This is a genomic window from Parapedobacter indicus, assembly GCF_900113765.1.
Taxonomy (GTDB): domain Bacteria; phylum Bacteroidota; class Bacteroidia; order Sphingobacteriales; family Sphingobacteriaceae; genus Parapedobacter; species Parapedobacter indicus.
In genome coordinates, this window is record NZ_FOQO01000012.1 from 1 (window position 1) to 115,343 (window position 115,343).

A 115,343-nucleotide genomic window follows, 5' to 3' on the forward strand; every position below is an offset into this window, starting at 1 on the left:
TGATGAAACCCGCTTTCGTGTTCGATGGCAGGAAGCTGCTCGCTGACAACCGGCTGGCCGACCTGGGATTCACCTATTACGCGATCGGGGAATAGGCGAGGTAATAGATGGCTTCACGAAGTCGCCTATTACGAAGCCAAAATATGACACGAATCTTTAATTCGTTGTTTCGGTTGAGGCTAGAAAAGTTTCCGGGCGGCCAATGGTTTTGTATTTTCCTTCACCGGCTAAGATGCTGTAATATTGAACGGTACCATTGCTTAAAAGGGCTTTGGCACGTTGCAACTGATCATCATATTTGAAAGAAAAAGCCGTCCGTCCCTTCTTATAATAATACCGGGATACAATCTCATTGCCCAGTATCTTTTTAATCTCTTCACGGTGTACCAAGAGATCTTGTTGCTTGCTTTGATAGATTTTTTCGGCTAAAATTTCTAGCTCTTCAATGAGTTCCCCCGGTTTTTTTTCTGTTTCTGCCAAGGCCTTCAGCTCATTAAGTGACGCCTCCGTTTTTGTGGCATACTGATAATCCTTATTTTCCAGAAAATGAATGAAATCGGAGTACAGTGTTTCATCGACCTCAAATTTATCTGCGTCGGCGATTCGGGCATGTGACTGTCTGAAAGCGGTAGCGTAGTCAAAGATGAGATAGTGTTCAGACAGGGTCTGGATAATGGGGCTGTACTGCGGTTCAAATACAGTAATATCCGGATAAATGCCACTGCCATCGTAGACGGTCCGCCCATTTTTTGTATTAAATGCATTGAGCAATGAATCAGATACCCGTGCATAGGCACCGTTATCATCGCGGTGAACAAAATCAAGGGCTTGTATACACCGTCCGGAAGGCGTATAATATTTTGCCACGGTTACTTTTATCAGGTTGTTGTATGGGATATTAAATGTTTGTTGCACAAGCCCTTTACCAAAACTCCTTTCGCCGACAATCACTGCCCTGTCCAGATCTTGTAAGGCGCCGGCTACGATTTCGGCTGCGGATGCGGAACGTCCGTTAATCAATATGGCCAGGGGAACCGTAGGGGCTATGGGTTTGGCCATTGTACGATAGCTGTGCGTTTTAGTGGCGTTTTTTCCTTTTTGGCTGACTACCAATTCTCCTTGCGGAATAAAGAGATTGACAATCTTTACAGCTTCCTGTAAAATCCCGCCACCATTGTCGCGCAAGTCGATAATTAGACCTTTAAGACGGCCCTTTTCCTGTAAGCTATAAAAGGCCGTTTCCATTTCTTTTGCCGATTGCTCCAAAAACTTGTCTAGCTTGATGTAACCGATTCCTTTGTCTAACAACACCGCATGACTCACATTGGGTTGTCTGACAATCCTGCGGGTTAGCGTCAGCGGTGTGGAGGCGGTTTCTCCCGGTTTCCTCACCTGAAGCCGTATTTGGCTGTGTTCGGCTCCCCGCAACAGGTTACTTACCTCGGCCGTTGATGTATTCTCCAAGGCAACACCGTTGATGCTTACTAGCTCGTCGCCGGTCGTCAAACCTGCTTCGTCTGCCGGGTATCCCGCATACAGCTCAGACAGAAAAATGTGCCCATCGCGTTCAAAAATAGCAGCACCGATACCTCCGTACTTGGTATCCACATACTTCAGCTTGTATTCTTCCACCTCTGTTTCCTGTACATATTCGGTATAAGGATCAAGATCGTCTAACATCGCATCCACAGCTGTCTTGATAAGCGCATTGGGGTCGGTTTCTTCGACATAATTGAGGCTTATCTGCCGGTATACTGCCGAAAAAATATCTAGATTTTTACTGATAAGAAATAAATCATCTTTGACCGCAGCGAAAGCCGAAAAAACCAATACAGCAATCGTTAAAAGGGTCAAATGCTTCGCATTTAATGTGTGTTTGCGTGGGTTCATCTGTGGGTGCTGAAAAATCAAAAAGTAAATAAAGTTAAGACAATTTGTAACGAATACCAATAGCCAATTGCGGGAAAATGACAAGAACGTTATAAATAGTAGTCCATTTCGAAGATATGACACTTCCGCAGATTGCATATAACAACAATTTTGTCTAAGTTTGCCTTCCAAAAATTTGTAATCTATAACTGTTGAAATGAGTTCGACACCGATAAAGAAAGAGACCTACCTGGAGTGGTATAAGCTGATGCTGCTTATGCGTAAATTTGAAGAAAAAGCCGGGCAGTTGTATGGGCAGCAGAAGATTAGGGGATTTTGTCATCTCTATATAGGTCAGGAAGCCGTGGTGGCAGGGGCCATGTCGGTGTTGCGGCCAGAAGATTCGATGATCACGGCCTACCGCGACCACGCACATGCGATTGCCAAGGGTGTTTCAGCCAATGCAGCCATGGCAGAGCTTTTCGGCAAAAAAACCGGATGCTCAAAAGGCAAGGGCGGCTCGATGCACTTTTTCAGCAAAGAACATAAATTCATGGGCGGGCATGGTATTGTGGGCGGCCAGATTCCGCTCGGCGCAGGCATCGCGTTTGCAGAAAAATACAACGGAACCGATAACGTATGTGTATGTTACATGGGCGACGGTGCCGTAAGGCAAGGTGCTTTCAATGAGGCATTGAATATGGCTATGCTTTGGAAACTGCCAGTTATTTTTGTTTGTGAAAACAACGGTTACGCTATGGGGACATCCGTAGCCCGCACGACCAACATGATCGATATTTACAAAATGGGACTCGGTTTTGACATGCCCAGTGCACCTGTGGACGGTATGGACGTGATTGCCGTTCATAATGCGATGGACGAAGCCGTACAGCGCGCCCGGAGTGGTGAGGGACCTACCTTCCTGGAGATGCGCACCTACCGTTATAAAGGTCACTCCATGTCTGACCCGGCTAAATATCGTACCAAAGAAGAATTGGAGGAATACAAGGGCCGAGATCCGTTGATTACAACCAAAGCGGCGATCGTAAATAAGAAATATGCCAACGAGGAGTGGTTTGCTGAAGTAGAGGCCGAAGTAAAAAAGACCATTGATGAATGTGTCAAATTTGCCGAAGAGTCGCCTTATCCCGAACTCGAGGAACTATACAAAGATGTATATGTGCAGGACGATTATCCTTATATCACGGATTGAACAAGTTGAAGTAGCTAACATACATAAAGATTAACCGCAATATAACATGGCTGAAGTAGTAAAAATGCCAAAAATGAGCGATACCATGACCGAAGGGGTGATCGCTAAGTGGCACAAAAAAGTAGGCGACAAGGTCAGTTCCGGCGATCTGATAGCGGAGGTGGAAACTGATAAAGCCACCATGGACTTCGAATCTTATCAGGAAGGAACTTTATTATATATCGGCCCCAAGGAAGGCGAAGCCGTGCCCGTTGACGCAGTAATTGCCGTTCTCGGCGAAGAAGGGGAAGATTATAAGGCATTGCTGAACGGTGCAAGTGAAGACAGTGGCGACAAAAAAGAGAAAAAAGAGAAAGAAGAAGCCGCCCCCAAGGAAACCGCGGAAAGCAAGGAGCCGGAATCGGATGGAGGCGAAGCGGTGACGGCCGAATCGTTGGGCGCTACGGTCATTACCATGCCGTTGTTGAGTGACACGATGACCGAGGGCGTCATAGCCGAGTGGCATTTCAAAGTAGGCGACACCATCAAGAGTGACGATGTCATCGCCGATGTAGAAACCGACAAAGCCACGATGGAAGTGACTGCTTACGCTGATGGAACGTTGCTGTACATCGGTGTGGAAAAAGGGCAGGCCGCGAAGGTCAATGACATCATCGCGATAGTAGGCAAGGAGGGCACCGATGTGACTCCCCTCCTCAAAAGTTCGGCTACTAAATCCGGCAAAGCGGAAAAGCCAGCTGAAGAAGGAGGTGAAAAAACGGCGGAATCCACGGAGTCCAAAGCACCACAAACTACCGAAAGTAAGGAAAAAGTGGAGGGGGCGTCGGCAGACGATTCACGGGTTAAGGCATCACCATTGGCTAGGAAAGTTGCAAAAGATAAGGGGGTCAGCCTGAGTGACGTGAAAGGCACGGGCGACGGTGGACGCATTATTAAGAAAGATGTCGAATCGTATACTCCGGCTGCAAAGGCCGGTGCAGCTCCAGCGGAATCAGCCAAAACAGCGGTCCCAGCGGCGGCAACAACCGTCAGTATTCCACAATACATAGGCGAGGAACGTTATACAGAAAAGCCGGTTACCCAAATGCGGAAAACCATCAGTCGACGGCTTTCCGAGACATTTGTCATCCCGCATTTTTACCTCACCATGAAGGTTGATATGGACAGCGCTATCCAAGCAAGGGCCAAAATCAATGAAGTCGCGCCCGTAAAGGTATCGTTTAATGACCTCGTGATTAAAGCTGCTGCGGTAGCGCTGAAACAGCATCCTGCCGTCAACGCTTCGTGGCAGGGCGATAAGATCCGCTACAACGAGCATGTGAACGTTGGCGTGGCCGTAGCTGTGGATGAAGGACTGTTGGTGCCTGTTGTCCGTTTTGCCGATGGCAAATCGCTGTCACACATTTCGGCCGAGGTAAAAGAGTTTGCGCAACGGGCGAAAGCCAAAAAGTTGCAGCCAGCGGATTGGGAAGGCTCTACATTTACCGTCTCCAACCTGGGCATGTTTGGCATCGATGAATTTACTGCAATTATCAACGCCCCAGATTCCTGCATTTTGGCAATCGGTGGCATCGACCAAGTGCCGGTGGTAAAAAATGGACAGATTGTTCCCGGTAACATCATGAAAGTGACACTTACATGTGATCACCGCGTGGTGGATGGTGCTACCGGAGCTGCATTTTTGCAAACGCTTAAATCGCTGCTGGAAGAACCGGTACGGATATTGGCGTAATACGGATCACACCGAAAAAATAGGTTGCCGCTTTTTGGTTGGCAACCTATTTTTTTATGTTTCATTTGCTATTTTTCAAAAAATACCGCACCCTTTAAATCCCGTTCCAAAATCCGTATCTTTGCACCCGAAAAAACTACCGTTTGCTTGCTGGCAAGCACCGTGGCTGCACCCGGGTAGTGATACGTCCACATGAGTAAGATACATTTTCAGGAAAAATTCGAGGAACGGCACATCGGGCCAAGCACCGATGAAACCGCCGCAATGTTAGATCACCTAGGCGTTAGCCATCTGGATGAACTGATTGATGAAACGCTGCCCGCACAAATCCGGGCAACACAACCGCTGCATTTGCCTAGTGCCCAAGCGGAAACCGCCTATCTGCGTAAGATGAAGGCAGTGGCCGACAAGAACAAAGTTTTTAAATCGTATATCGGACAGGGATATTACGATGTGGTTCTTCCCGGTGTAATCCAACGCAACGTGTTCGAGAATCCGGGATGGTATACACAATACACGCCTTACCAAGCGGAAATCGCCCAAGGGCGGTTGCAGGCATTGCTGAACTTCCAAACGATGGTCATCGACCTTACAGGTATGGAAATTGCCAATGCATCGTTACTGGATGAAGCAACGGCCGCAGCCGAAGCGATGTTTATGCAATATTTGGTCCGTAAGAACAAGACCGCTAATCAATATTTTGTGTCGGAAACCATTTTCCCACAGACCCTGGATGTATTACATACCCGGTCACAATCCTACGGCATTGAGCTGTTGGTCGGCAATGTTCAAGACATTCCCGATAGCGACCAAATTTTCGGCGTATTGGTACAATATCCAGCGGGAGACGGTACGGTTTCCGATTACCGGGAGCTGGTAAGCCAATTGCATAACCGTAACATCTCGGTTTGCGCCGCAGCCGATTTAATAAGTTTGACCTTGTTAACCGCCCCCGGGGAATGGGGAGCCGATGTGGTCGTCGGCAGCACACAGCGCTTCGGTATCCCGATGGGATTCGGAGGGCCCCATGCTGCGTATTTTGCAACGAAAGAAGTTTACAAGCGAAATGTTCCCGGACGGATTATCGGGGTTACCGTGGATACCAATGGCGACTACGCACTCCGTATGGCGTTACAGACGCGTGAACAACATATCCGTCGCGACAAAGCATCTTCCAATATCTGTACGGCACAAGCACTGCTAGCTATTATGGCTGGCTTTTACGCTGCCTATCATGGTCCCAAGGGCCTAAAGCAAATTGCTGAGCGTATACATGCATTGGCTGCGTTGTTGGACGGTGCACTGCGACAACTGGGATATGCACAGCTAAACGAAACCTACTTCGACACGTTGCGTGTGGAGCTCGGAGAACTTATAGGTCCGCTTCACGCAGAGGCGCTTAACAACGAAGTGAACCTCCATTACCAAGGTACCCTGGCTGGTATTGCAATCGACGAGACAACCACGTATGAGGACATCGAAACGCTCGTTCGGATATTTGCCAAGCTGAAAGGTAAAACACTCAATGACGTAGATTTAGCAGCCCTGGCGTCAAACGCTTCATCTGCTATTCCAGAGGCATTGTGCCGTACGTCGGCATACCTTACGCATCCGGTATTCAACAGTTATCACTCCGAGCACGAGATGCTACGCTACATCAAATCGCTGGAGGCCAAGGATCTTTCGCTTTGTCACTCCATGATTCCATTGGGCTCCTGTACGATGAAACTAAACGCCACTACAGAAATGGTGCCTATTACCTGGCCCGCTTTTGGAGGCTTGCATCCCTTTGCCCCAACCGATCAAATCGGCGGCTATATGCAGGTTATCAACGAGCTAAATCAGTGGCTAAGCGAAATCACAGGCTTTGCCAAAGTCAGCTTCCAACCCAATTCGGGAGCGCAGGGCGAATATGCGGGGCTAATGGTTATTCGCGCGTACCACGAAAGCCGTGGAGATTCACATCGCGATGTGGTGCTTATACCATCGTCCGCACACGGAACTAACCCGGCATCGGCCACTATGGCAGGAATGCAGGTAGTGGTGGTTAAATGCGACGAACGTGGTAATATCGATGTCGAAGATCTCCGCACGAAGGCACAACTGCATGCCACCGATCTAGCGGCGTTGATGGTCACCTACCCTTCTACACACGGTGTATTTGAAGAACCGATCGTTGAAATATGTGACATTATCCACCAATGCGGCGGTCAGGTATACATGGATGGAGCAAACATGAATGCTCAGGTGGGGCTTACCAGTCCTGGCTTAATTGGGGCGGATGTTTGCCACCTCAATTTGCACAAGACGTTTTGCATTCCGCATGGCGGTGGTGGTCCGGGTATGGGGCCTATCGGAGTTGCCGAGCATTTAGTTCCTTTTTTGCCAAACCACCCAGTGGTGGAAGTGAGCGGAGGACAGGGAATCAGCGCGGTTTCCGCCGCTCCCTGGGGCTCAGCCTCTATTTTATTGATTTCGCATGCCTACATTGCAATGATGGGTAGCGAAGGGCTTACCAATGCAACAAAATATGCTATCTTAAATGCCAATTATCTCAAAGCGAGGTTGGAAAGCCATTATCCCATACTGTACGCCGGGGCTAATGGGCGTTGTGCCCATGAGTTGATTCTGGACTGCCGTGCGTTTAAAGCCATAGGTATTGAAGTAAGTGATATCGCCAAGCGGCTGATGGATTACGGTTTTCATGCGCCTACCGTATCCTTTCCGGTGGCTGGAACATTGATGGTCGAACCGACAGAATCGGAGTCCAAGGCAGAACTGGACCGCTTTTGTGAGGCGCTTATCGCTATTCGTAATGAGATTGCCGTCATTGAAGAGGAGCAATCCGACCGTGTGAACAACCTGTTGAAAGGTGCTCCTCATACGATTGCTATGGTGAGTGCCGACACCTGGGACAAACCGTATACACGATCCCAAGCGGCCTTTCCGCTTCCTTTTGTACGTGACCATAAGTTTTGGCCGAGCGTAGGACGAGTTAACGATTCGCTGGGCGACAGAACGCTTATCTGTGCCTGCCCACCTATGAGTGCTTACGAGGAAATAGAAGCCTAACAAAAAAAATTACGGAAAAACCCTATTCCAGCCATAGCCGGAATAGGGTTTATACAACATTTGTTGTATGTAATGTGCTTTTTCCTGCGCTGGCATTATCCAGATCAGGTTTTGGGGATTTAATCTCAGCCTGATTGGCTCAAGCACTCCCTGCACATCTTACTAGGAAAACAACAAACCGGAGAAAAGGTTTTAGAAGTTTTTATGTAAATTTGATTCATTGCTTTATCTCACCAATTATGAAAATTTTTAATATCCTTTTTTGCTTTCTATTTGTGATCAGTGCTATTCTTCAGTATAACGATGATGATCCTTACCTCTGGATTCCAATCTATTTATATGGTGCCTGGATATGTTATATGGCAATCAAGAACAGATACCTTCCTTGGGCATATGCGCTTGGAGTAATAGGTTATCTGTGTTTCGCTATCTATTACCTTATATTTAAACATGGCGTACTTGATTGGTTTCAGCACCATCATGCCGGCGACCTTGTACAAAGCATGAAGGCAGACAAACCTTGGATTGAGGAGACACGGGAGGTGGGCGGACTACTGATACTGGTCGCAGTATTAGTTATCGATTGGCTGGTGGCCCGTAAGAAATCGGCAAAAATCCCTGGAAAAGTTTAATGTTTTCCATGTGGAAAACCACAGAAAAATCGGGACAAGGATAGAATGTTGACAATTTTTAGATGGGATGTATTGCTGGGCCTGTTTTTACAAAAAATTACACCTAATTTATTGATTGTTAGATGCATATCCGATATTTTAATTTTTAATTTTTTAGCTGATTTTTTTTTGCCATCTTCGTTTCACGGAGAAGTTATCAACATTTTTTCGGTCATTTATTGTAAATCAACTTATTAAGAATTAACGAATGGAAAAAACGAGCACGAGTGTATGGAATAGTTGTTTGCAGATCATAAAAGATAATATTCCTGCACAAAGTTATAAGACCTGGTTTGAGCCTGTTAAGGCTGTACGATTGGAGGGCAACGTTTTGACTATTCAAGTACCGAGTTTGTTTTTTTATGAATGGCTTGAAGAGCACTATGTAGGGTTGCTTCGTAAAACGATAAAAAAACATTTGGGTGAAAATGGGAGGCTGGAGTATAACATCGTCGTCGAAAAGTCATCTACAAGCAATCCTTACACGACTAACATTCCTTCAAGCGGCAATGGGGCCGAGGCCAAGAAGCAATCTATCCCGATTCCTGTTGCCTTGAATAAAGATATTAAGAATCCATTTGTTATTCCAGGGCTTAAAAAACTGCAGGTGGATCCGCAGTTGAACCAGCATTATACATTCGATAATTTTATTGAAGGAGAATGTAACCGTTTGGCGCGATCTGCAGGATTTGCTGTGGCTAGCAAGCCGGGCGGTACGTCGTTCAATCCGCTAATGATTTATGGAGGTGTAGGATTGGGTAAAACACACTTGGCCCAGGCGATAGGCAATGAAATCAAGCGTAACCTGCCCGATAAGCTGGTTATCTACGTATCCTGTGAAAAATTTTGTCAGCAATTTGTCGACTCCCTGAAAAATAATACGATTAACGATTTTGTCAATTTCTACCAAGCAATGGATGTGATCATTATGGATGATGTGCATAATTTTGCAGGTAAGGAGCGGACGCAGGATATTTTCTTCCATATTTTTAATCATTTGCATCAATCGAGCAAACAGATTATTCTTACTTCAGATAAACCGCCCAAGGATCTCGCTGGGTTGGAAGAGCGTCTCCTAAGCCGATTTAAGTGGGGGCTTTCTGCCGATATGCAGGTGCCGGATTTGGAAACCCGTATGGCCATTCTGAAAAAGAAGATGTATACGGACGGGATCGAACTGCCAGACAACGTGATTGAGTACGTAGCCAACCAAATAGATAATAGTGTTCGCGAACTCGAAGGCGCGATGGTATCTTTACTGGCCCAGGCTACGCTGAACAAAAAGGAAATTGACCTGAACCTGGCTAAGTCCATGCTGAAAAATTTCATCAGGAACACCCACAAGGAAATTTCGATGGATTATATTCAGAAATTGGTATGTGATTATTTTGAGGTGCCTGTCGAAATGGTCAAATCAAAAGTAAGGAAACGGGAGATTGTGCAGGCCCGGCAAATCTCCATGTATTTGGCTAAAAATCATACAAAGACCTCGTTGAAATCCATTGGCGCTTTCTTTGGAGGCCGTGACCATTCTACCGTCATCTATGCCTGTCAGACGGTTGAAGACCTGATTGAGACCGACAAGAAATTCAAAGCATACGTACAGGATATTCAGAAAAAATTAAAGACCAGTTAACCAAACAAAAAGGCGGTCTATTTCAGTCGGCCGCCTTTTTAGTAAACCTGAATCGCTGTTTCGAAGCTTTTGCGACCGCCACTCTTGGCACACCTAAAGTAGCAATTCGGCCACTTCTTGCCAGTTGTTTACCCGCTCATATCCGGTAATAAGTAAATTGTGGGGTGAGGAAAAAAGTAATCTCCGTCCCGAAAAATGAGCAAGATTTTTTATACGGTCGTCAATCATGATGTCCGCCGCAACGATTTTATCTCCTGTGAACGCAATGTTCGTCCAGGGAATAAACGGAAAATGGTGTGCTAGCCAATCTAGTTTGTCTTCCAATGAATTCCTGAATTCCGTTGCAGCCGATACGATGTAAACATTGTAGCGCGTTTGCAGCTGTTTTACAGTTTTGATAGCACCCGGCATGGGTGGGATGTCTTTAAAGAACCCCTTTTCATGGGCATAGATCTTCCATTGGCCGTTTAAGTTTTCGGGAAGATTTTCATGAAGTTCCTTTCCAGGCGCTTGGTGAATATCCATTGCGATTCCATAGTCGCGATTATAAAGGACCAAAAATTTATGTAAAGTATCGGCTATCACCTCGTCCATGTCGATCACCAAACGGGGCTTTTCGTCACGTATTGTAGAATCTTTATTTAGCATCTCCAAAACTAATAATTTAAACCGAATCAACCCCTGAGGCAGTAGCACAATAACCGAGTATTAACTGTTGAAGAATGCGTTCGTCTTGCTCACCGAACTGCGCCCGGATCGGCACCAGGTATACCGGTAAATCGGCCAAACTTCCGGAAAGTGCCGGCGTCAATAGCCTTTGGGCATCTTTTTCGGTTGTGATAACTAATTTGGATGAGTTGCGAATTTCATCGAATCGGGTCGTGATCGTTCGCACGGTTGCAAGCGTATACCGATAATGGTCTGGATAACGGATGTGAACAATCTCCTGGACCTGCTCCTGGAGATAATCGTACAAGGGGATGGGGTTGGCAATACCAGTTACCAGCAGAATCGTATGTTTTTTTGTCAGCATTGCCTCGTTTGCATGCTTATCCGGCTGCAAGCTTACCAACGGGCTGTAGTGAATACTGGAAAACAGCACGGGTATGTGCAGGGGCAAGTCAAGAGAACGGCGAATCCACTGCTTTTCTCCCTCGGTTGCAGCAGGGGGCGTCTTGGTGATCACCACCATGTCGGCACGTCGGCGTTCTCGGAAGCTATCGCGGTAATTGCCCGCTGGCAGCAGCCACTTACGTTGGCTTACGGATCGGTAGTCAAAAAGCAGGATAGCGAATCCCGGCCGCAATGCCCGGTGTTGATAGGCGTCATCCAATATGACCGCCTCGTGGCCACTTTGAAACAACAGCCGGATACCGCGGACACGATTTTCGTCGACGGCTACCGTAACATGAGGAAACTTTCGTTTGAACTGAAGTGGTTCGTCACCACATTGCTCAACGGTGCCATCAATAGGTACTGTTAAAAATCCGCGTGTCTTCCGCCCGTAGCCGCGGCTCAGTGTGGCCACCTCATACTTCCCGTTGAGCAGCTTCACTAAATACTCCGTCATTGGACTTTTACCCGTGCCGCCTACGGCTAGGTTTCCTACAACGATAACCGGCTTACTAAAAACGGTGCTTTTGGCCCATCCCCAATCGTAACACCGATTGCGAATCCAAACAATCAAGCCATATAACATAGAAAAGGGTAATAAGAGCAACCTGAGATAAGCCATGGACAACAAACTTAGCTAAATTGCCTGTTAAAAGCAATTATTGGGGCGCACGACAAAACGTTGGAAGATTTGATGAAGTAAAACCACGAAGTGTCCAGCGAAGCAAGCTTGTGTGCCATTGAAAATAAGAACGTAACGAAAACCGGACAAAGTGAACTCATTCATGCCGAGTAATTTGTCGCATGCTGATTCAGGTGAAAAATAGCAAATCCATTCCTTTTGCGTACATTCGTCAGAATGAACGTACTGATCATAGTCGCCACGGAAGGAGAAATCGGCCCTTTCCTTCGATTACCCGAATGGCAGCGGAGGGGAACGGACGTGTTGGTAACGGGAGTGGGAATGGTAGCCACCGCATTTGCATTGGGAAAAAAGCTAGCCACCCATCGCTATGATTTGTTGCTGAATATCGGCATTGCCGGTAGTTTTGACCGTTCGATTCCATTGGGCGACGTGGTGTGCGTATATCAGGATACGTTTGCTGAATTAGGCGCTGAAGATGGGGGCGATTTTTTGGACAGCGATCGGCTGGGGCTTGGGCAACCTACTTTTGAAGGACTCCATCAGGGATATCCGGCACTCAACAACCTGCTTAAGTGCCGGGGTATTACAGTCAATAAGGTACATGGCAACGATGCGGCGATCGCAGAAATCGTGCAACGACTGGACCCTCAAACGGAAAGCATGGAAGGAGCGGCGGTATTCTACGGCGCATATCAATTGGGGCTCCCGGCCATCCAGGTGCGTGCTATTTCAAATTACGTTGAACGCCGCAACAAAGCCAACTGGGAAATTCCGCGGGCTATCGAAAATCTCAACGGCTGGCTACGGGCATTTTTCAACCTCTAGTGGTGTTTAAGACAAAAATTTGACACGGACAGGTGGGTAAAATATCAATAAATTGTAGTAGGTTTGCGTGCTGGAAAAATAGTTGATACGATATACAACGGATGAGAGAAATACAATTCAGAGAAGCACTTCGTGAGGCCATGAACGAAGAAATGCGTAAAGATGAGAAGATCTTTTTGATGGGGGAAGAAGTGGCGGAATACAACGGGGCGTATAAGGTCAGCCAAGGTATGTTAGACGAATTTGGCCCCAAACGGGTGATAGACACGCCCATCGCTGAGCTTGGCTTTGCAGGTATCGGCATTGGAGCTGCTATGAACGGCCTGAAACCGATCATTGAATTTATGACGTTCAATTTCTCATTGGTTGCTATTGATCAGGTAATCAACTCCGCCGCCAAAATGTATTCCATGAGTGGTGGGCAATTTCCCATTCCAATGGTGTTCCGTGGCCCAACCGGCAATGCAGGTCAACTGGCGGCGCAACACTCCCAGAATTTCGAAAATTGGTATGCCAATACACCGGGGCTTAAGGTAGTGGTTCCTGCGAATCCATACGATGCGAAAGGACTGCTGAAACAATCCATCCTCGATCCAGATCCGGTTATTTTCATGGAGTCTGAAGTGATGTATGGCGATAAAGGAGAGGTTCCTGAAGAAGAATATTACCTGGAATTGGGTAAAGCCCACACCGTCAAGAAAGGTAATGATGTCACCGTCGTCACATTTGGAAAAATGCTGCCCCGAGTTGTACAGCCCGCTGTAGAAGAACTGACCAAGGAGGGAATCGACGTTGACTTGATCAATCTGCGTACCGTACGCCCGATTGATTACGGAGCGATTATCAATTCTGTTAAGACAACCAATCGCCTGGTGATCGTAGAAGAAGCGTGGCCTTTGGCCTCCATCTCTTCGGAAATTGCCTACAAGGTACAACGCGAAGCGTTCGATTATTTGGATGCGCCTGTCGTTCGAATTACTTCCGCAGACGTTCCGTTGCCTTATGCACCTACGCTGCTGCAAGCTGCTTTACCTAGTATAGAACGGGTAGTGAAAGCCGTCAAAGAGGTAATGTATATTAAAAAGTAAAAAGTAATAAATAAAAAAATTACGGCCCGTCTTCGAAACAAAGACGGGCTTTTCTTGTTACATGCTATATCAGTTAGTTTAACATACGCATTACCAATTTTTACCTGAAAGGAGGTTAGCTTATGAATGTCATCGAACGAATCGAACATTGGGGAGATGCCCATCATCCCCGCTGGTTGGACGTGGTTCGTATTGCTTTGGGCATTGTTATTTTTCTTAAGGGCGTTACCTTTCTTGCGGATACTGAATCGCTGCGGCAGCTTATCGAACAGACCCACATTAAGATCTATACGTGGGGAATTGTTCATTACATCGCCTTTGCGCATTTGGTAGGCGGAATATTGATCGCCATCGGGTTGCTCACACGCGTAGCCATCGGTTTTCAGCTGCCGGTGTTGATCGGTGCTGTTTTTTTTATCAATAGCACACGGGGATTTTCATTTCTTAATTCCGAATTGTGGATCTCACTTGTCGTGTTGGTTTTGTTAGTCATTTTCTTTGTGATTGGGTCCGGCCCTTATTCGTTGGATCATCAGATGCGTGAACGACGCACATAAAAATGTCACGCAAGGCGCTGGGTCACAAAGGCGCGGTTTCGCGATTCTACGGTTTTAGAACTTTTCGCCCTTCGCGAGAATTTGCATATCCCCGTAACTTTGGCTAAGTTTGTGCGACGAAAATTGGACATGAACGAACAGACAAAGGCCATCCGGGAGCAGGCCGACCGCACCCCCTATCGGGAGCATGCCGTACCTCTATACCTTACTTCCAGCTTTATTTTTGACAGCGCCGAACAGGGGCGCGCGATCTTTGCGGAGGAAGAAACAGGTAATGTATATTCCCGTTATTCCAATCCCAATACAACCGAGTTTATCAATAAAGTGTGTGCCATGGAAGGAGCCGAGGCAGGGTTGGCTTTTTCTTCTGGAATGGCGGCAGTGTTTGCTTCTTTCGCCGCGTTGCTCAAAAGCGGTGACCATATCGTTTCCTGTCGGGCAATATTTGGTTCTACGCACCAGTTGTTCACTAAATTGTTTCCACGTTGGGGAATTACCACTACCTACGTGGATGCTGCGAAGCCCGAAGATTGGGAGAAAGCCATCCAGCCCAATACGCGGATGATTTTTCTAGAGACACCCTCCAACCCCGGATTGGAATTAGTCGATTTAGCATGGTTGGGCGCATTCAAGGAAAAGTATCCCGATATCATCCTCAATGTAGACAATTGCTTTGCGACGCCCCATCTGCAGAAGCCAATCCAGTATGGTTTTGATTTGGTGAGTCATTCGGCAACTAAATACATGGACGGCCAAGGTCGCGTATTGGGTGGGATCGTGGTCGGCAAGAAGGCGCTCATCGATGAGTTGATGTTTTTTATGCGTAATACCGGACCATCCTTATCGCCCTTTAATGCGTGGGTGCTCTCCAAAAGTTTGGAAACATTAGGGCTACGGATGGATCGCCATTGCAGCAATGCACTGCGTGTGGCCGAAGTATTGGAAGCCCATCCCGAAGTGGAAACGGTACGCTATCCTTACCTTTCCTCTCATCCCCAATACGAACTGGCGAAAAAGCAAATGAAAGGAGGGGGCGGCGTCGTCACCTTTGTCATCAAAGGTGGATTCGATCGAGCCAAGCGTTTTCTGGATGCGTTGGAAATGATCCGCATTACTTCCAATTTGGGTGATTCTCGCACCATTGCCACACACCCGGCATCTACCACCCATTCGAAATTAGCCGAAGCAGAACGTTTGCAGCTTGGCATACAGCCCGGCAGCATACGGATATCCGTGGGATTGGAAGATGTGGACGATATTCTAGCCGATATTACACGGGCATTGGATAACGCTTAAACGAGTAACAACACTATGAAGATATCACTTCAACGAACAAATGATGCCGTACACTTTGAGGGAACAAGTGACTCCGCGGATGTACGCGTGCATATCGATGGTTCACCCAGCATTGGCGGCGAAGGTTTAGGCGTACGACCCATGGAACTGGTGCTAATGGCACTAGGTTCGTGTAGCGCCTTGGATTTGGTTAATATCTTAAAGAAGCAGCGTCAACAGATTGACGATGTCAAAATAGATGTAAAGGGGCAGCGCCGGGAGGAGATTCCTACGATCTTCACCGACATCCATATCTCTTTTTACCTAAAGGGAAATATGGATCAGGCCAAAGCTGAAAAAGCAGCTGAATTAGCCGTGAAAAAATACTGCTCCGTGCACGACATGCTCGCCGCGGGTGGCGTAAATATTACCTATAGTATCGAAATTCACTAATGTCTTAATGCTGGTTGCTGATTTGCAAAAATTAACCTAGTTCAATGAATGTTTAAACATTGACGGGTATCTTTGTGTTATATAAAAAAACGAAAGAATTATGGCAACTACATGGAAATTAGACCCTACCCATTCAGAGGTAGCATTCAAAGTAAAGCATTTGGTTATCACGACCGTTACCGGCTATTTCCGGTCCTTTGATGGAACGGTTGTAACGGAAGATGAAACGGACTTCACTACAGGTAAAGTTAGTTTCAGTATTGATACTTCCAGTATCGATACCAATCAGTCCCAACGGGATGAGCATTTGAAATCAGCCGATTTCTTCAATGCAGCGCAATATCCGCAAATTACGTTCACTTCGACATCAATAGAAGAAAAAGGAAGCGATGCGTTTCTTCTCCATGGCAATTTAACCGTTGGCAACGTGACCAAGCCAATTGCATTCAATGTGGAATTTGGCGGCACAGTGATGGATCCCTATGGTAATTTCAAGGCGGGTTTTGAGGTATCCGGCAAAATAAGCCGGAAGGAATTCGGACTCACCTGGAGTGCCGTAACCGAGGCAGGTGCCGTTGTGGTCAGTGACGATGTGAAAATACAAGCGAGTGTACAGTTCGTAAAGCAATAACCGTTTCATTCTTCTTTCTTCGAGCCCTTATAAGTTTGTTGAACTGCAAACTTATAAGGCTTGCTTTTGGTCGTTTCCTCTCCAAATGCGTTCGGCCCAGCGACCTATGTACCAAAACGAAACGGCCAGTAATAAAAAGAAAATAGTACGGTTGAGGTTATCCCATAAATACTCAAAAAAGCGTGTGTACAGGTTAATGATCAAAAAGACAATGCCAAACTCCCGCGCGATATAGTCCTGTCGTTTAAGTCCATACCATGCCCAGCCCAGCGATACAACCGTAGACAGTAAACCCCAATAGAAGATATGCCATTGACGCACTCCTGCCCATTTATCCATATCGCTGTAGTTACCAAAGATGGATAACAGCCACAAAGCTACCAGTAAGTACGTGAGGCCAATGATATAAGTAAGCGGCTGAAACGGTGCAATGGGTTTGATGCGCCGTTGCCAGGCAAGCGCAAAGCCGGTAAGCAGCGCTCCGAAGAGCGTAAAACGTAGGGGATAATTCATGCCCCAAAATCGGAACCCCCAGTTGCTATGATAAGCCGTTTCTGTTGCAAACCAGATGCCGAAGCTAATCAGTGTAAACAGCCAAATGAGTTTGGACGATAATTTAACGGATAGCACGCCGTATATCACCACCGATGCAAGGAACAATAAGGAAAAATGCCCTGATCCATTGTCGATGATTTTACCCAAATAACCGATGCAGGTGGCGGTGGCAAACACACCTAAGGTCATGAGTGCCTCGTTACTGAACGTCTTATGTGGATGTTTACGTTTGTTTCTGAATCCCCACCCGTAAAACAAAATTGCCAATATGAAGCAGAAAATACAAATCACCGCATCGGGGGTGTCGTAAAGCTTTTCAATCCATCGCAATACCATTTTGTCGGCAAATAACGATAGAAATGCAAGTACCACACACGAAAGTGCTATCCAAAAAGCATATTGAGCCAATCGCTTCCAGTCAAATCCTTTCAACTTATACGAGTCACTCAGTTGGTTGGCCTGTGTCTCCGCAAGCAACCCCTGCTCTTGCCAATGACGGATGGCCTCGTCCAACGTCTCTTTTTCATGCCTGCTAACATCCAGTTTTTTCACGGTGAAATAAATAAGCTTATAAAACACTCAATAACTTCAGGGAAATTTCGATTAACTCTTTATCGCGCCGGATAATCAATCTCACCCGTTTTCTTGCGGACATCAGCGCTTTTTTGTATTGCACAAAATCCTGACTGGCATTATTATTAATGGCAATCAGAACATCTCCCTCTTCAAGCCCCGCCAAGTCGGCAGGAGAGTCTTTGACAATTGAACCGATCACGGTTGCGTTGTTGACGTAGTAAAGCTCCATGCCCGAATAGGAATATTCAAAGGGGTCCCGATAAAGCGTATTGGGCTTCAAATAAATCTCCCGTTGCTGATAGTTGAAAATTACGTTGAAACGCTTCAGGATCTGATTGCCAATTAACCCACCAAGATAAGGATAAGATGTTACGTTAAATTCGTCATCAAACACCATCGTAGGTACCTTTCGAAAGCGATATGGCCCCAATCGGAATTCTCTTACAAGTGTCATGTCCATTGTCAGTTTTCCGCCTACACCGTGAGCTTGTATCGGGAACCGCTTGCGCTTTTTGCGGAGAACGATGCTATCCTGCTCGAAATCCTGTGACAATACCAATGATAGGCCCGCTCCGATATCAAACAAAAAGCGGGTGGTTATCTTGCGGTGATCGCGTATGCGGGCTGATTGAACGGGAAGTGTCCGGATAAAAGGCTTCAGCAAATGCCCTCCCCGGGGATATTTGATTGGGCCTTGAGAACATATCTCGATTTCTTGGATGTCGTAATCGATTTTGACGATATACCTACTGAGTAACGAGTAGCCGATCACCCCGTCTATCCGCACACCGTATACATACGATAAAAATTGATAATCGTTGATGTGAAAATTAAGACTATCCACTGTCAGTTCATTTAATTTCAGCTTTTTATTGTAAATAAATTCGGCTTTTCGCAGGCCAGCAATCCCCCGGATGTTGATTTCCGAGGGCACAGGCGTCAGTCCGAGCAAACTTGCGGTTGTGGAGTCCAATGAAATACCGCTGCTACCCGTGTCCAAAATAAATAGTAGCGTATCTGCATGGCCAACCAGTGTCGCTTTTAGGAGAATGACACTTTCTGCCGCGAGCAAAAAAGGGACGGTAGTCAGCGTCCGAGCGGGCGGTGAGACATACTCTTCTTGAGCGACCGCGGAAAACCAGTTGGCCATCAACCATGCAAGCAGAAGTGGTAAGGCTTTCATGTGAGCCCTTATTTACAATACTAGTTATTTTCAAACTTACGCTTTCTTGGAGTTATACACAACAATCGCCCCCTATTTCCTAGTGTCCGTCGCAATCCGTATCTTCATCCCCAAATTTAAAACACCTGATGATCGAACAACGTACGATCCATGGAGGTGCCTCCGATCAAGAAGGAAGCCATCCCATGAAGTCCCTGATTCTGCTGTTGCTTTTGGCTTTCTCGGGCGCGATTGTCTTGGGCGCGATTTCTGTTTTTCTGGGTTTGTTTGTTGCGGGCGCATCCATTGGAAACCTGGGCGACGCACTGTCGGAAAGTACTACGCATGTTGGTTTCCTAAAAATCGTACAGGCCGGATCGAGCATTGGAATGTTTGTTTTGCCTGCCTTGCTGTTAGGAATCATGGAAAAGCGGGAGCATACGTACTTGGATTTCAAAACGCAGGTAAATCCGTCGTTGTGGTTTATGGTGGTGGCCATCATGTTTTTCTCCGCACCTGTTTTTGAGCAAGCCATCAAGCTAAATGAACAAATGCAGCTTCCTGAAGCACTGGCCGGGTTAGAGAATTGGATGAAGGCTAAGGAGGCCGAGCAGGAACGATTGACAAATCTGCTGTTGTCTGATACCACATACACAGGCCTGTTAACCAGCCTGATCGTTGTTGCGGTCATTGCCGCCATCGGTGAAGAGTTCCTTTTCCGGGGGTGTGTACAAGGCATCCTAGCCCGTTGGTTTAAAAATCCCCATACGGCTATTTGGTTGACCGCTGTTATTTTTAGTGCAATCCATCTGCAATTCTATGGCTTCCTCCCACGGATGTTGTTAGGGGCGCTCTTTGGATACCTGCTGTTTTGGGGCAAAAATATCTGGCTGCCTGTGTTGGCGCACTTTATCAACAATGCTACAGCTACTGTTTCGGTGTTTTACTTGAAAAGACAGGGTAAGTCGCTCGATGAATTGGACTTTTCAGAGCAGATTCCCAATTACCTGTATGTTATTAGTCTGATACTTGCCGTTGTCCTGCTGTATCAATATTATAAAACCGCTACCAAACAAAATACACGGAGTTATGGAAAAACACTGGATTAAATTGTTTGTTACTCCCAATCCCATTCGGGCGGAAATTGTCAAACAAATGTTGGAAGAACATCAGGTACCTGCCGTGGTCATTAATAAGCAGGACTCGTCCTATCGGTTTGGACAGATTGAATTGTACGTGCACGAGTCGCAGGAGTCTTTGGCACGGGAGCTATTGGCAGACAATGAATACGGGGCTCATGAAGAAAACTAGGTGGCCATGAGAACACGAGCGATTACTGCCCTCTTTTTTGTTATCATCGTCCTCGCTTCGATAGTACTAAATGCCTATTTATTCGCTGGTTTTTTCATGGTGCTGAGCGCGTGCTGTCTCTATGAATTCTATCGGATAATCGGGGACGCGCATGGCAAACCGGCTTCTTGGTTGGGAATAGGGTTGGGTGGACTCCTATTCGGACTGTATGCGGGGTATCGATTGGGTGATCTTTCCCCCAATTTCCTGTTAGCAATCGTTCCACTGGCAGCTGTTGTATTTATTGCTCCGCTTTACCAAAAAGATTCCGATAAACCGTTTGCAGGTATCGCATACACGTATTTGGGAGTCGTATATGTCGTTTTGCCTTTTTTATCTTTTTTCGCACTGGGATTTCTGGAAGGAATTTACGACTACCGCCTGCCTTTGGGTTTTATGTTGATTTTATGGGGCAATGATACAGGAGCCTACTTGGTGGGGAAATTTTTCGGCAGGCGACGTCTTTTTGAACGTATTTCTCCCAAAAAAACATGGGAAGGACTGGCGGGAGGGATCCTGCTCGCGCTGGTTGTCTCGCTGATACTGGCCCATTATTTCACCGCTTTGGGTGTTTGGAAATGGATAGGTGTAGCCTTGCTGGTTTCGATATTCGGCACCTTCGGCGATCTGGTGGAATCCATGCTTAAGCGCAGTCAGCAAGTAAAAGATTCGGGGGCCGTGTTACCTGGGCACGGTGGGTTGCTTGACCGCTTCGATGGGTTATTATTGGCCGCACCGGCGGTGTTGGCATTGCTCAAGATCTGGTTATCGTTACAAAATCCAGGCTAATGTTATTAAATAAATAATCGTTATGCAATTGTTCATACATCCTGATACGTTTGGTTTTCTCGCAGCTGTTAAAGAAAACAACGATCGCGACTGGTTTCAACAGCACCGTGAAGCTTACGAGAACGCTTGGGAGAACATGAAAGATTTTACCCAGGCGGTTATCAAGGGGCTTGCAGAAACCGACCGTTATATTTCGGAAGACATACCCGTATCAAAATGCCTGTTCCGGATCTATCGCGATACCCGGTTTAGCAAGGATAAGACGCCGTATAAAACGTGGCTCGGTGCTGGTATATCCACCGCGGGGCGAAAATTGAACGGTCCGGAATATTACTTGCATATCCAACCCGGCAACAGTTTTGCTGCAGGAGGGTATTGGCGACCGGAAAAAGATCATTTGGCGGCTATCCGGCAAGAAATTGACTATAATGGTGCCGAGCTGTCGGCGATCCTGGAGGAAGCCACCTTTAAAAAAAATTGCCAATTAGATATGCAGGATACGTTGAAACGGCCCCCAGCCGGATATGACGACGACCATCCTCACATCGAATGGATTAAACTTAAAAGCTTTACCGCGATCGAATCGTTCAAAGACAACGAATTGTCTGGTGCCGGCGGGTTGGAGAAGGTGCTGCAGGCATTCCGTCGCATGTACGCGTTTAAGTTGTTCCTTCATCAAGCATTGGGGGAGTAAAAACGGGTGCGGATACGAGCGGTTACTCCGGAAAGCTGATCTTTCCCATGCATATTGCCGGAGTATTCATGATCGCTTTCACATGGGCAGCATTTCCGGCCAGGGTTTCATTGGCCAGCAATGCAAATAGTGCTGCTTCCTTCGCGTCAGATTGAAACCCTAATTCGTCAAAAGGGCAAATTTCCAACTCAAGCAGTTCCGCTTTAATGAGATGCATAAGTATCGGATTGTGCAGTCCGCCGCCGCTTACATAAATCCGCGGGAGGCCAGCCACGCTCAAAGTACGCCGGATAGCGGCTGCGATGGTTGTGGCCGAAAAGGCACACAGCGTAGCCATCACATCGCTTTCTGGTAATTCGACTGTCTCTGAGGCTTTCTGCGCCGCTAACAAGTAGTCAAGATTAAATAATTCTGGACCCGTGGTTTTGGGAAAGGGCAGATCAAAAAAGCCATGACTAAGCAGCGCTTTCAGCAATGGACTACTGATCGTTCCAGCCGCCGCCAGGTGCCCACCCTCATCCATTTCGGTACCTATCCGCTGCTGCATGTATTGGTTCATGAGCGTATTTCCTGGTCCGGTGTCCGTAGCGAAACACGGCTTTCCTGAACACGAGGCCGGAAGGAATGTAAAATTGGCGATACCTCCAATGTTGAGTAACACACGGGTTTCTTTTTCGGTCGTAAACAACAGGTAATCGCCGTAGGCAGCCAACGGAGCACCTTCGCCACCCGCTGCAACGTGTTTTTGGCGGAAGTCAGACACCGTAATGATCCCGGTAGTCCTGGCCAATTGGTCGCCGTCGCCAATCTGCAACGTACTATTAGGATAATCGGTGTTCCCGGTAAGAGACTGCGGAGCATGAAAAACAGTTTGTCCGTGACTGGCAACAAGATCAATTTCACTATTGGCAATCCCCCATTCATTCAGCGCCTCGTTTACCAATGCACCGTGGACTTGTCCCACCCATGCATGCAATCCACTAAGTATTTGCTGATCGATAATCCGTTTGGCAAATACTTCCCGAATGCGGCTCCGGAATTTGTCGGTATAAGGTTTGGTGCCGAAGCGGACGACAGATAGTTTGGTTTCAGGGCCGTCGCCGATGATGCGGCACAGGACGATATCTAGCCCGTCGAGTGAGGTGCCCGACATCAGGCCGATAATCATTCGCTCGTTCCCGCCGGCGATCGCGTATAATCGCTCAATCCACTTGTTCATTGTGTATAAAGATAGGCATTTTGCAGTTTCATGATATAATCCTATTTTTGAGAAATTTTAGTTACAACTCAATGACTTTTCCAACAGATTTAAAGTACACGAAAGATCACGAGTGGATTCGTGTAGCCGGCGATGAAGCCATTGTTGGCATTACCGATTTCGCGCAGCGTGAGCTAGGAGATATCGTATTTATCGACATCAACACAATCGGTGAAGAAGTAGCACGGGACGAGGTCTTCGGTACGGTAGAGGCAGTAAAAACCGTGTCGGACTTATTTATGCCGGTATCGGCCACCGTGTTATCCGTTAATGAAAAGATAGACGGTTCCCCAGAGTTGGTTAACCAAGACCCATATGGTGAAGGGTGGCTGGTGCGTGTGAAACTCAATAATCCAGCCGATGTTAACGGATTACTTTCGGCGGCCGACTACGAGGCACAGGTATCCGCGTAACGAAACCGTTTAATGAGAAAGCACAATACGTGCCAGCCAACAGGTATTGCGTTTTGGCATTATACATTGTAATGACACATAGCGATCAACAGAGAATATGAAGCATTATGGTTGGGCGATGCTGTGGGCGGTGGTTGTTTTGGTGTTGTGCAGCATCCCTTCAGAAAGTACAGATGATATTCCCAAGTTTCCCGGCATCGATAAACTCGTACATAGCGGTTTCTTTTTCGTATTTACGGTGTTGCTTTATTACGGTGCAATCCGGAAAGCGGGCACATCCCGGCCTTCGTGGGGCATTACCATCCGGGTTATTGTTTTTTCGTTTTTGTTTGCATTGTTTACTGAATTCTTACAGTGGAAGATATTCACCTACCGCTCTGCTGAGATTTGGGATTTGTTTGCCGATATAGTAGGTACCGGAATGGGGGTATTCGCTTATCTACTGTTACACAATTCATACCGTGTAAAAGCCCGTACGGCCAATTTCGTAATCGGCGCAGTAATGGTTGTAAATTTATCAGCATGTGGGGTCTTTCGTAAGGGGTGCAAATGCCCGCCTGTTCATCGGTATGTACCGACTGCAGTCCGCCACGCGTCGTTACAAAGCTTTGGCAATGGTCACACAGTTAACGTTGAGCGCTCCACCCGCCAAAAGAGCCTCAGCGCAGGCTTCGAGGGTGGCACCCGTGGTCAATACATCGTCTACCAATAGTACATGCTTCCCTGCAATGACCGCGGCGTCGTTCAGTCGAAACGCAGCTTCCATATTTTTATATCGTTCATAGCGGGTTTTTGTAGTTTGACTTTGTGTAGCCCGATGCCGGGTCAAACATTCGGCTGTAGGCTTCTGCATGGAACGGGAAAGTCCCTGTGCAAAGTAAGCACTCTGATTATATCCCCGCTTGCGCAGTTTTTTGGGATGCAGGGGCACGGGTACAATTACCTCCGCCTCAGCAAATGGTGTTGTTTCAAGCAATACGGCACCGTACTTTTCGCCCAATAAGGTGCCTATTTCCGGGCGGTTTCGGTATTTCAGTTGGTGGATAATCCGCTGCACACGAGACGAGCCGACAAAGTGTAAGAACGACGCAGTTTGCCCTGTGCCCGAGGTGGCCATTTGGTCGTGTGCAAAGGTAAAGGGGAGGTGGTACCAACAAGATGTACAAATGAGTTTCTCGCCGTAAACAAGCGGCGTGTCACACCCGGCACATGTTTCAGGAAAGAAAAGCGAGGCAAGGTCGGTTAGGTAACGGTTGATCATCGTCAAACCTTTTTTACACGAGCGGTTTTTCGGTTTCTTTGATGGCTAATTGACCACAGGCCGCATCAATATCCTTCCCCCTGCTTCGCCGGACATTGGTGATGATGCCCTTTTTACGTAAGAAGTTGGCAAAACGGTCTATTTTGTCTTCGGAAGCATTTTCAAAGTCTGCGAAGGCAATCGGGTTATACTCAATAATGTTTACTTTGCAGGGAAGGTGTTTACAGAAGGCAGCCAACTCCTGGGCGTCGACGAGATCGTCATTGACCCCATTGAACACAATGTATTCGTAAGTGACCGGGTTTTTGGTTTTAGCATAATAATATTTCAGCGCTTCCGCCAATGCCCGCAACGAATTCTGTTCGTTGATGGGCATAATTTCATTTCGTTTTTGATCGTTGGCTGCATGCAGTGATAAAGCGAGGTTAAAGCGGACTTGATCGTCACCCAGTTTTTTGATCATCTTGGCAATGCCGGCTGTGGATACGGTGATTCGCTTTGCGGCCATATTCAATCCGTCAGGGGCGGTGATGCGTGCTACAGATGCCAGTACGTTGGCATAATTGAGCAGTGGTTCGCCCATGCCCATATAAACAATGTTGGTGAGCGGCTGTCCGTAATGTTCCTGAGCTTGTCTGCTGATAAGTACCACTTGATCATAGATTTCGTCTGCGTGGAGGTTGCGCTTGCGATCCATATAACCTGTTGCACAAAATTTGCAAGTAAGGCTGCATCCAACCTGTGAACTCACGCAGGCCGTCATCCGGTCGGGCGCAGGAATCAACACGCCCTCCACAATGTTGCCGTCATACAGTACAAAGCTGCTTTTTATGGTGCTGTCTGCACTATGCTGCGCTTGCCCCACGCTAGCGGCGTGAATGGAAAAAGTTTCCTTCAGTACATTACGCAGATGTTTGCTGAGGTTGCTCATCTGATCGAAATCTGTACAAGATCTTTTCCAGAGCCATTCATAGATTTGCTTGGCCCGAAACGCTTGCTCTCCCATAGACGTTAATTGGCTATGGAGTTGTTCCAAGGACAGTTTGCGGATATCGATTTTGGATTTGCCTTCAATCACGATACAAAGATACGGCTTTTTCTATTTTGTTAAACTTTTTGGTTAAACACCAAAAAAAACGCATATTTGCTATTGTTTAGTTTTCAAATTAAGCCTAGCCTGAATGACGCTATACATATCACAAAAAACCTAGCATGCTATGAACACTTTTTTTTCTGCGGATTATGTTGTGCCGGTTACTAGCAAAGCTGTCAAGAATGGTATCGTTGAAATTACGGACGATGGCGTCATCGTGGGAGTTTATCCGCCGGACCATCCGAACCTTTTGGGCCGAACAATCAATCGGAAAAAGGGGATGATCGTACCGGGGTTTGTCAATACGCATTGCCACCTGGAGCTGTCTCACATGGCAGGTGTTATTCCCAAACATACCGGATTAATACCTTTTCTCCAACAGGTTATTTCCATGCGCACTGTTAACGAGGATCAGATTCAGAAAGCGATGAAAGCGGCAGATAGGCAGCTTTATAACAATGGCGTCGTAGCGGTGGGAGATCACGTCAACACGGGTATCTCGGCAGCGGTAAAAGCGCACAGTAACATTCACTATCATACATTTGTTGAGGTGCTCGGATTTGAACCGGAAGCAGCTGCTCAAATATTGGCAGCGGCCCGGGAAACCGCTTTGCTTTTTAAGAATACCACGTCCATTACGGCACATGCGCCTTACTCCGTATCAAAGGAACTGTTCAGGCTACTCAACGAGGAGGCTGTTATGTCGAAAATGCCCCTAAGTGTGCATAATCAGGAAAGCGAGGAGGAAAATCGGTTGTTCCGCTATAAAGCGGGCCAATTTTTAGATTTCTATCGTGCACTTGGCAGAGACATCTCCGGATTCAAGGCGCAGGCGCGGAATTCCTTGCAAACATTTATGTCCTATTTATCGCCTGAGATACCTGTTTTGTTGGTACACAATACCTTTTCCTCTTCCAAAGACATTTATTTTATCGAACGTCAAGGACGAAATGTCTCTTGGTGTTTCTGCCCCAATGCCAATCTTTACATAGAAGGAGTTATTCCAAAGTTGAGAAATTTCATGACCTATCCCCATAAGATCACATTAGGTACAGACAGCCTTGCCTCCAATGATCGCCTGTGTTTATTATCGGAACTAAAAACGCTACATAAACATTTTCCCGAACTCCTTTTTGGCGAAACCATTAAGTGGGCCACCCTCAACGGAGCGCAGTTTCTCGGAATAGCTGAAAAGTACGGTTCATTGGAAGTTGGCAAAGCACCGGGGCTGAATTTGCTCACCCATTCCAATGGGGTTGGCATTACTCCCGATACAGAGGTAGTGCGTTTAATTTAGCGGCCTGTCGGGTCAATTCAATAGCCAAAAGGTGGCACCTAAAATAGCGCCGAGGATGACCCCGACGACGATTTCTTTCCATACATGACGTTTGAGTTGAATCCGCGACCATGCCAGTAGGGGAGCAAATAGCAAAAAGGCAGACCCTGCAATTCCATTGAAATGGAAAATCAAAAATCCGAGAAAGACATGGAATGCAAGGTGCATGGAAGCTTTTACTCGTGTATTAACCACCTGTGCGGTAATCAACAATATCAATGCGCACATTACCGCCAGCCGCAAGGTTCGTTCCTGATGAGTCAGCCAAATAATAAGCGTAACCACAAACAATAAAAGGGTGGTTGTGATGAACCATTTCTGCCGCTGCGTTTGATCGGATACATCCAGGTTGGTATAGGTCCCTTTGCGTACTCCCCGTAGGGTCGCAATCCCGATTGGAACAAAAATACCACCAATGATTAGCAGCGAAAGATAAGTAGCTTGTCTGGCCGATTCGATGCTGAATAACAGAAAAACGACAAATATCGGGACGGTCAGGAATGGATGACCAAGCGTAGAAATCAGTTTTGCAATTGTTGTCTTCAAGTGTATACCATTGATAAAGCTATTGCTCGACCTTGCGAAGGTAACCAAACTTTTGTAACCTAGCAATTTTACGGCTCATCGCCCGGGTTGTCAACGCGATTACTTCATCATTCGAAGGGATACATACATGGTGTCAATCGCTGCGGATTGCAGCATCCGGGTAAGGGGCACCGGTTTATTCAGTGGAAATGAATACGCAGTATCCGGAGCGATGACCCTTCGTAAAATATTTCGATAGCTAAATTGCTCATGTCCGCCAAATGGACTTTGGAATGCCGCGGTAAGTGTGTTGAGTACCGAAGCGGCACGGAATCGGACATCGTCTTTTGCTGCATCCATGTTGGTATTTACAATATTGATGCAAACAAACCTCACCTTATAGGGCGCGTTCGGTTTTGAATTCACATAGCGTCGCAGTGTTTCGTAGATTTCCAACGTAGTCGCGGTACCGGAATTTTCGTAGATTCCACCGTCAATCAGTCGGCCAGCGCCATCTAGGTAGTTGTATGCATTGATGATGGGGAAAGCCTGACTTTGGTTTACACAGGTAATTAATGGAATGCTGTAGTTGGGATGATGTTGCTTAAATAACGCATATAAGTCCGTACCAAGGCTGAAGCTCGCGAGATTTACGGGGGCGAAGACCCCCCGTTGCCCTGTTTCCACAATAGCGCTGTTGATAAAGAAAAGTGGCAATGTGGTGTTGAATTTCATGGAGTCGCTTGTCGACTCCGATGGATCGTCTATCGCCTGCAAATAGGGTCGAAGGTAATCGGTTTTGAAAAAACCATCGATTTGGTCCGCATTCAATGCAGGGGTAGCCTCCGCGTAACCCTGTATCTCTTCCTGCTGAAAATAGTAGTTCCGGTCTTTTGGAAATGCGTTCCGATTGCCCCATAGCCTTCTGGATAACGCGTATTTGACCCCTTCAAAACCATCGCCGATCAATGCGCCCCAAAAGGAGCTGCTCAGGTAATTCCGGGCATACAAGATTTTCATGCGGGGTGCTACCGATGCAGGCTGTGCAGGTACCTTCAGGTAGCGATCGGCTAAGTACATCGCTGCACCGGATGTAGAACCGGAAACCGTGGAGATGGAAAATACGTTTTCCGCAAACCGGTTGGAAGGAGTGCTTTTTAAGCTATCCAGGTAGTTCATCGCCATAAAAAGCCATACAGCGGCACGCGAACCACCTCCTTGCCCGGATACGAGGTATACATTAAGCGTATCACCGGTATGTGCAACCCGGTCTTGCGCCCAACGGTCAAAATAAGCAGTCAGCGAAGGTCTCGTATCTGCGGCAGATACCTGGCTAGGTTGAATCAGCTGTTTGCGGATCCGATGCGAATTAACCGAGTTGAAAAAGAATAAAAAAAGGAAGGCCAATGCAAATAGCCGGATTAGGGGACGATACCAAATCCATACCGGACGCCCCAACGGCTGGCCGTTATAAATCCACGTAAGACTCAGCTGTGCAGTAATAAAGACATCTGCCAAAAAAAGAAAAAGGGAAATCGCTGTAATTAAAATGAAGATCGGAGAAAAAAAGCCGATTTCAACCGGCCATCCGCGGCCATTGCAGGATTGCAAAAGTATAGCCAACAGCAGCATACAGGATAATGAGCAGATATGAATGTATTTGCTGACATAATACGACAGCCCGATGTTTTTCACGTCCACATTTTCCGCAAATTTCATATAGGTGTAGTTGGCAAGAATGCCGATAAAGTTGGCTCCGATGACCAATGCGGTCAATCCCGTCCGGCTATGGCGTAACCCATATCCAGCGAGGCCAACCAACACCAGGAAAACCAAAAAAAGCAAGGCCATCAATCCCACGTAGCGGAGCGCTTTGCTGCGGGCCGCTGCGGTATTTCCGTTTGCTGCACTGTCCCATAATCGTTGAAAGACACGCGGTACACTTTTTCGATAGCGCCAGTCCAACAGGAAAATTCCCGCCACCAATAGGATCAGCGTAAGTATGCCGATGAAGGCTTTGGTAGGAAAGAACGAGGTAACCGTTACATAAAGAAAAATTACCCAGGGCAAGCTGGCGAAATACCGTATCGGAAATTGTTGCTTCCCTTCTACCGAATCACCGTTATACAGTGCGATGAGACCACCGTACAGCGATTGGGAATTGGCGAACCTTCTGGTGACAGCCCGCCAAATGTCAATTGCCAACACGGGGATGGCCCAATTAATTAATGCCAAAAGCGAAAACGAAGCGATCAATAACGGAATATTTACATAGCCGTGCTGGGGAGGCTCCACCAAGCTTACCACGATGTCCCGGCCCACTTGTACTTTCCATAAAATTACGGGTACCAATAGCGATAAAAGTATGTAAAAGAGATTGAGTTTGACGGTGTTGTACAACCTCAGCAAAAAGCCGTAGCATGTTTTCGTTTTCATGATCATGACTAAAAAAACTGGCCGGCAAACATACCGACCAGTGGGTTTACCCATTTAGGGTCTCGCAAACCAACAAATGCTTAATTATCAAGACAGATCCATTAAAATCAAGATAAAATTCGGTCAAAGTTGATCAAAAAGCAATACCCAATAATCGGTATTTTATAGCTAAGTTTGCGTAATGAAGAATATTACACGAACTGTATTGCTTATGGGGATAATCGTTGCAGGACTAGTAACACCTGCCGACGCCCAGGAAAAGAAACCTGCGTTAAATCACATGGCCCTTTCGGTCTACAATCTTCAAAAAAGCACGGTCTTTTACCGCGATGTCCTACAGCTGGATACCGTACCGGAACCCTTTCACGATGGCAAACACACGTGGCTCAAAATTGGCCCAGGCAGCTATATGCATTTGATTGAAGGTGCTCCAGAGATCAGGGAGCATGACATGGCGACACACACGTGTTTCAGTGTGCCTTCCGTGACAGATTTTATCGCCCGTCTTGACCAATTCGGGGTTCCCTATAGTAACTGGCAGGGAGAGAAACAACAGGTAACCATTCGCGTGGATGGCATCAAGCAGATTTACCTTCAGGATCCAGACGGCTATTGGATAGAGATCAATGACGACTATTAATCGAAAGAGCAGTATCAAATGACATGATAAACGGAGATACATTTGCCGAAATGGCGCTGTCTTTTCCGGGGACGGAGCAAAAGCCTCATTTTGACCGGATGGGTTTTCGCATAACCGGGAAGCGTATGTTTGCGACGTATTTGGCCATTGACAATACAGCCAATATTTTCCTTACTCCCAGTGAGCAGGCGCTGTTTTGTGCGATGGATGCGGTTCATATTTACCCTGTTCCCAACAAATGGGGCGAAAAGGGAGCCACTACTTTCCAATTGAACCGTGTTGCCAAAGAACTCGTATTGGAAGCGCTACTGTCCGCCTACAACGATGTTCGGCTTTAGATCCAGCGACGCACCGTAGCTGTATAAGTAAGGTATTCGTTCCCGAACTGTTTTTCAAGATACCGCTCTTCACTCGAAAACCGATTGCGCTTTTTGAATGGTTTTTTTTAAATCGATTCCTTTTCCCAGCACACCCTTAAACAGATCTCCCGTTTCCTTCAAGCGGTCGTACGCATTGTGAATGGTAAAGTCGCTCATCTTTAGACCAGGCTTCACTTCATCCCATGTCAAGGGCATAGATACTGTAGCTCCGGGTTTCGGTCGCAGTGAATACGGCCCGGCGATGGTAGCTCCGGGTCTATTCTGCAAGAAATCAAGGTACATTTTCCCTTTTCGGCTGTTCACTTTCCGTTCCAAGGTGGTGAAATCGGGTAGCTGCTCATGCACGAGGTTGACGATTATCTTGGCAAAAAGCTGCGATTGATCATAGGTATACGTTGCGCCCAACGGAATATAAACGTGAATGCCTGTAGAACCGGATGTCTTCGCATATCCGGGTACGTCAAGTGCGTCCAGTACCTTTTTGACTTCCTGCGCAGCTTGGATCACCTGCTCAAAAGTGTTTTTATCCGGGTCAAGATCAATTACGCAATAGTCGGGATTGTCGGGAGACTGGACGCGGCTGAACCAGGGGTTCATCTCAATGCAGGCTAAAGATGCCATCCACAGTAGCGTAGCTTCATCATCGCCTACCAGGTATTCTTTATGCTCGCCTTCGCTGGTTACATAAGGATAGGTTTTCGTTACCCAGTCCGGCGCTTTTCCTTTAATGTCTTTCTGATAGAAACTGGGCCCTTTGATGCCATTTGGAAAGCGGTTTAGCGACATGGGACGATCTTTCAGGTACGGAAGGATGTAATCGGCCATGCGGTAATAGTAGTTGAATAGATCCCGTTTTGTAATGCCCTCGCCGGGCCAATATACCTTGCTCAGATGAGTGAATTTCAGCTCCTTGCCGTTTATTTTACGTACCTGCGTTTCCTCACGCGGATTCAGTACGGTGCGTCGGTCTTTGGGCGCTTTGCTTTCCGCTTCCGCTACGGTGCTTTCGGCGTCGGCTGGTTTTTCTAGCACTACTTGATTGGCATCTTTGTCGTCGCGCATCCCTTTGAAAGAAGCCTGCCGGAATATACCCTCGCTGGTCACTTCAGCATAATTAACCTCGCACACCAGTTCCGGTTTCAGCCAAGTGGGTGTTGCGCCAAGGCGCTGTGGACGGAAGCGGGAAGGCTTATCCACGTCGGGCACGGTGTCGAAGGGACTTTTCCGGGTGATCAGCGGCTTGAAGCGCTTCATCATCTCTTGCTGCTGTTTGTCTGAGAAACCGGTTCCCACTTTGCCTGCATAGCGGAGGGTTTTGCCTTCATATGTGCCCAGCACCAGTGCACTGAATGCTTTGGACGTGCCTTGGTTTCGGGTAAATCCCGCGATGACCACTTCCTGGCGGCGCTGTACCTTGATCTTCAACCATTCTTTTGAGCGGAGATCGGAAGTATACCTACTGTCCGCCTTTTTGGCGATGATCCCCTCCAGCCCTACTTGTTCGGCGGCATCGAAAAACTCAATGCCCCGGGCAGCGAATACCCTGCTCAGGCGGATACGCGTGTCGTCGGTTGGCAGAATGTCGTGCAAGATGGCCTGCCGTTCGGAAAGCGGCAAATCCATTAGATTTTTTCCCTCGTACCAGAGCATATCAAACACGTAGTATACCAGGTTTCCATCTGCTTCGCTTCGCCAATTCTGCAAAGCTCCGAAATCGGATAACCCTTTGTCGTCCAGAACGACTAGCTCACCATCGATCACGGCGTTGATGCGCCACGTTTTCAGCAAATCTATGATGGGGTAGTATTTGTCAAATGGAATACTGTTGCGTGAGGCCAGCTTTACGGCGGTTTTGCTTATCCGGGCAATGGCCCGGTAGCCGTCCCATTTCACCTCGTACACCCAGTCCGGATCGTCAAAAGGTTCGTCGATGAGGGTGGCTTTCATAGGCTTGACTTTATCGGGAGCGGGCGATTTAGGTGCGTTTTTCAGCAGTGTGGCTACATCGAGTTTTTTGGGTTCAGCACTTTCGTCAACTTGCTCCGCAAGGTGTTCGTCGGCTTCCTTTGACTTCTTAATATCCGTTTCGCGGCCGTTGCGCCATACTTTGTCACTGCTTTTTTCCATGGCAGCTAGGGTTTTGCCCGAAAGCACCGATTTGTCCTTTTTGGTGATATCTGATTTGCTAGCAAACTCATCTTTGTGCTTAATCAGCAGCCAACCATTTTCGCCCATGCCGGAGGTCTTGACCAGCGCATACTCTCCTTGAAGCTTTTGACCATGTAGCCGGATTTTCAACGATCCTTTGTGAAGTTGCTCCAGCAGGTGCTTTTCCTGTGCCTTCTTGGTCTTCAGCGCCTCGATCGGTTCATACGTACCTTCATCCCATACAATGACGGTGCCACCTCCATATTCACCTTTGGGAATGATACCCTCAAATAACCGGTAATCCATCGGATGATCCTCCACTTCCATCGCCAGTCGCTTGGTCTGTGGGTCGGTAGAAGGGCCCTTGGGCACCGCCCAGCTTTTCAGTACGCCGCCCATTTCCAGGCGGAAGTCATAATGCAATCGCGAAGCATCGTGCTTTTGCACGACAAAAGTGAGTAGCTTCCTGTCGGGACTTTTGCCTGCTTTCGGCTCGCTGGTTTTTTTGAAATCCCTTTTTTTTCGGTACTGATCAAGCGTCATAGCCTCTAAATAACATCAGTAGGCGGATTCAGTTTTAAGAAATACCAGAATAGCACCCTCCCTTTGACAGGGGGGTGCTTGCACGACAAGAAGAGTTCCTCATCAGGTTTCGATAATGCGACGGTCGCTCAATTGACTCTTTAGTCAACGGGCCATTCCAACCGCTGCCCCTTGGCCCGCAGTTTCGCAAGATAGGTTTTCATCTCGATATCTTGCACACGTACATTTTCTCTGAGTGCTTGACTCGCGGCAATACCTGCCGACTCGCCCAGAATCATGAAGACGGGCTCCATGCGTGCGGAAGCGTACCCCACATGGGTTGCCGAAAAACACACCGGCACCAAGAGGTTCGTACATTCGCTTTTTTTGGGCACAATTGCGTTATACGGTATCTGGTAGGGTATCTTGGTAGGTCCGGTGGCTCCGCCTACAAACATGTTGCCTTCTGCGGCGACAAACGTATCTTCGCCGCGTTTCAATACAAAGCGTCGGGAAGGGTAGGTGTCGATACCATATTGCGCTAATCCGATCGGATCATTTACTCGATGCTTGTTGTATACATCATTCTGGGTCACCGTGTAGTTGCCATCAAGTCTCCGCGTAATGCGTACATAGAGCTGTTGCGGCCAACCATACGTGTCTGGAAAATGCCGTTTGTCGAAACCCAGTTGAGCCGTTTTCTTGCGGAATTTTTCGGGCACGCGCGCATCGGTAGTTAAGAACGTGTAAACGCCGCTTAAATAATCTTGGTGATATTTCCAGATTTCAGCCTTTTTGGCATAATCCCCGTCGGCGTATTCCTGGCTTACCGCTAATGGGGCCATCGTAAATAGACTCGCTCGTTGGTAATTATAATCATTGGAATTGCGCCAGCCCGGAAAAATATAATTTAAATAGATATCGATGCTGTCAGCCGGTTTGTGCTCCGTTACATAGGTTACGTAGCGGCCGATTAGCTCGAAATCTGACGGATCGTAATTTTTGGGAGAGGCAATGGGAGCGCGATATGCGGGTTGATCCGTTAGATAGAACCGGAAATTGTAGGCTTGGGTATACGGATCGGCGCTGCCCACCGGTTTCCCATGGTCTGCTACTACTAAGGGAAGCAAACCACTCGTTTCGTCGCCGGGGATTTTGTATGGGTCAATCGGGGCAAGATGGATGGGGGGCCTTACTCCTGCAAGGCTTTCCCCAAATGCGTCCGAAGATTCCCTGCCTGTCCGATAGCTTACTCCGGCCTCGGCCATTAAGTCGCCTTCGTAACTGGCATCGATAAATATTTTTGCACGGACTAACAGATTCCTTTTTTGGGTGGGAGTCGGTATTGGACATCCCGTTGAATCAGGGGGCGCAAGATCAAACCAGACACGGTTGATTCGGGCGGCATCTTTTTCCACTTCTGAAACCCGATGTTCATAGACAATCGGAATTTGATGGGCCGTCAGCAGTTTCCTGAAGTCGTCTTGCAGCACTTTCGGACTCATGTAACTTCCTATTGCTTCTCTCACATCTTTTTCCGTCGGCTTAGGATCGATATCACCCATGCCAAGCGTCAATAAAAGGTCTCGGGTAATACCCCCTACCGCTTCAAAATTGGGGCAGTCTTGTATGGGTTTCAGGCCGGCGGCCAATATACCGCCGGCCCATCTGCTAGGTTCTACGATTAAAACTTGGTTGCCCTCATCTGCTGCCGCAATGGCCGCAGTAATGCCGGATGGGGTGGCACCATAAATGCAAACATCGGCTTCAAAACTATGGGTTGGGGTCTGAGCATACGAAGAAAAATCCAGTTGGAAGATCAGCAAAAGGCAGCTCATCGATTTAAATCGCATCATTTTATTTTTAGTTGTCATTGCTCTTGATTTATTTTCTCAATTCAGATACGGGTATTCGTTGGTATTCCTCGGGATGGGTTTCCCATCTCGGCGTTTCTTCTTGAGGGATACCGAAAATGTTGGAGCGCCAGCCGATATCATATCCCAGGCCATCCCATTTCACAATCTGACCGTATTGTTCTAATTTTTTTGTTAATTGAGCGCCGTCAATATCTTGTACAGCACACCGGCTCTTCAATGCCAATGAAGCCGCAATACCCGCCGACTCGCCCATAACCATGTAAGTAGCCTCCATTCTGATCGATGAATACGCTACATGGCTGGCCGACATGCAAAGCGGGACCAGCAAATTTTGGCATTCCTTTTTTTGGGGTGTAATCGCCCCGTACGGTATTTGATACGGTCCGGGCGAAACGAGCTGGAATACGTTACCTTCCTGTGCCAATGTACCGTCATCCAGAACAACCAAGCGATTTGGATAGATATCTACTTTATAATAACCTAAACCAATGGGTGTCTTGATATCGGTTTGTAACTGAAGGTCTTGCTGCTTCATCACGTACGCCCCAACCATTCGTCTTCCGCCTCGTATGTATAAAAATGGCCAGCCATCCGTGTCTTCGTTTATGCCGGATATGAATCGAAATTCGGTCTGAGTAAAATCCGTAAGCGTTTTTACATGGTCGATGAATGACTGCCAGACCTTCGAGCGGATCTCCCAGTTGCCATCGGGGTAATCAAGCTGTGCACCCGGCAAAGCGCCTGTCATCAACTCACCTCTTCTGAAATTTTCCTCGGGCCAAGTAACTTCATATCCGGCATTCTTATAACGTTTCAGTAACTCGTAAACATCTTTATTTTTCTTCTCAGGAGGGCCAATAGGTATTCCCGGATGCTCTTTAGAAGGATTTCGCTCCCAGGCAAGTTTGAAATTATAGCCCATGAAAAATCGGCTGGAATCACCTACTTTTCCCAATGGATCAGGCGTAATGCATGAAAGGATACCACTGCTTGGATTTCCCGGCTCCACGTAAGGATCCACGCCAGGGAATGTTTGGCTAATGACTGTTCCCGCTAAGGATTCTCCATATTCCGCGATCGATTCTTTTCCCACACGGTAGGATACGCCTGAAAAAGCCATCAGATCTCCTTCGTAACTGGCATCAATAAAGATGGTTGCAGATACTTCAATTAACGCATCGGAAAGCGGATGAACGGGTGGCACCCCGTTTTTGCCCGGAGGCGCATATTCAAACCGAGCTTTCCGTATGGTTTCATCCGATTTTTCAACGGATTCAAGGCGGTGATCGGTGATGACGGTTATACGCTCTTTGTAACGATCCATCATCGCTTGCAACGTGGCGATATTGAAGGCCTCCGCCGCTTGATAGTGTCTGAGCGGAGGTAACGATACATCTCTTTTATAGAAATCGCCGGTCAGTCCACCCAAATGTGCCCCACTTGGGGCATCCTGCTGCATTCGGAAGCCAGACCCTAGCAGCCCACCAATTTTATGCACCGGTTCAACAATTACCACGGTATTACCCTCCCGCGCAACGGCAATTGCCGAAAAAATACCAGCAGGGCTGGCCCCATATACACATACATCGGCAGATATCGCTCGATCGATTTCCTGTGAGGATGAATGAAAAGGAATGCAAAGAAATAAACTAGTAACTATGAATATAAAAATGTTGTTGTTCATGATGTTTCTAAATGATTTAATACCCTGGATTCTGAGCTAAATTCGGATTGATGTCAATTTCATTTTGTGGGATGGGCCACAGGTAATCGACATTCTCCCGAAAGAAAAGCTCCTTGACGAAATAGTAGCCATTTTCGTCTACGGTGAACTTGGTATAGTTCTCCGGGCTATTGGTCAATTTCATGCCATACATTTTCGCCCGGAGGTTGATATGGGCTGTTTTCCACCGGAAGAGGTCAAACAGCCTCAAACCCTCGAATGCCAATTCAACCCGCCTTTCCCGGCGCAGAATGGCCCGAAGTGCAGCTGGGTCGGTAGTTGTCACGGGTGGCAAACCGGTAGAAGCTCTTGTCCGGGTTTGGTTAATGGTCAGATCCAACAGGCTTCGATCAACCGGGAGCCCTGCTTCAATCTGGCATTCCAGATAGCTCAACAGCACTTCAGCATACCTGATTACTGGGAAATCGCCACCATAATTTAATATAGCTCCTTGATACCCTTCGTCAGCGAATTTTTTGAGGGCATAGCCGCTCCAATCCCGTCTTGTCAGTTGATCCGGGTAGACGTTTGGATTGGAGTCTGGATGCGCAATGTATAGCCGGTTTCTGAACACCGTGTATTCGGGTATGAATAGAGTTTGATACAACCGCGGATCCCTATTGTCATAGGGTTTATCCGGATTATAATGACGTGATTCCTCTATGGGCAAGCCGTCCTCACATTCGTACGTTTCTACCAGGTTGTTGTAGCAGTTTATTTGGTGCCAGCCCCCATACATAAAAGGTACTACCGCTTGTTGTATTTGCGTAGTATAGTCATTCTCCATGTATTTGATACTAAGGATAATCTCCTTGCTCGTTTCGCCTTCGTCTTCAAATAGCTGTTTATACCGTGGGTCGATCTCATATACACCTAAATCGACGATGGATTTATACGTTTGCAACGCTTCGACCCACATCCCTTCCGCCATTTGTAGCCGACCCAGTATGGCGAGAGCCGCACCTTTGGTAGCCCGGCCGTGTTCCGCCGCCGGTCGGCTCTCCGGCAACTGTTCCGCTGCCGAACTTAATTCGCTAAGTACAAAATCAACAACTTCACGCTTTGAGTTTCTGGCAATTGTGTTGGCTTCCTGTGCAGTGAGCATATTGGTAACCAGCGGAACGCCGCCCCAGTAGAGGCTCATATTGAAATAAAAGTAAGCCCTCATAAACCGCGCTTCGGCGGCCATCTCTGTTTTTTTGGCCTCGTCCATTTCAACGGAAGAAATGTTTTCAAGAAAATTATTGCATTTTGCGATCTGTTCGTAACTGCTAGACCAAAGCGAATTCACAACCCCGTATGAAGCATTCAGCTGACCATTGTTGAAATCGGTGATCTGTTTATCCTTTTCGTAACCATTATCGGTTGTGAGATCTAACCGGAACAACGTATTGCCGCTGAAAAAATTAAAAGTACCTTGGCCGTGTGGGTCCTTTCCGGACCGATAGACGCCCACCAGTCCGCGCATCGCATCGCTTTCACTTTTCCAGAAGGTTTGGGTGGATAGTTCATCCAATGGCTGTACTTCCAATAGGTTGCTGCAAGCCGCTGTTAAGCATAAGATTGCAATCAGTAGTGGTGCAACAGGTTTTTTATGTTTGATCATGATAGTCGGATTAAAAATTTACATTGACGCCGAATGTATAGACGGTGGTAGGGGGATAGTTGTTCCCGCTTTCGGGATCCCAGCCGGGATAATAGCTATCCAATGAAAGGAGGTTGCGGGCAGCGACGTATACTCTGAAGCGATTTAAAGCGGAAACAAACGAGCTAGGGATTGTATAGCCCAATTGAAGATTGCTTAATCTCAGAAAAGACGCGTCCCGTAACCAATAGGAAGATACCCAGTTGTGTACACTGCCGGCACTGAGTACCAGCGCGCGTGGATAGATGGCGTCCCGATTCGGGTTTTCGGGTGTCCACCGGTTATCGTACATCCATTCCTGCACATTACTGCCCAAGAGCAGGCCTCGGCCCTGTTCGTTGCCGCTCAACGATCGTTGAAATCCGCCTAATCCGCGAAGCTGTACAGATAGGTCGAAACTGCCGTATGTTGCCCCCATTGTCAGGCCATAGGTATATTTCGGAAGTCTGCTTCCGATAACTTTCCGGTCATAATCCGGATCGACGACGCCGTCGGGCACTCCGTCCTGGCCGCCGATGTCTTTAAATCGGTATTCACCCGGGAAAGCAGCGTAGGGCTGACCGGGGTAGTTGGCGATGTCGGTCTCATCGATAAACAGGCCATCTACTTCGTAGCCATAGAAGGCTTCAAGCGGGTAGCCTACCAACAATCCGTTGGCCAGGTCACGCTCAATATCGGCGAGTTGCAAAACTTTGTTCTTCACGGCGGAGAAATTGACCGCAACGTTGTACGAGAACTTGCCGAAGTCATTGTTGTGCCTGACATTAAAGTCCCATCCCTTGTTTTCCACTTTGCCCGCGTTTTGTTCCGAAGAAGCAAGTCCAAGTACGCTTGAAGTGGATACTTTGTATAGGATGTCCATTGTTTTCTTGTAGAAATACTCCGCTTCGATACCGAGCTTCCCGTTGAACATATTGAGATCCAAACCAATGTTTGACACTTCAGTGGTTTCCCAGGTGATGTGCTGGTTCGGCACAACCGTTGCGGATACGCCGGGCGACAAAATTTCCGGACTCCCCAACGGATAATCCAATCCGGTGGTAAGAACCTGCTGATACGGGTACAATCCAATCTCCTGATTTCCCAATCGCCCATAAGAGGCGCGTACCTTGAGCAATTCTATCCATTCAAACGCTTGCCGGAAAAAATCCTCCTTCGATAGAATCCAGCCCGCAGAAAACGAGGGGAACAAGCCATATCGGTTGCTTTTAGGAAAGCGGGAAGAACCGTCGTACCGTATATTCGCCTCAAAAAGGTATTTGTCATCAAAGGAATAATTGAACCGTCCGAAAAATGACCGTAGTGCCCATTCCTGGCCGGAACCGCCGTTTCGCATATTATTTTGCGATCCGGCATTAATTTCATAGAGTGAGTTGTTGGTGAAATTATCCCGGAAGGCACTGGTCCAATTGCTTTTAGATGCCTCCTGGGAGTAACCTCCCAACAGGTGGAAGGTATGCCGGGGCAGCGAGAGATCATAGTCGGCCAATAATTGCAGCGTTGTCAGGGAGCTGTTGTCGTTCCGGACCGTTAGCTGGGCCGGGCCCTCTGTGTAAAATTCATCTACCACTAGCTCGGCACCATACATCTTGTCGTTGATGGCATCCAGCAGGTAGCCGGCTTTTCCGCTTATTTTGAGCGATTTAAAAGGGCTATATTCCAATTCGGCGCTACCTAGAAAATTATTGTTCTTGGTATTACTGAAAGATTCGCTATCCAGCCACCCCGCGGTAGTAAATCCCGATGTGTTGCCATACGTGCCATCTGATTTCCTGGCCGGAATGGTGTTGGGAATCTTGATGCCATACGTAATTAAGCCATTGATGTTTTTTTGTCCATTGGCTCCTGCGCTAACAGGTTCGTTTTCCGTTCCCTGTTTGCCTGATAGCCTGACTTTCAAATTCAATTTATCGTTCAGCCGACTATCCAAATTCAGGCGCAGGTTGTAACGCTCGAACGATGATTTTTTGACCAATCCCTCCTGGTTTAGGTAGCCCACCGAAAACAGATACGAATGTGAGCGGGTACCGCCTGAAAAGCTGACATCGTGGTTGGTTTGAAGACCGCTTCCTGAGTTAAGCAGATCTTCATAGTGATTCGCATTGGCGTAATTGTCTGGGTCGATTCCCGACTTGAACTTCTCAATTTCCTCGTCGGTATACACTCGGCTTCTACCTTCGTTTGTTGCGGCTTCGTTCATAAATTCCGCATATTTCCAGGAATCTACCAATTGCACCAGCGAGGTGGGTTTTTGAACGCCGATATACCCGGTGTAATTCAGTCTCATTTTCCCTTCTTCGCCTTGCTTGGTTTCGATCAGAATGACACCGTTTGCAGCACGTGCACCGTAAATCGAGGCGGATGAAGCATCCTTCAATACCGATATGCTTTTGATATCACTCGGATTTACATCGTTAATTGATGCAGCGATACCGTCGATCAATACCAAAGGATTGTTTCCGGCAGAGCTGAAAGTGCCCATGCCACGGATCAGGATTCTTCCTTGGTCGTTGCCCGGCTGACCGGAATTTTGAATGACCGTGACGCCGCTCACGGCTCCCGAGAGTGCTTGAGAGGCCTGGGTGAGCGTCTGTTTCTCGATGTCCTTTTCGTTGACGGTGGCAACCGAACCGGTGAGATTGACTTTCTTCTGTGTGCCATACCCCACCACCACCACTTCATCCAGGTCGCTTAGTGAGGGAGTCATGGAAACGTCGATGGTATTTTGATTGCCGATCGTGCGCTCGGAACGGTCGAAACCGACGATGCTAAATACAAGTATTTTTGCACCTTCTGGAACAGAGATCCGGTAGTTTCCCTCGGAATCCGTCGTGGTTGCCGTTGTGGTTCCTTGAATCGTGGCGGTCACTCCTTCCAGCGGATTCCCCTGCTCATCCGTTATGCGGCCAGTGAGAAAGCGCTGTTGCTGAATCGGCTGCTCGGTGTGACGATCGATCATTCGGGAAATTTGTGTTTTTCGCTTTTTGATAACAATGGTCTTGTTCTTCATGTACCAATCCAGCTCTTTTTTTTCCAGTATGGCTAACATGGCGTCTTTCAACGAGGCTTGTTTCAGCTCCACACTGACAGGAGTGGAAGCGATGTCTTTGCCCAGGAAAAAGAATGAATAGCCCTGCTGCCGCTGGATTTCCGTCATGACTTCTTCCAGTGTGGCACGCTGTACCGAAAGGGTTAATTTTTGCGCATGGCTGCTGGCGATCGCCTGAAATAGCATCGCAAAGGTGAAGAAAACCGTTAATTTCATAATTAGGATATAACGGTATGGCATGGCATACCCCGCCCTTTTTACACATCGTGTAAAACTCATATATTTGTTCTGTTTGGATGGTTAAAAAATCAGTTAATACAGGTGCGCATTACGTGCACCGAAAGACGTCCAGACATTTTCCGGGTGGTGTAGCAGCACCATCCGGATTCATTGGACTGTTACGTACGTTTTTTTTTATCCGGCTCTGGCATGCATAATTTTCTGGTTAGTTATTGGTTTCACAAATTGGTTTACTTTATTTTCCGATAATCAATTCCGCGCGATGAATTGCCGAAGGTCTGGCCTCTACGTCAAATCCGGCGGTTCTTAATATTTCCAGCAACGAATCCAACGGCATATTTCGTTCTACTTTTCCAAAGAATGCTACCTTAGGTATCTCTTTTTTATATGAAACAGCTACATCATACCAATTACTCAATTGCGTAAACGCTTCTTGGGGCGAACTTCCGCTGAAATAAAAATAGCCATCTTTCCATGCCGTATACTGCTGCACATTTACGCGTTGGATGGATGTATTACCTCCGCTCGAAATAGCCTGCTGTCCTGGCGAGAGTTTATCTATTGCCCGGCTTTGTTGGTCGAAGATCTCCACCGCACCCGTTACTAACGTCGTTTTGGTTGTCGGTTCGTCGGGGTAAGCAGCTATATTGAACTCGGTACCCAAAACGGTAACCACCTGGTTCTTGTAGTGTACTCTGAATGGCCGCTGTTTGTCTTTTGCGATCGCAAAATAGCCTTCGCCGGTTAATTCGACCATTCGTTGTTGGTCATCAAATTTAATTGGATAGCGCAACGAAGAGGAAGCATTGAGCCAGATTTCCGAACCATCTGACAGGCGTAGTTGATAGGTGCCTCCCTTGGGGGTTGATATCGTCACCATGCGTGCAGTGGTGGCGGGAAAGGCCGCTTCGCCATCCGCAAAAACGTCACTTCCGTCCGCATACTTGATGCCATCTCCGATTACAATACCTGCTTGATCCTCACTTAAACTGATCGTGCGGCCATCTCCCAATAGGAGGGTGGCACGATTTCCACCCGGAGGAACTTCAGTCGCTAACAGCGTTGCCGATTCAGGTCTGGATTTATAGGAATAGAAATACAGTCCTACACTGATTGCGATTAACAATATCGCCGCCGCCATATAGATCGCAAGTCGCCCCACTTTAGATGGAGTAGACTTCGAAAGCTGCGTCGTCATGTGGTTGTCCAACGCAGCCATAATTGCGTCCTCCCGGCTGTGTGGAAGATCACCTGATGCTGGTTCCGCGAAATGCGCATAGGCACGTTCAATCAACGCAGCCTCCTGGGGTGTTGCTTTGCCGTTTAAATACCGGTCGAATAGTTCCTTAGCGTCTTTTTTGGTCATATTGTATGTATAAGGGAGTTTTTCTGGCTCGAGGAGTTAGATGAATTTTAAAAAAAATTATAAGTCACTTATTTACAGACAGATAATTTTTGATTAAATCAAGTGCATCATAATTGATACCAAATTTCCAAGTGTTTTGCGCAAGATGGTCAGTGCATTGCTTGTCTGGCGTTTTACGGTGTATTCCGAGAGGTTTAATTTTTGCGCGATTTCACGATGGGTCAGGTGATGTTTCCGGCTTAGCAGAAATACTTCGCGCATTTTCCGGGGTAATTTTGCGACTTCTGCTTCGATGATAGCCGCTAATTCTTTGACCTGGACTTCAGCATCTGCTGTAGACTCCTGCGTCTCCGAGATCCGTATCAAGGTGGCAATAAATTCTTCGGATCGTTTACCATTTTGGAGTATTTTCAGTACCGCATGCCTTGTTGCTATATAGAGATATCCCGATACGGAACCCCGTATTTCTAGCTCCTCGTGCTTCTCCCACAGCGCGGTAAAAACATCCTGGATAGCGTCTTTGGCCTCCTCTTCGTCTTTGAGCATGCTTAAGGCGTGCCTGAACAGAAGGTTACTATATCGAACATAGAGCAGGGAAAAGGCATTGTCATCGCCAGCCTTAATTAAGGGGATCAACTCTTCATCTTCTAATTCCCAGTAATTTATTGCCATGCGGAATCTAACAATCGATGTTCAATACTTGTCAAGCAGCAAATATCTGACTTAAATCGATGTTGTCCAATTTTCGGATCACAAGGGTCACGCCCGGGGGGCAACCAGCAATTGGAATACATCCCGGTACCACCGGTACGGGTTGCTTTGCCAATGACACTTACCTTAGGCCATCGAAACGACAAACGAGCAATGGCACGAAGGAAATGGTCTGCGCATTCACCGGCATGTTTTTCGGTACGATCCGGCAGCGAAAGCATCAAAGCTGGATCCTATTGAGGCACTTCGGTACGAGTAGGTGAAGTTTCCGCCGGGGCATCAAAGCCGTAATCGATGATTGTGTCGCCCGCCCATAGCTTGCCTCCTTCCTGCCGGATTTCGGCTCCAGCAGGCACCGCTACCAACACCGCAGCTCCCTGTGGGGTAAGCTTCACTTTTGCCTTGCCGGATACGTTATGAGCCACGAAACGAGCCTGAACAGCATCATACAGGTCTACCTCGCCGCTTTTGGAAGGTAACGAAACGGTCACTTCCCGGCTCTCGTCATAGGGGTTGTAGCAAAGGTAACTGGGATAGGCCTTATTCCGGAAGAAATCGGTGGCTAACAGGTCGAGCTGCAGAATGCCCTCTACATCGGTACGTTGGATGATGCTGCCGAACACGCCCACGTGGGCGCTGCCATATACGCTGAACTGTGACACTTCGGGGTTTTTGCCAGGAACCCAATTGGGGCCGTCGCCCTGGGCGACCGGAGCGGGGATGTGTTTGTACCGATCAAATGTCGATTCTTTTACCAGACCTTCATAACCTATGACGCCTTTGGTCGTAGCAGCGAGTTGGGGAATCGTCTGATGCTCGGCCGGCATGTATTGCGGATAGAACAAGCGGGCGGCATTGGCGGCGTGGAGCATCCATTTGCCGATGGCGGTCGCATAGGACTGGTCATACCGGACCATCGGTACCAGCGGGATGGCGGTATCAAAGGTATTCATGAGAAACCCATATCCGCCGTGGTCTACCGTGCTGCCCACGATGCCGGAAATATCAAACCCATTCCATTGGCCTACCAAAACGCCCCAGCCTTTTCGGCACACCGACGTGCCGTCGAAGGTCCATCTAAGAATCTTCTGTATGTCAAAGTCCGTGCCCTGCTCGGCATTCATCCGTGCGGCGGTATAGGCTCCATAAGGCATCAGGATTTCGTAAAAGCGGTTTTCGGATTGCGATTCGAGCGCCCGTTGCGCCCGTTGGGCGGCCTCAAGGTAGCGTTTATCGCCGAACTTCCCGTAGGCGGCATACAGCACCCATGCATGGCCGGCGGCTGCATCTTCCTGTGCACAGATCCAATTGGATTCCGGTTTCAGCCGTGCATAGTCGAAAAATGTATGGCTGTAGTTGCCCGCCAGTACCGAGTCGGCCCGGTAAAACTGCTCGGCAATACGGCGTGCCAAAGTATCGAAGCCGGCCTCGTTGGGATAGCGATCATAGATGGCGTAAAACAGCATGTTGGGATAGACGTCATACCACCAATCGCGGCCGTAGCCGCCGCCCAGCAGTGCGACTTCGGGCGCAGTGTTGTTCATCATGATGTTCCACCCATTGTCTTTGTTAAAGTAATTGCGCAGCATACCCACATAGTTCATGTCGCCCTGCTGCTTGTCGATGCCGACCAAGGTAGCCCCAAGCACGCCACCCATCGTGGCCAATGATTCGTGGAACATGCCCTTGTTGTTTTGCAGGCCCTGGCGGGCATCCCCCATGGCGGTATATAACCCCAGCGTGGGCTGGTTAAAATTCTTGTTGGTGCTGTCCATCCAGATCAGGGGCCAGTATTTGCCCTGCGCGTCAAAATCGTATACGATGCTGTCATAAGCCACGGCAATTGCCCGCCAATCAATGATTTCAAGTGGCTGGGGTAACTGTGTCATGGAGTCGATACGCGGCAGCCGTTGCTGTGCTACCGGAGTGCCCTGAATAGTGGTGGGCTGGGAACAGGAGGCCAGCCACAGGCTGGCAATGAATAGAAAGATGGTGTTTCGGAACATAATCAAGTGAGTTTATCGGCTGGCAACTGCTTACTCAGCTCGGCATTGCCACGCAACAGGCGTTTGGCAACAAAAATAGAACATAATTGCAACAACGCGATCAAAATGATGGCGTATCGAAGCGCGGCTTCTTCGCTCACGTAAACGGCTAGTGCGATGAAGGTAAACGCCCCGAGCAGCCGGCCGGCATAAAGCCCGGCTTCGTGGTTGAGAATATATGCAAATTCATGGCGGTTTTCAATGTGCTTCAGGATATCGATCACACTGAACTGGATAGGAAAATAAGCCAGATCCAGCAGGGGTTTGGCAATCAGCAAAAACAGCATGAAGAGCAATACGCCCATGGCATCAAAGAAGACACCATTGATCACTGCGGCCAACGCGAAACAAACCAACCCGATGGTAAAGATGAGCAGGCGGTGCGAAGGCTTGGTGCGGCGGCCGAGGATATACATGACGATCGCGGCCACAATGGCCCCGGCAGATTGTGCCGTACCCAGGGCACCTTCCTGTCCCACCAGCCGCATGATCAGCATGGCCGGTGCCGTAACCAGAAACCCTTGGGCAAGCCCCTTCAGTGCAGCCAGCAGCAGCAAACGGTACCATTGTGGATGAAACTCGAAATAAATGAAGCGTTGCCGGGCAGGATTGGCGAATGTGCCGCGAAAACACATAACCGAAGCGATCACCGTTGTGATGAATACCGCCAACGTTACAATGCGGTAGGCGGCGTTGGCCTCCCCGCCAGTATGACCCACCCACTCGATGAACCATCCGATGCCAATGGGTACCAATACGGCAATGATGGTGTAAAAGAAAGTCTCCAAGCCGTAATAGTAGTTGCGGTTCCCATCGTGTGTGATGGCCAGTGCCAGGTAATCCCGGTTGGCCCAGTAGAATCCGAAAGACATGCCCATGGTTAGCCCGGCTACGGCGATACCGGCGATATCTAATGTTTTCAGTGACATCATAATCGTCATCGATACCGCGCTAAGCATCATTCCCACGGAATAGAGCGTTTTAATGTTAATACGGTTGAGCAGATAACCATTGAGCAGGAATGTAAGCGGAATGCCTGTATAGATGGTAAGCTGGTAGACCACCACCTTGACCGGGTCGTTGGAATTGCGCATTACGTAGGCAGCCACGAAGATGTCAATGACCGGCAAGACGAAGGCATAGATCAGGTTAGTCAGTACCAGCACCCGGAAATTGCGCGGTTGCTGCCTGAAATGGGCAGCCTCCGCCTGAAGTTTCTTAAACATGTTGCTATGAGTTTACATCAAAGGGTATCGAGGATCTCATGGATGGAAAAATGGGCACCACAGACATGTTCATCGGCAGCACCGTAGTAGATCGTCAGCCGGTCGCCATCCACTACGTGCCCATTGGTAAATACGACATGGCCGAAAAAGCCAGTCCGCTCGTAGGGTGCCGTAGGCTCCATAATGGGGTGTTCGCTCCGGCCGAGGACGATCGACGGATCTTCGAGGTCAAGTAGCAGTGCCCCAAGGCAATAGTGGTGGTTGGCATCTGCTCCGTGGTAGATGGCCAACCATCCCTTATCGGTGCGGATGGGTGCCGCGCCGGCTCCCACGCGCCGGCTATCCCAATAGTTGCTCCGGGTGCGGGCAATCAGCTTGTGCTCGCCCCAATGGATGCCGTCGGGCGAGCGGGCAAGCCAGATGTAGTTGCCACCGAGGTCAACGCTGCTGGGACGGTGAAAGGCATAATAGTTGCCGCCAATCTTGGTCTCGAACAACGCACAATCTTTGTTGTGCGGCGGGAAAATCAGCCCGTGATGTACAAAATCCTGCCAGTTTTGGGTGGTGCGCAGCCCTACGGCCACGCCATTGGGCGACACTGCCGTAAAGGTAAGGTAATATTCGGCGTCCAGTTGGCTCACGCGGCAGTCTTCGATGCCAAAGGTTTCGTACAGTCCCTGGCCCCACAGGGGGCCATAGCCCGGTTCTTCGCGGAACAGGACGCCGTCTTCACTGCTCAATAGTCGCAAATGCGAAAGGGTAGTCAGGTAGTCAACGCCCCGGAAGTTGATGACCCGCGGGTCTGAAGCGTCCAGATCCGGATCGTCGGCGGGCAGTTGGATGATTTCCATACCGCCTTCGGGTTTCAGCACAGGGAAGGAGATACGACCTTCCTGTTGTGGCGGCCGCTCGGCCACCCGGAGAATAAGCCAGATTTTGCCTTGATACCGGAACACCCCCGGATTGAGCAGGCAGGCAATCTCCAGCCCCGGTGTGGAAGGCTGGAGATCCGGCGGCGATAACAGCGGATTTTGTTCGAAACGGGTGGATATATCGAAACTCGTCGGCATCGTTTAGTAACCTTGGTTTTGCATGATGGAACCCGCCGATTTGTCAACTTCACCTTGCGGGATGGGGTAGAGATAATTGCGATCCTGGAAGTTTTTGCCCATAGCGGTCAATACTGCTTTGGCCGTATTCCAGCGGCGCAGATCGCTGAAGCGGTGGCTTTCGAAGCCCAGCTCTACACGACGCTCGTGGTCAAGCCACTGCTGTACCTGTGCTTTGTCGGTCACGGCTACATTACGGGCGGGCAGTGTACCTGCCGGTGCCATACCCCCGCCGAGAACCGGCGTAGTGCGTGCCCGTGTACGGATGCCGTTGATGATCCCGATGGCTTCGGGATAATTGCCCAGTTCGTTGTAAGCCTCGGCCTTCCAGAGTAAAACGTCTGCCCAACGGATATAAATCCGGTTTACCGGTGAGTCGTCATTGCCTTTGTTGTCGGTATTGGTAGCTCCCAGCAACTTATAGACTGCTTGATCCGATGTATTGACGGTGTAGGCGCTGCGGGGGTCGTTGGCTTCGAAAGCATTCAGGAAGTCATCGGTAGGGGCTACGAATCCCCAGCCGAGTAATGCGGTCAGCCCATTACCCCTACGGGGCAGTACCCCTTGCTGGTGATCATAGGCAAAGATCACTTCATTTTCAGAAAACTCCTTGCCGGTATCGAAAGCATCAAAATAATTGGCATTGAGACTGTAATAGCCCAGGGCTTCCAGCGAAGTAACCTGATCGACCACGTCTTGCCAGCGTTGCTGGTAAAGTGCTGATTTGGCTTGCAACGCGATGACCGCTCCGCGTGAAACACGCCAGCGCTCATCGTCAACCGAATATTTGGTATTCGGCAAAAGACCTGCGGCAGCTGCAAGATCTATGTCGATCTGAGCCCATACCTCGGCAGTTGTCGAGCGGCGTGCCACATCGTAAGCTTCATTGAAATTGGCGAGTGGTTTCAGCAACAAGGGAACGTCACCGAAATTGGTCACCAAGTTAAAATAATAGAAAGCCCGCAAAAAAGAGGCCTCACCGAGCAGCCGGTTGCGTAACTCGCTGCTCATGCCGATTTTTTGGATAATGGCATCGTCCGTAAGCTGGCTGATGGCCAGGTTGGTTCGTGAAACACCCTCGTAATCATACGTCCACAGGCCGTTGAAGGCACCGTTTTCTGGCGTGAAGTTGAATGCGGCTACATCGTCCATCCATGCTTGGTCGCCGTCTGGATTCCATTTTTTGTTGGCATCGCCTGAGGCGATGTCTTCGACGATGAAATCATTGCGCACAACCAGTCCCTGCGTCCAGTTCCAGTCGCCGAATAAGTTAAGGGTGCTGGCTAGCGGCACATAAGCGTTCGTCACCGCGCCGGTAAGGGTGCCAACCGTCGGATCGGTCTGTACCTGCTCTTCCGTCAGGATACCGATAGGCTCTTTATCTAGGTATTTTTCACAACCTGTCATCAGCATCAATGCTGCAACAGGTAAGCTTTTTAAATAAGTTGTCATTGTCATACTCTCCTTGTTAAAAGGTTACGTTTACACCAAACAATACGGCTCGCGACTGCGGATAGGTACCCTTGTCAATCTGGTCTGTGGTTTCGGGGTCCAAGCCGGTATAGTGGGTCGATGTAAACAAGTTTTGCCCCGATACGTATAGGCGCAGATTTTGCACGCCCCAGTTTGTCTGCCGGAAAAGATTGCCGAAGGAATAGCCCAGTTCAACATTTTTTAGCCGGAGGTAGGATGCGTCTTCCACATAGATGCTGGAAACCCGGCTGCTTCCGTTGTCGGTAAAACTCACCCGTGGTATCGCGTTGGTACTGCCTTCTCCACTCCACGCACCCAGTACGGCAGTCGTATAGTTAAATGGACGAGTGTCGTAGTCTAAGATTTTTTTTCCGTCGTTGTACCGGTCTACCCCTTGTACGCCCTGGAAGAATACGGCCAGGTCAAAGCCTTTGTAGCCCGCAGACAAGTTTACGCCATAACTCAGCTTAGGAATGGGATTGCCAATGAAGGTACGGTCTTGATCGTTGATGATGCCATCGCCGTTGAGGTCCTTAAACCGGATATCTCCGGGCTTTGCCGCTGGGTTATTGGTACCGTGAAGGTGACTGGCGATTTCATCCGTATTTTGATAAACACCTTCCATCCGATAACCGTAGTATACGTCAAGGGGATGCCCCGGTTCGGCCCGCGTCACTTCACCAATGATGCGCGGTACATTCGGATGTAGCTTTTCGACGCGGTTGGTCAGTGTGGCCAAATTGGCGTTAATACCGTAGTTAAAACCGCCATCGGTTGCGTCGCGCCATCCGGCCCCCAGTTCGAAACCCTTATTCGAAACTTCGCCCGCGTTAACGTACGTTGCACCGACATTGCCAACTAAGTTGGGTAGGCTGACTGCCAGCAAGATGTCATTGGTCCGCTTCACAAAGTAATCAACTGTAAATGAAAGCCGACTGCGAAGCGCATGGATGTCTATCCCGGCGTTATGTTGTGTAGTGGACTCCCAGCGTAGGTCGGGATTGCCATAGCGGGTGATGTGCCCTTCGCGTGAATACAGGGTGCGGTAGGCGTAGTTTGGAATGGATTGGTTGCCCAATGTTCCGGTACTTAACCGCAACTTGAGGTAATCCAGCCAGCTGACATTGGCCATAAACTGTTCTTCGCTGAGTACCCATCCCACCGATACAGAGGGAAAATAACCCCATTTTTTGTTTTCACCAAAACGGGACGATGCATCCGCACGGAGGTTAGCTGTGATCATGTATTTGCTGTCATATACATAGGTGGCCGTGCCAAATAGCGAAAACAGCGCCCATTCCTGTCCGAAACCGCCATTCCACAGGTCTGCATCGGTAGGCCCAAGATCGATGTAGCGAAAGGAAGGGTCCGTGTATTCATAGCGTCTACGCGAAGCGTTGATGGATGAACTGGTGTTGTTGATAAACTCGGTTCCTGCTAAGGCATTGACATCGTGTTTCTGCCCAAAAGTTTTGTCGTAACTCAGCGTATTGTTCCAGGTAATCGTCAGATCTTCACCACGGTCTTCATTCAAGCCGTTCGGCCGGTTCTGCCGCCCCTTACCCTGGTCGAGGGGGCCAGCATTGCCATCGTCGTCGCCGAAATTCTCAAAGAAAGCTTTGGTGTGGTTGAAATTCAACTCTACACCCACATTCGTCCGGAATTTCAACGATTGGTCCTTGAGAATGGCGTATTCACCAAACACGTTGCCAAACGTTTTAAACTGCCGTTGTCGGTTGTCCGTGAAATAGGCTAGCGCTATCGGGTTTTGGGTCCATTCGTATGTTGAACTTTCGAAAGTTCCGTCTGGGCGGTAAAACGGCAAATCGGTAAATGGATCGCGCGCGCTGTAGGTAGGATCACCCGGGTCTTTGTAAACGGAAAGAACAGGTGGCCGCAGCAGGGCATGCCGGATGATGCCGGGCGCATCGCCACGTGAAGACAGCAGGTCGCGCGTCTCATGCGATAACTGCAGGTTGGTGCCCACGCGGATACGATCGGTAAGCTGGGCATTGACATTGCTGCGCAAGCTGATGCGTTCGTAGCGGTCGTTATCAAATACCACAATGCCGTCTTGGTTATAGTATCCGCCGGAAAGCAGGTACTGCACCTTGTCGGTTCCTCCGCTTGCAGAAAGCTGCAGGTTTTGTGAACGCCCAGTCTCGAACAGCTCGTCAAGCCAATTGGTATTGGCCAAGTCCGTTCGGTTTTTTTCAGACGTATAGGGGTTTGTCCCGCTGTACCCGCTGTTGTTCCAAGCTTGTTCCAATGTGTTGAGGTACTGGGTGGTATTCAGCATACTGGGTAGGTTTGTGACCTGCTGGATGCCATTGAAATAATTAACATCAAGTACGGGGCGCCCTTCCTTACCTTTCTTGGTGGTAATCAATACCACTCCTCCGGCTGCACGAGAACCGTAAATAGCGGCCGCGGCAGCATCCTTGAGCACGGTCATCGACTCGATGTCCTGTGGATTGATGAAGGAAAAATTGGTCGACGGGACACCGTCCACAATAAACAGCGGACTGTTGTTGCCGATGGTACCCACGCCGCGGATGCGGATATCAATGGGATCTCCGGGAGCGCCCGTGGCTTGCGTAACCTGAACCCCCGCTACCTGCCCCTGGAGCATTTGGCTCACGTCGGGTACGCGGCGTTTCTGGGCGTCAGTCATGGAAACCGTACCGACCGCACCCGTAATGTTGGTGCGCCGCTGAGCCGTATAGCCTACCACAATTACTTCATCAAGGTCGTTGGCCGACGGCTGCAACGTCACCTCAATATTAGATCGATCACCAACCGGAATTTCCTGTTGGATATGGCCGATATAGCTCACCAGCAATACCGCTCCCGGAGGTACGGCGATTGTGAATGCACCCGCATCGTCCGTGCTGGTCTTCTGGGTGCCGCTTTTTACTTCTATAGTGGCTCCTGCCAGCGGAAGGCCTTGTTCGTCCACCACACGTCCCTTAATGGGTTGCTGCGCGGCATGGGTAAAACCCAGGGTAGCCACCAGTACCAACAAGGACATAAATAGCTTGTTAAAGAGTTGAATAATTGGTTCCATTCGTCATAAATTTATATAGCACAATTGGTAACCACAAAGGTAAGCTTACGGCCGTCGTGGGCGCTGTACTATAATTTCAATTTTATGTACAACTAAGTAAATTGATTGAAAACAAACTGTTTAGGTGTTGATTTGCATGCGCGATCGATACTCGTTTGGCGAACATCCATAGTGTTTCTTGAATTCGCGGAAAAAATAAGACTGATTGTTAAAACCGGTTTGATAAAAGATTTCGTTGACGGTAAGCGTGGTCGTGGCCAACAATTGCGTAGCTTGTTTGAGTCGAATATGGCGAATAAATTCGGAGGGGGTCATGCCACTGATCGTCTTTAGCTTCCGGTAGAGCTGCATCTTGCTCATCGACAACGCTGCTTCCAGTACGCTAGCATTCAGTTCAGGATCCTCAAGGTGCTTCATAATTTGAGCGACCAGCGGTTCAAGAAAGCGCTCTTCCTCGGGGTTACCGATGTGTATTACCCGTTCGATCGAATCGGCCTGTCGGAACCGTTTATGCAGCCTGGCTTGCTGTTCAAAAAGATTTTTCACCCGGATCAGCAGATGACTGGCGTGGAAGGGTTTGGCGATATAGGCGTCTGCACCCACTTGATAGCCCTCGTTGCGCTGTTCCACGGTACCCTTTGCTGAAAGGATGATAAAAGGAATGTGACAGGTGGCGGGCGTATTCTTCACCTTGTCACAGAGCGTAAGACCGTCCATGCCGGGCATCATCACATCGCTGATGATTAGGTCTGGTGGATGCTGCTGGAGTACACCGATGGCCTCAATTCCGTCGGCAGCCTCATAGACGATGTAGTGGGCCTTAAGGACCTCACGAATCAGAAACCGGATGTCTTGTTCATCTTCTGCCACCAACACGGACTTTTTATGGGCCTCGGTGAGCTTTTCCAGTAAGGCCACCTTGTTGTAGGCCGCAGAATCCAGCGAATGGGTAGCCGGCATGGCCATTTCGGTGTAAATCGGTGCAAGGGTGGCATTGCTCTCCACGGGATGGAACGGTTGTCCTTCAGCAGGGATTGGCAGGATAACATCAAAGGTAATCCACCCTTCTTCGATGGTGGCATGGATACTGCCGCCCAGTACACCAACGAGTTCACGGGTAAAAGCCAGGCCAATGCCGGTGCTATAGGTACCTGAAGCTCCCGAACGGCTGCTTTGAAACTGCTCAAAAATGCGCTCATTTTCATCCGGTGCCAAACGGCATCCGGAGTTGGAAACTTGCAGCCGTAAGTTGGATAAACGGGAATCCAGACGCGCAATAAACGTCACGTGTTCAAACATTCCTCCGTGTTTGAAAGCGTTTGAAAGGAGGTTGAACACGATCTTTTCAAGTTTATCGTTGTCCATAGCAAACCGCATGGGGTCGGGTATGTGCAGTTCATAAGTGTTCTGCTGGCGTACACTCAACGGCCTGAAGACCTCGCAAAGGCTGGAGAGCAATGCCGAAACGTCTAGGATCTGGTAATCTGCAGAAAGATGCCCGGCTTGAGCTTTGCGGAATTCGAGCAACTGTTGTACCAGATAGGTGAGCCGTGAGGTTTGTTGTTTTAATAATGCGACCAATGGCTGTGTTTTGGTTGAACGGGTTGGGGGATCGCCTTGCACGCTCTCCATTTGTTCAGATACCCCCACAAGCAGGGTGAGTGGTGTTTGCAGTTCATGGGCGATATGGGTAAAAAACGTCAGTTGGTTTTCATGCAAGGCTTCATCTTTTTCGCGAAGGGTGCGCTCCAATTGCAACCGATGCTGAATTTTAAGTTTATTTTTGCGGTTAATATACCACCAATAGGCCACGCTTACCAACGTGAATAACACACTTAACATAACCGGCCAGGTTTGCCACCAGTAAGGGTTGATCTGTACGTCCATGACGGGGGTTGCTTCCGTCCACATGCCGCTGCCGTTAGACCATTTGATCAGCAGCCGGTACGTGCCAGGTGGAACGTTGCTGTACGTGATATGTCCATTCGAACGATCGTATTGCCACGTTTTGTCGTGCCCTTCCAGCATCCAGGCAAATTGGCATCTGTCGGCATAAAGATAGCTGAGCGCATGTATCGCTGCAGAAAAGTAATTGTCCTTGCGGGCTAGCGTGAATCGTTGTTCCAACCCTTTCTTGGGATGGAGTACCAAGTATTGGCCTTCGGCTAGTCCTTGACTGCCGAGTTGTAAGCGGCGAACGATGGCGTTGGGCAACAGCGTATCCTGGGGAATCTGTTGGGGATGGAAATAGCTGAAACCATAGATCCCTCCGAAATAAAGAAATCCAAGCGGGTCTTTCCATACAGCACCGTCGCTGAACTCCGCGCCGTGTAATCCATCGGTTTCTTGGAACTGGACAACCTGGCCACTAATGGGGTCGATTCGTGCCAATCCCCGATTGGTACTGACCCAAATGTGGCCGGATCCATCGGCCGTAATGGCGTGGATGGTATTGTTGGGTAGTCCTTCAGCCGCGGTGATGCGTTGGAAAACCGGCTCCCCATGAGTAACATCGGTAAGTGACAGCCAATTCAGCCCGTAGCTGGTCCCCACCCACAAGCGGTCATGTATATCACGGTATAGCGATAGAACGTCGTTATTGCTGAGACTGCCGTCGTATGTAAATGCCTTGAAATTGCTAATATGACCACTGGTTTTGTTTAATAGCGACAATCCACCATAGCGACAGGCAATCCAAAGTTGATCGTTTCGTCCGAAACACAGTGAATAGACAATGTCATTGGCTAATCCTTGATTGGGGGTTTGATACCGATATTGTTCGATGAATTCGACCCGCAGGTCGCCATGGTGTGCGCGGACGACGCGCAGATGCAGTAAGCCGTAGCCGCTTGTGCCCACCCAAACCGTACCGTCGGTGTCTTCGAGAATAGCATATACAGATCCGAATGTTGGGAAGTCGGCGTGTCCATCCAATTGTGTCCAGTTAGCTAATCGTTTCCGACGCTGGTCGTAGATGCTCAAGCCGCTTCCATCCGTACCGATGTACACGAGGTCGCTCTGTGTTCCCTGCAGGATGGCGAATACGTCGCGATTGGCGAGTTCTTCGGTCAGGCGGTTATCCCAAGTAGCCTCATCTGTATGTTGAGGTACGAAATCAGACAGAATAGACACACCCCCACCTTTTGTACCTATCCAAAGGTCGCCCTTTACCTCGGCAAAAGCACGCACCGGGGGACGCGACGATGCGTTGGAAGGAGATAAGGTACGGAAGGGGGTGTTGTATTGCGAAACACGTACAAAGCCATTGCCATCTGTGGCCACCCAAAGTAACCGTTCCGCCCCGTTGGCTGCCCACCCGCGTATTTTCATGCCCTGTAAGGGTTGAAGACCTGCTGGAGGGGGCTGGAGTGCGAAAGATGCATCGAATGTACACATGCCCTGTGGGGCCAGTGCGACATAATAGCGTCCGCCATACCAGGTAATGGAGCTGATTGCACTTCCAAGATCAGCGATTTGCTCCAGTTGGAACGTACCGGTGTTAACCCGGTAAAGCAAGCCCTTTGGGTCACTTAAGAAGAGGAAACCATTGGCTAGATGTAGCCCGAGTTCGGTTGGCCGAAGGCGATGTGCCAAACGAAAACCATCTCGGGTAGGTAGGTAGGCCAAGATTTTCCCGTCGTCAGTGCGCACCCAAAGTCGGTTGGTTGCGTCGATGCAGAAATCCGAAATCGCGCCGGAAATACCGGGAAGTGAACAGCTGACAAATGTATCGCGCCCGGCATCGTAACGCACTAAGGGCGCTGTAGGTGTACGGGCATACAAGCGACCAGCCGTGTCGGCAATCAAGCCAAACCCATTTTCGCCGATACCCTGCTTGCGGCTCGCGCCATAGAAATAGTGTCTGAAGGTGCCAGTTAACTTGTCATAACGCGAAAGGCCTTCCACGGTGCTTATCCAAATGCGATGGTCGCGATCCTCGAGCAGCCCGCGGATAATGTTGCTGATCAGTCCCCGTTTCGCGTCGCTGCCCCCAAAGTTGAACACATGAAATTCCTGTCCATCGTACCGGTTCAGCCCATCCCAGGTACCGATCCAAAGCATTCCATCGCTGTCTTGCAGCAGGCAGTTGACCGCACTATTTGATAAGCCATAACGATTATCCAGTTGCAATAAGGAGTAGGCCGGTTCATTGGGCTGGGAAAAGCCAGGTGACCAACCTGCCAAAGCAAGTACGAAAGCAAAGAGGATGGTTACAACCCAGCGGATGTGCATGCTCAAAGTTACACATTCCTCTGCAATCCAGTCCAGGGTTTACAAAAGTCCATGGTTGCCCGCGAAGCGAATTTCGCGACTGCGCCTTTGCGCGAACTACTTGTTCAGTATTTCTACCACCGGCTGTCCGATATTCCCGTTAGGTTCTTCAATATGGAGCAACGCAGCCACCGTAGGAGCAATATCCGTCATATGCGTTTCCCGGTTGGTACTGCCATGCTTAATCCCCCAGCCCATCATTACGAATGGAATGTGTGCATCATAGGATGCCCAGGTACCGTGAGTGGTGCCCCTTGAGCGGGGGGATCCGCTGTACCATTGGGGTTCAAGGATGATCTGAATGCAGCCACTCCGTTTCGGATTGTATCCATTTGCAATCCGCTCGCGTATGCGCTCCGGAATACTGGATGATCCAGCCTTTTCCATATCCGTTACGAAGGATACGCCCTCAAGTGTACGCAGAAACTTAATGGCTACTTCCTTAATGTCGTCTTCGTCCAAGTCATTCGCCTGAATGACGTCGTAATCCAGGTGTACCTGATAGTTCATTAGGCTGCGAATAATTTTTTCCTGTCCAAATTCCGCTGCTAACAACGCATTGAGGCCTGTAAGCGCGTTCCGCTCATCAAAGTAGCCGGCATTGCCGCGCTTATCCATAAAAAACAGCGGGTTGTGAGACGCTCCGTGGTCCGCCGTGATAAACACCGTATACTCGCCTTTGCCCACGTGCGCATCGAGGTAGGAAAAGAACGCTTCCAGCTCTTTGTCCAAACGGAGGTACGTGTCTTCTACTTCAATTGCATTAACCGAAAACTGGTGGCCTACATAGTCGGTGGAGGAGAGGCTTACAGCCAGGAAATCCGTGAAACCGCCTGGGTTGTTGCCCATCTGTTCGTTATCGATCGCAGCCTTAGCCAAATCCAGCGTCATTGAATTGCCAAATGGTGTGGAGCGGATGAGGCCCAGACCATTGTCTTTGACAAGGGTGCCCAGTTTTTTGGGGAAAACGGGCGCTTCTTCACCCCGGTAGGTCGCCTCGTAAGGATTGTCATCTTCGATACTCTGTGTGTAGGTTTCGATGGGATAAAGCGTGTTCCAATCCTGCTGTAAGTATTTCTCGGCCACTTTTTGCGCATTGAACTTTTTTACCCATTGGGGCAGCTCTTGCATATAAAATGTACTCGACACCCAATCACCCGATTTCCCCTCAAACCAATAGGCCGCATCGGCAAAATGCCCTGCGGGAAGAATGCCGCCGCGATCTTTGATGGCGATACCAATGACCTTCGAATGGAAGTTGGTAGCCAGCTTGAGTTGGTCGGTGATGGTCGATACGAGCAGATTCCGCGGAGATTGCTTTCCTGCATCCGAATCGGTGCCCACACCACTTACATTGTCATCCTGGGTGCAATACATGCGTTGACCCGTCTGTTGAATGATGAAATCGTTGCCCGCGATGCCATGTATCGCCGGAACACTGCCCGTATACACACAGCTATGACCAATCGCAGTATAGGTAGGGACATAGGGGATATAGGTGTTTTCACAGGAAAACCCCTCGTTCAGCAAGCGCTTGAAGCCACCGTTGCCATAGCGGTCGTAAAAACGGTACAGGTAATCCCACCGCATTTGATCCACCATAATGCCCACCACCAGTTTGGGGCGTGAAATGGATTGCTGTGCATGTGCATGCAGCGTAAACAGGCCCAAAGCCAATAGTACTACACGTAATTTCATCGATTTCATATAAGGAATGTGGACGGCTAAGTTAGCAATTCTTGGTACGATATCGAAAGCGGCATGTAACAAGCCTGTTGCAAATAATTAGATGCGGAAAACAACCGCCCAGTTAAGGTAATCGGCTTGTACCCGGTGCATATAGAGGGTGCTTTGTAAGGCAATATTTGGGGTTAGGTAATAGCGCAAGGCGGATGTCCAGTACCATTGGATGTTATGGAAACTACGGTAATGAAGGTACTTGCCAAACATACCGTTTATGGCAAAGCGACCCAATCCTACTTCAGCACCTGCACTGGCGCCAAGACGGACGCGATCGTATGAAGAGCCATAATATTGAAAAGTTGTTTCAAAATTACCGTCAAAAACCTGGTGATAATAAACCAGATCCACGCCCGCTTTGAAACCAAAAGCTTGGTTAAGGTAATAATTATACCCGCCATAGATTCCCGTGCGCCAAAAGCCGCCGTCCGTCCGATACTTACCCCGTCTTCCTGCGCCGACGACCAGCTCGCCGCTACCACCCACTATCGGGCGAAAATCGCTGCGCCCCGCCGATGCTGTTTGCTGCACATGCCCTAATGCAGTTTTGATACCGATGGTGCCATTGACCGTATTGATCCCGCCATTCGGTATTTTCAGTCCACCGTTGGAATAGTGGAGTATATTAGCCGCAGCCGACAGGCTGGTGCGGTCGCTTACCGGTATTTCCAATCCTAGTTCAGCCGTCAGCGTGAGGTTGAGGTGGCTACCCACGGTGGTGGTGGCCGGCTGGGTGTCGATCGTTTCGGTGATATAGGTAAGGCCTATTCCCGGCGTAAATAAGAGCTTTGCGCTTCCGGCTTGCAGCAGTTGGAAATCCACTTCACTCAACATACCCATAGCCGTACCATGCGTGTAGGTCTGTCCGTCCACGATTTCCTTCATATGATGCATGTTATGCCATAAGATGCCAAAAGATAACCCTTTGGCATTGAGCAGCGCTACCCAAGGCTGGCTGCTCGCCGATAAATCGCGGTCGTAACTGACATGAAGCCCAAACAGGAAATTACGATCGTTCCCTCCCGCATTGGCCATATCGATGCCAGCCGTTGGTTTAATTGAAAGTGCGTGGATAGACGACGTTTGCTGTGCCGCCAGTTGAATCGGGCACAAAGCAAACCAAAAGATCACAGCCGCTTGTAGTCGCAAGCAGCGTCCATAATTGGTTTCCATGGTATAATAAGACGGTTTTAACTCACCATTGTATCCGTTTTACGGCTCACGGCCATATTCCGAGCGGTATTGGCAATGGCCCTGCTATCATATCCGCAAAACGTCCATAGTTCCTGCTGCTCGCCATGTTCTACGACTCCGTCGGGTATACCCAAGCGTATCACCGTGGCTTGATAACCGTGATCGGCCATAAATTCCAGTACGGCGCTACCCATCCCCCCTTGGATGCAGCCATCTTCGATGGTGACAATCTTTTTGAATTTGCCAAAGACTTCGTGCAGAAGGTCCGCATCCAACGGTTTTACAAAACGCATGTCATAGTGAGCCGGAAAAATTCCTTCCTGGTTGAGTGCGATACAGGCTTTGACCGCTTCGTTACCGATATGGCCGATGCTGATTAAGGCAAGTTCTTCGCCATCGCAGATTTTTCGGCCCTTGCCCACTTCCACAGCGTTGAGTGGCCTCCGCCAGTCGGGCATGACACCCTGTCCGCGGGGATAACGTATGACAAACGGACCCCTGCCGTCTTGTTGGGCGGTATACATCAGGTTACGTAATTCCTCCTCATTCATGGGAGCGGCCACAGTTAAGTTGGGAATACACCGCATATAGGCAAGGTCATAAGCACCGTGATGCGTAGGGCCGTCGGCACCGGCGATGCCTGCGCGGTCAAGGCAGAACACCACATGCAGGTTTTGTATAGCTACGTCGTGTATTACCTGGTCATACGCTCGTTGCATGAAGCTGGAGTAGATGTTACAAAACGGCACCATACCTTGAGTGGCTAGACCCGCGGAAAACGTTACCGCATGTTGCTCGGCAATACCTACGTCAAAAGCTCGGTTAGGCATGGCCTTCATCATAATGTTCATCGAAGATCCGGAAGGCATGGCAGGCGTGATACCCATGATCTTGTCGTTCTTTTCGGCCAGTTCCACCAGTGTGTGACCAAATACATCCTGATATTTCGGTGCAACGGGTTTATCGCTTTTTGATTTCTTGATTTCGCCAGTGATTTTGTCAAACAGACCGGGAGCATGCCACGTCGTCTGGTCCTTTTCTGCCAGCGCATAACCTTTTCCTTTTACGGTGATACAATGGAGAAGTTTGGGGCCGGGGATGTCCCGTAGGTCATCCAGTGTTTGGATAAGCCGCTTGACATCGTGCCCATCTATCGGGCCGAAATAGCGGAAATTGAGCGATTCAAACAGGTTGCTGTTTTTGAGTAGGGTACCTTTGATGCTCTTCTCGATCTTTTTGGCGATGCCAAGCGCATCCGGACCGATTTCGGATATCTTGGTGAGCACATGAGCAATATCGTCCCTGAATCGATTCCACGAACGCGACGTCGTGATACTGGTCAGGTAATCTTTAAGCGCACCGACGTTTGGATCGATAGACATGCAGTTGTCATTGAGGATGACCAGCAAATTGGACTTCTCGATTCCTGCATGGTTAAGGGCTTCGAAAGCCATGCCGGCAGTCATCGCTCCATCGCCGATGACTGCTACGTGTTGCCTGTCGATCTCCCCTTTGTAATTGGAGGCCACGGCCATGCCCAGCGCCGCCGAAATGGATGTGGACGAATGTCCTACGCCAAATGTGTCGTATTCGCTCTCGCCCCGCTTGGGAAAACCACTGATACCTCCAAGTATCCGGTTGGTGTGGAACACCTCACGCCTACCGGTCAATATTTTATGACCATAAGCTTGATGACCTACATCCCACACCAGCTGGTCGTAAGGTGTATTGAGAACGTAATGCAATGCTACGGTTAACTCCACTACACCGAGGCTCGCTGCAAAATGCCCCCCGTGTACGGAGACGGTGTCGATGATGTATTGACGTAGCTCACTGCACAACCTTACCAACTCTACTTGGCTAAGCTGTTTCAGGTCTGCGGGTGTGTTTATTTTTTTAAGCAGTTCTCCGGCTTCAATCTCCATAGCGTCCGGTTTGGAAAAATTGATACAAAGTAAGTAATAATTATTGAGACCCCGTGTCGTAAAATTTTTACATAATGGATAATGACTAATATAAATGGGGAACAACTGATTTGAGAGATTGTTCGCTACGCCAATTCATCGGAGATGTTGTTTAATTTCTGTCAAGGAAGTGGCCCCAGTTCGTCTATTATAAAATTAATGTAATGTTGTTTTGCAGGGTACCCAAGGATTATGCCAAAGAAAATATATCACATTCAAATGCTTACCTTTGGAACCATATGATGGAAGCCGAAGGATATGAAATAAAGCTCCCCCAATTTGAAGGGCCATTTGATTTGTTGCTGTTTTTTATTGAACGCGATGAGTTAAATATCCATGACATCCCAATTGCCAAAATTACCAACGATTTCCTGGATTACATCTTACATATGCAGGCGCTCAATATCGAATTGGCAAGCGAATTCATTTTCGTGGCAGCAACATTGATGCGGATTAAAGCCAAGATGCTGCTGCCGCGTCCGGAGCTGGACGAAGAAGGCAACGAAATAGACCCCAAGCAGGACCTCGTGCAGAAACTGGTGTTATACAAACAGTTTAAGGAAATTTCGGAAGAATTACGTTTGCTGGAAGAAAAACGGCTCTTGCAGTTTAGGCGCGGGAACCTAGCTGCGGATCTCCACCGGGCAGGCGAACATGCAGGCCATGGAGAGGAGCTTACCACATTCGATCTGTATAAGCTCATGCTGGTGTACGAAAAGCTGATATATACTTACACATCCCGTAGCAACGAAGTGCGGCATACGGTTGTGAAGTACCCGTATACCATCGAGCAGCAAAAAAAAGCAATTGCTTCGTTGGTAACAATCAACAAAAAATTGGACTTCAATTCCATTGTCAAAAATTCAGAAAATAAAGTACAGTTCGTTTACAATTTCCTAGCCATTCTGGAGATGCTGCAACAACAGTTGCTGGAAATACAGAGCGGGTTGGGTTTCAACAATTTTTGGGTGTCGGAGCGGAAAAATTAGTAAAATTGCCTATCTTTAGGTCATTGTTGAACCAATGGCAAACGAATGGCCTACATCGATGCCTTACAGCGGCAGAAAGCGATTTTTTTAGGGGGAATGTCAGGAAAACGGGCCGTCGTTCCTTTTCAGGCAGCCGGACTTCGTATCGCAGCTAAACAACAGCTTTCGGCACGTGCATGGGCTTACATCGATGGCGGTGCGGGCGATGAAACAAGTATCGCAGCTAATGCAGCCGCATTTTCCGACATTTCGATCTTGCCTCGCATGATGGGAGGAGAGGGGCCGGCTGATTTTTCCACCCGACTACTGAATACCGATTTGGCGTTTCCCTTGCTCCTCGCTCCTATTGGTGTATTGGATCTGATCTGCCCGGAGGCAGATCGCGTAGTGGCCCGCGCCTGTCGGAATGTGGGCATTCCGATGATATTTTCCAACCAGGCGGGTACGCCCATGGAAACCTGCGCGCAGGATCTTGGCGATACGTCACGTTGGTTTCAGCTCTATTGGAGCAAGTCGGACGATCTGGTGCTGTCATTTATACAGCGTGCAGAGGCCTGCGGTTGCAGCGCTATCGTACTCACGGTAGACACCACGTTACTGGGTTGGCGAAGCCGTGACCTCGCATTAGGCTATTTGCCCTTTCTGCGGGGCATGGGCATTGCGCAGTATACCTCAGATCCTGTATTCCAGGCGTTGCTCAATCAGGGAGCGGGAGCAGCCATCACCGGTGCGCCCAAGCCAACGGTGACGCTGCAAACCATTGCCAACTTGCTGCAGCTAAAAGCTAACTATCCCGGTGGGTTTTTCCATAACCTTTTCCGTAAGACACCTTTGGAGGCAGTGCGATTGTTCATCAATATCTACTCCAATCCAGCACTAAGCTGGGAGCAAGTCATTTGGCTTCGCCAGCAAACCAAGCTGCCCATTCTTATCAAGGGCATTTTGCGTGCGGACGATGCGCTTAAAGCGATGGATGCAGGAGCCGACGGCATTGTCGTATCCAACCACGGCGGCCGACAGGTAGACGGGGCAATTTCCAGTTTGCCTGCCCTGAAGACCATCAGGCAAACACTTCCCAAACCTTTTCCGATCGTACTTGACAGTGGCATACGCAGCGGCAGCGACGTATTCAAAGCGCTTGCCTTGGGTGCTGATGCGGTGCTGCTCGGACGGCCGTATGCGTATGGGCTGGCAGTGGGGGGGCAGCGCGGAGTGGAAGAGGTAATCCTCAACATGCTCAATGATTTTGAGCTTACGGCACAATTGGCAGGTTGCCGGAATATACAGGAGATCGATGGAAGTATGGTTGGATAATGACAGTCGTGCGCTTTAAGAGAGATACTCCACATATTCCCAACGCGGTATCATCCGCGCACCTAGCGATGCGAGGTGATCCGTGTATACCTGACAATCGATCAACCGATAGGCATTAGACTGGCAGAGTGAGATCAACGCCATTTTGGAGGCGTTGGCTTCCCTGCTGAACATGCTCTCCCCACAGAAGACCTGACCCTGGGCGATCCCATAAAGGCCTCCTGCCAATGTATCGTCGTACCAGGTCTCTACGGAATGTGCATGACCCAATTCATGCAGCCTGTTATATGCTTTTTGCATATCCTCGGTGATCCAGGTGCCGTCCTGTCCACGGCGTGGCTGCATGGAACACGCAGCGATCACTTCAGAAAATGCGTGATCGTAGGTCACGCGGAAGCGCTCCGAACGGATTAGCTGGCGCATGCTTTTGCTGATTTTCAATTCGTCGGGAAAGAGCACAAAGCGCTCGTGAGGTGAATACCACAAGATGGGAGTATCGTCGTTATACCAAGGGAAGATGCCCTGCCGGTAGGCTTCGAGAAGTCGGTCGGACGTCAGATCACCACCGATGGCTAATAGCCCATCGTGCTCGGCGAGTGCCGGGTCAGGAAAACGGATGTCGTGCTCGTCCAGTTCGAAGATCATCCGGCTTATTCCGGTTGCCTGGGTTCTTTGCTGATCTCGTCGAAGAGTTTATCCATGTGCTCCACGTATTCGTTGGTATCATCCAAGAAAAACTCAAGGTGGGGCACAATACGCGCCTGATTCTTAATGCGGGCTCCCAACTTGTAACGGATTTCGTTGGCGTGGGATTTGATATGGGCCATATCTTCCTTTGCCTGTTTGGTGTTGAGGAAACTCAGGTAGACCCGGGCAATGGCCAGATCGGGAGTCACCCGTACGCGGGTTACCGTAATAAAGGCTCCGGGAGCCCACGCCTTGCCTTCCCGTTGAAAGAGCTCACCCAAATCCTGCTGGATAACCCCAGCAAACCGCTGCTGTCTTTTGCTTTCTGTGCTCATAAACCTAAACCTCCAGGACAAAGGTAACAATTTTCGAGGCCAAAAAAAATGCCTGCTATCTCGTCCGATAGCAGGCATTCACCTAGTCAAACTCTCGGTACGCCCCGAAGGTGGCGAGGCGGTCTTCTCCAAGTGTTTCGGGGATTGGATCTGCGGAAATGCCCAATGCCTTGCATACCTGCCGCCATAGGCCGGTCCGGGTATACGTCTGATGAACTTTTTGAAAAGGCGTAGTCAAAAGAAGTGTTTTCGCTTTTTCGGGTTCTCCCATATCGATCAGCAACTGTATGCGCCTTTCGATAACCCACTCGTCATCAAGTGCCGCTACCTGTTCAAGCCAACGTTCACGTTCGTGGATCGTCGTTGGACCCAGTTCCCGGAGTAACGCATCGCGTTCGATCACTACTTGCGGATGCAGTTGCAGCCATTTTTCATCAACTGAAGCCAACGCCTTTACGGCTTCCTCGTTCCTGCCTTCCAATTTCAATAGCCTTGCCAACAGCACCTTGGCTACGCCCAGTGGACACGCGGAAAGAACAGCAATGGCCTCCGCAGTATTTCCACGGCCCGCCAGCCAGGTGCCGTAATGAAACCGCCACAGGTCAGCATTTTCCGTATCGGCGGCAAGGACATGTTTAAAGGCATCATCGAGGTTTTCCATGCCCGACGGAGCCCAAAGGCATTCGTGGACTTCAGGTGGTTGGGGATAGGTCCCTTTTCCCAACGAGGCGTTCAACAAATCTTGCCATACACCCACGGTTTTGACACGGGCCCATCCAAAAAGCGGTATTTCTTCCACGGATCTCAAGTCGCTTTCAGGAACCTGCAACCGGTGGATGTCAAGCGGTTTGTCACTGGGAAACCAATATTCGGAATGCCACCGGGTCTCGCCGGGTCCCAACTCCTGTTTGATCGATTGGTCTGCGGCCGGTCCACCCTGTATTTCGACGTACGGTGTTTGTGCAGCCGTACTCAATGTAGCCCACGCACTATCGGCCCCCCTGCCATAACTCCACAACTTGATCCCCGGCGTGACCGCGGGGTCTGCGATGTGGTATAGCCCCGACCCCAAAGAGGGGGTGTAAGCGCCGAAGGCGTTTACATCGGTGGTTTTCCAGAAGTATCCGGTCATTTCCTGGATGTCAGCCTCTGTCCGGGGTCCCTCTTTTTCCCAATTGATGGTGTTAATCGTGGACGCATGTGACAACACCTCGCCGCGCGGAAAATGGAATTCCGTGTCGGATGCCGCGGGCAGCGCAGCATTCGACCACGACATCCAGGGGTACGCCTCCGTTCCGGTGTTGTGGTAGACCACGCGTTGCGTAAGGTACTGGTCTTCCGGAGCAAGGGAATATTCAACAGACCATTGCATCCCGAAGCGGAGTTCCCGTTCGCCGCATGTCACGTATACCCGTTCGCCGATGCGATCGATCTTATACAGAATTTTTTCATTCTGTACAGGCGTGTGGGAAATGGGAAAGCTCACCTCGATTCCACCTGCAACGAAATAAAACCGGGGTAAGATCCGTGTACCGCGGATTACGTCGGGATGATACAGCACCTCCTTCCCCGACGTTTTGTGGATCATCGAGGTGATCTTACCGCCCAGATCGGGACATACCGTGATTTTTACGTAATTGTTTTCCAATACGATGAAATGGTAGGATTGCGGTGCTGGCCGATTAGCCGTTTCGGAATAACTTTCGTAAGGGTATACCCCGCTCGGATCAAATGCTGTGGGTATCGGCCCCGATGGCGTGAGCGCATGTGTCAACTGATAGGTCGTATATACTGAAAAAATGACGCTGTCTGTGTTGTGCGATGCCATAGCAGGTAATTCTATTGTACTAATAAAAAGAATAATGAACCATCTCAACTTCATAATCCTTTATTTTTGTGTTGCGGCCAACCGATCACTTAACTCCGTCAGCAGGGCATTTCCGGTTTGCACCGCTTCTATCACATCTTCCTCGTTGAAATCGTGTTCCTTCGGAAACGTTTTAAGATGGTTTTCCAGTTTCTCCAGCGCCGCGGCTACCTGTTTGTCCGTTGTGTTTTCAGCGAGCGTTCTCAGGATGTCTATTTTCTCAAAATCGACGATCCCTTCGCGCAGTTTTTCGAAGCGGATGCTGCTGTTACCGCCCGGATAAACCAAGAAGGTATCTCCTGCAGGCCAAAGCGTGTGGCGCGCATCCCTCACCGGGTCTTCAGCCCACGCATCATAGGCCCACCGCAGGAAACCGTCGTATCCGTATGCGCTGGCATACCAACTGATCCACCTGCCCTCCGCGGGAGGTGAAAATACGAAATTATTTGGTTTTGCCGGATTGCAACAAACATAATAGGTGGAGGTATATCCCTTGGCAGACCGCTGTTGGACAGTTTCCATGCTGGGCTCGTTTCCATATAAAAAGCAGTAGTCATCCAGCAAGTCATTGAGTTCCGGGTGCCAGTTGCCCGCGTAGGTGATCTTCCAGTCAGGCGAATGCTCCTTAATGACTTTTGCCGCGGCGATGGTATATTCCAAGGGATTTTCATTGATGCCAAGATAGGTCTTTTCGAACCATCCCTTTTCCTTCAGATGTCCTTCCAGGTCGCTTAAGAACGTATGCCAAAAGGCCTTGAATTCAGCCGAGCCCGGTGCCCACGATTCATAGACATAATCGCCGGACGCCTCATCGAGGTAACGGAATCTATTTTCCCACGGAACGGGCGTATAAATGGTAATGGCCTCATCGATCCCTACTTCCATGGCCAGCTGTACATAGTCATCAAAGATACGGTAATCAAATTTCCAGTCGCCGTTTTTTGTCTTGATCAGGTCGACCATGGCGCCTTCGATCCAATAGGAATTGTCTGACCAGGGTGAATGTACGGCATAGGTGGTAATAAACGTTCCTCCCGCATCGGCATAGGGCTTCAGGTGCTTCTTCAATAAGGCCTTGTGATCTGCCGACCAAGGCTCAACGTGATAATACCAGGCGACAGCCCAAGGGTTCTGCCAAAGGTCCAGACGGTAACTCCATTCGGTTGGCGGTGGCAGTGTTTGCGCCTGCACATGTACCTGTATGTGCAGGGTTGTGCGGTGTCCCTTTGCGGCGACTTCGATCGTTCCCCGATAGGTGCCAGGAGCGGCTCCCTGCGGTATATTTACCGCAATCCATACCGGTCTGGCCGTTTGTCCGGGCAGATCGAAACGGTCAAACGGTTCGAGCCGATCGGGCATCAGGTAGGCCCGATCTGCTGGCCCCGCAGCACAATCTTCGGCAAGGGCTCCATAGGGATAATTGGATAACACATAGCGGACCAAGTTGAGGTCGATGTTTTCGTTAGCCAGTACCGCTCCATTGTTACCTACGAGATCAGACACCTCGAAACGCACCTGTTCGAGGGAATCCGTGGACCAAACCACTGCCTGGGCATTCAGGCGCTCACCCCGCCATCCGGTTGCTTCCCACGACAACGTTTCGGTTTGCAGACTGGGTATTTCCGAACGGAAATACAACTGATCCGTTGTACCGAAGGAAACGTGCATACCCGGCTGGCACGCTTGCCATGCAGCGGTGTCGGAAGGCCGGTCAAAGGTATGCTCTTCCTCATAATGAGGTGCCAGCACGGGCACCTTGGAGCGATCGATTTCTCCGGTTTGAAACTGCCCATACGCAAACGGGACAAAAAAGGAAAGGGCTAAAAGAAATATTATTGTTTTGTTATTCATTATGCTATGTTTTACCATCCTACGTTTTGTTCTAATACACCGCCCGACAACTGGATTTCCTGCAGTGGGAGCGGATCAAGGTAATGCTTAGGCAGGAACTGCCGTCGGCCGGCCGGTTCGGCAACCACAAACCCGTCGCTGTCTAACTGCAATTGAGAACTTCCCTGGGGATACCTTTCCGCGTACTCCGTGCCGGTAAATTTCACCCCACGGATGGCTTTCGGTAATTCGGTTTCTGCCGTTTTCCAACGCCGCAGATCGTCCCGCCGGAATCCTTCGAAGGCCAATTCGACGGTTCGTTCCCGCCGGATCTCCGTCCGCATATCCAGCCCATGGGTGGTTACGTGGGCGTTCGTGAGCGGGGGCATGTTTACCCGTGCCCGTAGCAGGTTGATCGTCCGGTCAAGGTCCTCGTCGGAAATTTCCGCATCGCGTTCAAAAAGAGCTTCTGCAAGGATCAGCAAAACTTCGCCGTACCTGAATTCCTTGAGGTCGTAATGGCCCCTGAACGTTGCTGCGTCAACGGTCTCGTCGAGAAATTTCCTGAGCATGTAGCCCGTGCGGGTAGCATTGGTCCCGGTAAATCCCGGATAAATCGTTTGCCAGTTTCCCCCTTCGCTCACGATCTGGCTCCCTGGGATAACAAAGGTCATTTGCATCCGCGGATCCCTGTTCTGGAACTCGCTCTCAAAGCGGTCGTGGCCTTCGAATCGATCCGAAATGGTGGTGGGAAGGCCATCGGTACACAGGTACATATCTGCCAAGCTTTTGGTGGGAATCATCTGGTTGAACCACAGTTCGCGTGTCCAATTGTGCTCGGCAACAGTGAGGTAGTATCGCCGCGCGAGGATAACTTCCTTGCTGTCATCTCCTTCCAGGATGAAAAAATACTTGTAGCTGTCAGCGCCTTTTTCGTCGTACAGCGCATACGTTCCCGAGGAAATCACCGCCTCGGCGGCATCAATAGCCGCCTGTATGTACGTCTCGGCCCCAGCGCCTTCGTGGTACGTTGCCCATGTCCCCATATACAAGGCAGCTCTTGCTTTCAGCGCCAAGGCAGCGCCCCGTGTTACCCTTCCCAATTCGTCTTCTGTCAAATCCGTCTGTGCGGGTAGTAGCGCAGCCGCATTGTCCAGGTCACTGAGTATAAAATCAATGATTTCGGCCTGTGAAGCTCGCGGCGCATGAAGTTCTTCGGAATCGATATCGAGCACCTTGTCAATTTTGGGGACACCGCCAAATGTGCTAACCAAGTTCCAGTAATGGTAAGCCCTGAAAAAAAGCGCTTCGCCCACCCAGCGGTCGATTTCCCCACCCAGTTCTGATTCTTCCGCCTTTTGCAGCAGGTAGTTTGCCGCGCGGATCCGCTCGTAGGAGTTGTCCCATAGTTCCGAAGTCTCCGCCGGTTGGTAGGAACCGTTACTCACCGGATCTGGGCCCAGACCGAAGGCTAGATCCGAATTGCGGTCTATATATTGAGGTGCCTCCGAAAGGCCGAAATAAAAGTCGTTGGCTGCCAACATAAAATCGCTCGACTGATTCCAGAAGGAAGCATCTGACAGTTGGTCTTTTGGACTCAGATCAAGCGATTTCTCACATCCCATCGACAGCAATGTGAATGACAGAATCAGTAATTTATATATTCTTTTCATTGTGTGAAGGTTAAAATGTGACATCAATACCAAAGGAATAGACACGTTGGAAAGGGTAGTTGAAACCCGTTGTCGACGACTCCGGATCCCATCCTCCCTTCACATGGTGTGCTTCCCATAGGTTCTCCCCGCTTACATAAAGCCGAACTTTTGATAGCGACAGGTTGTCGAGTAAGCTGTGCGGAAGGGTATATCCAAGCTGAAGATTTTTAATACGGATATAGGCGGCATTCACGCGTTGGAGCGTCGACTTTTCGTAGTTCCAATACCGAATATTTCCGTGGCTGAGCTTGGGATAGGGCGCATCGGGGCGGTCTGCCGACCAGGTCTGCCCATAATAGAAAAGCGGTGGTTGCCGCCACCAATCACTCCACGGAATCGCATACTCGCCCTCCCGGAAAAGCGTACGGCGACCGACACCCTGTACAAACAGGCTGAAATCGAAGTTTTTATAACCGCCGCCAAGATTTGCCCCAAAGATGTAACGGGGAGTGGTGTTGCCGGCGTTAATTACGTCCCCATCTTGTCCGGGTGTGCTGCTATATGGATCGATCCGTCCATCACCGTTTAAATCCTTGTATTTGGAATCCCCGATGCCGATGTCGCTCGGTACGCCACCAAGTTGCTTGTAAGCGTCCAGTTCTTCCTGCGTGCGGATAAGTCCGTCAAACACATAAGCAAAATAGGTGTTGATGGGATAGCCTTCACGAATGGGGTTCAATCCCAAGTTGTAAGTGTCTTGTCCGCCGTAATTGACGAGCCGGTCTTTGTAATCGCTGAGAATGAAGCGTGCCGAATAACGGAAAGCACCTACCACATCCTGATACGCGAGCGAAGTTTCAAACCCCCACGTTTTCAACTCTCCCGAATTGGAATAGGGTGGGATGGCGCCAAGCACCGAAGGGTAGGTTACCGGAATCAACATGTTTTTGTTGCGCTTCACAAAATAATCGAAGGTAAGACGGAGCTTTGACGAGAACAAACTCATATCGATACCCGCATTCTGACTCACCAATGTTTCCCAGGTTCTGTTCAGCGATACCATCCCGGCCAACGAGGCCGACTGGTCGCGACGGCCGACACCAAAGGGATACATACCGCTGTCGCCGATATTGATGAGTTGGAGATAGTCATAGAGACCGATTCCCTCCTGATTACCAGTTTCTCCATAGGAAAGGCGCAACTTCAAATCGTCAAAAAAGCCGATCTGCTTGATGAAATTTTCTTCCGATAGGCGCCATGCCACTGCCACACCCGGGAAAAAACCCCATCGGGTACTACGCTGGAAACGGGAGCTCCCATCGTATCGCAGGTTGGCTTCGAGTATGTATTTGCCGTTATAGATGTAATTTAGCCGGGAAAAGGCCGAACCAATGGCCCAATGCTCTCCAAAGCCGTTATTTTGCATGTTTCCGGTTCCACCGAGATTCAACGACCACACTTCGTCGGTAGGGAAGTTATCCCGGGTGGCTTCAAACACATCGTAGTCGTTGTCTTCGTAAGAAGCACCCGCCATGACGTCGATCTCGTGGCTCCCGGCAAATTCTTTCGTATATTGGAAATATCCGGTGAAGTTGCGGTAGGTGTTTCCAGCACTTTGCCGCCAAAGCCAAGCCTCGTTCGGATTGGCAATGGAGTAGTACGCAATGGCGCTTTCGTCCCACGTATAAAGGGGGTGCGACTTGGCGATATTCCGGTTGTCCTGTAGGCTGTAGTTAACCCCCGCCTGGAGGTTCAGTTTAAGCCCATCGATGATGTCTCCCGTCAGCTTGAAGTTGGTGTTGATGTTCCGGGTCTTATAGGTAGCTGTTTCTGCCTCCCGCGCAATGGCTACCGCGTTGCCCCATCCCCCCTGCGCAAAGTATTTTTCACCACTTTGGGTGTATACCGGAAAATAAGGCATCCCGAAAATAGTCTCCGTGATCAGCCAGTTAGCGCCAACGCCGCCTATGTCCGATCGCGTCTGATTTTCCAACGATAGCTTGGTTTCCAGTTTAATGCGCTTGGAAATGTTGTAGTCATAGTTTAGGCGGAGGTTGTATCGCTTATTGTTATCATCTGCATACCGGATGATGCCTTCCTGATCACTGAAGCTTCCTGAAAAGTAATAGCGTGAATGTTCAGCGCCACCGGATGCACTGACGTTGTGTACCTGCTGCAATCCGTTTTCGAACACCAAAGCTCCCCAGTCGGTGCTGGGGAAGTTAAGGATATAACCGGATAGGGCGGGGTGCGGGATGGGGTTGGGGTCGCGGTCTATGATTTTTTGAAGCAGCTCGTCCGTGTACATGGGCGCAGACCCATTATGGATGTTGGCCTCGTTATCCATAATCGCGAATTGGTAGTGATCGGGCGTTTCCATGATTCCAGCCAACCTGGAAAAGGCCACGTTGCCACTGTAGCTGAGAACCGGCTTCCCGGATTTTCCGTGCTTGGTGCTTACGAGAATGACGCCGTTGGAACCTCTCGAACCGTAAATGGATGCGGATGCATCTTTCAGCACCGATATGGACTCGATGTCCTGGGGGTTCAGCAGGTTCAGATCGCCCGCTACGCCATCGATCAATACGAGCGGTTGATTACCCCCGCCGGCGAGGTCATTTCCGCCATTGGTGGATGAAAATCCCCTCACGTTGAGACTGAAGCCTTCCTGTCCGGGCTGGCCGCCTGTGCGCTGTACCAATAGACCCTGCACCGAACCCTGAAGTGCAGCCAATGTATTGGTAACAGGCCGGGATTCCACCACCTCCTGGCCAACTGTCGAAACCGCGCCAGCCATCGTTACCCGTTTTTGGGTGCCGTAGCCAACGACAACCACTTCTTCAAGCGATTCTGCCGATGGACGAAGGATAATTTGAAGGCTGTTTCTTCCATTCAGGGATATTTCCTGCGACAAGAAGCCGATCATGCTGAAAGTGAGTGTGGCATCCGGCGGAGCCGAAAGTTGGAAACGTCCTTCGCTGTCCGTACTGGTGGTGCGATTGCCCGGGGATACCGCCACGGTAACGCCCTCCAACGGGTTGTTCAGCGAATCGGTCACCCGGCCCGCAATGGTTTGTTGGGCGGGGGCAGTTTGCATCGTTAGCTCGTTGGAGGGCTGCACCGGATGGGTACGTGGTGTTTTTTTGATGATAACCATCCGATCTTCGTCATTAATCGTATAGGCAAGGCCCTGCCCCGAGAGGCATTGGGTCAATACATCGTCCAGTGAAGCATTCTTGACGTTTAAACTGGTAGGTTTGGCCGCTTTCAGCAGCTGTTGGTCAACCAGGAAATTGTACCCGGTTTGCTTGTTTATCTCGTTGAATATAACCAAAAGCTTTTCATTAGCTATTCCCAACGTAATGCGTTGTGCACTTGATCGGTTGGCAAAGCCAGACACGAATAGGGCAACTAATAGGAAATTGGTCAGTGCGATCCGCATAAGAATCGAATTTAATTGCGCTGCATTCCAGCGCTTTTCTGGTCTCTTCATTCATTAGTCGATTTCGACTATAAACTTGGGGCATCCTCCACATACCATGGAAAATGACTAAGTTTGCATAGTCTGGGTTTATGCTCTGAATGCATAAGCGGTTATGTCCCTTGCATTCAGAAGGCGCTAATTAGTTATCACAATTGCTAATATTGGCCCGAATGATTTCGGAAAGGTGAGCCCGGTATTTTTTGCGGCTTCCGGGGGCTACCGGAGGCCGTTTTTTTGTCCGGCTCCTGATATGTGCTATTTTCTTACGATAATCCTCCTTTCTGCTAGCGTAAATTTGATGTTGTTTCCTGCGGCTTCTTCCATGTAGTGCAGCAGCGAACTTAATTTCATGTTCCTCGATACTTTTCCGATCAGTGTAAGATTTTCATCCACAACATCCTGGTATTCAATTTTTACGTCATACCATCGGCTTATCTGAGCCAAGGTATGGTGCAGGTTGTCGTTGAAGACAAATAATCCATTTTTCCACGCAATGGCTGATTCGGGGTCTACTTCGTCTACCGTAATGTTTCCCTTTCTTACGGTGCTTTGCTGGCCGGGTTTAAGAACGATCGAATGGTCGGATGGCAATGCATCCGGCTGCGCCAGGGAAATTTTTACGCTCCCGTCTACCAGCGTTGTCTTTATTCCAGATTCTTCCGGATAAGCTTCAATATTGAATCGGGTGCCGAGGACTTGGACTTCCTGCCCGTTAGATACAATATAAAAGGGCTTGCCGCTGTCTTTGGCAATTTCAAAGTAGGCCTCTCCGGCAAGCTCCACCCGCCGTTCGCTGTCGTAAAAGCCGATTGGATAGCTCAGGGAACTGCCTGCATTGAGCCATACCTTACTTCCATCGGACAATGTAACCTGGTATTGTCCCGCGAGTGGCGTAGAAAGTATGACCGATTGTATCGGAAATGCTTCTGCAGACTGGGCAGATTCCGATCCGATACCGGCAAGCGGAGTGCCATCGCTGTAAGTAAAGCCGGCATTATCGATGGTGATACCGGGTTTATTCTTGTCCAACGGAACAACACGGCCATCTTCCAAGGTCAGTGAGGCACTATTGCCACCGGGAAGAACATCCACAAATTGCTGAGAGGGTTGCTTTTCTTCGGATACGTTTGTGTAGTAGTATACGCCCGTGGCTAGGGCAATCAAGACGATTGCAGCGGCGATCCACCTTGGCCAAAGCGAACGTATGGATGGCTGCCTTCCAAGCGCTCTTTTTTTGAATGTTTTGGATAATCTTTCGAACAGTTGAGCTTCCGAATCATCTGACGACCACATTAGAGGGCCCGATGAATCGGTGTCGTACCATTGATCAAGCCGTTCCTTTTCCTGTGGTGTCAGTGTGCCTTTCATCCACTTGTCGGCCAGCTCATGCAATTGATCTTTATCGGGTTTATTCATCTGGATCGCTTTACCTACTTATGTAGTGTCCAAAAAAGGGGACTTACCCTAATACACCTGTTAAAAAAAACAGCGGAGGGAGGTTAGTTGCTGTGGATCAATGAAATAAAAAAATCAGAAAAGATAATTTACCAAGTTTGATACGGAGGCGTTTTAACGCTTTGGTGATGTGGGCTTCGACCGTCTTTTGGCTCACGTGTAAATGTTCTGCGATTTGCCGGTCGTTCAGTCCATCTTCCCGGCTCATACGGAATACCAATTGACATTTTTCCGGAAGTTCACGTATTGCCGTCTCTATTTCAGTTTGCAAGTCGGCAAAATCCAGCCATTGCTGCATCGAATGATCGGACGGTTCCGACAAATCATCTACAGGGAGGAAAGCATGCTTTTTGTTGGCCGCCAGCCGGCCCATAATCTGATAGCGGAGCATGGCGCCAATGTAGGCGGCAAAGCTATTTCTGATCGGAAGCTGGCCTTTACTTTTCCAAATGGCTAGCAACGTATCCTGAACCACTTCTTCGGCGTCGGCCTCGACTTGTAGTTTCAACAGGGCTTTGTAAAGCAAACGCTTCCAATAGCGTTGATAGAGCACATCAAATGCCCCATCTTCGCCTTGGCCAAAGAGACTATACAATTCGTCGTCACTTAATTTTCCGTAAGCCATCAACCGTTGCTTTAAGCAAACTTAGAGAAAGTTGCTTTTTTATGCAATTACAATCACGTCGCAGAACGGCAAAATCGCGAAACCCGCAATTCAGCGCCTTCGCACGATTATTGTTTATTCAACCGTGCCTCCTCAAGGTCAAGGTTGTACTCCAAATCGCGGATAACTTCGTCGTCATACCTTTTTTCTTCGCCAATGCGGTGCAATTCCCTACGCCTTAATTCAACCAGCTCAAGCGATATTTTCTTGAACAACCGTCGTACGGAAGTGATTTCTTCTTTCTTTCCATCTTCATTAAGCGCCAGTTCGGTCGCCTGAATACTCCGGACGAGTTGCTCTTTGATCCGGGCTATTGTCTCATATGCAGCCATTTCTTCTTGGTACTTGCTGTCTAGGTGGGCAACGGCTCCTTTCGCCAGCCGCAGCCGGATGGATTCCATTTGTTCTTCGATAGGAACAATGTCATCTATTTCTTCTACTTTGAGGAAACGGAGAAAAATGGGCAAGGTAAGCCCTTGGAAAACCAGGGTGATCAGAATGACCACAAACGTAATAAACAAAATGAGATTACGCTGGGGAAAAGCATCTCCATTTTGCAGCGCCAACGGGATAGCAAGTGCAGCAGCCAGGGATACGACTCCGCGCATACCCGCCCAACCGATGATAAAGGGCAGTTTCAGCCCCGGGCTCCGTTCCCTTGCCCTTACCCGCGGACTGAGCCAGCGGGGGACAAATGCGGTGATATATACAAGTATAATCCGGATGGCGATCACCATCGCCGATATCAACAAGCCGTATTGGATCGCTTCCTCCAGCGAGTAGCCACCCAAACCTTCCACGATGACCGGCAGTTCCAATCCGATGAGAATAAAAACAAATCCATTGAGCAGAAATCCGACGGTTTCCCAAACCTCCTTGGTCTGCATACGGGTGTGATAATTGAGGTAGTCTTTCGATCGGAACGATAGAAACAGTCCGCCGCTTACCACGGCAAGAACACCCGACCATTCCAGCTCTTCAGCCACGATGTACATGATATAGGGTGCAATCAGTGTGATCGGCGTAGTGATGCTGGACGATTTAGCCCAATAGCGGAGAATCAGATAGAGCAGATGCCCAACCACCAAGCCTACGAATACACCCATAACCGCAAGGACGAAGAAGTTGGTAACCGCTTCCTGCAGGACAAATTGACCCGTAAAAATAGCCGCTAACGCAAAGCGGAAAACGGTCAGCGATGCAGCATCGTTGATCAGGCTTTCGCCTTCAAGAATCGTAAGTCCTCTGCGGGGCATGCTTACGCCTTTGAGAACGGAAGTGGCTGCCACCGCATCCGGCGGCGAGATGATACCGCCCAGCAAAAAACCCAATGCCAATGTGAAGCCGGGGATGATGTTGACCGAAAAGTAAGCGATAGCCAGCGACGTGAAAAATACCAGACCAAAACCCATCATGAGAATGGATCGCTTCCATCGCCAGAAGTTGTTCCACGAAGTATACCACGCCGCCTCAAATAAAAGTGGAGGTAAGAAGATAAGCAGGATGAGGTCCGGATCGATCGTAATATTGGGCACGCCAGGAATAAAACTGATTCCCAACCCCCCGATGACCAGAAAAATCGGATAAGATATATTGATCCGCTGACTGAGTAGATACAGCAGCGCCATCGCAAAAAAGAGCGCAAGAACGAGCAGCAATTGATGTTCAATCATGAGCGTAAAAATACATTATTTTCCCAAGAGCAGACGTCCTTGCGAGCCCCAGCCGCCCACAAATGCATCGACGATACCGTCGCCGTTGAGATCGCCAACCGTGATGTTCCAACTCCGGCCTATGGCAGATGGAGGGACGACTTCTTTGGTCACATCCGTAAAGTACCCTTTTCCGTTGTTACGATATGCACGCAGCTGTTCTTCGTGAAATCCGGGTACTGCGATGGCGCTTAGCAGTAAATCGAGGTGCCCATCGTGATCGAAATCGATCTCCCGCGCCGAATAGGTGGAAAATTTCTGCGCCGGCATGCGGTCTTCGGTTTCATCCCTAAAGCGGATTTTGCCGTCGTTAATAAGCACACGCGCCTGCGGATTTTTGTCCCACGCACCACCGTTGCTTGTGAGATTGGCAAATACAATATCGGGATCGTCGTCACGGTCCACATCGAATACGAGTACATCCCGGGTTTCCAGCGGTTCAGGCAATTCCAGCAGTTCAGCATGATCGGTAAACAGGCCCTTCCCGTTATTGATCAACAAGCGGTTAGGAGGTACTTCGTTGCCTACCACCATATCCAAGTGCCCATCCCCGTTGAGGTCGGTCAGCTTAATTGCTTGGGTGGCATCGTTTACCTGAGGCAAGCTTTCGTAGGTGCAGTCCGTAAAGAACCCCGGATGAGCTGGATCGTTGATCCACAGGAAGTTTTGCCCCTCCACCCCGGAATTTCCCACGACGATGTCAGGCAACCCATCCCCATCAACATCTCCCACGTCCAACCCATTGCCTTCGCTCATTCCGAGAAGGCGCTCGCTCACATCGCGGAACGTGCCATCCCCATTGCCCAGGTAATATTCGTGGGTCTGATCGTCTTCCGCTACGAACACAGCGTCCAAGTAGCCGTCGTTGTCGAAGTCGGTTACACGAACGTGCTCGGTATCGTGCTTTGCAGCCTTGAATATCCCTTTTTTCCAGGTAAGCTTGCCGCTTCCATCGTTGAGGTAAAGCCTGTTTTCATCGGCTTCAAGTGCGGCAATGACATCGGGGTCGCCGTCACCATCTATGTCGGCGAAAGCCACTTCAAGGATATGAGCCTCGGGATCCTGAGGCACGTGTGTGTCTGTTACGTCCCGGAAGTAATCAGTTTCGGTATCCGAAGGTGATTCGCATGCCCAAGTGACGCTCACGGCTAGCCACAGGAACATTTTTAGAATTTTTAGCATCATAAAATTCAAGTTAACAGCGGGTATAACTGCTAAAGTACAAATATTTCTCATTGTTTTATAGCCAACTTTGGCTAAGTTTGTCGCATATCTTATTGCAATCATGATTCAACGTATCCAGAGTATTTGGTTGTTTTTGGCTTCAGTCACGCTGTTTGCTTTATTCCTTTTCCCCTATCTACAGTATTCGGACATTGGCGGGATGGGGAAGGCGTTGAAGATAACCGGAGTATACCACGGTCTTGAGGGACAGGCGATACGCGAGAAATTTTTTATCCTGCAAACCGTTGCTGCCGTTCTATTGGGCCTATTTCCGCTCTATATCATTTTTAAGTTCCGGAACCGTAAACAGCAGATCCAGTTGATCGTATTGGAAGTAGTGCTTATCGTATTGTTTGGTGTGTGGTTATATGGGGCTGCAAGTACCGAGTTGACAGCTGCCAAACAGTTTCTTTCGGCCCGGAATATTGGGGTGGGTTTTTTTCTGTTACCCATTAGTATCATTTTTCTATGTATGGCTTTGGGGAACATACGGAAAGATGAAAAATTAATTAAGTCGGCAGATCGACTACGATGAGGCAATTTGTAACGATAGGAATGTTGATGCTTCTCTCTTTGGTCGCATCAGCACAGCATAAATCCGCTGACATTGTGGGGCAGGATTCGAGTGCGATTGTTGTCGATAACATTCAATTTAAAGCGGAACAGTTTGTTATCGACCCGGCCACGCGCACAGCTACCGTAACGCTCGCCCTTACCAGCCTGAAAGACAAACCACGTGAACTGAAAATCAATGTTTACGGCACACAGTTGGTAGACAATGCGCGGGATGCGTATTATTTTTCAACCATCGCATTGGGGCGGGTGCTTATGCGTTTTGAGGACAAACAGAATTACCTGCATTACCTGCTGCAGCCACAGGTGCCGGCAAAACTAACCATTACCGCTGATGCGATTTCAACCACTGCGGCGGCAATCCAGGTAGTGAAAATTGTGTTTGAAGACAGCGCGGAAGAGGGACGTTTTCTGGATGCCTACCTAACAGACCCTTCTTCTACATCGGAAGACTAACCTATCGATATCGGATTTGTTGCCGGTCCATCATCCCCATCTGATCCTTCATCATTTTGATCTGATCGGCTAGCAATTTATTTTTATCGGCCCGCTTGGCTTCCTGCAGGTATTTGGTGGCTTCCCGCTTGTTGCGTTTCGCCATGGCAATGCCTGCCAGGCTTAGTTTCGCCAAAGCGACATTGTGTCCCATGTGAAGGCCTAAAGACAGGGCCTTTTTAAAGTACTTTTCCGATTGCATGGGTGATTTTTGCGACTCCATGAGGCCCAAAAGCAGGTGATAGTACCCATGCTGCGCGCGGATCAGTTGTTTTTCGTAGTGGGTAATGCGATTCAACCATTGATTCGCTTTGTCCATCTTCTCTTTACGCAGGTAAAACTGGGCAATCAACATGTTTTCATTGAAAAACACCGTTACGAAAGCCAAAATTGTGATAAAGATACCCAATATACCCCATCCCCATTGCCCGACTACGAATAGGGCGATGGTGCCGATTAAGATGAGGGAAGATATGATAATGCGGACGATGTTAGACATGTTGATTTTATTTAATTCTTTCGTTCTCAATAACCGTGCAAATTTAGCTAAATTTTACCAAAGTCAGCGCAGCCCTGTATCTTTCTCTTAACCGCCGCGGGCATACACGAAAGGAATCCAGTGGCATGAACGCAGTGAGCGTTGCCGTTCCGTCGTGCTTGCCTGCGGTGGGCGAGTGAAGTCCCTGGTATAAAACAAATTGGCGGGTTCACCCAATAACCGTATTTTTGCGAAATGAGCATACAGTTAGAAAGCAGTTGGAAAGCTGTCTTAGCGCCTGAGTTTGCCAAACCCTACATGCAGCAGCTTAAAGGATTTCTTCAGGAAGAAAAGAAAGAGCATACGGTTTTCCCTCCTAGTAACCTCATTTTTAACGCTTTTGATCATACACCTTTTGATAAAGTTAAAGTGGTTATCCTGGGGCAGGACCCGTACCACAATGTGGGGCAGGCACACGGCTTATCGTTTTCGGTTCCCCAAGGTGTGGCAATTCCTCCCTCCCTGCGCAATATGTATCAGGAACTGAGCACCGACATAGCCGGATTCCGGATTCCAACACACGGTGACCTGACCGCGTGGGCCAACCGGGGTGTCCTGTTGCTCAATGCGACGCTAACCGTGCGGGCACATACCGCCGGCGCACATCAAGGAAAAGGCTGGGAAGCCTTTACGGATAAAGCCATCGCCGAGTTATCCGCACGTCGTACCGGCATCGTTTTTTTGCTATGGGGTCGGTATGCTAAAAACAAAGCTGCGCTGATCGATTACCGTAAGCACCACATCCTCACAGCTGCCCACCCTTCACCGTTCTCAGCATACAACGGCTTCTTTGGCTGTAAGCATTTTTCCAAGGCAAATGCGTTCTTGATCAAGGAGGGACTGGAACCGATCGATTGGCAAGTATAACCGCTTATGATCCCGTCTTAATATTCCATGGGAACAATCGGCTCTTTTTTGCTGGTAGACATGATCATCATGGTCTGAAATGTCTTCACATACGGAATCTTGCTTATCTTTTCCATGATGACCGCTTCGTAGGCTTTGATGTCTTTCACATAAACCTTCAGGATGAAATCGCATTGACCGGTTACGTGGTGGCACTCCGTCACTTCTTTGATGTTTTTCACCGCTTCCACAAATTCGGGAATGGCATTGTGGGTATGGAAGTCAAGTGATACCTGAATAAACGATTTGATGCCCAACCCCAGCTTTTCTTCGTCGACAAAAGCATGGTAGCTCTTGATATAACCTGAGTTTTCAAGTTTCCGCACGCGTTCCAACGTCGGGGCGGGTGAAAGCCCGATGCTGGAAGCTAACTGCAGGTTCGTAATCCGCCCGTTTTCCTGCAAGAGCTTTAGAATTTTAAAATCTGTCTTATCGGGTTGGAAAGGCATATTTGAAATCACCAAATTAGATTTGGCAATAATACAATTTATTTTTCAGATTATTGGGTTATCGCTAAATGCGATTCATTATCACGGATTTGTAAAAGCCTCCCTTTCATAAGGTTTATTACCACTTAAATTGTAACTTTGCAGTTCGAAGGGTTGGCGGTTGTCTGCCTGCCTGAATGTTAATCATCGAGAAAAAGGGTGTTATGAGTACAAAAGATGATGAATTACTGAAAGAGCTTGCGCTCGAAGAATATAAATACGGATTCACGACGGACATTGAAATGGACATAGCCCCCAAAGGGCTCACCGAGGATACGGTTCGATTGATTTCCGCAAAAAAAAATGAGCCCGAGTGGTTGTTGGAATGGCGGCTCAAAGCGTTGCGCCACTTCCTCCAGATGGACATGCCCACCTGGCAGAATTTTGAGCATCCCGATGTGGATTTTCAGGATATTTCCTATTATGCAGCCCCCAAGGCAAAGCCTCAGCTTAACAGCATGGATGAGGTGGACCCCGAGTTGATTTCCACGTTTGAGAAATTGGGCATCCCGCTGAATGAACAGAAGGTATTGGCTGGGGTGGTTGCTGTCGATGCGGTATTTGACAGCGTATCTGTCAAAACCACGTTCCGTGAAAAACTGAAAGAGCAGGGCGTCATCTTCAGCTCTTTTGGGGAGGCGGTTCAGGAGCACCCGGAGCTGGTTAGGCAATACCTGGGTTCGGTGGTGCCACAAACCGATAACATTTACGCCGCGCTGAATTCCGCGGTGTTTTCGGATGGTTCCTTTGTGTATATTCCCAAAGGGGTGCACTGCCCCATGGAGCTTTCCACGTATTTCCGCATCAATGCAGAAAACACGGGGCAGTTTGAGCGGACATTGATTATTGCCGATGAAGGGGCTTATGTGAGCTACCTGGAAGGGTGTACGGCACCGATGCGCGATGAAAACCAGTTACATGCGGCTGTTGTCGAGCTGGTCGCGCTAAAAGATGCCGAAATTAAATATTCCACGGTGCAGAACTGGTACCCCGGTGATAAAGACGGCAAAGGCGGGATTTATAACTTTGTCACCAAGCGTGGCATCTGCAAGGGCGATAACAGCAAAATTTCGTGGACACAGGTAGAAACGGGCTCAGCGATTACGTGGAAATATCCCGGGGTCATTTTAAAGGGAGACCATTCGGTGGGTGAATTTTATTCCGTGGCGTTGACCCGCAACAAGCAATTGGCCGATACGGGGACGAAGATGATCCACTTGGGTAAAAATACACGCAGTAAGATTGTGTCCAAGGGAATTTCTGCAGGCGTGAGCCACAACAGCTACCGCGGGTTGGTAAAAATAGGCCCGGGTGCCGAAAACTCGCGTAATTTTACGCAGTGCGATTCACTGCTCATCGGAGACCGTTGCGGAGCGCATACGTTTCCCTATATCGAAAACCGCAACAAAACCGCCACGCTGGAGCACGAAGCGACCACCTCAAAAATCGGCGAAGATCAGTTGTTTTACCTCACCCAGCGGGGCATTGATCCCGAGAAGGCGGTTGGGTTAATCGTGAATGGCTATGCGAAAGAGGTGCTGAACCAACTGCCCATGGAGTTTGCCGTGGAAGCACAGAAGTTATTAGCCATTTCCCTCGAAGGAAGTGTGGGGTAATCAATTAAATAGAGTGAAGAAAGAACAATGTTAAGCATAAAGAATTTACACGCATCTGTAGACGATAAGGAGATATTAAAAGGGCTGAATCTCGAAGTGAAGGCTGGGGAGGTACATGCCATTATGGGGCCCAATGGTTCGGGCAAAAGTACATTAGGCAATGTATTGGCTGGAAGGGAAGCCTATGAGGTAACCGGGGGCGAAGTGCTGCTTGAGGGTAAAGATTTGTTGGAGCTTTCACCCGAAGACCGGGCACGTGAAGGTGTATTCCTCGCATTCCAATACCCGGTAGAAATACCGGGTGTATCCAACATCAATTTTCTGAAGACCGCACTCAATGAGATCCGTGCCTACAAGGGACTTCCTCCACTGGAAGCCCGGGAATTTTTGAACCGCGTCAAGGAAAAGCAAAAGCTCGTTGAATTTGACGCCAAGTTAGCCAATCGTTCCTTAAATGAGGGGTTTTCCGGCGGCGAAAAAAAGCGCAATGAGATTTTTCAGTTGGCCATGCTGGAGCCCAAACTGGGTATCCTGGATGAAACCGATTCCGGATTGGACATCGACGCCCTGCGCATCGTTGCAAGGGGTGTAAACCAACTGCGGTCACAAAATAATGCATTCATCGTCATTACCCATTACCAGCGGTTGCTGGAATACATTGTTCCGGATTTTGTGCATGTACTCTACAAGGGGCGCATTGTTCGCTCCGGCACCAAAGAGCTGGCACTGGAGCTGGAAGAGAAAGGGTACGATTGGATTAAGGATACGGTGGATGCCGAAGGAGCGGCCTGAACACCAAATAAAGATCATGATTACACAAGTAAGCGATTCATTATATAGTCAATTGATTAAGACCTACGGGGAAAATCTGCCTTCGGCTGAACCCCGCTCGTTGGATGAAATCCGTAAGCAGGCGTTTGAACGCTTCAAACGTGTTGGGTTTCCCACGGTCAAACACGAAGATTGGAAATACACCAACGTCCAGCCGCTGGTTAACCAGCATTACGAACTGGATGTTGAGCCGTCGTTTGCGGCGATCGACCTGAATAACGCTGGAATCCCAAGGCTGGATGCATATCGGGTTGTGTTGGTAGATGGTAAATACCATGCCGGACTGTCCGACGATGTGTCCGACGTACCGGGTTTATCAATCATGCCGATAGATCAGGCATTTGAACGGCTGTGCTTTGCCAAGTATTTTGCGCAGTTTGCAGACAAAACGGATAATCCCTTTGTGGCACTCAATACAGCGGCGTTTACTTCCGGATTATTTATTGAGGTAGGTAAAAATACGCAGCTGTCGAAACCCGTCCACATCATCCACGTATCTGCTGCACGCCAACCCGTATTTAACCAAGTGCGCAACCTGTATGTGATGAGTGCGTTTGCCGAGGCCGAGATTGTGGAGTCTTTTATCACCGATGATGCTGCCGAACGCAATCTGAATAACTTGGTAACGGAAATTATGGTCCGTGAGCAGGCGAAGTTGCAGCATTATTACTTGCAGACGGCAACCTCCCAAAGCAGCTACCTCAATCATACGGAGATCTATCAGGAAAAACACAGTCTTTATAATAACTACAATTGTACGTTTCCCGGACCCGCGTTTGTGCGCAATAACATTAACGTAAGACTGGGCGACAGCGAAGTGGAAAGCCACCTTTATGGCATCACACTCACGGCCGGCAACCAGCTGGTAGACAACCATACGATTGTAGATCACCTGAAACCCCATTGCGAGAGCTACGAATGGTACAAGAATATCACGCAGGACACCTCTACAGCGGTATTTAATGGTAAGATATTTGTGCGAACCGACGCGCAAAAAACGAATGCCTTTCAGCAGAACAATAACATGCTCATCGGCGAGAAATCTGCCGTGTATACCAAACCCCAGTTGGAGATTTTTGCTGACGATGTAAAATGCAGCCACGGGTGCACCATCGGGCAGTTTGACAACGACGCCCTTTTTTATCTCCAGGCACGGGGCATCAGCGAAGCGCAGGCACGGATACTCCTGGTACACGCTTTTGCATTTGATGTAACCAGCCGTTTTGCCAATGCTACCGTACGCGAGTACGTTGAACATTTGGTGGAAGAAGGACTTTAATCGGCTGCTACATGCACGTACCGGCTGTCAGACACCTCCTCGGTCAATGACGTATTGAAATACACATAGGCATGGACTTCGGTTCCGATTACTTCCGGCGGCAAAGGAAAAAGATAATGCCCCATGCCGCGTGTGATGCCCGCAGTGCAAAGATCCCATTTGTCGAGAGTACCTGGAAGGATCAATACAATAATTGTATTTTGGTCATTTACCAGTCGATCTTTTCTATCTTCCGGGGTGGCTTGCCAGGAGATGGAAAGTCCTTTGTCGGTCCATTCGGCGGCAAGTGATTCGGCGGGAGCAAGGGGGCCTGTACTTACCTTGGCTTTACTGTAATCAAAAAACAATTCAGGATAGACACCGCCGATCGCATTTTTCTTATGATAGGATAAGGCGATGTTGAACGGCGTCATCGGGAGTCCCTCTGCCGCCTGTTGAAAGCCAACTCGGATGATCCCCGTAAGGGGTGAAAGAAACGACATTGCCAGCTTCATCCGCATCTCGTTTGCCAATTGTGCTTCGCTGCGGGGCTTCTTGGATTTCCGGGGAAGTGCACGCATCACGTTGATGCCCCGCCATTGATAGCCGATTACGTTGCCAATTTTTCCACTAAAGCTTCCGTTTGCGCCGTCTTTGAATGTTGCCATAGGTGAATATGATTAGATATAAAACGAATGTAGGAATTTCCTAGATTAAACTAAAATTCATAAATTATTTAACGCATATTAACTACATATTTACTAGGGGAATATACGTAGAAAACACCTAAAAATCCCCTATAAAACCCCTAGAAAAACCCTAATATTATCAGGGGAATTTTGAATGTTCTTTAGCTTTGCGTTTAATGTTCAAATTATATTCGTAGTTTCATCTACTTTTTCAGCAGTTGCTCTACTAATTTCGCGTTCCTTCCCATCATTGTATTAATTTGTAGTATGCAGGATATGGTCAGCTTGGAAACAAGGAATGGTTTAACGGCAAGGCGTCCATGGATCTACGTAGCCTATTGGGGATTGGTTACCTTGATTTTTTTATATGACCGGACCTATCTGATCGAAAAAGCTGGTCTGCCGAATTTTTTTATTTGTTCCGCGGTCAGGGTTACCCTGTTGATCGGCTTGGCATGGCTCAATATCCATTGGCTGATTCCGCGTTACCTTTTGCGTGGCAGATACGGCAGTTATTTCGGGCTGGTGTTTGTGCTGATCATCGGATATCTTGTGGTACAAAGTCTGTATGACTATTACCTGTTCGGTTATGTATTGGGACCGAACCGAAATGTACATCTTTCTGCTTCGCTCATTTATAATTTCACACATACTTCGCTTTACCTGCTGTTGACCGTTGCCTTAAAATTCAGCATCGACTGGTATGTGCAACGAGAAATGTTGCAAGAGGCGCAGGTAGGCAAATTGCAGGCGGAGGTCAATTACCTCCGTTCACAGGTCAACCCGCATTTTCTGTTCAATGCGCTGAATAACCTTTATGCACTGACCTTGAAAAAATCCGAGGAGGCTCCGGATGTCGTATTAAAACTAGCGGAGTTGATGGAGTATATGCTGTATGAAAGTGACGAGCCGTATGTACCCTTAGCGCGGGAGATCAATTACCTGAGCAACTACCTGGAGTTGGAGAAAATCAGGCAGAGCAATCAGGCAGATATCCGAATGACGGTCACCGGCACGGCAGACCGTTGCCGGATACCGCCGTTTTTGATACTGCCCCTTGTGGAAAATGCGTTTAAGCACGGGATCGGCAAGGCCGCTTTTGATGCGTACTTGTATATCGATATCCAAATCAACCAGACGCTTGAAGTACGGATAGCGAACAGCAAGCCCCCGTTCGAGGAAAAGGAAAAAAACGGAGGGATCGGCCTGCTGAACCTCAGGAAAAGGCTGGAACTCCTGTATCCAGCTAACTACCTGCTCCAGATCACCGAGCAGCCCGATCGATACGAAGTGTTTTTGAAAATAGATTTGCTATGCTAAACTGTGTTGTTGTGGATGATGAACCGCTCGCCAGGGAAGTGCTGGCAGGTTATATTGCAAAGCTGCCCCATGTCAACCTGTTGGAGAGCTTCGGCAATGCGTTTGATGCCCGGATATTTTTGATGGAAAACACGGTCGATGCGCTGTTTCTGGATATTGAAATGCCTGAAATGAATGGGATCGACCTGCTGCGGATGCTACCCAACCCCCCAATTACGGTGTTTACAACGGCTTTCCGGGATTATGCGTTTGAAGGATTTGAACTGGGGGTTATCGATTTCCTGTTGAAGCCGATATCCTTTCCCCGCTTTAGGGTTGCACTCGAAAAAATCAACGATTTCCTTTCACTGAAAGGCGAGCAGACCGACGTTGAAATCAGCACGGGTGAACCGGAATTTATTTTTGTAAAAAGTGGCGTGCAGAAAATTAAGCTGTTTTTGGCCGATGTCACCTATATCCAGGGACTGAAGGATTATGCCATCATCCATGCCGGGACAGGCAAAATCGTTGTCAAAGGCTCCGTGAAGTCCATGCAACAACTTTTTCCTGCACCCCAGTTTATCCGTGTCCATAAGTCCTTTATTGTTGCCAGCGAAAAAATTATACGCATCGCAAAAAACCGGATCGTCATTGGCGAGCACCAGATACCCATCGGTAGAAACTACAAAGCCCAACTAGAGCGGGCGATTTCCGGCAGCTAATGTTGGTCTATTCTTTTAGGCGTTGGTCTACTATTTTTCTGCTTCTTTTCGGTTTCTCTTACTATTGTTAAAAAAAGAGTCATGAAACACAAGACATTCAAACAAGCATTCATGCAGCTATTTATGCTTGTTGCGCTCGGCTTTACGGTGTTTGGTTTTACCGCTAACTTGGGGTTGGACAGTTACGAAATCTATCTCAACAACAAGCTCATCCTGAAACAGTACGTGAATCAGCCCCTGAGTTTGCGGAAACTGCAATTGGAGAAGGCAAATGCAAATGACCAACTGCGTATTAATTATACGCACTGTCATGGAAATGGGGTCGGCACGGATCGGAGTATTGCCATTAAAGACGAACGTGGAAACACGCTTAAGAAATGGGATTTTGCCGATGGTAAAGGAGCGAACACCAACATGATAATCGCGGTAGGGGAGTTGTCGCGATTGGAAAGGGAACATGCTAATCAAGACCTAAGCCTGCATTATGCATCACGGGAACTTCCCAAGGGGGAAGTATTGGCGTTTTTGCGGATGGAATGATGGCTGGTCGGTTACTGAACAACGCCCGATGCGACCGTACGCATCGGGCGTTGATGGAGCGAAAGACGAGGCTCGAACTCGCGACCCTCGGCTTGGGAAGCTGATGCTCTACCAACTGAGCTACTTTCGCTGATATTCCTGCTGTCAGCAAATGTAACGCAGTGGACGGTTATTTTCCAATTATTTTTTAATCTTTTATCGCGGATCAGTGTCGCATTTGTCATTCCAAATTATCGGCAGTAACCTCATCCAAAAATTTCTTTACCTGGTTTGCCACGAATCGGTTCTCATGGTCCAGCAAAGCAGCTACCCGCAAAAGCAGGGCCTGGTTTTCCGGAAGGTACTTACGCAGGCTTTCCAACCCCGCAGTCAATACGGGGCCATTCATGGGCGGCAAGTGGCGTGCAATATCCAGTAGAACCGTATCATCGGGATGGTCGCACGCGCCGATTTTCCTGAGTAGCGCTGGCTTCAATGCATACTGAACACAGTCAAATTCGGCCCATAGTGCTTGCTGGAACGCCGACTCCGCACACCACGCCTGCGGCACTGCCTCGATGGCATGGGCCGCCAGGTTGTATGATTCACTGCATACTAGATCAAGCACCCGGTCTTTTAGGACTCCGGGAGTATCGGATAGGAGACTGAGCCGATTCAACGCCCAATGGCGATCCCATACACTGGCGCTGTTCAGAATAGCAAGCAAATAATTCGCATCCAAGGCTTGCTCCGTCGCCTTTACCACCTCTCGCTGCGTGTCGCCGTATATCAGGTTCCAGATTGTATAGGTGGTAAAAACCGCTCCTTTTACTACATATTGCAGCACATTCTGGGAAGTGGCACCGGTAATTCCATCCAATACTCCGATGACGGGACGCATAGGTACCAGCTCTTCGTAGGTAAATGAGCCGATCGGTGACAGGCTGTCGGTTAAGATATCGTGCAGCCGCAGGTATTCGTCCAGGGTGAACGGCTCATGTTCCGCCTTACTGAGAAACTCGTGGGGCGGCAATTCAAAACCGAGGTATCTTCCGGTCACATTCCAATATAGATTTACGCGCAGCAACCGGCAACTGTTATCAAAGCACACTTCCGTAACCACGCTGCGATAATACGAGACAGGCTTTCCTTCCAAAGACATCAGTTGAAACAAGGTGTCTTTCGGTGCCGCGGTTTCACCCGTGTCAATAGGAATCGGGTGTATGAGGTATACATCCTGGGGCAGCGTGGGTTCTGTGAAATAGCGGATCGGTGCTACTTGTTGCTGACTCCACGCAACGGTGTTCCCGCATAACGACACGACCAGCACGATCCCCATCGTAAGAACACGATTCATCATGACTTACCTCCTCATGTGTATTGTGCCGGAACGATCGCCCCGTGTCCAGTTAGGAGTTGCCTGAGGTCTGCCATCGGCACATCTGCCGGCGTTTTGCCCTGGCTGTGAGCAATCACCGCTGCCGCCGCTGCTGCTTGCCCCATACCCATGCAGGATGCCTGCACGCGCAAGGCCGAGTTGGCCAACCGGTCGCTGCCTAAACAACGGCCGGCAACAATCAGGTTGCGGCTTCCCTGGGGAATGAGCGCGCGCAAAGGTATGGTTGCTACAAAACCCTCTTTCAGGTGTTTCGGTACCACACCGTTTTCGTCGTGTAGGTCTATCGGATAGTACGAATAGGAAACCGCATCGTCAAAAATCCGGCCCGTCACGTAGTCTTCGTGGGTAATCTGATAGGTGCTGTCGATGCGGTAAGTCTCACGGGAAGCCGTTTCATGCTGCATATCCAATACTTTCAGGCGTTCCAGCCCCGGCAGCGTACGCAGGAATTTTACGGTCCGCAGCAGTGACGCTCGCCCCTTTAGGTTGGCAATGGTATGCGATGTAGAGGTAGTTGCATCGGCGGCTGCAATGTGCTGTACGTTGTCGCCGGCTTTATGCAGCAACGACCCCACATTGAGAAACTCGCCCTTAACGAGGATACCGCGGTCGACCGCCTCTTTAAACGCGCGGGTGATCTGTGGCATATCAAGCTGGTCAAGCGAATAGCCACCGATGCGGAACATTAGTGTGCCGGGTTGGATCTCCGCTCCGCGCAATCGGTTGAATCCCGCTAGGGATACGGCTAATGCGTTTCCGGTACAGTCGATCAATTGGTTGCATACGATCTCGGTCTGTGTACCTTTCCCAACAGTGGTTACCTTCCACCCACCCTTCGGATGTTCTACAATTTCCGCCGGCGTCTCGTAAAAGCGAATGTCTACCCCCGCTTCCACACATTTATCCTCAATGACCAAGGCATAAAGCGGGCCATTCAAATGCACTTGATGTTTCCAGTGCTGGCGACCGTGCGGGACAGAAAAATCCGGCAGTTGATCATCGTTCAATGCCACCGCTTCCTGTACCAATTCCCACCCGATACCGCCGATAACCTGTTTGCCCCAGGCAAAGAAAAGACCGGGGAATGCCACCCCGCCGGTTGTCGTTGTTCCGCCCAGCATGCTTCCGTTTTCGACCAGGATCGTTTTCTTGCCTGCACGGCCCGCCTGTATAGCGGCAACCACCCCGGCGGTACCGCCGCCGATCACCAGGATGTCGGTGTGCAATGTTTCTTTCTTAATCGGCTGGGGCCGCTGGATCACTTCTCCGTTGAGTAGCCGGGGCGCAGTTAGCCCCAAGGAGAATGCGCCCATCGTGGCAATTGCTGCCCTCCGTTTCATTTTGTCCATTTGTTTTCGTATCTGTTTGTTTCTGGATGTATCAGTAGCCCGGGTTCTGGTCGATTGCCGGGTCTATTGCGTTGTTAAAATTCGTTTCAGAAAGCGGAATCGGCCATAGCAGATGTTTCTGGACCACCGGTTTCCTTTTGCCATGCAGGATGAGGTCATCAAGCTTTCCGGTCCGTTTCAGTTCGAACCACCGTTTGCCCTCATAGACAAACTCATAACCCCGTTCACGGGTAACAAGGTCTATAAATGCTTCGACCGTATAATCTGCTGAATCAAAGTCGACCTCAGCCGGGATATTCGGAGCGTATCCGTACGCCCGCCGGTGCACTTTGTTCAGCGCTTCCATGGCCGCTGCGCTGACGGTGTTTTCGGCCCGGGCACTTGCCTCGGCGAAGATCAGCAGCGCATCGGATAGCCGGTAGATGGGCAGGTCGTTTCCGGCGGTATTTCGGTCGAGCGCACCCGGGTCCGCGTACTTGGCACTGACCAACGTGTTGGGACCCAACCCGAAATCAATCTGATCCCAAAGCTGTTTCCTGATATCACGGTCATCCCAGTCGAGGTAGTTCGGGTTTGTGGCATCGCCATGAACGGCGTAGGCACCCGTACCATCGGCCGTAAGCAGTTTGGTACTGGGGTGGTTGGATATCCACAGGATGTAATTGCCCTGTCCCGGTAGGCGGGCATACTTCAGCGCGAAAATCTCCTCACTGCTTGCCATAATGTCGGGGCCAAAGATGTTGTATTGAAAATCTTCTTTGCTGCTCACGCTGACCAAACTGAACCCGGCCTGTGCCACCTCATTGGCCTGTTCGGCGGCTTCGCTATACCGGTTCAACTGCAAAAACACTTCGGCAAGCAGCGTCTTGGCGGCCCACTTGGTGGCTCTGCCACTGGCCGATGCGGTTTCAGGCAGTTCACTCGCGGCAGCAGTCAGATCCGCCAGGATGAGTTGATAGACCTCGTCTTCCGTACTGCGCGGCAGGTCTTTCTCGGCCATGTTCGCTTCCGTACGCAGGGGCACCCCGCCCCAGTTTCTTACCAATTGGAAATAGGAAAATGCCCGCAGAAATCGGGCTTCAGCTACGTAAACTCTAAACGCTTCTTTCTCAGAGGCGTTAGCGATGACGAGGTTTGCATTTCGTACGGTGAGGTAGAAGGCGTTCCAAAAGCCCTGTATCCGTGTAATATTTGCATCGTCCAACCCCTGGTAATTGCTCAGAGGCGTCCAGCTGCCGCGGCCGTACATCCAGTCCGACTGGCACTCCAGCGTGGCAATGTAGTTTGGCATCAGGTCTTTCCGAAGCGGCGGGTAAATGGCGTTGACCGCCGCTTCCACTTCTGCTTCGGTGTTGTAAAAATTTTCTTCCGAGATCTGTTTGGGCGCTTCTTCAAGGGCCTTTTCACAGGCAGCGAAAAGCAAGGCCATGCAAAGCGAGGTGACCAATTTTATCATTCCGGTAAAAGGTATGTTGGAAGGTTTTGGGAAACCTACAGTGTTTATCAGCGTTTTCATGCGATTGTATCTAAGAATTATTTAAAATCCGGCGCGGATACCAAACGTAACCGATTTTGCCGATGGATAGCTGTTGTGATCAAGCCGGAAGTTCGTTTCCGGATCCCACCAGGTGTAGTTGGTCAGGGTAAACAGGTTCTGGCCGCTTACATATACCTGAATGCGCTGAACCTTATTGATATTCAGTGCCGTCAACGGTAAGTTGTAACCAAGCGAGATGTTCTTCAACCGAAGGTATGATCCATCTTCAATAAAGCGGGTAGAAACCTTTACCGGCGTTGAACGGCTGATCCGTGGATAGTCGGCATCGGTTCGATCGGTTGTCCAATGGTTTTCGTAAACACTTTTGGGCATGTTCAGACCAAACCCATAGTCCATTGTATTGGTGATGGAACTGGCGTTGAAAATATCATTTCCATAGATACCTTGCAGAAAAAATGAAAACTCAACGTTCCGGTAGTTCATGACCGAGTTGAACCCATAGGTGAAATCGGGGTTTGCATTGCCTATATAGGTCTTATCACCCGAACTGATGCTGCCATCCCCGTTTATATCGCGGTATATAATGTCGCCTTTTTCATCATAGCCATCCTCGATGTATCCCCAGAATTGGCCAACCGGTCGGCCTTCCCGCAGGATACTCGTGGCGTCACTGACGATGATCATACCAATGTTGTCACGTAAAACATCCTCCTGGTTATACAAGCTGACGACTTTATTCCGGTTGAACGCGATGTTGGCGTTAATATCCCAGGAAAAGTTGTCCGTAAAAGGCCGTGCTTCGATGCCGAACTCGAACCCTTTGTTTTGTACTTTCCCCACATTGCGGATGGCCGTGGTGTAGCCCATGGATGCCGGCAGGCGCACGTCGCTCAGCAGGTCACGCGTATTCTTCAGGTAATAATCGGCCGTCAGCAGGATGCGGTTACTCAGGAGGCCTACGTCCACACCGATATCCAGCTGTTCCGTGGTTTCCCAGGTCAGGTCGTTTGGCAGCCGGGTAGACGGGCCGACGGTGTTGAAATATTCATTGTTGAAGATGGTTTTACCCGCGGACAGCAAGTTTAATGTGGTGTAGGGGCCGATGGCCTGGCTGCCGGTGAGCCCCCAGCTCGCCCGTAGTTTCAGGTCAGAGATCGTCGATATACCGGCCATGAAGTCCTCGTTTGAGATGCGCCACGCCAGTGCAGCCGAGGGGAAATTCCCCCACTTGCTTCCTGGTGAGTAACGGGACGATCCGTCGCGGCGGAAACTCACTGTAGCAAGGTAACGATCGTCGTAACTGTAGTTGGCACGTCCGAGGAAAGACACCAGTGCCGATTTTACGTAATTCGAACCCGGTACGCCCGGTGTGCCTGCCGCCCCAAGGTTGTAGGTTTCATAAATATCGGAGAGAAAATCCGTTCCCCCGGCGTTGACTGATGTGTTGATGAAATTCTGGTAGGTAACGCCTGCCACTGCGGCAAGGGTGTGTTTATCGAAGGTTTTGGTATAGTTCAGCGTATTTTCATTCAATAAGCTGGCCTGCTGGGTGGTAGATATATTAGCGATTCCCGGGCTGTCGAAAAACAAGGTGGTTGTGTAGTTGTCCGAACGGTCGTCCCGGTTTTCCAGTCCTCCCGCTACCTTCAATATAAGCTCCGGCGTGATCCGGTAGGAGATTGCGGCGTTGATCAGCGCTACGTTGGCCTTGGTTTGGGCGGAGCTTTCGTTGATCCAGTTGATCGGGTTACGCAGGTCGGTGGCCAAGAACGGATATGCGGTGTGAAGAATACGGTAGGAACCGTCTTCGTTGTAGGGGGTGAGGATCGGTGGGGCAGAAATGGCCGCTGCGATCATGGAATTACCGCGGCTTCCACCGCCGCTGTCCCGCCGTTCGGTTGTCAGGCGGGAGAGGACCATGTTCAGTTCCGCGGAGAATTTGTCATTTATTTGGTGGTTAACGCTGCTCTGCAGCGAATAGCGGTCGTAGTTACTCCCTTTGATGATACCGTCCTGCCCAAAGAAGCTTCCACCGATGGAAAACTGTGTCTTTTCATTCCCCCCGCTTACACCAAGTGCTGCTGTGGCCATCGGTGCACGTTGAAATACGAAATCCTGCCAGTCAAACCCGCTACCAAACGCTGCGATCTGATCGTCCGTGAAATACGGAGCCACCTTATCGTTCACTGCCTGCTGGTTATAGAAATGTGCATATTCCTGGGCATTCATTAGGTCGATCTTGCGGATCAACTGCTGGGTACTGTAGCTGGTTTCAAACGATACATTCGTGCGGCCGGCCTTTCCCTTTTTGGTCGTGATGATCACTACCCCATTGGCACCACGCGAGCCGTAGATGGCGGTGGCCGATGCATCCTTCAGGATCTCGATACTTTCGATATCGGCGGTATTGACCACGGAGGGGTTTGATCCCGCAATCGGAAAGCCGTCAATCACATACAGCGGTTCGTTACTTCCCTGGATCGAATTGCCGCCCCGCACCCGGACCGACAGGCTCGGACCGGGGGCGCCGGAGCTTTGCCGGATGTGCACACCGGGCGCCCGGCCCGCTAGTGCCTGTAGCGCATTGGCATTTGGAAAGGCATTGACTTCTTGTGCTTTCACCTGGGCCACCGCACCGGTAAGGTCTTTTTTCTTCACGGTTCCGTATCCAACCACGATCACCTCATCGATGTCTTGTATGCTCTCCGTAAGGGTGACGTCAAGTGTCTTGCCTTCGGTCACGGTGATCACTTGCTCCAGATACCCCAGTCTTCGGAATACCAGCACCTCGCCTGTGGTTGCCTGAATGCGGTATTGTCCGGATGCTCCCGTCGAGGTTACCCGCGAGGTTCCTTTTACCTGAACGGTTACATCGGCAACAGGGCCGTTTAGGTCGCTCACGATCCCCGTGATGTAGTAGGGTTGAACGGAGCGACTCGGCGGATTTTCCTGACGTGGACTAACGGGTAGGTCCCCAGGTCTGTTGCGTGCCACCCGTTCCAGCACAATGACGCGGTTTCTGCGCAACTCATAGAGAATTCCTTTGTCTTCGAGCAGGTAGTCCAGCACTTCGTTGAGTTTTTTACGCTTAAAGTCAAAGCTGACCCGCTCGCGGTCATCGAGCAGCTGGTTACCGTAGAAAACAGTCAAACCGGTTTCTTTTCTGATCATACCGAAGGCATCGGCCAGCGATACATTCTCTGCCTTCATGGTGACCATCCGGTCAGTGATGTCCTGGTTTTCGATTTCAGCCTGGGTCGTCGTCGCGAAGAATATCCACGACATTGTCAGCAAAAGCATTCGCTTCCTGATCACGGTTCTTTTGATGTTGTTCATTTGAATTAGTATCGTTTATAATGCTGAAGGGAAATTCCCCTCCGGTCACAGGTACTACACCGATACTTCAGAATCGGGTGAACGGTTGATCAGCTATTCAGGAAACTAATAAAAAATCAGCGTGTCTTCCTCAATGCGGTATGAAATATCGGTTGACGTATGAAGGTCTGAAAGGAAATAGGCAAGGTGATCTCTTTCCAGCAGGCCGCTGATCCGATGGCGGGTAAGTCTGCCGTCGGCTAGTTTTACCGAAAGGCCATACCATCGGTTAATGACTGGAGCGAGTTCGTCGAGTGATGCGTTGTTGAAGTAGTATACACCATCTATCCAAGCGGTCGCTTCCACGGTGTCGAATGTTGCTTGTTGGAATCGGTTCCCATCAAATTCGGACATAAGGCCCGGGTGAAGAAAAATAGGCGGTTCGTTTTTTGCCGAAACTTTTACACTGCCTTCAACCAGTGCTGTCCGGATGGGCTCCTCGCGATAACTGCTTACGTTGAATCGGGTACCCAAAACCTCTACAACCGTACCCCCCGCATGAACGATGAATGGCTTTTGCTCGTTTTTTGCGACGTCGAAATAGCCTTCCCCCTTCAAGGAAACTTCACGGAGGCTATCGTCAAATCGTGAGGGAAAATGCAGCTCTGACGCTGAATTCAGCCATACCTTGGTCCCATCGGGCAACGTAACTTGATACGAACGCTTTGGGGGGACCACCAGCGTACTCATTACGACTTCTCGTGAGTGAACCGACTGCAGTTCCGTTCCTACGACACGGATCTCCAATGGTCCCAAGGCATGCACCATCCCTTGGCCCGATCCGTCCAAATCAACCGCTTGGCCATCTTGGGTAAGCAACTGCACGTGGTCGGAAGTCGCAGCTATCATCGGAAATTCGATCGGAGCGGTTTGTTCCTGGTATCGGAAAATGAAAATCCCTATAATGATTACAGCTGCCACTGCGGCATAACGCCAAAGACGCCGTATACGGGTGGTCCGTTTAGCGGTGATGCGCGCTTTCAATTGATTTAACTCGTGCTCCTGCTCCAGTCCGGACAGAAAATCGTCAACATCTATTCGTAAACGTTCTTCGTCGAACGACTGCCAAATCTGCTGTGCTGCCCCATCAGATTGCAGTAAACCAGCCAAACGAATTTCATCTGCTTCCGAAATCACGCCGGAAAGCTTCTCCATATACAACCGCCTTATCGTCTCGTATTGGGATTCCATAGTTATAGTTACACCAGCCCGCACGAATCGGGCTAATCTTTTGCCGGACGCATCAGTGCCTCTCGCATTTTTTTCAGTCCGATCTTCAGGTGCGTTTTCAACGAATTGACGCTGATTCCCATTTGGTCTGCCGCTTCTTGGTATCGTTTTTCCTTCACATAAACGAGCTTAAGTGCTTCTTTTCGTTGCACCGATAGCAATGAAAATGCCTGGTGCAACTTATCGTACATTTTTTCATTTGTGCTGGGGTCGGGTAATGCATCTTCCGTTACTCCATCCAATCCCAGGTGTTCCTTGCGCTTCCGCTCACGCTCCGCGCTCCGCAATCTATTGAAACAGCGGTTTGTGATTGCACGGTAAAGATACCCCTTTATATTGCCTTCTAAATGGAAATATCCTTTTTTTTCAAATAAATCAACAAAGAATTCCTGTACCGCATCCTTCGCTTCTTCTTCATCTTTTAGGTAAAAATAGGCGTTTACATAACACAGTTTATAGTATTTAGCAAAAAGCATGTCGTACGCGCGGGCATCATCAGCTTTTAATAGCGCTAATAGCGCATCATCTGACAAGCCGTTTATTTCTTCCATGGAGCTTATAATAGGTTTATAACATAATTGGAAAGGACAAAGTTAAAAATTAATCGTGCAAGACCAAAAACGGGATGCAGGACAGAACAGAACAGTCGGGTGCCTCAACCCTCTATCGCATCTGCACAGTTCATCCCATCAATGGCTGCCGATACAATTCCTCCTGCATAGCCGGCGCCTTCACCACAAGGATATAGCCCTTTAATCTGTGGGTGCTGCAGGGTATCTTTATCCCTCGGTATCCGAACGGGCGATGACGTACGCGATTCCACCCCCACCAATATCGCCTCGTTGGTATAATACCCTTTCATTTTCTTGCCAAACAATGGCAGCGCCTTCCGCAAGGCATCATGGACGAAAGCGGGTAGCACGTCGGAAAGCAGGGCGCTTTTCGTGCCCGGTTTGTAGGAGTTTGCGGGAAGATTGCTGGAAAGCCTGCCTTCCACAAAATCAACCATCCGCTGGGCAGGAGCCACCAGATTACCGCCACCGACTACATCGGCCCGTTCTTCTACCTCGTGCTGAAAATCTAGCAGGGCAAAGGGATATTTTGCCGCGTGGGGCACATCTTCAAGGTTGACCTGTACCACCGTGCCTGAGTTGGCGTAAGGGTTGTTTCGTTTGGAAGGCGACCAGCCATTGACGACCACTTCGCCTTTATCCGTGGCACACGGTGCGATGACGCCGCCGGGACACATGCAAAAGGAGAAGACGCCCCGGCCACCCACTTGCTCCACCAAACTGTAATAGGCAGGGGGCAGGTGTTCGCTCCGCACCGAACAATGGTACTGTGCCTGGTCGATGATCTCCTGCGGATGCTCGATGCGGACCCCCAGCGCAAAGGGTTTGGCTTCCACCAGCCACCGCTTGCGGTGGAACAGTTCGAAGAGGTCACGCGCGGAATGGCCGGTGGCTACTATAACATGCTTGGCATTCAGGTGCTCGCCGGAGGCCAGCGTTACCCCGGTTACCTCCCCGGATGCTTCGGTGATGTCTACCACTTTGCTGTTGAAATGGATTTCGCCGCCGTGTTTCAAGATGGTGTGACGTATGGCCTGGATGATGTGCGGAAGTTTATTCGTGCCAATGTGCGGACGAGCATCGACTAAAATGTCATCCGTAGCACCGTGTGCTACCAGTAGTTGTAACACCCGCTGTACATCGCCCCGCTTATTGGAGCGCGTATAAAGTTTCCCATCGGAGTAGGTGCCCGCACCTCCCTCACCAAAACAGTAATTAGAATCGGGATTTACGATTCCCGCTTTATTCAACACTGCCAGATCCCGGCGGCGTTCCTGTACGTTCTTGCCCCGTTCGATGACGATCGGACGTAGCCCCTTCTCCAGGCAACGCAGGGCCGCGAACAGTCCCGCAGGCCCCGCGCCTATAATCAGTACGGACGATGCACCTGCAACATTGACATAATGAGCCGGGAAAATCTCCGACACTGGCGACTCATCAATGTAAAAGATAACGCGGATGCGGAACACGACTTGTTTTCCCCGTGCATCGATGGAACGCTTGCGTATTTTTAGGCCTTTGATGCGTGTTAACGCGATGTTCAGCTGTGCTGCGCCCTTTCGGAGGATGTGCGCTTCGTCTGAAATTTTCTCAGGAAGAATGGGTAATTCGATTTCTTGCTGCATGTTAGGATGTCGGGTTTTTATCCCGAAGTGTAACAAAGGTATGGATTTTGTCATCAAAGTTGTAAATTAGTGGCAATAATGCATTTAAACTCAATCAATATGAAGAGACGATTAACGGTGGCGATGGTAGGCTTGTTTGCCGCCATGACATTCAGCTCCTGCGGGTACAATACCCTCGTTAACTTGGAGGAAAACGTGAAAGGGAAATGGGCACAGGTCGAAAATGCGTATCAACGCCGTGCAGACCTCATTCCCAATTTGGTCAATACGGTGAAAGGTGCGGCTAACTTTGAGCAGGAAACCCTTACGCAAGTCATTGAAGCCCGTGCCAAAGCTTCATCGGTTACCGTTGACCCCGAGAACCTGACGCCCGAAGCGATTCAGCAATTTCAGCAGTCGCAGGATGCGTTGTCGCAATCGTTGGGCCGCTTGCTGGTTACCGTAGAACGCTATCCCGAGTTGAAAGCCAATCAGAATTTTTTGGAGCTGCAAGCTCAATTGGAAGGCACGGAAAATCGCATCAGTACGGAGCGCCGGGCATTCAACGAGGCCACTCAGGAATATAACTCATCGGTACGGCGGTTTCCTAATAACCTGACTGCGGGGATTTTCGGATTTAAACAGAAAGGCTATTTTACTGCAGAAGCGGGCGCCAATCAGGCTCCTGAAGTGCAGTTTTAGGAATTATGCAAGCATTCACAGAAGAACAGCAGGAAAAAATAGTCCTTGCCATCCAGCAGGCAGAGGCCCGCACGTCGGGTGAAATCCGGTTGGCGGTAGAACCCCATTGTAAAGGAGAACCATTGGACCGGGCGATGGTGTATTTCCAACGGCTGGGTATGGATAAAACGGCCCAGCATAACGGTGTATTGATCTACCTGGCTACTGAAGATCATCAGTTTGCCATCGTGGGAGATCGCGGCATCCATGCACGGGTACCCGCCGATTTCTGGGAAAAAACAAAAGAGCGCATGTTGCATCACTTTAAAGGGGGCGATTTGGTACGGGGCCTTATCGAGGGAATCGTGCATGCCGGAGAACAGCTACAGCACTTCTTTCCACGTGAAGCGGATGATGTCAATGAGTTACCGAATGATATAACCTTTGGCGATGGGAAAGAATAAGCTGTTTTTGGCAATCGTCTTTACGGTGCTGACCAGGGTCGTCGTGTGGGCGCAGGATTTTCCTGCCACACCCAATACCTTGGTCAATGATTACACGCAGACACTCTCGGCATCTCAGGTGCAGCAGCTGGAACGTAAGCTTGTTGCTTTTGATGACAGTACGTCTACCCAGATTGCCGTGGTCGTTATGAAGTCAACGGGTCAATACGATATCGCAGACTATGGGGTGCGCCTGGCTCAGCGTTGGGGCATAGGAGGCAAAGAACATGACAACGGAATCCTGCTGTTGGTAGCGTTGGGCGATCGTGCGGTTACCATCCAAACGGGCTACGGCGTAGAAGGTGCCGTACCCGATGCGATTGCATACCGGATCATTGAAAACGAAATCAAACCGGCATTCCGTCAGGGCGATTATTTTTCGGGTATTGACCGGGCTACCGACGCACTTATTGCCTATACCAAGGGTGAATATAGCGCGCCCCCCAGGAAAGAACGGGGAGGTGGCGGAGGGATGGGCTCGATCTTCCTGATTGTGATTATCGTCGTGGTCGTCATCGCCTTATTCAGTCGCGGCGGCGGCGGTCGTGGCGGCGGCCGCGTTATGGGTGGCCGTGGCGCTTCTGACCTGTTGTGGTGGACACTGCTGAGCGGCTTGGGCCGTGGTGGTAGCGGTGGTGGCGGCTTCGGAGGAGGCGGATTTGGTGGCGGCGGTGGTGGCTTTGGCGGTTTCGGCGGCGGTGGCTTCGGCGGCGGCGGGGCCAGCGGTAGGTGGTAAGGTGATGTATACAGCCAGTGAAGCGGTTTTTCCAAAATTTTTACCTCGATTTTTTCCCTACGAGGCGACTGTTTGCCGCGCTGGGAACGGTGTCTATGCTGTATTTGCTAGCATTTTTTTTCCCGGCTATCGAGGTCCTTCCCATCATTGGCTTCTATGCGCTGCTCATTCTTTTGGGGCTTGATATTTTTCTTCTCTACCGCCCCCGTGAAGGACTATATGGCCATCGGAATACCCCTGAGCGACTGAGCAATGGCGATGAGAATGAAATCGGCATTTATGTAGCCAACCAATATCGGTTCCCGGTTCGGGTAGGCATTATCGACGAGGTACCCATTCAATTTCAACGGAGGGATGTATGGTTTGAAACCAAGCTCTTGGTGGGCGGGCAAAAGACCATCACTTACCAGCTACGCCCGCTCAAGCGAGGGGAATATGCTTTTGGACGGATCCGCTTATACGCACAAACTTCCCTCGCTCTTATACAGCGTAGGTTTACCACCGGAAATTCCGAGACATTGCCCGTTTATCCTTCCTTCGTCCACCTGCGTAAATACGAGCTAATGGCTGTTTCGCAGCGGCTCAGTGACTTTGGGGCCAAGCGTCTACGCCGCATCGGACACAGCATGGAGTTTGATCAAATCAAACAGTACGTTCCGGGCGACGATTATCGTACGCTCAATTGGAAAGCAACGGCTCGGCAGGGCCAGCCGATGGTCAATGCCTATACCGACGAACGGTCGCAATCCGTCTATTGCGTGATTGATAAGTCACGTACCATGCGCATGCCGTTCAATGGGCTTAGCCTCCTTGATTACGCCATCAACGCCAGCCTGGCATTATCCAAGGTGGTGATGGGTAAGGAAGACAAAGCCGGGTTGATTACCATTTCCGACCGGAAAGGAGCCGTGATACCCGCCGATCGGAAGGCCGGTCAGCTCCGCCGGATTATCGAGGTTCTGTATCGGGAGAAAACACGCTATTTGGAGACGAATATGGAACTGCTGTATACAACCATTCGGCAGACCGCCAAACAGCGGAGTTTGCTGGTTTTTTTTACCAACTTCGAGAGCATGTCCGGCATGCAGCGCCAGCTTCCTATGCTGAAACGTATCGCCCGATTTCACGCGTTGGTTGTCGTTTTCTTCGAAAATACCGAATTGGCAAAGCTGACAAACAAACCTGCCGCAACGATCGAAGATATTTACCTGCATACCATTGCCTCGAAATTTGCCTATGAAAAAAAGCAGATTGTCCGCGAGTTAAACCTGCACGGCATACAGACCATTCTGACGCCACCGGAAGATCTCACGGTCAATACGATCAACAAATATTTGGAGATCAAAGCACGACAGTATTTGTAACCACTTGTTTACATGCTGACCTTTTACATAAAATTTCTCATCTTTGTGGTATGTACTGCACACAACAAAATAGAAGCATGCGTAAAATCGCTTTGATGGCGATGACTGCATTGCCAATGCTAGCCGTTGCGCAAGAGGACTTCACGATATCCGCAAAAATCGGTAAATTAAATGCTCCGGCTAAGGCGTACCTTAGCTACCGCACAGCAGCTGGCGCCACGTTGGACTCCGCCGACGTGAAGGATGGCACGTTCAAGTTTCATGGCAGCGTAGCGGAACCCGCTCAGGCATTGGTGCTTCTTGCCCACGAGGGAGGAGATATCCGCCAGATGGAGGATCCGGATCGGGTGGCCATTTACCTGGAAAAAGGAGCCATTAAAATTACCGCCGCCGATTCGCTTGCAAAGGCGTCGGTAGATGGCGGAACGATTAACAAAGACTTTGCCACATACAACGAGCGTTTGACCCCCTTGCATACCAAAATGGGCGAGTTGATGGCCCGGTATACCGCGTCCTCGGATGAACAAAAGCAGGATCCGGCGTTCGTACAAGAACTCCAGGCGGAAGCCATGTCCCTCCAAGAAGAGCAAAGAAACATCGATTTTCAGTATATTGAAGATCACCCCGCCAGTGTGGTCAGCTTAGACCTGCTGCACCCTTATGTCGAATCTGAATCCGCCACTGAGGTCATTGAACCTGCGTTTAACGCACTGTCGGCAGCGTTGAAAAACTCCGATAAGGGCAAAGCGATTTCTGAACAATTGGAAACTGCCAAACGGTTGGACATTGGTGCGATAGCTCCGGAGTTCAGCCAACCCGATACGGCGGGCAATTCCATTGCCTTGTCTTCCTTGCGGGGAAAGTATGTGCTGGTCGATTTCTGGGCAAGCTGGTGCGTGCCCTGTCGCCAGGAAAATCCCAACGTGGTAGCTGCCTATCACACGTTTAAGGACAAAGATTTCACCGTATTCGGTGTATCGCTTGATCGCCCGGGGGCGAAAGAGGCGTGGTTAAAAGCGATTCATGACGATGGGCTGCAGGATTGGCCGCATGTGTCGGAACTGAAATGGTGGCAAACGAGTGTCGTGGAGCAATATGCCATTCAAGGTATTCCTGCCAATTTCCTGCTCGATCCGGAAGGTCGCATCATCGCTAAGAATCTGCGCGGTGAAGATTTACACGCTAAATTAGCGGAGTTGCTGGATTAAATACCCAGCAGTTCATACGCTGCGCACCGAAGGTGAATCCGGTTTATATTTTTCTCGCAAAGGCGCAAAGACGCTAAGAAAAGCCACTTTGCGGCTCTGCGCCTTTGCGAGAGACAATTTAAGCTGCAAAGGCCCGCTTCGCGAGCCGCGCGTGCTTACGACGACAGAATGTCTACCATGCGGAGCAGGTTGTCATTGACCGCTCCGATGTGCTTAATGGCCTTTTCAAAAGGAGTAAATTCAACCTTGCTATGAATCAATCCGGCCATTTCGCCGCGCCGCCCTTCCATAAGGGCCTCTACAGCCGCTACACCCAATCGGCTGGCCAACACGCGGTCCATACAGGATGGGCTCCCGCCCCGTTGGATGTGGCCCAGAATGGAAACCCGTAGGTCGTAATGTGGGAACCGCTCTTTGATGCGCTCGGCGACAGCAAAGGCTCCGGCGTCATCACCCTCGGCGACAATAATCACCCGTGAGGCCTTGTTCTTACGGGTACGGTCCAACCGGTCCATCATAGCTTCGTAATCTACCTTGATCTCGGGGATGAGGACACACTCGGCACCTACACTGATGCCCGACCGCAGGGCAATGAGCCCGGAGTCGCGCCCCATTACCTCTACCACAAATACACGGTCATGTGATTCGGCCGTATCGCGGATTTTATCGACTGCTTCGATGACGGTATTAATGGCGGTGTCATAGCCGATCGTAAAATCCGTGCCAGCCAGGTCGTTGTCAATGGTTCCTGGAAGGCCAATTATAGGAATGTTGTACTCTTCAATGAATTTCGACGCTCCCGTAAAGGTACCATCGCCACCAATGGCTACCAATCCGTCTATGCCTTTCTTCTGTAGGTTTTCAAAAGCCCGGCGGCGGCCTTCCACCGTGCGGAATTCTTCACTGCGGGCCGTCTTGAGAATGGTTCCTCCGCGTTGGATGATGTTGGCGACAGACTTGGCGTCCATGGCGAATATATCATCGTGCACCATTCCGTCGTATCCCCGACCGATTCCAAATACGTTCAGGTTGTAATATAATCCCGTGCGAACGACGGCACGTATGGCGGCGTTCATGCCCGGTGCGTCTCCACCGGATGTAAACACAGCGATGTTTTTGATGTTGCTCATTGTGAAATTATTGTGCTTGCTTTTCGTTAAATGTCTTTAGTCCTTGTTCCAAATATGCGAGAAATTTCTGTTTGTTGAATTCGGCGCCGATCGGAGGCGATACCAGCAATTCTTCATCCGGCGAATACAGCACGTAGTAGGGCTGCGAAATCGAGTTGAAGCGTGCGGCCTGCAGGTGCATAAATTTTTTGCCAACGGTATTCACCTGCCGTTTGAGTACGTCGGAATAGAATTGCTCTTCCTTGGGCAATTCCTGCCGCTCATCGGTATACAACGATACCACGATGTATTCATTGCGAAGCAGGTTGTCTATCGGCGGGTCTACCCATACGTTGTTTTCCATTTCGCGGCAATTAACGCATCCATGCCCCGTGAAATCCAGGAACAGTGGCTTATTCACCTGCTTGGCGTAGGCTAAGGCTTCGTCGTAGTCGAGAAATCCATCGATGTCATTGGGCACATGGAGCGGGATATCGGCATATTTCTTTACCGCGGGCATACCCGCCGCCGTGCCTGTCGCCGCCGTACCCATCGAAACCGTACGTTGATCATAGGTAGCCACACGGAAATCCTGCGTATGCATGGGCGGTACCAACCCGCTGATCACCTTCAGCGGCGCACCCCACAGGCCCGGCACCATGTACAGCGCAAAGGCAAAGAAGCCCCCTGCCAGGAAGAGCCGCGTAAGCGATACATAAGGCAAATCCGAATCGTGTGATAACTTGATTTTACCCAACAGGTAAAATCCAGTGAAGGCGGCAATGACAATCCATAACACAAGGAAGACCTCGCGATCCAGTATACGCCAGTGGTATACCAAATCTGCCGTAGACAGGAATTTGAGTGCCAGCGCGATTTCCAGAAAGCCCAGTACAACTTTTACGGAATTTAACCAACCGCCAGACTTGGGAAGCGAGGTGAGCCAATTGGGAAATACCGCAAATACCGTAAACACCATCGCTAGCGCCAGCGAAAAGCCAAACATGCCAATAACCGGACCGAGGTAGTTGCCCGTTTGGTTCACCAATACGATGACGCTGCCGATGATTGGGCCGGTGCAGGAAAAAGATACCACGGCCAGGGTGGCTGCCATGAAGAAGATGCCAACCCATCCCCGGGCATCTGATTTCGAGTCTACCGTATTGACGAATGAGCTGGGTAGGGTAATCTCAAATGCACCTAAAAACGAAATGCCAAAAATGAGCAATATCGCAAAGATAAAGAGGTTGAATATGCCGTTGGTAGCCAGTTCATTGAGAGCGCTGGCGCCGAAGAGGATGGTCACCAGTAACCCCAAAAGTACGTAGATAACAATGATGGATAGGCCGTATAACAACGCTCCACGGATGCCTTTTCCTTTGGTTTCCGCCCGCTTGGTAAAAAAGCTGACGGTGAGGGGAATCATTGGGTAGATACAGGGCATTACAATGGCGAGAAACCCGCCCAGAAAGCCGGCTACGAAGATGCCCCAAAGCGACTCAGGCGTATCGGTTGTCCGTACCGGTGTTGCTACGGATGTCTGTGTGTCTCCCGGTGCGGTTGCAGCGGTATCTTGACCATCGGTAAATACCACATCTTCCGGCACGTCCATCAGGGTATCGTCGCCCAATTCAACGGAGGTATCCTGCCCGTCTGTAAACACTACGTCGTCAAAATTGAGCAACGTATCTTGAGCGAAGCCATGCGGCACGCCCGTAAAGACCATACCCAACAGGAATGATAAAACAAGAATAAGGTGCCTCATGAATTCGTATTATACGTACCGCTACTTATTTTACCGCTACGGCAAACGTGACTTCGTCGGGAGGGAGGCAGCGTTCAGCGTCGCACGCCATATACTCAACAGCACCTTTGACCGTGGTTTGCCCTTTCTTCAGCTTCACCTTTTGCTGAAATACCACTTCTTTGTCGAAATACCCTACATCCATCTTAAACACCTCCTCGTGTTTCACCTTGGGTTTGGGTTCGGCGGTTTTGCCGACCAACGTAAAATCGCCCGAAGGTGTAAACGTGAAGCTGGTTTTAATGGGGCCTCCTTCTTCCACATGCTGAGAATAGATATGCCATCCGTTGTCCATGGTGGCCTTCATGAAAACAACGGCTTCGTCTTTACTGATTTTCTTCGCCCCAAACTGCCATTTTACCGGTCGTTCAATCTGCGCCGAAACACCGGTGACCGCTAGTAAAAAAACAACGGCCGTCATTAAAAAATTCTTCGTCATAATCAACTATGTTACATGTAAATTATAGGAATAAGACCTTGCTTTCTTAAGGAGGTTTAATCCCATGAGCTTGTCAGGTGTTTGGCCTGCAAAGTTAAGCAATTTCGCTCAAATGACAAAGGCGATTTCCTTGATATCAAAATCAACCGTATGATGATTGAAATCAACCTGCAGCCGCCCGGTTTCCGTTACTCCGCTCAATACACCGTTTACACGCACGCCATCTACAAGGAACGGATGCAACTCACCCAACCGGTAGAGGTGTTGCGTATAAAATGCCAGTTGGGCATCATATGTTCCGTTTTTCAGCCCCTGGTAGCTTCGCTCAACGTACCGGCAAAGATCGGTCATTAATTCAGTCAGATCGCAATCTGTATGTAAAATTTGTTTGACGGAAGCCGTGTGCGCACCGATCGCAGGGGAGAACTCGGTCTGATTCACGTTGATGCCAATCCCGACAACGGCCGATTTCCAGATTTTCCCTTGGAGGATATTTTCAATGAGTATACCGCCGATTTTCCGGTCGCCGACATACATGTCGTTGGGCCATTTTATCGTTACAGGTGTTTGAAGCAACGATTCCAACCATTGGGCCAATGCGACGCTGATGGCGACCGTTAGGCGGAATTGATGCTTGGGATCCAGGAAGGAAGGCATAAGGAGAAGGCTGAACGTGAGGTTTTTGCCGGGCTCACTTTGCCACGCGGTTCCCTGCTGACCCCTGCCGGCATACTGCTCAACTGCCATTATTACAGTGCCTTCACGAAGTGGCGTGGATTTTGACAGTTCATCTTTTAGGTATTCATTGGTAGAAGGTACCCGCTGTAATGTAATAACATTTCGACCATCAAATAATCCCGAAAATGTGTTACTTTGCAATACGAAATAAAGTTAAAGGGGTAATAGTGCCCAAAACTATAATTATTTTTAATGATAAAAAACAAAAAATCAGTCTTATCAGCCCGTTTATCGGAGGTAGTGATCCACGGTATGCAAGAGAAGAAGGGGAATGAGATTGTGCGGCTTGATTTGAGGAACATCCGTAGTTCGGTTTCTGATTATTTTGTAATTTGCCACGCAGATTCGGCTACACAAGTCAATGCGCTGGCCAGAAGTGTCGAAGAAGAAGTGTTTAAAGCACTGAACCAGGAGCCCTGGCGTAAAGAAGGGCTTGAACATGGAGAATGGATATTGCTTGACTTTGTAGACGTGGTCGTACACATTTTCAAGACCGACAAACGAAAATTTTACGGCATAGAAGACCTTTGGGGCGATGCAGAATTAGAATATTATCAAAGTGCGTAATATAAGTGAGCGTAAACAAAAGAGAAGAACAGGTATGCCTAACGGACCCAATAAAATAAAAAGAGTACCCAACAAAAAAGTGACACCCAAGCCACCACGATTCAACATTATGTGGCTGTGGGTGGCGATGATTTTTGGCTTTTTTGCGCTGCAATACATGTTCAGTGACGACAAAGCCAAGCAGATCACCTACCAGGAGTTTGAGGAGAAAATGCTGAAACCGGGTGATGTAGAGCGTCTGATCGCCTACAAACGGAATGAGTTGTTTTTTGTCGAAGTATTTATCAAAAAAGATCGGCTTTCCGATCCAAAATATAAGGATGTACAGCCCAACTCGAACGGACTGACGCTTACACCGTCGTCGGGCCCCCAATATTTCTTTACGGATGGCTCCTACGATGCGCTGGAACGTAAGCTGAGTGAAGCGCAGCAGGATGTGGAGGCGAGTGAACAGGTCTCGCTGCGGTTGGAAGACCGTACCAATGCGTGGACGGGCTGGATTTTTTCCATCATGTTGCCGCTGGTGCTGATTATCGTATTCTGGATTTTTATCATGCGGCGCATGGGCGGTGGTGGTGCGGGCCCCGGCGGACAGATTTTCAATATCGGCAAGTCTAAAGCCACCTTGTTTGACAAAGAGTCACAAGTGGCCATTACCTTCAGCGATGTGGCCGGCCTGGAAGAAGCGAAACAGGAAGTGATGGAAATCGTGGATTTCCTCAAAAATCCGAAGAAGTACACCAATCTGGGCGGTAAAATCCCCAAAGGGGCGCTTTTGGTGGGATCGCCGGGAACCGGTAAGACGCTGTTGGCAAAAGCTGTTGCAGGCGAGGCGCAGGTACCCTTTTTCTCGCTGTCGGGATCGGATTTCGTGGAGATGTTTGTGGGTGTGGGCGCATCGCGCGTGCGCGATCTGTTCCGCCAGGCGAAAGACAAAGCACCGTGTATCATCTTCATCGATGAGATCGATGCAATCGGGCGTGCCCGGGGTAAAAACAGCGTGATGGGCGGTAATGACGAGCGGGAAAATACACTGAACCAGTTGTTGGTCGAAATGGACGGCTTTGGCACCGACTCGGGGATTATTATTATGGCAGCCACCAATAGGCCCGACGTGCTGGATTCGGCACTCTTGCGGCCTGGACGGTTCGACCGGCAGATATCCATCGATAAACCGGATTTGGTAGGGCGCGAGCAGATTTTCAAAGTGCACCTCAAGCCTTTGAAGCTGGCGGCTGAGGTAGATGCCAAAAAGTTGTCGGCACAAACACCGGGCTTTGCCGGCGCCGAAATTGCCAACGTGTGTAACGAGGCAGCCCTGATTGCTGCCCGGCGCAATAAAGCTTCCATTGACATGCAGGATTTCCAGGATGCAATCGATCGGGTAATCGGCGGACTGGAAAAGAAGAACAAAATCATCTCACCCGAGGAAAAACGAATCGTGGCTTTCCACGAAGCAGGCCACGCCATTGCCGGCTGGTTTCTGGAACATGCAGACCCCTTGGTGAAGGTGTCTATCGTGCCCCGGGGAGTGGCTGCATTGGGCTACGCCCAATACCTGCCCAAAGAACAGTTTTTGTACACCACCGAGCAATTGGTCGATGGAATGTGCATGACCATGGGCGGGCGCGTGGCTGAAGATATCACCTTCGGTAAAATCTCCACGGGCGCTCAGAACGACCTGGAACGTATTACAAAATTGGCGTATGCCATGGTCGCTGTATACGGCATGAACCCGAAAGTGGGAAATATTTCATTCAACGACAGTCAGGAAAACCAATTCCAACGGCCGTATTCCGAAAAAACAGCCGAATTGATCGATGAGGAAGTCCGTGGATTGATTGCAGACATTTACGAAAAAACCAGGAAATTGCTGCTCGACAAACAGGATGGTCTCATTGCACTGGCCGAGAAACTGCTCGAAAGGGAAATCCTTTTCCAGGCAGACTTGGAAGAGATCCTCGGCAAACGTCCGTTTGATCACCGCACCACCTATGACGAGTTTGTAAACGGAGAGGGTGATGGCGATCAGCGTAAGGCCGCAGAAGGATTGGTGCACGACGGCGTAGGGGACAACTCCGGTACATTTGATAATAAATCGTCAGAAGAGGATACGCAGTAGACCGCTGCATCGATGCAAAAGAATGTAAAAAATACGACGGCCAAGGAGCAGATGCTGAAAAAAATACGGCATGCCCTGCTCCAAAAGCGGGAGCATCCGTATCCGAATTTCGAGGAAACGGCCCTCCACGTTCGCGAGACTGATCCGATGGACATTCTTTTTGCACAGCGGTTAACAGCCGTTGCCGGCAAATTCGTCTATTGCGAAGATGAAGTGAGTTGCATTGAGAATCTCCTTTCCCTCGCCGAGCAGGAGAAGCTTCGGAAAATGTACGCCTGGGAGCCTGCCGTCCAGCAGTTGCTTGACAGGTATGAATTTCCATTTTTTCGCACGGAAAAGGATTTTATGGAGGCCGAAGCCGGAATCACCACCTGCGAAGCGCTAATTGCACGCTCTGGCAGTATTTTGGTAAGCAACGGCAACGCAGGGGGGCGTCGATTAACGATTTATCCCAGTATTCACGTGGTGATCGCGTACACCTCACAGTTGGTGATGGATATTAAAGATGGTTTGTCCCTCATGCAACACAAATATGGAGAAGCGTTGCCCTCGCTGATCAGTGTCGTCACCGGGCCCAGTCGCACGGCAGATATTGAAAAAACCCTGGTATTGGGAGCACATGGCCCCAAAGAGCTGTATGTGTTTCTGCTTGAAGACCGGATAAGCTAAATTTCGCGGCGAACAATTACTAATTTATTTAGTAACTTTGCTGTATGGATACCATACAGAATTCCGACTATTTCAAAGGGCGTGGTGCGCAGGTCAATACACACAATAAATTTGCGGCCCAACGGTATGTAGCGGAACACATCGAAGGACTTGATGAAGAATTTTTGGAAGACTCAAACACCCAACTCATCGAAGAGCATCCCAAAAAGATTATCAGTGCCAACGACAGTCCCGATCTTCCCATGGGGTATTCGCTCAATCCGTATCAGGGATGCGAGCATGGCTGTATCTATTGCTACGCACGCAATGCGCATGAATATTGGGGGTACAGCGCCGGACTGGATTTTGAGCGAAAAATCATTGTCAAGCGGAATGCCGCGGAAGTATTAGAACGGCAATTCAACGCCAAAAACTATCAGCCTCAAGTGATTATGCTGTCGGGAAATACCGATTGTTATCAGCCCATCGAACGGAAACTGAAAATTACGCGGGCGGTATTGGAGGTGATGCTGAAATACCGGCATCCGGTGTCCATTATCAGCAAAAATGGCCTGATCCTGCGCGACCTTGACATCCTGCGCGAAATGGCTGGGCTCGGGCTCGTACAGGTTGCCATCTCGCTCAACTCGCTGAACGAAGAGCTGCGCCAGAAAATGGAACCGCGCACGATTACTGCCAAGGGCAGACTGAAGGTAATTCAAGCCCTTAGCGGAGCCGGGATCCCTGTTATGATCATGTGCGCACCCATCGTGCCAGGCCTTAACAGCGATGAGATGCCCGAGGTTATTAAAGCCGCTGCCGAGCACGGCGCCCGGGGAGCGGGCTATACCATCGTCCGCTTAAATGGCGCAATCGGCGAGCTGTTTACCGACTGGGTGCATAAGGCGTATCCCGACAGGGCGGAGAAGGTGTTGCATAGCATTGAGGCCTGCCATGGAGGGAAACTAAACGATAGCCGATGGGGCACCAGGATGCGCGGTGAGGGCGAACTGGCGTCGAGCATCCGGCAGCTGTTCAAGGTGAGCGTCAAACGGTATATGCCATCCACACCGATGCCCGATCTGCGGCTCGATTTATTTGCACCGCAGCGCGGCAGGCAGCTGAATTTGTTTTCCGCTGGCTAAGCTGTCTCGCATGTCCGATATTTTTTCTTACTTTCGGCACAAGATTACCCAACATGAGAGAATATTTGATCAATACGCCCGTGGCGAGCATTATTTTTGCCTTTACCATCGTCACCAGCATTTATACGTTTTCAAACCCCCACCTTTTCGAAAAGTTTATGCTGCACCCTTATCGGGTAAGCAGGGGCCAGCGGCTGTATACCTTGCTCACCAGTGGACTGATTCACCGCGACTGGGGGCACTTGTTATTCAACATGCTCACCTTCTATTTTTTTGGTTTTGCACTTGAATCCTTCTTCGTAAGCCTGAGTACATGGGGGCATCTCCAATTTGCGTTGCTCTATGTACTTGGTTTGGTGCTGAGTGACGTGCGTACCGTGTTCAAAGAACGCAGCAATCCGCACTACTACAGCTTGGGGGCGTCGGGAGCCATCAGCGCAGTATTGTTCAGCTTTATCCTCTTCCAGCCGAAGACCATGCTGGGCATTTTCTTTGTCATTCCCATGCCGGCCTGGTTGTTTGCCATCCTTTATTTGGGATATTGCGTATGGGCATCGAAAAATGCCCGCGATAGCATCAACCACGATGCGCATTTCTACGGTGCCGTCTTTGGAATTGTGATGACAATTCTTTTCTATCCATGGGTCATTCAGCATTTTATCGGCCAGTTTACATAGGGATACTTAGTTACGTAAGGGATGCTTAGTGTGTTCGAAACACTAATTTAAGTTGCTTATAATAAGATTTTTACATTTATTGCGGCAAGAAATTTCCGTAAATGTGATCCTGTCACATTGCGATTGTTCCGATTAATATTTACATTAGCCAACTTTATAAACTTATAGCAACAGCAGGCAAATGAAGACCTTGGCACCATCGGATTATATCGTTTTCTTATGTTATTTTATCATTATCGCAGGCTATGGCCTTTGGATTTACTACCGTAAGAAAACCAAGGAACTAAATACCAAGGACTATTTTCTGGCCGAGGGTTCGCTAACCTGGTGGGCTATCGGGGCATCGCTGATCGCCTCGAACATTTCGGCAGAGCAGTTTATCGGCATGAGCGGCGACGGGTTCAAGCTGGGCCTGGCCATTGCAGCCTACGAGTGGCTGGCAGCGGCTACGCTGATTATTGTAGCGGTGTTTTTCATTCCGGTGTACCTGAAGAATAAGATTTACACCATGCCCCAGTTTCTTAACCAGCGCTATAATGGCACGGTAAGTACCATCATGGCGGTATTCTGGCTGTTGCTGTATGTTGTGGTTAATCTCACCTCCATTCTTTACCTGGGGGCATTGGCGGTTTCGGCCATTTCAGATATTAACTTCACGGTGTGCATGTATGGGCTTGCGATCTTTGCCATTTTCATCGCCTTGGGAGGCATGAAGGTGATTGGGTATACAGACGTAATCCAGGTGCTGGTGCTGATTCTCGGCGGACTGGCCACGACGTATCTGGCACTCAACATGGTGTCTGAG

At 49.4% G+C, this 115,343-nt stretch carries 92 protein-coding genes, 1 tRNA gene and 1 riboswitch (1 of these 94 running past the window's edge); of the genes, 42 read left to right on the forward strand and 51 right to left on the reverse strand.

The features are described from left to right. Window positions 1-156 precede the first annotated feature (156 nt). Window positions 157-1,890: a S41 family peptidase gene (locus tag BMZ56_RS21110; RefSeq protein WP_090630491.1), complete on the reverse strand. Its 1,734-nt coding sequence runs from the start codon at window positions 1,888-1,890 to the stop codon at window positions 157-159. Between the two features lie 196 nt (window positions 1,891-2,086). On the opposite strand from BMZ56_RS21110, the gene pdhA reads away from it, so the two are divergent. The 5 genes from pdhA to dnaA all read left to right on the forward strand — a co-directional run bounded on the left by pdhA (window position 2,087) and on the right by dnaA (window position 10,193). After that, window positions 2,087-3,082, forward strand: a complete 996-nt coding sequence (pdhA, locus tag BMZ56_RS21115; RefSeq protein ID WP_090630495.1) for a pyruvate dehydrogenase (acetyl-transferring) E1 component subunit alpha — start codon at window positions 2,087-2,089, stop codon at window positions 3,080-3,082. Between the two features lie 46 nt (window positions 3,083-3,128). After that, window positions 3,129-4,814, forward strand: a complete 1,686-nt coding sequence (locus BMZ56_RS21120) for a pyruvate dehydrogenase complex dihydrolipoamide acetyltransferase (RefSeq protein WP_090630498.1) — start codon at window positions 3,129-3,131, stop codon at window positions 4,812-4,814. Window positions 4,815-5,006: 192 nt separating this feature from the next. Beyond that, window positions 5,007-7,886, forward strand: a complete 2,880-nt coding sequence (gene gcvP / locus BMZ56_RS21125) for an aminomethyl-transferring glycine dehydrogenase (protein WP_090630500.1) — start codon at window positions 5,007-5,009, stop codon at window positions 7,884-7,886. Window positions 7,887-7,948: 62 nt separating this feature from the next. Further along, a riboswitch (TPP riboswitch) is annotated at window positions 7,949-8,047 on the reverse strand. 78 nt (window positions 8,048-8,125) lie between these two features. Further along, window positions 8,126-8,518: a transmembrane 220 family protein gene (locus BMZ56_RS21130; RefSeq protein ID WP_090630503.1), complete on the forward strand. Its 393-nt coding sequence runs from the start codon at window positions 8,126-8,128 to the stop codon at window positions 8,516-8,518. A 247-nt stretch (window positions 8,519-8,765) separates the two neighbouring features. After that, entirely contained in the window at window positions 8,766-10,193 is a 1,428-nt protein-coding gene (gene dnaA, locus BMZ56_RS21135; protein ID WP_090630506.1) for a chromosomal replication initiator protein DnaA, read from the forward strand. A 93-nt stretch (window positions 10,194-10,286) separates the two neighbouring features. Here the strand turns inward: dnaA and BMZ56_RS21140 are convergent, their stop codons facing one another. Both BMZ56_RS21140 and lpxK read right to left on the reverse strand, forming a co-directional pair. Then, on the reverse strand, window positions 10,287-10,841 hold the full coding sequence (locus BMZ56_RS21140) for a 5' nucleotidase, NT5C type (protein ID WP_245893345.1): 555 nt from the start codon (window positions 10,839-10,841) through the stop codon (window positions 10,287-10,289). A 16-nt stretch (window positions 10,842-10,857) separates the two neighbouring features. After that, a complete protein-coding gene (gene lpxK / locus BMZ56_RS21145) occupies window positions 10,858-11,928 on the reverse strand; it encodes a tetraacyldisaccharide 4'-kinase (RefSeq protein WP_090630510.1) in 1,071 nt (356 codons plus the stop codon). 237 nt (window positions 11,929-12,165) lie between these two features. On the opposite strand from lpxK, the gene mqnB reads away from it, so the two are divergent. The 6 genes from mqnB (at window position 12,166) to BMZ56_RS21175 (ending at window position 16,781) form a co-directional block, all read left to right on the forward strand. Beyond that, window positions 12,166-12,777, forward strand: coding sequence for a futalosine hydrolase (mqnB, locus tag BMZ56_RS21150; protein ID WP_090630513.1), 612 nt, complete (start codon window positions 12,166-12,168; stop codon window positions 12,775-12,777). A 101-nt stretch (window positions 12,778-12,878) separates the two neighbouring features. Beyond that, the gene (locus tag BMZ56_RS21155; protein ID WP_090630516.1) at window positions 12,879-13,865 is read left to right on the forward strand and encodes a pyruvate dehydrogenase complex E1 component subunit beta; all 987 of its coding nucleotides are present in this window, start codon (window positions 12,879-12,881) and stop codon (window positions 13,863-13,865) included. A 122-nt stretch (window positions 13,866-13,987) separates the two neighbouring features. Further along, window positions 13,988-14,422 carry a DoxX family protein gene (locus BMZ56_RS21160; protein WP_090630518.1) on the forward strand — a complete coding sequence of 145 codons (435 nt, stop codon included), beginning with the start codon at window positions 13,988-13,990 and terminating at the stop codon, window positions 14,420-14,422. Window positions 14,423-14,551: 129 nt separating this feature from the next. Beyond that, the gene (locus BMZ56_RS21165; protein WP_090630522.1) at window positions 14,552-15,718 is read left to right on the forward strand and encodes a trans-sulfuration enzyme family protein; all 1,167 of its coding nucleotides are present in this window, start codon (window positions 14,552-14,554) and stop codon (window positions 15,716-15,718) included. Between the two features lie 15 nt (window positions 15,719-15,733). Continuing rightward, window positions 15,734-16,150, forward strand: coding sequence for an OsmC family protein (locus tag BMZ56_RS21170; protein ID WP_090630525.1), 417 nt, complete (start codon window positions 15,734-15,736; stop codon window positions 16,148-16,150). 100 nt (window positions 16,151-16,250) lie between these two features. Beyond that, window positions 16,251-16,781, forward strand: coding sequence for a YceI family protein (locus BMZ56_RS21175; RefSeq protein WP_090630528.1), 531 nt, complete (start codon window positions 16,251-16,253; stop codon window positions 16,779-16,781). Between the two features lie 51 nt (window positions 16,782-16,832). Here the strand turns inward: BMZ56_RS21175 and BMZ56_RS21180 are convergent, their stop codons facing one another. Together BMZ56_RS21180 and BMZ56_RS21185 are read right to left on the reverse strand one after the other, a co-directional pair. Then, the gene (locus tag BMZ56_RS21180; protein WP_090630930.1) at window positions 16,833-17,888 is read right to left on the reverse strand and encodes a DUF2157 domain-containing protein; all 1,056 of its coding nucleotides are present in this window, start codon (window positions 17,886-17,888) and stop codon (window positions 16,833-16,835) included. Window positions 17,889-17,904: 16 nt separating this feature from the next. Beyond that, window positions 17,905-19,095, reverse strand: a complete 1,191-nt coding sequence (locus tag BMZ56_RS21185) for an aspartyl protease family protein (protein WP_177195243.1) — start codon at window positions 19,093-19,095, stop codon at window positions 17,905-17,907. Window positions 19,096-19,223: 128 nt separating this feature from the next. Here BMZ56_RS21185 and BMZ56_RS21190 point away from each other — a divergent pair, with 128 nt between their 5' ends. The 4 genes from BMZ56_RS21190 to BMZ56_RS21205 are packed head-to-tail and all read left to right on the forward strand — an operon-like array spanning window position 19,224 to window position 21,907. Then, the gene (locus BMZ56_RS21190; RefSeq protein WP_090630531.1) at window positions 19,224-20,183 is read left to right on the forward strand and encodes a CPBP family intramembrane glutamic endopeptidase; all 960 of its coding nucleotides are present in this window, start codon (window positions 19,224-19,226) and stop codon (window positions 20,181-20,183) included. Further along, window positions 20,164-20,385: a putative signal transducing protein gene (locus BMZ56_RS21195; protein ID WP_090630536.1), complete on the forward strand. Its 222-nt coding sequence runs from the start codon at window positions 20,164-20,166 to the stop codon at window positions 20,383-20,385. Before BMZ56_RS21190 ends, BMZ56_RS21195 begins: the two co-directional genes overlap by 20 nt. Before the next feature lie 6 nt (window positions 20,386-20,391). After that, window positions 20,392-21,213 (forward strand): phosphatidate cytidylyltransferase, encoded by an 822-nt coding sequence (locus tag BMZ56_RS21200; RefSeq protein WP_090630935.1) that lies wholly within the window; start codon window positions 20,392-20,394, stop codon window positions 21,211-21,213. 22 nt (window positions 21,214-21,235) lie between these two features. Next, the gene (locus tag BMZ56_RS21205; RefSeq protein ID WP_177195244.1) at window positions 21,236-21,907 is read left to right on the forward strand and encodes a DUF2461 domain-containing protein; all 672 of its coding nucleotides are present in this window, start codon (window positions 21,236-21,238) and stop codon (window positions 21,905-21,907) included. Window positions 21,908-21,929: 22 nt separating this feature from the next. On the opposite strand, the gene BMZ56_RS21210 is transcribed toward BMZ56_RS21205, so the two are convergent. After that, window positions 21,930-23,126 (reverse strand): anhydro-N-acetylmuramic acid kinase, encoded by a 1,197-nt coding sequence (locus BMZ56_RS21210; RefSeq protein ID WP_090630539.1) that lies wholly within the window; start codon window positions 23,124-23,126, stop codon window positions 21,930-21,932. 71 nt (window positions 23,127-23,197) lie between these two features. Here BMZ56_RS21210 and gcvH point away from each other — a divergent pair, with 71 nt between their 5' ends. Together gcvH and BMZ56_RS21220 are read left to right on the forward strand one after the other, a co-directional pair. Beyond that, a complete protein-coding gene (gcvH, locus tag BMZ56_RS21215; RefSeq protein ID WP_090630542.1) occupies window positions 23,198-23,578 on the forward strand; it encodes a glycine cleavage system protein GcvH in 381 nt (126 codons plus the stop codon). Window positions 23,579-23,675: 97 nt separating this feature from the next. Further along, window positions 23,676-24,290, forward strand: a complete 615-nt coding sequence (locus tag BMZ56_RS21220; protein WP_090630545.1) for a VanZ family protein — start codon at window positions 23,676-23,678, stop codon at window positions 24,288-24,290. On the opposite strand, the gene BMZ56_RS21225 is transcribed toward BMZ56_RS21220, so the two are convergent. Together BMZ56_RS21225 and rlmN are read right to left on the reverse strand one after the other, a co-directional pair. Next, window positions 24,177-24,839, reverse strand: coding sequence for a ComF family protein (locus tag BMZ56_RS21225; RefSeq protein ID WP_090630547.1), 663 nt, complete (start codon window positions 24,837-24,839; stop codon window positions 24,177-24,179). The genes BMZ56_RS21220 and BMZ56_RS21225 overlap by 114 nt on opposite strands. Window positions 24,840-24,852: 13 nt before the next feature. Beyond that, complete coding sequence (gene rlmN, locus BMZ56_RS21230; RefSeq protein ID WP_090630941.1) at window positions 24,853-25,914, reverse strand: dual-specificity RNA methyltransferase RlmN; 1,062 nt, start codon at window positions 25,912-25,914, stop codon at window positions 24,853-24,855. 142 nt (window positions 25,915-26,056) lie between these two features. Between rlmN and BMZ56_RS21235 the strand changes: the two genes are divergently transcribed. Further along, window positions 26,057-27,229 (forward strand): amidohydrolase family protein, encoded by a 1,173-nt coding sequence (locus BMZ56_RS21235; protein WP_090630550.1) that lies wholly within the window; start codon window positions 26,057-26,059, stop codon window positions 27,227-27,229. Window positions 27,230-27,241: 12 nt separating this feature from the next. On the opposite strand, the gene BMZ56_RS21240 is transcribed toward BMZ56_RS21235, so the two are convergent. Next, a complete protein-coding gene (locus tag BMZ56_RS21240) occupies window positions 27,242-27,814 on the reverse strand; it encodes a phosphatase PAP2 family protein (RefSeq protein WP_090630552.1) in 573 nt (190 codons plus the stop codon). 99 nt (window positions 27,815-27,913) lie between these two features. Continuing rightward, entirely contained in the window at window positions 27,914-30,229 is a 2,316-nt protein-coding gene (locus BMZ56_RS21245) for a hypothetical protein (protein WP_143072985.1), read from the reverse strand. Window positions 30,230-30,410: 181 nt separating this feature from the next. Between BMZ56_RS21245 and BMZ56_RS21250 the strand changes: the two genes are divergently transcribed. Together BMZ56_RS21250 and BMZ56_RS21255 are read left to right on the forward strand one after the other, a co-directional pair. After that, window positions 30,411-30,869, forward strand: a complete 459-nt coding sequence (locus BMZ56_RS21250; protein ID WP_256213851.1) for a VOC family protein — start codon at window positions 30,411-30,413, stop codon at window positions 30,867-30,869. A 23-nt stretch (window positions 30,870-30,892) separates the two neighbouring features. Next, the gene (locus BMZ56_RS21255) at window positions 30,893-31,207 is read left to right on the forward strand and encodes an MmcQ/YjbR family DNA-binding protein (RefSeq protein ID WP_090630559.1); all 315 of its coding nucleotides are present in this window, start codon (window positions 30,893-30,895) and stop codon (window positions 31,205-31,207) included. A gap of 69 nt (window positions 31,208-31,276) precedes the next feature. Here the strand turns inward: BMZ56_RS21255 and ligD are convergent, their stop codons facing one another. From ligD to dxs, 16 genes are all read right to left on the reverse strand, one after another. Beyond that, window positions 31,277-33,940, reverse strand: a complete 2,664-nt coding sequence (gene ligD, locus BMZ56_RS21260) for a DNA ligase D (RefSeq protein WP_090630562.1) — start codon at window positions 33,938-33,940, stop codon at window positions 31,277-31,279. A gap of 140 nt (window positions 33,941-34,080) precedes the next feature. Beyond that, window positions 34,081-35,775 carry an FAD-dependent oxidoreductase gene (locus tag BMZ56_RS21265; protein WP_177195245.1) on the reverse strand — a complete coding sequence of 565 codons (1,695 nt, stop codon included), beginning with the start codon at window positions 35,773-35,775 and terminating at the stop codon, window positions 34,081-34,083. Between the two features lie 28 nt (window positions 35,776-35,803). Beyond that, window positions 35,804-37,480, reverse strand: coding sequence for an FAD-dependent oxidoreductase (locus BMZ56_RS21270; RefSeq protein WP_090630568.1), 1,677 nt, complete (start codon window positions 37,478-37,480; stop codon window positions 35,804-35,806). A 16-nt stretch (window positions 37,481-37,496) separates the two neighbouring features. Further along, window positions 37,497-39,125, reverse strand: a complete 1,629-nt coding sequence (locus BMZ56_RS21275; protein ID WP_090630571.1) for a RagB/SusD family nutrient uptake outer membrane protein — start codon at window positions 39,123-39,125, stop codon at window positions 37,497-37,499. Between the two features lie 10 nt (window positions 39,126-39,135). Beyond that, the gene (locus tag BMZ56_RS21280; protein ID WP_177195246.1) at window positions 39,136-42,429 is read right to left on the reverse strand and encodes a SusC/RagA family TonB-linked outer membrane protein; all 3,294 of its coding nucleotides are present in this window, start codon (window positions 42,427-42,429) and stop codon (window positions 39,136-39,138) included. 259 nt (window positions 42,430-42,688) lie between these two features. Continuing rightward, window positions 42,689-43,819 carry a FecR family protein gene (locus BMZ56_RS21285; RefSeq protein WP_090630578.1) on the reverse strand — a complete coding sequence of 377 codons (1,131 nt, stop codon included), beginning with the start codon at window positions 43,817-43,819 and terminating at the stop codon, window positions 42,689-42,691. A gap of 93 nt (window positions 43,820-43,912) precedes the next feature. Then, on the reverse strand, window positions 43,913-44,491 hold the full coding sequence (locus BMZ56_RS21290) for an RNA polymerase sigma factor (protein ID WP_090630582.1): 579 nt from the start codon (window positions 44,489-44,491) through the stop codon (window positions 43,913-43,915). 272 nt (window positions 44,492-44,763) lie between these two features. After that, window positions 44,764-46,536 (reverse strand): glycoside hydrolase family protein, encoded by a 1,773-nt coding sequence (locus BMZ56_RS21295; protein WP_218146635.1) that lies wholly within the window; start codon window positions 46,534-46,536, stop codon window positions 44,764-44,766. Between the two features lie 2 nt (window positions 46,537-46,538). Further along, entirely contained in the window at window positions 46,539-47,801 is a 1,263-nt protein-coding gene (locus BMZ56_RS21300; RefSeq protein WP_090630585.1) for an MFS transporter, read from the reverse strand. Between the two features lie 17 nt (window positions 47,802-47,818). Then, entirely contained in the window at window positions 47,819-48,871 is a 1,053-nt protein-coding gene (locus BMZ56_RS21305) for a glycoside hydrolase family 130 protein (RefSeq protein WP_090630589.1), read from the reverse strand. Window positions 48,872-48,874: 3 nt separating this feature from the next. Continuing rightward, window positions 48,875-50,368 carry a RagB/SusD family nutrient uptake outer membrane protein gene (locus BMZ56_RS21310; protein ID WP_245893343.1) on the reverse strand — a complete coding sequence of 498 codons (1,494 nt, stop codon included), beginning with the start codon at window positions 50,366-50,368 and terminating at the stop codon, window positions 48,875-48,877. Window positions 50,369-50,378: 10 nt separating this feature from the next. After that, window positions 50,379-53,450, reverse strand: coding sequence for a SusC/RagA family TonB-linked outer membrane protein (locus BMZ56_RS21315; RefSeq protein WP_245893342.1), 3,072 nt, complete (start codon window positions 53,448-53,450; stop codon window positions 50,379-50,381). Window positions 53,451-53,570: 120 nt separating this feature from the next. Then, the gene (locus tag BMZ56_RS21320; RefSeq protein WP_090630592.1) at window positions 53,571-57,683 is read right to left on the reverse strand and encodes a hybrid sensor histidine kinase/response regulator transcription factor; all 4,113 of its coding nucleotides are present in this window, start codon (window positions 57,681-57,683) and stop codon (window positions 53,571-53,573) included. A gap of 96 nt (window positions 57,684-57,779) precedes the next feature. Further along, complete coding sequence (gene pafA / locus BMZ56_RS21325) at window positions 57,780-59,420, reverse strand: alkaline phosphatase PafA (RefSeq protein WP_090630956.1); 1,641 nt, start codon at window positions 59,418-59,420, stop codon at window positions 57,780-57,782. Window positions 59,421-59,507: 87 nt separating this feature from the next. Beyond that, window positions 59,508-60,635, reverse strand: coding sequence for an acyloxyacyl hydrolase (locus BMZ56_RS21330; protein WP_090630595.1), 1,128 nt, complete (start codon window positions 60,633-60,635; stop codon window positions 59,508-59,510). Window positions 60,636-60,652: 17 nt separating this feature from the next. Continuing rightward, on the reverse strand, window positions 60,653-62,581 hold the full coding sequence (dxs, locus tag BMZ56_RS21335; RefSeq protein ID WP_090630597.1) for a 1-deoxy-D-xylulose-5-phosphate synthase: 1,929 nt from the start codon (window positions 62,579-62,581) through the stop codon (window positions 60,653-60,655). Window positions 62,582-62,859: 278 nt separating this feature from the next. Between dxs and BMZ56_RS21340 the strand changes: the two genes are divergently transcribed. Together BMZ56_RS21340 and BMZ56_RS21345 are read left to right on the forward strand one after the other, a co-directional pair. Then, complete coding sequence (locus BMZ56_RS21340) at window positions 62,860-63,609, forward strand: segregation and condensation protein A (RefSeq protein ID WP_090630959.1); 750 nt, start codon at window positions 62,860-62,862, stop codon at window positions 63,607-63,609. A 45-nt stretch (window positions 63,610-63,654) separates the two neighbouring features. Then, window positions 63,655-64,923, forward strand: a complete 1,269-nt coding sequence (locus BMZ56_RS21345) for an alpha-hydroxy-acid oxidizing protein (protein ID WP_090630600.1) — start codon at window positions 63,655-63,657, stop codon at window positions 64,921-64,923. 15 nt (window positions 64,924-64,938) lie between these two features. Here the strand turns inward: BMZ56_RS21345 and aat are convergent, their stop codons facing one another. The 10 genes from aat to BMZ56_RS21395 all read right to left on the reverse strand — a co-directional run bounded on the left by aat (window position 64,939) and on the right by BMZ56_RS21395 (window position 79,797). Next, the gene (gene aat / locus BMZ56_RS21350) at window positions 64,939-65,568 is read right to left on the reverse strand and encodes a leucyl/phenylalanyl-tRNA--protein transferase (RefSeq protein WP_090630602.1); all 630 of its coding nucleotides are present in this window, start codon (window positions 65,566-65,568) and stop codon (window positions 64,939-64,941) included. Window positions 65,569-65,573: 5 nt separating this feature from the next. Further along, the gene (gene rbfA, locus BMZ56_RS21355; protein ID WP_090630605.1) at window positions 65,574-65,945 is read right to left on the reverse strand and encodes a 30S ribosome-binding factor RbfA; all 372 of its coding nucleotides are present in this window, start codon (window positions 65,943-65,945) and stop codon (window positions 65,574-65,576) included. A gap of 82 nt (window positions 65,946-66,027) precedes the next feature. Next, window positions 66,028-67,773 carry a DUF5107 domain-containing protein gene (locus tag BMZ56_RS21360; protein ID WP_090630607.1) on the reverse strand — a complete coding sequence of 582 codons (1,746 nt, stop codon included), beginning with the start codon at window positions 67,771-67,773 and terminating at the stop codon, window positions 66,028-66,030. A 60-nt stretch (window positions 67,774-67,833) separates the two neighbouring features. Further along, complete coding sequence (locus BMZ56_RS21365; protein WP_218146636.1) at window positions 67,834-69,663, reverse strand: DUF4091 domain-containing protein; 1,830 nt, start codon at window positions 69,661-69,663, stop codon at window positions 67,834-67,836. 11 nt (window positions 69,664-69,674) lie between these two features. After that, entirely contained in the window at window positions 69,675-71,315 is a 1,641-nt protein-coding gene (locus tag BMZ56_RS21370; protein ID WP_090630610.1) for a RagB/SusD family nutrient uptake outer membrane protein, read from the reverse strand. Between the two features lie 10 nt (window positions 71,316-71,325). Further along, a complete protein-coding gene (locus BMZ56_RS21375) occupies window positions 71,326-74,790 on the reverse strand; it encodes a TonB-dependent receptor (protein ID WP_090630612.1) in 3,465 nt (1,154 codons plus the stop codon). Window positions 74,791-75,036: 246 nt separating this feature from the next. Beyond that, on the reverse strand, window positions 75,037-76,197 hold the full coding sequence (locus BMZ56_RS21380) for a FecR family protein (protein WP_090630614.1): 1,161 nt from the start codon (window positions 76,195-76,197) through the stop codon (window positions 75,037-75,039). 97 nt (window positions 76,198-76,294) lie between these two features. After that, window positions 76,295-76,861, reverse strand: a complete 567-nt coding sequence (locus tag BMZ56_RS21385) for a sigma-70 family RNA polymerase sigma factor (RefSeq protein WP_090630618.1) — start codon at window positions 76,859-76,861, stop codon at window positions 76,295-76,297. Window positions 76,862-76,968: 107 nt separating this feature from the next. Beyond that, window positions 76,969-78,573, reverse strand: coding sequence for a Na+/H+ antiporter (locus tag BMZ56_RS21390; protein ID WP_090630621.1), 1,605 nt, complete (start codon window positions 78,571-78,573; stop codon window positions 76,969-76,971). A 15-nt stretch (window positions 78,574-78,588) separates the two neighbouring features. Further along, complete coding sequence (locus BMZ56_RS21395; protein ID WP_177195247.1) at window positions 78,589-79,797, reverse strand: FG-GAP repeat domain-containing protein; 1,209 nt, start codon at window positions 79,795-79,797, stop codon at window positions 78,589-78,591. Window positions 79,798-79,897: 100 nt separating this feature from the next. Here BMZ56_RS21395 and BMZ56_RS21400 point away from each other — a divergent pair, with 100 nt between their 5' ends. Next, complete coding sequence (locus BMZ56_RS21400; protein WP_090630626.1) at window positions 79,898-80,371, forward strand: DUF4293 domain-containing protein; 474 nt, start codon at window positions 79,898-79,900, stop codon at window positions 80,369-80,371. After that, on the forward strand, window positions 80,368-80,865 hold the full coding sequence (locus BMZ56_RS21405; RefSeq protein WP_143072986.1) for a hypothetical protein: 498 nt from the start codon (window positions 80,368-80,370) through the stop codon (window positions 80,863-80,865). Before BMZ56_RS21400 ends, BMZ56_RS21405 begins: the two co-directional genes overlap by 4 nt. Before the next feature lies 1 nt (window position 80,866). Here the strand turns inward: BMZ56_RS21405 and BMZ56_RS21410 are convergent, their stop codons facing one another. After that, window positions 80,867-81,403 carry a tetratricopeptide repeat protein gene (locus BMZ56_RS21410; RefSeq protein ID WP_090630965.1) on the reverse strand — a complete coding sequence of 179 codons (537 nt, stop codon included), beginning with the start codon at window positions 81,401-81,403 and terminating at the stop codon, window positions 80,867-80,869. A gap of 234 nt (window positions 81,404-81,637) precedes the next feature. On the opposite strand from BMZ56_RS21410, the gene ung reads away from it, so the two are divergent. Further along, window positions 81,638-82,309, forward strand: a complete 672-nt coding sequence (ung, locus tag BMZ56_RS21415) for a uracil-DNA glycosylase (protein ID WP_090630633.1) — start codon at window positions 81,638-81,640, stop codon at window positions 82,307-82,309. Between the two features lie 17 nt (window positions 82,310-82,326). On the opposite strand, the gene BMZ56_RS21420 is transcribed toward ung, so the two are convergent. After that, complete coding sequence (locus BMZ56_RS21420; RefSeq protein ID WP_090630636.1) at window positions 82,327-82,797, reverse strand: Lrp/AsnC family transcriptional regulator; 471 nt, start codon at window positions 82,795-82,797, stop codon at window positions 82,327-82,329. 203 nt (window positions 82,798-83,000) lie between these two features. Here BMZ56_RS21420 and sufB point away from each other — a divergent pair, with 203 nt between their 5' ends. From sufB to sufD, 3 genes are read left to right on the forward strand one after another with little or no spacing between them, the layout of a single operon-like run. After that, on the forward strand, window positions 83,001-84,452 hold the full coding sequence (gene sufB / locus BMZ56_RS21425; protein WP_177195248.1) for a Fe-S cluster assembly protein SufB: 1,452 nt from the start codon (window positions 83,001-83,003) through the stop codon (window positions 84,450-84,452). Between the two features lie 27 nt (window positions 84,453-84,479). Next, window positions 84,480-85,244 (forward strand): Fe-S cluster assembly ATPase SufC, encoded by a 765-nt coding sequence (gene sufC, locus BMZ56_RS21430; protein WP_090630641.1) that lies wholly within the window; start codon window positions 84,480-84,482, stop codon window positions 85,242-85,244. Between the two features lie 16 nt (window positions 85,245-85,260). Further along, window positions 85,261-86,562 (forward strand): Fe-S cluster assembly protein SufD, encoded by a 1,302-nt coding sequence (sufD, locus tag BMZ56_RS21435; RefSeq protein WP_090630968.1) that lies wholly within the window; start codon window positions 85,261-85,263, stop codon window positions 86,560-86,562. Here sufD and BMZ56_RS21440 read toward each other — a convergent pair. After that, window positions 86,559-87,209, reverse strand: a complete 651-nt coding sequence (locus BMZ56_RS21440) for a DUF6266 family protein (RefSeq protein ID WP_090630644.1) — start codon at window positions 87,207-87,209, stop codon at window positions 86,559-86,561. The two genes, sufD and BMZ56_RS21440, sit on opposite strands and share 4 nt — an antisense overlap. A gap of 288 nt (window positions 87,210-87,497) precedes the next feature. On the opposite strand from BMZ56_RS21440, the gene BMZ56_RS21445 reads away from it, so the two are divergent. The 3 genes from BMZ56_RS21445 to BMZ56_RS21455 all read left to right on the forward strand — a co-directional run bounded on the left by BMZ56_RS21445 (window position 87,498) and on the right by BMZ56_RS21455 (window position 89,791). Next, window positions 87,498-88,550, forward strand: coding sequence for a sensor histidine kinase (locus tag BMZ56_RS21445; protein ID WP_218146637.1), 1,053 nt, complete (start codon window positions 87,498-87,500; stop codon window positions 88,548-88,550). Continuing rightward, on the forward strand, window positions 88,544-89,251 hold the full coding sequence (locus BMZ56_RS21450) for a LytR/AlgR family response regulator transcription factor (protein WP_090630648.1): 708 nt from the start codon (window positions 88,544-88,546) through the stop codon (window positions 89,249-89,251). The genes BMZ56_RS21445 and BMZ56_RS21450 overlap by 7 nt, the downstream gene beginning before the upstream one ends. Window positions 89,252-89,332: 81 nt before the next feature. Continuing rightward, window positions 89,333-89,791: a hypothetical protein gene (locus BMZ56_RS21455; RefSeq protein ID WP_090630651.1), complete on the forward strand. Its 459-nt coding sequence runs from the start codon at window positions 89,333-89,335 to the stop codon at window positions 89,789-89,791. A gap of 54 nt (window positions 89,792-89,845) precedes the next feature. Here BMZ56_RS21455 and BMZ56_RS21460 read toward each other — a convergent pair. The 8 genes from BMZ56_RS21460 to BMZ56_RS21495 form a co-directional block, all read right to left on the reverse strand. After that, window positions 89,846-89,921 (reverse strand) — tRNA-Gly (locus tag BMZ56_RS21460). A 90-nt stretch (window positions 89,922-90,011) separates the two neighbouring features. Then, window positions 90,012-91,130, reverse strand: a complete 1,119-nt coding sequence (locus BMZ56_RS21465; RefSeq protein ID WP_143072987.1) for a hypothetical protein — start codon at window positions 91,128-91,130, stop codon at window positions 90,012-90,014. Window positions 91,131-91,141: 11 nt separating this feature from the next. After that, entirely contained in the window at window positions 91,142-92,509 is a 1,368-nt protein-coding gene (locus BMZ56_RS21470; protein WP_177195249.1) for an FAD-dependent oxidoreductase, read from the reverse strand. A 40-nt stretch (window positions 92,510-92,549) separates the two neighbouring features. Then, window positions 92,550-93,974: a RagB/SusD family nutrient uptake outer membrane protein gene (locus BMZ56_RS21475; RefSeq protein ID WP_090630973.1), complete on the reverse strand. Its 1,425-nt coding sequence runs from the start codon at window positions 93,972-93,974 to the stop codon at window positions 92,550-92,552. A gap of 81 nt (window positions 93,975-94,055) precedes the next feature. Next, window positions 94,056-97,352 carry a TonB-dependent receptor gene (locus tag BMZ56_RS21480; RefSeq protein ID WP_245893340.1) on the reverse strand — a complete coding sequence of 1,099 codons (3,297 nt, stop codon included), beginning with the start codon at window positions 97,350-97,352 and terminating at the stop codon, window positions 94,056-94,058. A 105-nt stretch (window positions 97,353-97,457) separates the two neighbouring features. Further along, window positions 97,458-98,582, reverse strand: coding sequence for a FecR domain-containing protein (locus BMZ56_RS21485; protein WP_090630660.1), 1,125 nt, complete (start codon window positions 98,580-98,582; stop codon window positions 97,458-97,460). Between the two features lie 32 nt (window positions 98,583-98,614). Then, window positions 98,615-99,172 (reverse strand): sigma-70 family RNA polymerase sigma factor, encoded by a 558-nt coding sequence (locus BMZ56_RS21490; RefSeq protein ID WP_090630663.1) that lies wholly within the window; start codon window positions 99,170-99,172, stop codon window positions 98,615-98,617. A gap of 104 nt (window positions 99,173-99,276) precedes the next feature. Continuing rightward, window positions 99,277-100,818: an NAD(P)/FAD-dependent oxidoreductase gene (locus tag BMZ56_RS21495; protein ID WP_090630667.1), complete on the reverse strand. Its 1,542-nt coding sequence runs from the start codon at window positions 100,816-100,818 to the stop codon at window positions 99,277-99,279. 99 nt (window positions 100,819-100,917) lie between these two features. Between BMZ56_RS21495 and BMZ56_RS21500 the strand changes: the two genes are divergently transcribed. From BMZ56_RS21500 to BMZ56_RS21520, 5 genes are all read left to right on the forward strand, one after another. Then, entirely contained in the window at window positions 100,918-101,499 is a 582-nt protein-coding gene (locus tag BMZ56_RS21500; RefSeq protein WP_090630979.1) for a LemA family protein, read from the forward strand. A 5-nt stretch (window positions 101,500-101,504) separates the two neighbouring features. Further along, window positions 101,505-101,942, forward strand: a complete 438-nt coding sequence (locus BMZ56_RS21505; RefSeq protein WP_090630670.1) for a TPM domain-containing protein — start codon at window positions 101,505-101,507, stop codon at window positions 101,940-101,942. After that, the gene (locus BMZ56_RS21510) at window positions 101,929-102,717 is read left to right on the forward strand and encodes a TPM domain-containing protein (RefSeq protein ID WP_090630673.1); all 789 of its coding nucleotides are present in this window, start codon (window positions 101,929-101,931) and stop codon (window positions 102,715-102,717) included. The genes BMZ56_RS21505 and BMZ56_RS21510 overlap by 14 nt, the downstream gene beginning before the upstream one ends. A 17-nt stretch (window positions 102,718-102,734) precedes the next feature. Next, a complete protein-coding gene (locus tag BMZ56_RS21515) occupies window positions 102,735-104,081 on the forward strand; it encodes a DUF58 domain-containing protein (RefSeq protein ID WP_177195251.1) in 1,347 nt (448 codons plus the stop codon). Between the two features lie 77 nt (window positions 104,082-104,158). Next, window positions 104,159-105,289, forward strand: a complete 1,131-nt coding sequence (locus BMZ56_RS21520; RefSeq protein WP_090630679.1) for a TlpA disulfide reductase family protein — start codon at window positions 104,159-104,161, stop codon at window positions 105,287-105,289. Window positions 105,290-105,444: 155 nt separating this feature from the next. On the opposite strand, the gene pfkA is transcribed toward BMZ56_RS21520, so the two are convergent. From pfkA to BMZ56_RS21540, 4 genes are all read right to left on the reverse strand, one after another. Beyond that, window positions 105,445-106,419, reverse strand: a complete 975-nt coding sequence (gene pfkA / locus BMZ56_RS21525) for a 6-phosphofructokinase (protein ID WP_090630682.1) — start codon at window positions 106,417-106,419, stop codon at window positions 105,445-105,447. A 7-nt stretch (window positions 106,420-106,426) separates the two neighbouring features. Next, window positions 106,427-108,163: a protein-disulfide reductase DsbD family protein gene (locus BMZ56_RS21530; RefSeq protein WP_090630685.1), complete on the reverse strand. Its 1,737-nt coding sequence runs from the start codon at window positions 108,161-108,163 to the stop codon at window positions 106,427-106,429. A gap of 25 nt (window positions 108,164-108,188) precedes the next feature. Beyond that, window positions 108,189-108,641, reverse strand: a complete 453-nt coding sequence (locus BMZ56_RS21535; protein WP_090630688.1) for a protein-disulfide reductase DsbD N-terminal domain-containing protein — start codon at window positions 108,639-108,641, stop codon at window positions 108,189-108,191. A gap of 108 nt (window positions 108,642-108,749) precedes the next feature. Further along, on the reverse strand, window positions 108,750-109,520 hold the full coding sequence (locus tag BMZ56_RS21540) for a biotin--[acetyl-CoA-carboxylase] ligase (protein WP_090630691.1): 771 nt from the start codon (window positions 109,518-109,520) through the stop codon (window positions 108,750-108,752). Between the two features lie 51 nt (window positions 109,521-109,571). Between BMZ56_RS21540 and rsfS the strand changes: the two genes are divergently transcribed. The 6 genes from rsfS to BMZ56_RS21570 all read left to right on the forward strand — a co-directional run. Beyond that, window positions 109,572-109,946: a ribosome silencing factor gene (gene rsfS / locus BMZ56_RS21545; protein ID WP_090630694.1), complete on the forward strand. Its 375-nt coding sequence runs from the start codon at window positions 109,572-109,574 to the stop codon at window positions 109,944-109,946. Window positions 109,947-109,980: 34 nt separating this feature from the next. Next, window positions 109,981-112,068: an ATP-dependent zinc metalloprotease FtsH gene (ftsH, locus tag BMZ56_RS21550; RefSeq protein ID WP_090630697.1), complete on the forward strand. Its 2,088-nt coding sequence runs from the start codon at window positions 109,981-109,983 to the stop codon at window positions 112,066-112,068. A 12-nt stretch (window positions 112,069-112,080) separates the two neighbouring features. Further along, complete coding sequence (locus BMZ56_RS21555) at window positions 112,081-112,737, forward strand: LutC/YkgG family protein (protein WP_090630700.1); 657 nt, start codon at window positions 112,081-112,083, stop codon at window positions 112,735-112,737. A gap of 44 nt (window positions 112,738-112,781) precedes the next feature. Next, entirely contained in the window at window positions 112,782-113,861 is a 1,080-nt protein-coding gene (locus tag BMZ56_RS21560) for a PA0069 family radical SAM protein (RefSeq protein WP_104443731.1), read from the forward strand. Window positions 113,862-113,914: 53 nt separating this feature from the next. Then, window positions 113,915-114,538 (forward strand): rhomboid family intramembrane serine protease, encoded by a 624-nt coding sequence (locus BMZ56_RS21565; protein ID WP_090630703.1) that lies wholly within the window; start codon window positions 113,915-113,917, stop codon window positions 114,536-114,538. A 181-nt stretch (window positions 114,539-114,719) separates the two neighbouring features. Continuing rightward, a protein-coding gene (locus BMZ56_RS21570; protein WP_090630706.1) for a sodium/sugar symporter crosses the window boundary here: on the forward strand, window positions 114,720-115,343 show its 5' portion. 1,044 nt of this gene lie beyond the right edge of the window; 624 of the gene's 1,668 nt are visible here — the first part of the coding sequence; the start codon lies at window positions 114,720-114,722; its stop codon lies beyond the right edge, outside the window.

Coding starts and splice junctions, on each gene's coding strand:
- BMZ56_RS21140 (WP_245893345.1), bottom strand. CDS start 10,841: ATGCTAAATAAAGATTCTACAATACGTGACGAAAAGCCCCGTTTGGTG.
- BMZ56_RS21340 (WP_090630959.1), top strand. CDS start 62,860: ATGATGGAAGCCGAAGGATATGAAATAAAGCTCCCCCAATTTGAAGGG.
- dxs (WP_090630597.1), bottom strand. CDS start 62,581: ATGGAGATTGAAGCCGGAGAACTGCTTAAAAAAATAAACACACCCGCA.
- BMZ56_RS21315 (WP_245893342.1), bottom strand. CDS start 53,450: ATGGAACCAATTATTCAACTCTTTAACAAGCTATTTATGTCCTTGTTG.
- BMZ56_RS21185 (WP_177195243.1), bottom strand. CDS start 19,095: ATGAAAGCCTTACCACTTCTGCTTGCATGGTTGATGGCCAACTGGTTT.
- BMZ56_RS21285 (WP_090630578.1), bottom strand. CDS start 43,819: ATGACCAAAAAAGACGCTAAGGAACTATTCGACCGGTATTTAAACGGC.
- BMZ56_RS21330 (WP_090630595.1), bottom strand. CDS start 60,635: ATGGAAACCAATTATGGACGCTGCTTGCGACTACAAGCGGCTGTGATC.
- pafA (WP_090630956.1), bottom strand. CDS start 59,420: ATGAAATTACGTGTAGTACTATTGGCTTTGGGCCTGTTTACGCTGCAT.
- BMZ56_RS21225 (WP_090630547.1), bottom strand. CDS start 24,839: ATGATCAACCGTTACCTAACCGACCTTGCCTCGCTTTTCTTTCCTGAA.
- BMZ56_RS21160 (WP_090630518.1), top strand. CDS start 13,988: ATGAATGTCATCGAACGAATCGAACATTGGGGAGATGCCCATCATCCC.
- lpxK (WP_090630510.1), bottom strand. CDS start 11,928: ATGGCTTATCTCAGGTTGCTCTTATTACCCTTTTCTATGTTATATGGC.
- BMZ56_RS21110 (WP_090630491.1), bottom strand. CDS start 1,890: ATGAACCCACGCAAACACACATTAAATGCGAAGCATTTGACCCTTTTA.
- BMZ56_RS21205 (WP_177195244.1), top strand. CDS start 21,236: ATGCAATTGTTCATACATCCTGATACGTTTGGTTTTCTCGCAGCTGTT.
- BMZ56_RS21130 (WP_090630503.1), top strand. CDS start 8,126: ATGAAAATTTTTAATATCCTTTTTTGCTTTCTATTTGTGATCAGTGCT.
- rsfS (WP_090630694.1), top strand. CDS start 109,572: ATGATAAAAAACAAAAAATCAGTCTTATCAGCCCGTTTATCGGAGGTA.
- BMZ56_RS21450 (WP_090630648.1), top strand. CDS start 88,544: ATGCTAAACTGTGTTGTTGTGGATGATGAACCGCTCGCCAGGGAAGTG.
- BMZ56_RS21275 (WP_090630571.1), bottom strand. CDS start 39,125: ATGATCAAACATAAAAAACCTGTTGCACCACTACTGATTGCAATCTTA.
- BMZ56_RS21270 (WP_090630568.1), bottom strand. CDS start 37,480: ATGAACAACAACATTTTTATATTCATAGTTACTAGTTTATTTCTTTGC.
- BMZ56_RS21200 (WP_090630935.1), top strand. CDS start 20,392: ATGAGAACACGAGCGATTACTGCCCTCTTTTTTGTTATCATCGTCCTC.
- BMZ56_RS21320 (WP_090630592.1), bottom strand. CDS start 57,683: ATGCACATCCGCTGGGTTGTAACCATCCTCTTTGCTTTCGTACTTGCT.
- BMZ56_RS21345 (WP_090630600.1), top strand. CDS start 63,655: ATGGCCTACATCGATGCCTTACAGCGGCAGAAAGCGATTTTTTTAGGG.
- BMZ56_RS21310 (WP_245893343.1), bottom strand. CDS start 50,368: ATGACAATGACAACTTATTTAAAAAGCTTACCTGTTGCAGCATTGATG.
- BMZ56_RS21390 (WP_090630621.1), bottom strand. CDS start 78,573: ATGATTGAACATCAATTGCTGCTCGTTCTTGCGCTCTTTTTTGCGATG.
- BMZ56_RS21305 (WP_090630589.1), bottom strand. CDS start 48,871: ATGCCGACGAGTTTCGATATATCCACCCGTTTCGAACAAAATCCGCTG.
- BMZ56_RS21290 (WP_090630582.1), bottom strand. CDS start 44,491: ATGGCAATAAATTACTGGGAATTAGAAGATGAAGAGTTGATCCCCTTA.
- BMZ56_RS21490 (WP_090630663.1), bottom strand. CDS start 99,172: ATGGAAGAAATAAACGGCTTGTCAGATGATGCGCTATTAGCGCTATTA.
- BMZ56_RS21245 (WP_143072985.1), bottom strand. CDS start 30,229: ATGAAAACGAAAACATGCTACGGCTTTTTGCTGAGGTTGTACAACACC.
- BMZ56_RS21560 (WP_104443731.1), top strand. CDS start 112,782: ATGGATACCATACAGAATTCCGACTATTTCAAAGGGCGTGGTGCGCAG.
- BMZ56_RS21480 (WP_245893340.1), bottom strand. CDS start 97,352: ATGAACAACATCAAAAGAACCGTGATCAGGAAGCGAATGCTTTTGCTG.
- BMZ56_RS21175 (WP_090630528.1), top strand. CDS start 16,251: ATGGCAACTACATGGAAATTAGACCCTACCCATTCAGAGGTAGCATTC.
- ligD (WP_090630562.1), bottom strand. CDS start 33,940: ATGACGCTTGATCAGTACCGAAAAAAAAGGGATTTCAAAAAAACCAGC.
- BMZ56_RS21520 (WP_090630679.1), top strand. CDS start 104,159: ATGCGTAAAATCGCTTTGATGGCGATGACTGCATTGCCAATGCTAGCC.
- BMZ56_RS21420 (WP_090630636.1), bottom strand. CDS start 82,797: ATGCCTTTCCAACCCGATAAGACAGATTTTAAAATTCTAAAGCTCTTG.
- BMZ56_RS21155 (WP_090630516.1), top strand. CDS start 12,879: ATGAGAGAAATACAATTCAGAGAAGCACTTCGTGAGGCCATGAACGAA.
- gcvP (WP_090630500.1), top strand. CDS start 5,007: ATGAGTAAGATACATTTTCAGGAAAAATTCGAGGAACGGCACATCGGG.
- sufB (WP_177195248.1), top strand. CDS start 83,001: ATGAGTACAAAAGATGATGAATTACTGAAAGAGCTTGCGCTCGAAGAA.
- dnaA (WP_090630506.1), top strand. CDS start 8,766: ATGGAAAAAACGAGCACGAGTGTATGGAATAGTTGTTTGCAGATCATA.
- BMZ56_RS21530 (WP_090630685.1), bottom strand. CDS start 108,163: ATGAGGCACCTTATTCTTGTTTTATCATTCCTGTTGGGTATGGTCTTT.
- BMZ56_RS21465 (WP_143072987.1), bottom strand. CDS start 91,130: ATGATGAATCGTGTTCTTACGATGGGGATCGTGCTGGTCGTGTCGTTA.
- sufD (WP_090630968.1), top strand. CDS start 85,261: ATGATTACACAAGTAAGCGATTCATTATATAGTCAATTGATTAAGACC.
- BMZ56_RS21210 (WP_090630539.1), bottom strand. CDS start 23,126: ATGAACAAGTGGATTGAGCGATTATACGCGATCGCCGGCGGGAACGAG.
- gcvH (WP_090630542.1), top strand. CDS start 23,198: ATGACTTTTCCAACAGATTTAAAGTACACGAAAGATCACGAGTGGATT.
- BMZ56_RS21165 (WP_090630522.1), top strand. CDS start 14,552: ATGAACGAACAGACAAAGGCCATCCGGGAGCAGGCCGACCGCACCCCC.
- BMZ56_RS21535 (WP_090630688.1), bottom strand. CDS start 108,641: ATGACGAAGAATTTTTTAATGACGGCCGTTGTTTTTTTACTAGCGGTC.
- pdhA (WP_090630495.1), top strand. CDS start 2,087: ATGAGTTCGACACCGATAAAGAAAGAGACCTACCTGGAGTGGTATAAG.
- sufC (WP_090630641.1), top strand. CDS start 84,480: ATGTTAAGCATAAAGAATTTACACGCATCTGTAGACGATAAGGAGATA.
- BMZ56_RS21385 (WP_090630618.1), bottom strand. CDS start 76,861: ATGGCTTACGGAAAATTAAGTGACGACGAATTGTATAGTCTCTTTGGC.
- BMZ56_RS21505 (WP_090630670.1), top strand. CDS start 101,505: ATGCAAGCATTCACAGAAGAACAGCAGGAAAAAATAGTCCTTGCCATC.
- BMZ56_RS21380 (WP_090630614.1), bottom strand. CDS start 76,197: ATGAATAAACCCGATAAAGATCAATTGCATGAGCTGGCCGACAAGTGG.
- BMZ56_RS21445 (WP_218146637.1), top strand. CDS start 87,498: ATGCAGGATATGGTCAGCTTGGAAACAAGGAATGGTTTAACGGCAAGG.
- BMZ56_RS21500 (WP_090630979.1), top strand. CDS start 100,918: ATGAAGAGACGATTAACGGTGGCGATGGTAGGCTTGTTTGCCGCCATG.
- BMZ56_RS21365 (WP_218146636.1), bottom strand. CDS start 69,663: ATGAATAACAAAACAATAATATTTCTTTTAGCCCTTTCCTTTTTTGTC.
- BMZ56_RS21395 (WP_177195247.1), bottom strand. CDS start 79,797: ATGATGCTAAAAATTCTAAAAATGTTCCTGTGGCTAGCCGTGAGCGTC.
- BMZ56_RS21475 (WP_090630973.1), bottom strand. CDS start 93,974: ATGATAAAATTGGTCACCTCGCTTTGCATGGCCTTGCTTTTCGCTGCC.
- BMZ56_RS21120 (WP_090630498.1), top strand. CDS start 3,129: ATGGCTGAAGTAGTAAAAATGCCAAAAATGAGCGATACCATGACCGAA.
- BMZ56_RS21280 (WP_177195246.1), bottom strand. CDS start 42,429: ATGAAATTAACGGTTTTCTTCACCTTTGCGATGCTATTTCAGGCGATC.
- BMZ56_RS21195 (WP_090630536.1), top strand. CDS start 20,164: ATGGAAAAACACTGGATTAAATTGTTTGTTACTCCCAATCCCATTCGG.
- BMZ56_RS21555 (WP_090630700.1), top strand. CDS start 112,081: ATGCAAAAGAATGTAAAAAATACGACGGCCAAGGAGCAGATGCTGAAA.
- BMZ56_RS21495 (WP_090630667.1), bottom strand. CDS start 100,818: ATGCAGCAAGAAATCGAATTACCCATTCTTCCTGAGAAAATTTCAGAC.
- BMZ56_RS21470 (WP_177195249.1), bottom strand. CDS start 92,509: ATGAAACGGAGGGCAGCAATTGCCACGATGGGCGCATTCTCCTTGGGG.
- ung (WP_090630633.1), top strand. CDS start 81,638: ATGAGCATACAGTTAGAAAGCAGTTGGAAAGCTGTCTTAGCGCCTGAG.
- BMZ56_RS21295 (WP_218146635.1), bottom strand. CDS start 46,536: ATGTTCCGAAACACCATCTTTCTATTCATTGCCAGCCTGTGGCTGGCC.
- BMZ56_RS21190 (WP_090630531.1), top strand. CDS start 19,224: ATGATCGAACAACGTACGATCCATGGAGGTGCCTCCGATCAAGAAGGA.
- BMZ56_RS21250 (WP_256213851.1), top strand. CDS start 30,411: ATGAAGAATATTACACGAACTGTATTGCTTATGGGGATAATCGTTGCA.
- aat (WP_090630602.1), bottom strand. CDS start 65,568: ATGATCTTCGAACTGGACGAGCACGACATCCGTTTTCCTGACCCGGCA.
- BMZ56_RS21410 (WP_090630965.1), bottom strand. CDS start 81,403: ATGTCTAACATCGTCCGCATTATCATATCTTCCCTCATCTTAATCGGC.
- BMZ56_RS21300 (WP_090630585.1), bottom strand. CDS start 47,801: ATGTTTAAGAAACTTCAGGCGGAGGCTGCCCATTTCAGGCAGCAACCG.
- BMZ56_RS21455 (WP_090630651.1), top strand. CDS start 89,333: ATGAAACACAAGACATTCAAACAAGCATTCATGCAGCTATTTATGCTT.
- pfkA (WP_090630682.1), bottom strand. CDS start 106,419: ATGAGCAACATCAAAAACATCGCTGTGTTTACATCCGGTGGAGACGCA.
- BMZ56_RS21565 (WP_090630703.1), top strand. CDS start 113,915: ATGAGAGAATATTTGATCAATACGCCCGTGGCGAGCATTATTTTTGCC.
- rbfA (WP_090630605.1), bottom strand. CDS start 65,945: ATGAGCACAGAAAGCAAAAGACAGCAGCGGTTTGCTGGGGTTATCCAG.
- BMZ56_RS21170 (WP_090630525.1), top strand. CDS start 15,734: ATGAAGATATCACTTCAACGAACAAATGATGCCGTACACTTTGAGGGA.
- BMZ56_RS21220 (WP_090630545.1), top strand. CDS start 23,676: ATGAAGCATTATGGTTGGGCGATGCTGTGGGCGGTGGTTGTTTTGGTG.
- BMZ56_RS21255 (WP_090630559.1), top strand. CDS start 30,893: ATGATAAACGGAGATACATTTGCCGAAATGGCGCTGTCTTTTCCGGGG.
- BMZ56_RS21235 (WP_090630550.1), top strand. CDS start 26,057: ATGAACACTTTTTTTTCTGCGGATTATGTTGTGCCGGTTACTAGCAAA.
- BMZ56_RS21405 (WP_143072986.1), top strand. CDS start 80,368: ATGAGGCAATTTGTAACGATAGGAATGTTGATGCTTCTCTCTTTGGTC.
- mqnB (WP_090630513.1), top strand. CDS start 12,166: ATGAACGTACTGATCATAGTCGCCACGGAAGGAGAAATCGGCCCTTTC.
- BMZ56_RS21440 (WP_090630644.1), bottom strand. CDS start 87,209: ATGGCAACATTCAAAGACGGCGCAAACGGAAGCTTTAGTGGAAAAATT.
- BMZ56_RS21485 (WP_090630660.1), bottom strand. CDS start 98,582: ATGGAATCCCAATACGAGACGATAAGGCGGTTGTATATGGAGAAGCTT.
- BMZ56_RS21400 (WP_090630626.1), top strand. CDS start 79,898: ATGATTCAACGTATCCAGAGTATTTGGTTGTTTTTGGCTTCAGTCACG.
- ftsH (WP_090630697.1), top strand. CDS start 109,981: ATGCCTAACGGACCCAATAAAATAAAAAGAGTACCCAACAAAAAAGTG.
- BMZ56_RS21265 (WP_177195245.1), bottom strand. CDS start 35,775: ATGATGCGATTTAAATCGATGAGCTGCCTTTTGCTGATCTTCCAACTG.
- BMZ56_RS21510 (WP_090630673.1), top strand. CDS start 101,929: ATGGGAAAGAATAAGCTGTTTTTGGCAATCGTCTTTACGGTGCTGACC.
- BMZ56_RS21375 (WP_090630612.1), bottom strand. CDS start 74,790: ATGAAGAGACCAGAAAAGCGCTGGAATGCAGCGCAATTAAATTCGATT.
- BMZ56_RS21360 (WP_090630607.1), bottom strand. CDS start 67,773: ATGGCATCGCACAACACAGACAGCGTCATTTTTTCAGTATATACGACC.
- BMZ56_RS21370 (WP_090630610.1), bottom strand. CDS start 71,315: ATGAAAAGAATATATAAATTACTGATTCTGTCATTCACATTGCTGTCG.